The sequence below is a fragment of the Halalkalicoccus tibetensis genome, from assembly GCF_037996645.1.
Taxonomy (GTDB): Archaea; Halobacteriota; Halobacteria; order Halobacteriales; family Halalkalicoccaceae; genus Halalkalicoccus; species Halalkalicoccus tibetensis.
Genome location: NZ_JBBMXV010000004.1, coordinates 379,744 through 488,459 on the forward strand (window position 1 = coordinate 379,744; position 108,716 = coordinate 488,459).

Below are 108,716 nucleotides of genomic sequence, written 5' to 3' on the forward strand. Positions count from 1 at the left end.
GTGACGGTGCGGGCGACCGAGACGAGCTTCCGGATCCTGGACGCGCTTCGCGCGCTCGAGGGTGCCGGGGTGACGGAGCTCGCGAGCCACCTCGACCTCCCGAAGAGCACCGTCCACAACCACCTCCAGACCCTCCGGCGCAACGAGTACGTCACCAAACACGGCTCGGCGTACGACGTCGGGCTGCGGTTCCTCCAGCTGGGCGAGTACGCGCGCGACCGGCGGGGGATCGCGACCATCGGCCCCCCGGAGATCGACAAGCTCGCCGAGGAGACCCGCGAGATGGCGAACCTGCTGGTCGAGGAGCACGGCCGCGGCGTCTTCCTCTACCGGGCGAAGGGCGCCGACGCCGTCCACATGGATACCCATGCCGGAAAGCGCGTCCATCTCCACACCACCGGCTTCGGCAAGTCGATCCTCGCCCACCTCCCGGCGGCGCGCGTCGAGGCGATCCTCGACCGCCACGGCCTCCCGAGCGCCACTCCGAACACCATCACCGACCGGGACCGACTCATGGACGAGCTCGAGACGATCCGCGAGCGGGGCTATGCCTACGACGACGAGGAGCGCCTCGAGGGGCTGCGGTGTGTCGCCGCGCCCATCGTCGTCGACGGCACAGTGCTCGGCGCGGTGAGCGTCTCGGGACCGAAAAGCCGGATGTCCAGCGAGTGGTACACCGAGGAGCTCCCCGGACTGACGATGAGCACGGCCAACGTCATCGAGATCAACAGCACGTACGCCTGATTACATGAGTACAGATGTAACGAACAGCCGGCCGGTACGGCCGTCGCGGCAACCGAACCGGTCCCGCAACGCCTCGAGCGATCGGCGTCCCCCTCGTCGCTCGTCCGCTCGATCGGTTCCCGGCCGTCCGGCTACGGCGTGGGGTTCCGCGAGCCGATACCCTCGGCGGCTGCGGAGTTCGCCGTTTTCGGGTCCGTCTCGATGTGCCAGCGGTCGATCTCGTCGTCGTACTCGGCGAGCAGCTCGCTGATCTCCTCCTTCAGCTCGTCGTCGTTGATGTCCACCTCGAGGACGAACTCGTCGCTCCCCCCGAATCGGCTCACCTCGGCGACGTTCGCGCTGACGAGCTCGCCGTCGAAGTAGTACGGCGCGACCTCCGTCATCGCCCCTTGGTAGACCGTGTCCTCGACCGCCCGAAGGACCTTCCGGCCGGCGGTGTCCGCGGCCCGCGTCGCGTGGTCGACCGAGTCGTGGACCGCCTCCTGGGCGTCCCCCTCTTCGCCCATCCGTTCGTACGACTCACTCAGCTTCTCGCCTGCCGCCCGGAGGTCCTCCTCGGCGGTCCGCCCGACCCGCTCGCCGCGTCCCTCGTCGACGCTCGCCTGCTCGGACGTCCGTCGGCTTATCTCGTCGTCGAGCCGATCGTCCGCCTTGGGACGCCATTCGTCCCACGCCTCGAACTCCTCGCTGTCCGCATCGGTCGCTTCGAGCGCCGCGGTGATTCGTTCGCCGTGCTCGACGATGTCGCCCCAGGTTCCCGTGACTTCGAATCCTGACACGCTTTCCTCCATTCCGATCACCTCCGTCGTGTTCCGTGTAATCCTTATCGTGCAAACCGCTTGAGCTTTTTGGCACCCGCTATCCCCTCACGGAGCTACCGTGGCCCGGAGAACCGGTGGAATGAGACTCTGGGATCGGGTGCGATTCCCCCTCCTCCTCCAATTTCGTATATCAGTATGAGATTTATGTCCTACAGGAGGCGATAGATGTTCGCCTCGTAGGTCTCGCGCACGCGGTCGCCCCAGTTGTGAGTGTAGGTGTCGATGACGTCGTCGGCGACGTCGCCGCGGAGGTACTTGACGATCCCGCGCTCCCCGGTCTGTCCTCGGAGGTAGGTCGTGAAGAAGTGTCGGAAGTAGTGTGGCGTGACGTTCTCGCTTGCGCCCCCGCCGGTCCGGTACCAGCCCCGATCACGGGCGTGACGCTCGACGGTGTGGTGGACCGTCTGGGGCGTGACCCGTTCGCCCCACTGACCCGCCGTGCTACAGAAGAACGGCTCGGCGGACGAGCGAGGATCGGGGCGGACCGCGAGCCATCGGACCAGGGTCTCGCGGAGCTCGTCGTCGACGGGGATCACCGTCGGACGACGGCGCTTGTTCGAAGCGGTGCGTTCCTCGCCGTTGACGACCGTTCCGCGGGCGGGCTCGGGCGAGACGTAGATCGAATCGGGCTTGCCGTGGAGCTGTGGCCGGGGGTCGACCCCGATCTCGATCGCGTCGGTCGTGAGATGGACGTCACGGAGGTCGAGGTTGCACAGCTCGCCGGCGCGCATTCCGGTCTTCAGAAGGGCGACGATCATCGCCCGCGAGAGCGGGTGGCCGATCCCGGCGACGAACGCCTGCATCTCCTCGATGCCGATCTCTCGACGCGTCGGATCGACGTCGATGGACTCGTCCATCTGCTCGACGACGAGCGCCATCGGGTTCTCCTCGAACTCGCCGACCTGGGTCATGTAGGCGTAAAAGCGGTGGAGGTACGACGCGTAGGTCGCGAGGGTGCTCTCTGCGACCTCGCCGCGCTGGCCGTGGATCCAGGCCATACACCCCCGGTGTGAGACCGCCGAAAGGGTGTCCGCATGCGGATACTCGGTCTCGATGAACGACTCGAAGTCCCGCAACACGCGCTCGTAGGCCGATCGCGTACGTTCGGTCTTGCCCTGATACTCGATGTCCTGGAGGAAGTACGCGACCGGGTCCTCGGCCCCCGAACCGTCGGCGTTCATGACTGTTCGGCCAGCGTGTAGCCTCCGTCCCGGCCGCTGTAACGGACGCGGTTCTCCTCCTGAAGGGACTGGAGCGCCTCGTCCAGACGGTCCTCGAGGTTGTCGGTCAGTGTCTCCACGAGCTGATCCCACGAGAGCGGACCCGAGCCAGCTAGGGCCGATTCCACCCGGGACTCGAGATCGGCGCCGTCCTCTCCCGCACCGGGTTTCGAGGTTCCGGTCTCGGTGTCCGGACCCTCCGCCGGTTCGAAGCCCTTGCGACCCGCTTGGACCATCGTCCGGAGGAACTCGCTCTGGCTCATCTCGAGCTCCTCGGCGTGGTCGACCCAGATGCGTTTCTGGTACGCGGGGACGTGTGTCTTCACGAGCGTCCGTTCGGTGTCGTCTCCGTCCGCCATACCGACCCTTCGCGGCCCACCCTCTTCAATGTACCAGATAAGAAAATAACTCCTCTTATCTTCCTCCATGGACCTTAGTTGACGGCCGGAATTCCGACTTATATTCTCATTTGGTACTACCAGACGCACTATCTAGTACCAGAAAAGAAGATAATGATTTCACTACAGACGTCGACTCGGAGCGGCCGGGAGAAGCGAGTGATTTCCGCAGCCCCTTCTTCGGGCTACTACCCCTTGGGGTAAAGGGGCGCGAACACCTCTCGCCGTAGCGGCACGATAGGTTGGCCATGTATCACTTACTCCTCTTCCGAGCGCTCGTTGACGAGAGTCGATCAATGGAGTTCGACTCAACGTCGATCGGCGATTTCGTTCCATGGCGACCCGTGCGCTTTGGGCTCCGAACGGTTCATCGGCGATGGTGCCTCCGCGAGACGCATCGATCACACCTCCGATGGACGAACCTATCGGATGGGGACTGCCGATCACTCCTCGGAGGCGATCGCTCGCCCGGTCGGTTCCTCTACTGATGAGACGCCGTTCTCTGCCGATCACGTGTGAGATCATTCCTCTCCTGACCAACTGTACGTCTGATTGAAACATCGACGCCCCGAACCGATCGGTATTGTCCCGTTCAGGGGAACATAAATCTCATGTTGATATACCCAGATAGGGCGGATCGGCCCGGCTCACGTCACCCGGAGGTGATCGTCCCGGGGTTCGTACAGCTTCCCCTCCATGCGCAGCTCACGCACCGCGTCGAGCGTCTCGCCGATCGTCATGCCCCGCTCGCCCATCGCCACGGTCACGAGGCCGAGCGGGACGCCACCCTCGACTCGAGCCTCCAGTTCGGCGATGACCGATCGGAGGTCCTCGCCCGGGATCGAGGCCCCCTCGAGTTCCGCGCGTTCCCACTCGACGTCGTGGCCGGTGATCGCGCGATGTCGCCGGTGGAAGGCGACCGCCTCGTTGACGTCGTCGATCGCCTTGCGGACCGCACAGTCCGGGCAGGTGACGACGAGCCGAGCACGTTCGCGCTGGTTCATGGAATCGGCCGCTCACGCATCGTAGGCCTCCTGTGCGAGCAGGTGCAGCCGGTGGACCGTGTGTTCGTTCGGGCCGAGCTGGGCCTGGGCGAGCGCGTCCGATTTCAGCCCCTCGTACTGGCGCTCGACGAGCTCGAAGTCCTCCTCCTGAAGCTTGCGGCTCAGCTGGACGAACTCTTTCTCTTCGTCGCTCAGTTCGGCGTCCTTGAAGTAGTAGTCGGCGATCAGCTGAAAACGTCCCTCGTCGATCGGATCGATGATGTAGGTGCCGTAGCCGTCGGCGTTGCCGTACATGTTGAGCGTGAAGTTCGGCCAGAAGTAGTAGAACCGTGCCTCGCCCTCGATGAGCGATTCGGCGGCCTCGACGCCCTCGTCGTGGGTGTAATGCAGCACCCAGTAGTGGTCGTCGACGACGAGCTCGGACTCGGAAAGCGAGATCCCCTCGATCCAGTCCTGGTGGTTGGCCTGGCAGTGGTCGCACTCGGAGTAGTTGCCGCTGAAGGTCTTCCAGTTGCACTCGACCTCCGAGACGTACCGCCGGGCGAGCTCGTAGTCCTCCAGGGGGAACGACTCGAGCTCTTCTTTGAGGGTCCCGGCCTGCTCGGCCAGCGACATCGGGTCGTCGTCGAGGTTGACGAACAGCAGGGGGCCGATCGAGTCGAGATGGACCTCCCGCAGTCCGTTCTCCTCCGGGTCGAGCCGGGGGACGTCCTCGTCCTCGAGATCGGGGTTCATCCCCGCCTCCTCGAAGCTCCGGGGCGTGCTCCGGAGGTCCCCGTCGAGCTCGTAGGTCCAGAGGTGATACGGACACCGGATCCCGTTTGCGTTGCCCGGATCGGTCATCGGGGTGTCGTCGACCATCTTCGAGCCCCGATGGGCACAGACGTTGTAGAACGCCCGCATCCCTCGGTCCTTGTCGCGGACGACGATGACCTGCCTGTCGCCGACGGTCCGCGTGAAGTAATCCCCCGGCTCCCGGATGGCGTTCTCGTGGCCGGCGTAGACCCAGTACCGCGAGAACACCGTCTCCTGTTCCATCTCGTGGACCGCCGGGTCCGTGAAGTACTTCGCCGGCAGCGCGTTCGTCTCGTCGGTTATGTCGGGACTGACCGACGCAGTCGCGTCTGTCCCGTCGTTCCACCGCGTCATGTACCCGTTCGTAATCCGCCGAGCCCCATAAATGTTGGCGGCACGCTACCGTCCCTCACCACCCGCCGTACACGGGCCCGTGGACGCTGCAAAGGATCGATCACGATCTAGTTCGGAATGTTCGAACCGGCGTTTTCCCCGCAGCGAGCCGGTATTCCGTATCGGCCGATCGGGCGAGGCCATCGGATTACATGAGTATGATTGTAATATTTCGGCTCCGTTCGCCAGGTGACCATGTCGCTGGGGCTCCGAGCCCCGGTGCCGTTCATGCATTTCGAACCGAGCTCGCCGATCCGGGATGGACGCCCGTCTGGGCGGACGGTGGGTCTTACCGTTGACTCGCCGAGCGGGGCTGTCGGTTCGGCGTACCCGAACCCTTTTGTAGCTGTTCCTTGCAGACAGTACCATGACAACGGATCACGTTCAGGACGGGGTGAAGACGACCGAGCGCTCGCTCGCGCTGGTCGGCTTCATCCAGCGTCGGGACGGGGCGACCCTCTCGGAACTCGTCACGGAGCTCGGGCTCGCGAAGAGCACCGTCCACAAGCACCTCTCGACCCTCGAGAGCCACGGCTACCTCGTCAAGGAGGGCGAGCAGTACCACATCGGGCTGAAGTTCCACCACCACGGCGAGTACGCCCGCCTCCGAAAACGTGGCTATCGCCTCGCCGGGCGGACGGTTCGCGACCTCGCCGAACGGACGGACGAGGAGGCGGACTTCGTCGTCGAGAACGACGGGCGGACGATCACGATCTACGAGTCCTACCACCCCCAGAACAGCTACCGGGACGACCTATTCGACACTACCAGCGACCTCTCGCACTCGGGGACCTACTACCACATGCACTGTACGGCCGGCGGGAAGGCCCTGCTCGCGGCGCTGCCCGACGAGCGCGTCGAGGCGATCCTCGACCGATGGGGGCTTCCCGAGCGGACGGAGAACACGATCACCGACCGCGAGACCCTCTTCGAGGAACTCTCGCGCACGCGTGAGCGCGGGTACGCCGTCGCCGACGAGGAGTACGTCGACGGGCTGTGTGCGGTCGGCGTCGCCGTCAGGAACCCGGACGGCTCGATCCTCGGCGGGCTGGCGATGTCGGTCCCGACCTACCGCCGTGGGAGCGAGGGGTTCGAGTCCGAGGCGCCGCGGATCGTCCTCGAAGCCGGCCGAGAGCTCGAGGAGGCCCTCGCGGAACCGGCGGACTCCGAGCCGATCGTGTGACGCATGTGACCGTGACACTTAATGCGGTGGTCCGACGATGGCAGTACGAACGACATGAGCGCCGAGACACTCCCGCGAAAGGCGGGGACCGTCATCGTCGGAGCCGGCTGTGTCGGCTGTAGCGCGGCCTACCACCTCGCCGAACGGGGCCGCGAGGATATCGTCGTCGTCGATCAGGGGCCGCTGTTCGAGACCGGCGGATCGACCTCCCACGCCCCGGGGCTGGTCTTCCAGACGACCGAGAACGAGCTGATGAGCCGGCTCGCACAGTACACCGTCGACCTCTACGGCGACCTCGACGCCTTCGCGGACTGTGGCGGTATCGAGGTCGCCTACACCGAGGAGCGCTGGGAATACCTCGAGCGAAAGCGCGAGTACGGCCGCTCGTGGGGGGTTGAGGGCGGCGAGCTGCTCTCGCCCGACGAGGTCGCCGACCGGATCCCCCAGATCGACCCCTCGACCATCCACGGCGGCTACCACGTCCCCGGCGACGGGAAGGCCCATGCGGTCGACGCCTCCGCGGCAATGGCCCGCGCGGCCGAGGACCGAGGGGCCGCGGAGTTCTACGGCCACACCACCGTCACCGACGTCGAGACCGACGGCGGGGAGGTCCGTGCGGTCGTCACCGACGACGGGCGCATCGAGTGCGAGGAGGTGCTCGTGGCGACGAACATCTGGGGGCCCCTGTTCGGCGAGATGGTCGACGTCGACATTCCCCTCGTTCCCTGCGCCCACCAGTACCTCGTGAGCGAACCCATGGAGGAACTGGCCGGCGCGAGCGAGGAACTCGAACAGCCGATCCTGCGCCACCAGGACTACTCGCTCTACTTCCGCCAGCACGGCGAGTCCTACGGCATCGGTTCGTACGACCACGAATCCTTACTCGTGGATCCCGAGGACATCCGCGCGCCCGAGGAAGCCGAGGAGATGCCCTCGATCCGGGAGTTCACCGAGGAGCATTTTTATGAACCGACCCATCCCGACATCGACAAATCCGCCTACGACGCCGCCCGCGAGCTCGTGCCCGCCTTCGAGGACGGCGGGTTCGAGCGCGCGTTCAACGGGATGTTCTCCTTTACCCCCGACGGCATGCCAATCCTCGGGGAAACCGAGGGTATCGACGGGCTGTGGTGGGCGCTCGCGGTCTGGGTCACCCAGTCTGGCGGGGTCGGCAGCGTGGTCGCCTCGTGGATGGAGGAGGGCGTTCCCCGGCTCGGAAACGAAAAAGTCGACGTCAGCGGCGCGCACCTCGAACGGTTCCAGCCCCACTCGGGCAGTCGAGCCTTCTCCTATGCTCGTGGCGGCCAGCAGTACCGGGAAGTGTATCAGCTGACCCACCCGAACGAGCAGCCCGTCGAGCAACGCGGGCTGCGCCGGAGCCCCTTCTACGAGCGCCAGAAGGAGTTGGGTGCCCAGTTCCACGAATCGGGCGGCTGGGAGGTGCCCCAGTGGTACGAGGCCAATGAACCCCTTCTCGAAACCTACGACGTGCCCGAGCGCTCGGGCTGGCTCGCGGAGGGCTGGTCGCCGATCCAGGGTGCCGAGCACCAGGCAGTTCGAGAAGGCGTCGGGATCTACGACCTCTCGCGCTATACGGGGATCGAGATCACGGGCGAAAACGCGCTCGAGTTCGTCCAGCGGCTGTTCGCGAACGACCTCGACAGCGAGGTCGGCCAGGTGCGCTACAGCCCGATGCTCGATCACGACGGCGGGGTGCTGGCGGACATGGCCGTCACCCGGCTGGGCGAGAACCGATTCATCGCGACCACCGGCGGGGGCGCCTCGGCGACCGAGCACGCCCGCTGGATCCGCGAGCACGCGCCCGAGGAGGGGGTCGACATCGACGCCCACGTCTCGGATCAGTGCGGGCTCGGCGTCTGGGGGCCGAAGGCGAGGGAGGTGCTCCAACCACTCACGGAGGAGGACCTCTCGAACGACGCCTTCGGCTACTTCCGCGCGAAGGAGTTCTACCTCGACTCCATCCCGGTGCTCGCGCTGCGGGTCTCGTACGTCGGTGAACTCGGCTGGGAGCTCTACGCACCCACGGAGTACGGCGGACGGCTCTGGGACCTGATCTGGGAGCAAGGGCAGGACCACGACATGGTCGCGCTGGGCAACGGCGCGTTCCTCGGCTCCCTTCGATTGGAGAAGGGCTACCGGCTCTGGGGGACCGACCTCACGCCCGAGCACGACCCATACGAGGCGGGGATCGGCTTCGCGGTCGATACCGACACCGAGTTCATCGGTCGGGATGCACTGCTGGAGGCAAGGGAGTCGGGCCCCGACCGGGAGATCGTCCCGCTGACGCTCGACGACTCGGGCGAAACCGTCGACGGCGGGAAACCGATCCTCGACGGCGAGGAGGTCGTCGGCCACGTGAAGGCCGCAGATTACGGCTACAGCATCGACGCCGGCATCGCCTACGGCTACCTTCCGACGGAGCGCGCCGAACCCGGCGTCTCGCTCGAGATCGAGTTCGGGGGCGAGCGCTACCCCGCCACGGTCGCCGAGGAGCCGCTGTTCGACCCCGATCGGGAGAAGATCATCCGCTGATGGTGGGTGTCAGCTTCGCGGACATCGAGGCCGCCGGGGACCGACTCGACGACGAGAGCGTCGTCAAGCGCACGCCCGTCGAGCGAAGCACGTCGTTGGGCGGGATGGTCGACGCCGACGTCCGCCTGAAGATGGAGCACCTCCAGTGGACGGGCTCGTTCAAGACCCGCGGCGCGTACAACAAGCTCGCCCGCGAGGCCGGCGAGGGACGGATCGAACACGCGGTCGCCGCGAGCGCGGGCAACCACGCCCAGGGGGTCGCGCTGGCGGCCACAACGTTGGGAATCGACTCGACGATCGTCATGCCGAAGACCGCCCCCCAGACGAAGATCGACGCCACTCGAGGGTATGGCGCGACCGTCGAGCTCCGCGGGACGGACTTCCGGGAAGCGATGGCTCACGCGAAGGAGCTCGCCAACGACGGCGATTCGACGTTCGTCCACGCCTACGACGACCCCGACATCGTCGCCGGGCAAGGTACTCTAGGAGTCGAGATGGTCGAGGACTGTCCCGACGTCGACACCGTCGTCGTCCCCATCGGCGGCGGCGGGCTGATCAGTGGGATCTCGCTGGCGTTCGCGGAGCTCGCGCCCGACGTCCGGGTCGTCGGCGTTCAGGCCGAGGAAGCCGCGACCGTCCCCGAGAGCCTCGATAAGGGTGTCCCACAGACGCTCGATTCGGTCGACACCATCGCCGACGGGATCGCCACGGGCGGCGTCTCCGAACTCACCCTCGGGATCATCGAGGAGCACGTCGACCGGGTGATCACCGTCTCCGACGGCCAGATCGCGCGTGCAGTCCTGCTGTTGCTCGAGCGCGCGAAACAGCTCGTCGAGGGCGCGGGCGCCGCGGGGGTCGCGGCAATGCTCTCGGACGAACTCGACGTGCGCGGCGAGACCGTGATGCCGCTTCTGTGTGGCGGGAACCTCGATATGACGATGCTCCAGACGGTGCTCGTCCACGCGCTGACCGATCGCCAGCAGCTGCTGCACCTCCGGGTACGGATCGACGACGTGCCCGGGCGCATGGCCGAGCTCTCGACGCTGATCTCCGAGCACGACGCCAACATCCGGACGGTGCGTCACGAGCGCTCCGTCGCGGACCTCGACGTCGGCGAGGCCTACCTCGTCTTTCGGATCGAGACCAGCGGCGCCGAGCACTCCCGGTCCATCACCGAATCGATCACCGACCGCGGCTACGACGTCGCGATCGTGAACCGCACGTAGCGATCGTCACCGTTTCGTTGTCCTCAATTCCGGATCGGGTCGACACTACCGAAAGGTATTAGGAAGACTGTTATAGACATGAGTCAACATGAGTCAATCAGACGGGCGGGGAGCGATCGGCCGGTTCGTCGACGAGCTCGACGTCACCGTTTTCGGGGTGGGGTTCGCCATCGCGGCCGTCGCGGTCGTGGGGTTCCTGCTCAGTCCCGATCGAACCGCCGAGGTCATGCAGGGTACCAACGAGTACCTCTGGAGCACCTTCGGCTGGGCCTATCTGCTGGTGATGTTCACCCTGGTCGCGTTCGTCTTCTTCCTGATCTTCAGCCCCTGGGGCAACATCAAGCTCGGCGGGCCCGACGAGGAGCCCGAGTTCACCTTCCTCGCGTACTTCTCGATGATCTATTCGGCGGGGATCGCGGCGGGGATCGTCTTCTGGGGACCCGCGGAGGCCATCTTCTACTTCGGCGACGTGCCGCCGCTGGTCGGCGCCGAGGCCGAAACCACCGGGGCGGCGGTCGGCGCGATCCGATACACGTTCTTCCACTGGGGCGTCTCGGCGTGGTGTGCCTATACGATCATGGCGCTGCCGATCGCCTACTACGCCTACCGCCACGACGCGCCCATCCGCATCTCGACGGTGATCGCGCCGTTCGTCGGGCTCGACAACCTCGAGAGCCCGTGGGCGAAGGCGATCGACGTGCTGGCGGTGTTCGCGACGATCGGCGGGGTCGCCGCGACGCTCGGGTTCGTCGGGAGCCAGTTCCTCGTCGGCATCGAGTACACCACCGGGACGGGCGTCACCGACCTCGGGACGATCCTCGTGATCACGGGGCTGACGGTCGCCTTTACGATCTCGGTCGCCCTCGGCGTACGAAAGGGGATCCGCCGGCTCTCCTACTTCAACATGATGCTGTTCGGGCTGCTCACGATTCTGACCTTCCTTCTGGGCCCGACGAGCTACATCATGAGCGTCGGCACCGAGGCCCTCGGGGGCTACATCAACCAGTTCATCGAGATGAGCTTCCACACGGGCGCGGCGACCGGCCAGGAGGAGTGGGTCGGCACGTGGACGATCTTCTACTGGGCGTGGTGGTTCTCCTGGACGCCGTTCGTCGGGCTGTTCATCGCGCGGATCTCCCGCGGGCGCACCGTCCGCCAGGTCGCGGCGACCGGCGTGCTCGCCTCGACCGCGGTGACCCTGCCGTGGTTCGCGACGATGGGCGCGACCTCCATCTTCCTGCAGGACGCCGGCCAGGCGGACGTCCTCGGGACGATCGAGGCGTTCGGCGGCGACGAGGCCGCGGCGGGCTACCCGATGTTCGAGGCGCTCCCGGTCGGGTTCGAGGCGCCGCTTTTGGGCTCGCTGCTCATGCTGCTGTTCATCGTCCTCATCACGACGTTCTTCATCACCTCGGCGGACTCCTCGACGCTCGCGCTGGGGATGCTGACCACCGGCGGGGTCGAGCAGCCCTCGACGATCAACCGCGTGATCTGGGGCGGGTTCATCGGCGCGCTGGCCTCCCTCCTGTTGGTCACCGGCGGGACCGACGCGCTCCAGCAGGCCGCGATCATCACCGGCGGGCCGTTCGCGCTCATCACGCTGCTGGCCGTCGGCGTGATGATCCTCACGTTCGGCAAACACCACCCGCTGTTCATGCGCGAGGAGAACGAAGCGCCGATCCCGTCGGTCGAACCCGACGTCGGCGACGGCGCGGCGGTCGAGACCGACGGCGCCGGCGAGGCCGAGGACGGGGACGACTGAGCGACTGAACTACTCCAGCTTGCTTCGTCTGACGGTCGTCACGGGGGCGTTGGCCGTTCTGACGACCCGTTCGGCGACGCTGCCGAGGATGACGTCCTCGACCCCGTCGCGCCCGTGGGTGCCCATGACGATGCAGTCGATTCCGTTCCGGTCGGCGTACTCGACGATCTCCTCGTGGGCCTTCCCGCTCTCGACGGCGGTGGTGCTCGAGAGCCCTCGCCTCTCGGCCTCGACCGAGACCTCCTCGGTGATCTCCCGGCCGTACTCGACCCAGTCGTCGCGCTCGTCGGCCTGGCGCATCGAGCCCGACGGGATCGTCACCAGTCGCGACTCGACGACGTAGAGCGCGTGGACCGTCGCATCGAACGCCTCGGCGAGGTCGATCCCGTGTTCGACCGCCTTGCGCGCGTCCTTGCTCCCGTCGGTCGGGATGAGGATATCGTGGTACATGTCAGCCCCTTCGAGAACGCCGACCAAATCGTTTTCGACCGTTCGGACCCCGCCCGCCGAGCGCCAAGGTTTATGCCGACGCTCCGGCTTTGAACGCCCGGGAGAACGGAATGGCGACTCACTACGACGACATCGTTATCGGCGTCGGCGGTATGGGCAGCGCGACCAGCTACCGGCTCGCACAGCGCGGCCGGGACGTCCTCGGGCTCGAACGCTACGACGTCCCCCACGCGATGGGTTCCTCGCACGGGGTCTCGCGGATCATCCGGCTCGCGTACTACGAACACCCCTCGTACGTTCCGCTGATCCGCCGGGCCTACGAGCTCTGGGACGAGGTCCAGACCCGCCACGGCGAGCAGCTGCTGTTCGAGACGGGCTCGATCGACGCCGCTCCTGAGGACGACCCGCTCTTTCGGGGGTCGCTTCGCTCCTGCGAGGAGTACGACATCGACCACGAGGTGCTCTCGGGTACCGAGATCAACGAGCGGTATCCGGGCTACGACCTTCCGGAGGATCACATGGCGGTCTACCAGCCCAACGGCGGCTACGTCCTCTCCGAGCGGGCGATCGTCGCCCACGTCACGCAGGCCCAGCGCGAGGGCGCGCGGATCCAAGCCCGCGAGCGCGCCACGGGCTGGGAGCCCGAGGGCGATGGGGTGCGTGTCACGACCGACCGCGGGGAGTACACTGCCGACGATCTCGTGATCGCCTCGGGCGCGTGGGCGGGCAAACATATCGACGCCCTCGACGGGATCGCGGTTCCCCAACGCCAGGTGCTCGCCTGGCTCCAGCCCCGGGAGCCCGAGCGGTTCATGCCCCGGAACTTCCCAGTCTGGAACCTCCAGGTCGAGGAGGGCCGGTTCTACGGGCTGCCGATCGTCAAGGTGCCGGGGTTCAAGTTCGGCCGATACATGCATCGCGAGGAGGACGTCGACCCCGACGCGATGAACCGCGATCCGGAACCCGAGGACGAGTGGCTCCTCCGGGAGTTCGCGGAGAACCACTTCCCGCAGGGGACGGGTCCGACGATGCAGCTGGCGACCTGCATGTTCACGAACACCCCCGACGAACACTTCGTCATCGACCGGCACCACGAGCACCCGCAGGTCGTCTTCGGCGCCGGGTTCTCGGGCCACGGCTACAAGTTCGCGAGCGTCATCGGCGAGGTCCTCGCGGACCTGGCGAGCGAGGGCCACACCGACCACCCGATCGACTTCCTCTCGCTCGACCGGTTCGATTGAGCTCCCAACGCGCCCTTCGCGCCGCGTTCCCGGAACGCCGCGATCGTTTCCCTGGTTGGGAGCCGGCACGGGGGAACCTATCTATCGAACCGACGATATCGTGACAGAGAGTCGCTACTTCGGGTCCGACCGCGATCGTTCGAGCAGCCCCGTCATGTAGCCGATGGCGAACAGTCGACCCTTCGTCTCGTAGCCGGGCTTGGTGTTCTGTTCGCCGGCCATCGTCGGGACGTGGTCCGGGCGCATCGGCCCCTCGAAGCCGACCTCCCGATAGGCCCGCATCGCCGCGAGCATGTCGGTCGGGCCGTCGTCGTGCCAGGTCTCGACGAAGCTATCGGCCGTCCCCTCGACGTCGCGGAAGTGGACGAAATTGATCCTCTCGCCGAAGTGGCGGATCGTCTCGGGGACGTCGACGCCCATCGCCGCGAAGTTGCCCTGACAGAAGGTCACGCCGTTGTGCTCGCTGTCGACGACGTCGAGCACCCGCTCGTAGGCCTCGACGCCGTTGACGATCCGCGGGATCCCCCGGACCGACTCGCGCGGCGGGTCGTCGGGGTGGAGCCCGAGCTTGACGCCGGCCTCCTCGGCGACGGGGACCACCTCCCGGAGGAAGTGCTCGAGGTTCCCCCAGAGCTCCTCGCGGGTGACATCGATGCCCTCCGGCGGGGGGCCGTCGCCCGTCTTCGCGGCGTCGAACGCGGTGGTCAGCGACCCGCCGCGGGCCTCGACGTGGACGTCGGTTCGCGCCCATCGGATCCCGCCCATCCAGTCGTAACAGACGACGGGGATCCCGAGGCGACCGGCGTCCCGGAGGAACCGCTTGAACGCCGCGATCTCCTCGTCGCGTCCCTCGAGGCCGAACCGCGTGACGTCAGTAAGGGGAACGCTGCCCTCGACGACGTCGAGGTCGATCCCCGCGCCCTCGAACCAGTTCTTCAGCCTCGATAGCTCGTCGTAGCTCCAGAACCGCTTTCCATCGCCGATCTCGAGCGAGTGGAGCACCGCGCTGGTGACTCCCATCTGTTTCGCCAGCTCCCACCGCCGATCAGGCTCCGGCGGGAGGACGAGCGATAGTTCGACCATGCCACCAGGATCGGTTCGTGCCGGCTTAGTACGTTTGCTTCCTCCCGAAGCGATCGGCGAGGAGGATATCGGAGACGCCAGCAGTGCCGGCCGTATCGGCCCGAAAGAACGACCACGATCTCACGACCGTCGGCCGTTCGGGACGGGAGAACGCAAACGGATCGTCGGAAACGGGCCCTCTCCGGATCCACCTCCAACGAACGCCGTTCTCCGTCGTTACTGGCGTACCCACGTAACGACGAGGGCCGGGGCTCGGGAGTGCGGACGAGCAGCACGAACGGCCGCTCGCCCGCCGGAGGTCGACGGGATCCGCGGTGGGAAGCGGGTGGATCGCGGCGTTACTCCCGGCCGGCGGCCGCCTCGAACCCCGCGCTCGCCTCGCGCCAGGCGGCGATCAGCGCGTCGTCGTCCTCGCTGTCCCACGGCTCGATTTTTCCGTTCGCCTCGAGCCACTCGACGGTCCGGCGAACCCCCTCCTCGAAGGGGATCGTGTACTCGAAGTCCAGATCCCGCCGTGCCTTCGCGTTGTCGAAGACGGTGCTGTACCGGAAGTGATCCTCGAGCATCCCCGTTCGGTCGGGGACGGCGGCGACGAGCTGCTCGGTCGGGACGTGGACGAGCTCCGGGTCGGGCGCGTCGAGCGCGCGGGCGACCCGGCGGTGGTACTGGTTCCAGCTGATGACCTCCTCGCTGGTGACGTGGTAGGCCTCGCCGTAGGCGGCGGGGTTGCCGACGGCGTTCACGAACGCCCGGGCGACGTCCTCGCGGTGGCAGGGCCCCCACAGCGAGGAGCCGTCGCCGTGGACGACGATCGGCTTTCCCTTTCTGATGCGATCTATGTAGTAGGTCCCGGTCCCGAGCGTGTGGAGCACGGGCCCGCCCTCGCCGTAGGTGCTCCAGGGTCGGATGACCGTGCTCTCGAAGGCCTCGCCGTGGGCCTCGAGGAGGACGTCCTCGGCGGCGGCCTTCCTCGCGCCGTACTCGCTGACCGCGGGCTCGCGGGCGGCGTTCTCCGTAACGGGATTTCGCTCGGGCGGGCGATGGTAGACGTCGACCGTCGAGCAGAAGACGTACTGCTCGATCGCGCCCTCGAACGCCGAGACCGCCTCCTCGGCCTGCTCGGGGGTGAAACAGACCATGTCGATCACGCAGTCAGCGTCGAGCGCTTGGAGCTCCCGGAGCCGGTCGCGGTCGTTGCGGTCGCCGTGGACGAACTCGACGGAGTCGGGAACGTCGGCGTCGGACTCGCCGCGGGTGAAACAGACGACGCTATGGCCCGCGGCGACGAGCTCCCGGGTGATCGCCGTGCTGATGAGCCCCGTCCCGCCGATGATGAGTACGCGCATGGCTCGGAGGTCGCGCTCGACCGGTATAACTCGGCGGGTCGGAGTTCGTGAGGGCGCTCAGTCCTCGTCCTCGACCGGTTCGGGCGAGAGCGCGCCCGAGTCGACCATCGCCTCGAGCGGGTTGTCGGCGACGTCGAGCGGGAGATCGACCCGGCCGCGCCGGCGAACCGACTCGTAGCCGCCGAAGAGGATCTCGGCGGTGTTGAGACCGATCCGGCCGCTCAGGCCCGACTCCTCGCCGGTCTCCAGGCTCTCGATCACGGCGGCGACCGATCGGTTCTGGAACAGTGAGCCGAAGCGTCCCTCCTCGGTGCCGGCCATATGCATGTCCTCGCCAGCGACGTCGACCGGCTCGCGGCTCCCCCCGCGTTCGAGCTCGAGCATCGGGCCGTCCTCGACGTCGATCTGGATCGCGCCCTCGGTCCCCCGCAGCAGGAACGCGGCGTCGATCAGGCCGCTTCCGGCTCCCGTCGAGAGGACGCCATGAACGCCGTTGCCGTAGCGCCACTGGGCGAACATCTGGTTCTCCTGGTGGGCGCCGAAGCGGACGTCCTCCTCGCGGTAGTCCAGTTGGGCGATGACCCACTCGGCGGGCCGGTCGTCGTTGAACATCCCCGCGAGGTCGACGGTGTGGGCGCCCAGATCGTAGAAGTCGCCCCAGCCGATCGTCACGCGCTCGAGCTCGCCGATCTCGCCGGCATCGAGGAGGCGTTTGGCCTCGGTGAAGGGGCGGGCGAACCGGCGCTGACGGTTGAAGGTGAGCTGGACGCCGTGGCGCCAGCAGGTCTGGACGAGCCGCTGGGCGCTCTCCCAGGTGTGGGCGATCGGCTTCTCGCAGTGGATCGCCCCCACGCCGGCGCGGGCGCAGCCGACGACGACCGGCTCGTGGATCGCGGGCGGGACGGCCACGCTGACGACGTCGGGCTCGGCGCCCGCGAGCATCGCCTCGAACCCCTCGTAGATCCCCTCGTCGTCGATCCCGAACTCCTCGGCGAACGCCCGGGCGTTCTCCGGGACGACGTCGGCACACGCGACGATCCGACACTGGTCGTGCTCCCGATACGCCTCGGCGTGCCGATAGCCCATCGCGAACCCCTCGACGGTCGGGTTCGCCGGGTCCGGGCCGGTTCCGATGATAGCGATATCGTACTGGCTCATTCGCTGGAGGGACCATCGGGCAACCCCGAGATATGGTTTTCGGTCGTGACACACGTACATTGATATACTCCGGCCGGCAGTAGAGGGGTATGCATCGCGCACTCGTCGCCGTCGACGGCACCGAACGCGACCGCGAGCTGCTGAGCGAGGCGGCCGACTACGCCGCCGGGACGGACGCGGAACTCCTGCTTCTGGTGACGGTCCCCGAGGAGACGATCGAGGCCAACAGCGAGACGATCGACCGGATCGCCGAGGTCGAACACACCTCCTACAGCTCCGATACCGTGCTCGCGTCGGTCGAGAACCCGGTCCGCGAGACCGCCGAGGCGGTGATCGGGAACGGAGTCGACTACGAGATCCGAACGGGGGTGACCGACGAACGGGTCGACGCGATCCTCCAGGTCGCCGAGGAGGCCGGTTGCGATCACCTGTTCATGCTGGGCCGGCGCCGTTCGCCGACCGGCAAGGCGGTCTTCGGCGACGAGACCCAGCGCGCGATCCTGAACTTCGAGGGCTACGTCACCGTCTCGTTCGATTAACGGAACGGATCGAGGGTCTCGGCGCCGTACGAGAGCGATTCGTGGGGGTCGGCCGGCTCGTCGTGTTCGTATATGTACCACTCGACGCCCGCCGACCGGGCGGCCTCGGCGCAGGCCTCGAGATCGAGGTCGCCCTCGCCGAGCTCGGTCGGGGAGGCCGACGCCGCGTCGGCGTCCGCGAAGTGGACGTGCGAGATCCGCTCGCCGTAGCGATCGAGGAGGGCGACCGGATCCGCGCCGCCGGCGTTCGCCCAGCCCAGATCGAGCTCGAAGCCGATCGACCCGTCGGTTCGTTCGAGCAGCTCGTCCATCGCGCTGTGTCCGCCACAGTCGACGAACTCCTGGTCGTGGTTGTGGTAGTGCAGCGTGAAACCGTCGTCTGCGAGCCGCCCCGCGACGTCGTTTAGGCGTTCCGCGATCTCGGCGACGGCCGCCTCGCTCTCGAAGTGCGGGGGGTCGAGCCACGGGACGACGAGGTCCTCCGCGCCCAGTTCGTCGTAGAGCGCCGTCGTCTCCCCGTAGTCGTCCTCGAGCGCGTCGAGGCCGACGTGGGCCGCGGCGACCTCCAAGCCCGTCCCCTCGAGGGTCGCGAGGACTTCGTTCGTGTCGGCCCCGGCCACCCGGTGGGCGAACTCGACGCCGTCGAGGGACGTCTCGGCGACCGATTCGAGGACGGCCGGGAGGGGGTCGTCGATCCCGCGGAGCGTGTACAGCTGGACGGCGGTCCGTGCCATACCCTGACTCCCACGGCGAGCCACGGTAAAGCTGTCGCGTCGCGACCGGGACCCGCCACTCGAAAGTCATTTGTCGCTGTGTCGACGCCATCGGGTATGGCATCCACGCGCGCACACCACGTCGGCGTGACGGTCGCGGACCTCGAAGGAGCCGTCGAGTTCTACCGGGACGTCCTCGGGCTCGACGTGCTGGATCGGTTCACGGTCTCCGGGGAGGCGTTCGCGTCGGCGGTCGGCGTCGAGGGGGCGACCGGGGAGTTCGTCCATCTCGACGCCGACGGCGCTCGGATAGAACTGATCGAATACGAGCCCGAGGGCGAGGAGCGAACGGTCCCGAGCGTGAACCAGCCGGGCGCGACCCACGTCGGGCTCGCCGTCTCGGACCTCGACGGGTTCCACAAGTCGCTCCCCGACGGCGTCGGGACCCTGAGCGAACCCCGAACGACGGACACCGGATCCCGGATCCTGTTCGTCCGCGACCCCGAGGACAACCTCGTCGAGCTCATCGAAGCCTGACCGAAGCCGGCGATCGGCCAACCGCCACCGGTAGTTTCATGGTGTAAGGCCGTCAGATCACGTCGAGAGCTGCTGCTCGGGGATCAGTCGTCTCGGGCCTGAAGGGAGGGAGCGTTCGGTCGTTACCACGCCATCGGCAAGCGGCCGGGCTCGACCTACTGGCCACGACCCTCGCGGAAACCACGGGACGACCGAAGGACTCATCGAAGCGAAGCGAGAACGCCTCCTCGAGCTCGAATGACCGAACTCGTCGACTACGACCTGTACGAAGTACCGCCGCGGTGGCTCTTCCTCCGCCTCGAGACCAGCGACGGCCTGGTCGGCTGGGGCGAACCCGTCGTCGAGGGTCGCGCCAAGACCGTCCGCGCGGCCGTCGAGGAGCTGCTCGATAGCTACCTGCTCGGCGAGGACCCCTCGCGGATCGAGGACCACTGGCAGACGATGTACCGCGGCGGGTTCTACAGGGGTGGTCCGATCCTCATGAGCGCGATCGCCGGGATCGACCAGGCGCTCTGGGACATCAAGGGCAAGCGCTTCGGCGCGCCGGTCCACGAACTGCTGGGCGGCCGCGCCCGTGATCGAATCAGGGTCTATCAGTGGATCGGCGGCGACCGACCTGGCGAAGTCGGCGAAGCCGCGGCGGAAAAGGTCTCGGAGGGCTTTACGGGCCTGAAGATGAACGCGACCAGCGAGCTCCGGCGGGTCGACACCCCCGCCGCGGTCCGGGAGGCCGAGGAGCGCCTCGGCGAGGTCCGCGAGGCGGTCGGCCCCGAGATCGACATCGGGGTCGACTTCCACGGGCGGGTCACCAAGCCGATGGCCAAACGGCTCGCGGCGGCGCTCGAGCCTTACGAGCCGATGTTCATCGAGGAGCCCGTCCTCCCCGAGCACAACGACGCCCTGCCGGCGATCGCCGCCCACACGTCGATCCCGATCGCGACGGGTGAGAGGATGTTCTCGCGGTGGGACTTCAAGGAGGTCTTCGAGGACGGCAGCGTCGACGTCATCCAGCCCGACCTCTCGCACGCCGGCGGGATCACCGAGGTCAAGAAGATCGCCGACATGGCCGAGGCCTACGACGTGGCGCTTGCCCCGCACTGTCCGCTGGGCCCGATCGCGCTCGCCTCCTGCGTCCAGATCGACGCCTGCTCGCCGAACGCGCTGATCCAGGAACAGAGCCTCGACATCCACTACAACCGGGGCGGCGACGTCCTCGATTATCTGGCCGACCCGGGCGTCTTCGAGTACGAGGAGGGCTACGTCGACGTGCCCTCGGCTCCCGGGCTGGGGATCGAGCTCAACGAGGAGTACATCGAGGAGCAGGCCGAGGGGTCCGTCGACTGGCACAACCCCGTCTGGCGCCACGACGACGGCAGCGTCGCGGAGTGGTGAGAACGGGACGGTCCGGAAGACCGCTCGTGATCGATGCGGGTGCCGTGACGATCGACACTCGACGCTGCCGTACGTTTAATATCCACTAGCTCCGAAGGGCGAGTAATGGCTAGCGAAGGGCGTACCCGAGGAAAGGTCGGGCGGGTCATCGAGAAGTACGGTCTCGACGGGTTCGGCGCGGAGCTCGAGGCCCGCTGGACCGGCGAGGGCGACCAGCAGTACAGCCTCCGGGCGCTCGCGGACCTGTTCAACCGGCGCGTTCTCGAGGCGGCGATGAGCGAGGCCGGCGTACGCTCGCTCGAAGGGGAGGTCGAGAACCGGTACCGGCTGCTCACCGACGACGACGTCAGCGCGGGGATGCGCGAACAGACCCGCCGGGAGCTCGACCGAGCCGGGGTCGACGTCGAGGCGGTCGAGTCCGACTTCGTCTCCCACCAGTCGATCTACACCTACCTGACCGAGCACCGTGAGGCGACCCACCCCTCGAGCGTCGAGCGCACCCCGGAGGAACGGCGCGAGCGCGAACTCGACAAGATCGGGGCGCTCATCACCCGAACGAGCGCCGTCACCCGTGACTCGATCGACCGCCTGGCCGGCGGTGATGCGCTGTCGGGCGGGATCTCCGACGTCTTCGTCGACGTTCAGGTGACCTGCGAGGCCTGTGGTCAGTCGATGTCGGCGACGGCGTTCCTGGAGAACGGCGGCTGCTCGTGTCGGGACTGAGGTTTACGGGAGTACGATCGTAATGAGGATCCCCGATGGTATATGAGGGCTCTCCTCACGCGAACCGCGGGACGTACCCGTCGCCGCGTCGCTGCCCGAGGCCGCCGCTACACTCGACGAGGAGCACCTGCGACGTACCGGACACACGGAAGTAGTTGGACTACAGCTCCTCTCGAAGGAGTCGCCTGACGTGGCCCGTCGAGTACTCGACGCCGTACTCGCGTTCGAGATGTCGGCGAACGAGATCGGGCGTCCATCCGGCGGCTTCGTAGCCGAACTCGGCCGGCTGGGCGTCGAGATCCGCGTTCAGCCCGTCGCGGGCGTCCTCGTCCAGTTTCGGCGGTCGGCCGGGCCGCGGTTCGTCGGCGAGCGCCCCATCGATCCCGCGCTCCTCGAACCGGTCGAGCCAGTAGTAGAGCGTCGAGCGCGGGATCCCGTACCGGTCGCTCAGCCGGTCGACGGGTTCGCCGTCCTCGTAGGCGAGCGCGACCATCAGACGCCGGACCGCCTTGTGGTCGGTGGCGTCGGCAAGCGCCGCCCGGAGGTCTGCGGCCGCGATCCCGTCGAGTTTCCCCATGACCGACCATCGGGATCCAATTAGTTATGTCTATCGAGTGGGGAATCTGGTCTTACTCGTCGGCCGGGCCGACCGGCTCGCCGTCTTCCCAGACGTAGAAGCCCTCGCCGGTTTTCTTTCCGAGCTTGCCCGCCCGGACTTTTCGTTTGAGGATCCGGGGCGGGTGAAAGCGCTCGCCGAGCTCCTCGTGGAGGGCTTCGAGGATGTCGAGGCGGGCGTCGAGTCCGACGACGTCGGTGAGCTCGAGCGGGCCCACGGGGTGGTTGTAGCCCAGCTCCATCGCCCGGTCGATCGCCCGTGGGCTCGCAACGCCCTGCTCGACCATCCGCATCGCCTCGACCCCGATCGCGACGCCCAGCCGCGAGGTCGCGAACCCGGGCGTGTCGCGGACGGCGATGGTCTCCTTTCCCAGTCCCTCGACGAACCCCTCGGCGAACTCGACGGTGGCGTCGTCGGTCTGCTCGGCGACTACCACCTCGACGAGATCCATCAGGTGGACTGGGTTGAAGAAATGCAGTCCGATCGCCCTGCCAGGGGTCTCGAGCGCGCTCGCGATCCCCGTCAGCGACAGCGAGGAGGTGTTCGAGGCGATGACCGCCCCGTCGGTGACGCGCTCGGCGTCGGCGACCGTCTCCCGTTTGAGCTCCATCTCCTCGGGGACGGCCTCGATCACGAGCTCGGCGCCCGCGAGGTCCGCGAGATCGGTCGTCCCTGTGATCCGATCGAGCGCCGCCGCGCGTTCCTCGGGTGCGACTGTCCCGCGGTCGACCCCCTCCCGAAGGGTCTCCCCGATCGATTCGATCCCCCGTTCGACGTACGGGGGCTCGACGTCACGGATCGTCACCTCGTGGCCGGCCGTCGCGCTCGCCCCCGCGATCCCGCGCCCCATCGTCCCCGCGCCCAGCACTGCGACCTCCATGGGAAGGCGCGTGCACGGCGGGGAGTTAACCGTTCGGGACCGGCTCGCTGGTCCCTGTTGTTATATGTGTGTTGATATGTATGGCGCCGATCCCCTCAAGGGATGCCCCTTTAACACACACCAATTGAACTCTATATCGCTATACGAAATATCCGTCAGGGCCGTAGCTCGCAGACCTCGATGCCGACGGCGTCGAACTCGTCCATCGCGGCGATCCGGCTCGGGACCTCGTCGAGGGGAACCGTCCGGGTGACGAGTTCGGCGGGGTCGATCGCGCCGCTCGCGACGAAGTCGAGGAGTTCGTCGTACCGGGTCGGCGGCATCCCCCGCGAGCCGAGGAAGTCGACCTCGCGGCCGACCATCGAGTCGGTCGGCAACGGGACCTCGCCGCGTTCGGCACCGGTCGTCAGCCCCATCTGGAGGTGTTGGCCGAGGCTCGCGAGACAGTCGACGGAGTTCCGGCAGGTCTCGGCGATCCCCAGCGCGTCGATAGAGACGTCGGCGCCCCCGTCCGTTCGCTCGCGGATCGCTTTCGAAACGTCCCCCTCGCCGTCGACCGTCGCGTGGGCGCCGAGCTCGACCGCCTTCTCCAGGGCCGCCTCGCGGATGTCGACGGCGATCACGCGCGCGCCGAGCGCGCCCGCGATCTGGACCGCCGAGAGGCCGACGCCGCCACAGCCGTGGACCGCGACCCAGTCGCCGGGGGTGAGGTCGGCGCGGTGGGCCAGTCCGTGGTAGGCGGTCATGTACCGACAGCCCAGCGCCGCGGTCGCCGTCGCCGAGAGCCCGTCGGGGAGCGTCGTGAGGTTGTAGTCGGCGTGGGGCACCGCGACCCGGTCGGCGAACGCGCCCTGTCCGGCGGGCTCGAACCCGAGGCCGATCCCGTTCTCGCAGACGTTGCCGTGGCCGTTCCGACAGCGCGGGCAGGTGCCGTCGCCGAGGCTGAACGGGACCGCGACCCGGTCGCCCTCCCGGAGGGTCTCGACGCGCTCGCCGACCTCGACGATGGTGCCGGCGGGCTCGTGACCGAGGATCTGGCCCTCGGGGGGGACGTCGTCGACCCAGTCGCCGTGGCCCTTCCAGGCGTGCCAGTCGCTTCGACAGATCCCGCAGGCCTCGACGTCGACGACCACCCCATCGGGGTCGGGGTCGGGCACTGGAACGTCTCTCACCGCGAGCGGCTCTCCATGCGTTTCGAGGACGACTGCGCGCATGTCCCCTCCAACGGCCCCGGGTCATACCAACACACCGGTCGTCGGGCCAACGGTTTTGCTTTCGGAGGTGGTATGTGAACTATGCCCACTATCGAGTACGAGGGCGAGCGGATCGACTGCGAGGCGGGCGACGAGCTTCGCGAGGCGCTGCTCGAAGCCGACCGCTCACCGCACAACGGGGCGTCGAACTACGCGAACTGCGGCGGCCGGGCGGTCTGTGGGACCTGTGCGGTCGAGGTCCGCGGACCGGTCAGCGAGATGGGCGAGGACGAACGCTCGCGGCTCTCGAAGTGGCCCCACGACCTCGAGTCGGGGCTCCGGCTTGCCTGCCAGACCCGCGTCGAGGGCGATATCGAGGTGGAAAAACACGGCGGGTTCTGGGGGCAGAAGGGCGACCGGTGACCGTCAGTGGTCCTCGGTCGGGAACCACGCGAGGTCGTGGGTGGCGGCGAGCTCGACGCCCACGGGCGCCTCGAGCTCGACGCGCTCGGCGTGGTTGTGCATCGCCTCGACGACGTCGCCGTTCTCCAGTTCCACCCGGTAGAGGACGGTGGGGCCGAGATAGCGCCGGTAGGTCACCCGGCCGTCGACCCGTCCCTCCTCGGCGGGGCGGATGAGCACGTCGTCGGGACGGACGAGCACGTCGATCTCGGCGCGGTCGTACTCGGGGGCGAGCCCGTGGATCCGGTCGCGGCCGACCCGGCCGAGCGGGGTCTCGACGATGTCGTCGACGACCGACGCCGAGAGGAAGCTCGCGTGGCCCAGAAAGCCCGCGACGAAGCGCGATTCGGGGTGTTGAAAGACCTCCTCTGGGCGCCCGACCTGCATCAGCTGTCCGTCGTTCATCACGGCGACGCGATCCGAGATCGACATCGCCTCCTCCTGGTCGTGGGTCACCGAGACCCCCGTCACGCCGGCCTCCTTAAGGATCCGGCGTACCTCCTCGCGCATCTCGACGCGCAGATCGACGTCGAGGTTCGAGAAGGGCTCGTCGAGCAGGAGGATCTCGGGCTCGGGCGCGAGCGAGCGCGCGAGCGCGACGCGCTGTTTCTGCCCGCCCGAGAGTTCGTCGGGCGTGCTCGCCGCGTGGTCGGCGAGCCCCACCAGCTCGAGCAGTTCCTCGACGCGGGCCTCGCGGGCCTCGTCGTCCCAGTCGTCGAGCCCGAACGCGACGTTCTCGGCGGCGCTCATGTGGGGGAAGAGCGCGAAGTCCTGGAAGACGACGCCGACGTCGCGGCGCTCGGGTGCGACGAACGAGCGCTCGTCGCCGGCGGCGACCCGCTCCCCGCCGACCCGGATCGACCCGCCGTCGGGTCGTTCGAGCCCCGCGATCAGGCGCAGGGTCGTCGTCTTCCCGCAGCCCGAGGGGCCGAGCAGCGTCAGCAGCTCGCCCTCGCGGACCGGGAGCGAGAGCTCCTCGACGGCACACTCGCTTCCGAAGCTCTTCGTGACGCCGTCGAGTTCGAGGACGGCCTCCGCCGTCGACTGCTGGCCTCGCTCGTCTGCGGGCCGGGTCGTCTCGGTCGTCTCGCGTCGGTCGATGTAGTCGTTTCTGGCGGACATGGTTCTCATCCCCTCGTCTCACACCGGTCCTCGGGGTCCGAGCCGAAACACGAGGGGGCGGCTCGGTTCGGGCGGCGATATCGGGGGGCGCGGAGACGGTCGATGGTGGGTGGCGTCGCGGTCCCGTCGCTGGCCGTTCGTTCCTGTGGCGGCCATCCGCGGCCGTTTCCCGTCCCCCCGAGTCGGTGCGTACCCACGGTCGGTTCGTGGGACGGTTTGACCGGGAGGGATTTAGGCTTTCCTAAACCGATTCGGACCGGGCGATCACCGACTCAGCCGACGCCGTAGCCCTCCTGGCGCAGCAAGACGACCATCGTCAGCCCGGAGATGAGGACGAGCAGCAGGGCCGGGACCGCCGCGTAGCGGTACGCGAGGGCGTTCTGGGCGCCCCAGATGACGATGACCAGCGTGTCCATCCCGATGGGCTGGAGCATCAGCGTCATCGGCAGCTCCTTCATCGTCGTCAGGAAGACGAGGATCCCGCCGGCGATCACGCCCGGCAGGATCAGCGGCAGCGTGACCCGGCGGAACGTCTCGAGGGGACCGGCGTTGAGCGTGCGGGCGGCCTCAAGGGTCGCGGTGTCGACCTGCAGCACCGACGAGCGGACGGTGCCGACCGCCTGCGGGAGGAAGCGCACGACATAGGCGAAGACGAGCAGCCAGACGCCCTGTCTGTAGAACGAGGGCAGCGTGCGCGTGCCCAGGAAGACGAGCGCGAGGCCGATGACGACCCCCGGGACGGCGAAGCCGACGTAGGTCGCCCGCTCGAGCACCCGCGCGACCAGCGAGTTCGACCGCCCGGAGTAGTAGGCGACCGGCAGGGCGAACGCACAGGCGACCAGCGCGGCCAGGAGGGCGAGGTAGACCGAGTTGGCGGCGAACTCCGCCTGGAACTCCAGTGCGGGGATGGGGTCGCCGACGCTGCGGACCAGCCAGTTCGTGAAGATCGCGACCGGGACGACGAGCGTGACGATCCCGATCAGCGAGACGAAGCCCATCGCCGGCCACTTCCAGGCCCCGAGCCGGATGGCGCCGCCCGCGCCCGTGGCGCCGCTCGCGTCCTCGTCGCTGCCGATGCCCGCCTCGATGACGAGGACGACGGCGACGATCGCGATCAGCTGCAGGGCGAGCAGCGCGGCGTACTCGACGGCGAAGCCGCTGAACTCCCAGTAGATCGTGCTCGTGAAGACGCCGGCCCCCATGAACGCCGGCGTGCCGAAGTCGGAGATCGCATAGAGGCCGGCCAGCAGCGCGCCGGCGGCGATACCCGGCCTGATCTGCGGGAGCGTGACCCGGCGAAAGGCGTCGAGACGCCCGGCGTTGAGCGTGCGGGCGGCGTCGACGAGCGAGCTGTCCATCGACAGCAGGGCCGCCCGGGTCGTGAGGAAGACGTACGGGTAGGTATAGAGGGTGATGATGAACGTCGCCCCCCGCAGCCCGTCGACGCGCGGGATCGTCATCCCGAACAGCGAGTCGATCTGCCCGCCCGAGCCGAACATCGAGACGAACGCGATCGCGCCGATGTAGCTCGGGATGACCAGCGGGAGCGCGGCGACGACGGTCCAGAAGCGCGGATAGGGGAGGTCCGTCCGCGTGGTGAGCACGGCGAGCGGGACGCCGAGCAGGATCGAAAACAGGGTGACCGCGAGCATCAGGAGGACGCTGTTGAGCGTGATCGTCGCCGTCTGCGAGGAGACGATCAGCCCGTAGGCGCGCGCCGGATCGACCGTCGAGGCGCGCCAGAGCAGCCAGAACATCGGGGAGATCACGAGAAAGGCGATGACGGCGCTGATCGCCGCCAGGGCGAGCGCCGAGCGATCGGTCTCGCCGAGTCGCTCCCCGAGCGACTCGAACCGCCCGTCGCTGTCGAAGTAGGTCGTGATCGGTTTCATCGCCTCTCGCGTAACCCCCGTCCTGGTCCCAACTGCGCAACCCGTCTGTTTGTGCCTGTTGGTTCGGCTCTAACGGACGGCCTCAAGCGACGGAGGAGCCGACAGGAACGTCGTACCGTGGTTTTCGGTCGCCGTCAGACCGTCATCCCCTCCTCGTCGAGGAGGTTCTGTGCCTCCTGGAGGTCCATGTCGAAGTCGCTGAGGTCGAACTCCGGCGGGTTGATCTCCTCGAGGTCGGGCAGCTCGCCGACGTAGTCGACGCCCTCGACGACGGGGTACTCGCCGTTGGCCTCCATCATGAACTCCTGGCCCTCCGCCGCGAGCAGGTGGCGGACGAACTCCGCGACCAGCTCGGGGTCCTCTAGATCGTTCAGGACGCCGACGCCCGCGACGCTGAACAGGCAGCCGGCGTCGTTCTCGGTGAACGCCAGGTCGATCGGCGCGTCGGGGTCCTCGTTGAGGATGCGGGCGGCGTAGTAGCTGTTGCCCAGCGCGACGATCGGGTCGTCGTCGCCCCCGCGGTTGACGGCTTCCGCCTGGTCGGAGCCGCCCTCGAAGAGCTGGACGTCCTGTTCCTCGACCATCGCACGCACCCACTCGCGGGTCTCCTCCTCGCCCTCGAGCTCGACCATCGCCTGGATGAACCCGCGGAAGGTGCCCGAGTTCGGTCTGGTAGCGATGACCCCCTGGAAGCGCTCGTCGGTCGCGTACTCCATGATGTCCGTCGGGAAGTCCTCGGCGTCGCCCTCCCAGCGCTCGGTGTTGAACTGGATCGAGCGGGTCCGGCCGGTCACGCCGGTCCAGACCCCGTCGGGGTGGCGGTAGCTCTCGGGAACGGCGTCGACGAGGTCTCCCGGCAGCTCCTGAAGGAGCCCCTCCCCTTCGAGCGCGTTCAGCGCGCCGGGGTCCTGGGAGTAGAACAGGTCGGCCGGCGTGGCCTCGCCCTCCTCGATGAGCTGGTTGACCTGGACGTCGTTGTCGGCGTAGTTCCGGCTGACGGTGAACCCCTCGTACTCGTCCTCCAGGGCCTCGAAGGCCGCGTCGATCTGGTCGGGCGTTCGGCCCGAGTAGATCGTGAGCTCGCCCTCGAGGTCGCCGAGGTCGTCCCAGGAGACCGCCGTCGAGTCAACCGGCTCGCCCAGCGGCTCGGCCTCCGCGAGCGCCCCGGCCGCGCCGTCTCCGTTCCCGCCGTCGGCGCCCTCCCCGTCGCCGTTCTCGTCGTCCGTACAGCCCGCGAGGGCGGCCGTGCCGAACAGTGTCGCCCCCGTGTAGCCGAGGAACCGTCGTCGATCCACCATAGCGTCGGATGCCTGATCTGCCATATCTGATTTAGGCCGACCTAAAACACAAGTAGTTTCCGGTTTCGACGGCCGGGAACGAGGATAGTCGAGGGACGGAACCCGGACCTCGTGCAGTCTTTTTAGGCCTTCCTAAAGTATTTGGCGATGGCTCTCGATCCGCTGGGGACGTCTGAAACCATTGAGAACCATACAACGGTATCTGAGGGTAAGACTTATCCCGTCGGAGGGCGTTGGTTCGGGTAGATGACGAACGACGCCGACGCTACGTGGTGGCCGCCCGCGATGTTCGCGGATCAGATGCAGGAGGCCAGCGAAGAGGCCGTCGAACAGCAGCAGAAGCTGTTCTCGCAGTGGCTGTCGGGGATGAACGCGACCGGACCGCAGTCGATGGGCGGGCTGTCCCAGCTCTCAGCGATGAGCATGGGCGCGGCGACGTTCAAGACGCGCGTCCAGAGCGGCGGCCGGATCTCGATCCCCGACGCGGAACGAGAGGCGCTCGGAATCGACGAGGGCGACATCGTTCAGACGATCGTCATCCCCCTCAACGCGACCAACGGAGACACTTCCAACGATGACTGACACATTCATGAACCCGATGTTCGACGCACAGCGCACGATGATCAACCAGAGCAACGAGCTGTTCAAGCAGGGGCTGAAGCTCCAGCACGACGCCTTCGAGGCCTACCGCGACACCTTCGACGTCCAGGAGTCGACCCAGCGCCGCAACGTCGAGGCGACCCAGCGGGCGGTCGACGCCTACTTCGAGGCCCTCGAGGACGCCGGCGCCGACGCCATGGGCGTCCGGGAGGTCCACGAGGCCGTCGACGAGCAGTTCGCGATGTTCCTCGACCTCCACGAGCAGTCGTGGGACAACCTCGAGCAGCTCGCCGAGGAGAACGCCGAGACCTACGACACGTTCGTCTCGCAGCTCGAGTCGATGGCCGACGACTCGACCGGAATGGCCGTCGAGGCCAGCCAGCAGGCCGAGGAGCAGACCGAGATCGCGGTCGAGTCCACCGAGGACGCGCTCGAGCAGTAAGCAGAGACCTACCTTTTTGGTAGCGGATCACACAGCATATATCATGACAGATACGGAACCCCCGATGGCGGACCCCGAACAGTGGAACGAATTCATGCAGTCGATGAACCAGCAGTTCGCCGAGTCCCTCGAGCAGAACGTCGAGGCCCAGGCCTCGTTCGTCGAGTCCTGGGTCGAGGCCGTCGAGGAGTCGACCGACCCCCAGCAGTTCGAGGAGGGCGCCGAGGGCTACGCGAACGCCTACACCACCTGGATGGACGCCTCCCAGCGCGCCTACGAACGATCGATGGACCTCGCCTCGGGCGAGGACGTTCAACCGGAGGAGTTCCGTGACATCTGGCTGAGCGCCGCCAACGAGGCGTTCAAGGACGTCACCGACACGACGGCCTTCGCCGCCGCGACCGGGAAGACCGTCGAGGAGGCCCTCGAGTACCGCCAGGAGATCGACGAGATGGCCGACGAGACGCTCCACAACCTCGGTTTCGCGACGAAGAACGACGTTCAGGAGGTCGGCGAGCGCCTGATCGAGCTCGAACGGCGCCAGCACGCCGTCGAGAAGAAGCTCGATACCGTCATCGAGCACCTCGAAGGCGGGGACGAGGAATGACCAGCAGTCCCTTCACGGTGGGGTTCGACCTCTACCGCCAGGGCTGGGAGCGGGCCGCCGAGACGATCGAGAAGGGCACCGACTCGCCCGAGCAGCTCGAACGGATGGCCGAAGTAGAGGTGGGCCAGACGCCGAGCGAGGTCGTCTACACCGAGAACAAGCTCGAGCTGCTGTACTACGAGTCCCAGGCCGAGGAGACCCACGACGTCCCGATCCTGATCGTCTACGCGCTGATCAACAAGCCGTACATCCTCGACCTCCAGCCCGATCGCAGCGTCATCCGAAACCTGCTCGAGAACGGGTTCGACGTCTACATGATCGACTGGAACGAGCCCTCGACGATGGACGCGGCGCTCACCCTCGAGGACTACGTCGATCGATACACCGACAACTGCGTCGACGTCGTCCGCGAGCGCTCGGGCCAGGACGCGATCAACGTGCTCGGCTACTGCATGGGCGGGACGATGAGCGTGATGTACGCCGCGCTCCACCCCGAGAAGGTCCGGAATTTAGGGTTGATGGCCGCGGGGCTGTGCTTCACGGGAACCGGCGGCGTCCTCGAACAGTGGGGCGACGAGGAGTACTACTCGCCCGAGGCGGTCACCGACGCCTTCGGCAACGTCCCCGCGGACTTCCTCGACATCGGCTTCGCGACCATGGACCCCGTCCAGAACTTCCTCACGAAGTACGTCCAGCTCTACGACAACATCGAGGACGAGGAGTTCGTCGAGAACTTCGCGCGCATGGAGCAGTGGATCGGCGACGGGATCGACGTCGCGGGCGCGGCCTACGAGCAGTTCCTGACCGACATCTACCAGGAGAACAAGCTCGCCGAGAACGAGTTCTATCTGGGCGAGAAGCACGTCGACCTCTCGGAGGTCGACATGCCGCTGCTCCAGATCGTCGGCGAGTACGACCACCTGATCCCGCCGGAGGCGAGCAAACCGTTCAACGAGCTCGCCGCCAGCGAGGACACCGAGGTCATGGAGTTCCCGACGGGCCACATCGGCCTGTCGGTCTCCTCGAAGTCCCACGCCGAGCTCTGGCCGAGCGTCTGTGAGTGGTACGCCGAGCGCTCGGGAACGGACGAGTCCGACGAGCCCGACGCCGAGCCGATCACGGAGCCCGACGAGCCCGACGCCGCCCTCGCGGAGGACGTCGCGGGCGACGAGGCCGGCACCGACGAGGAGCACGCGGTCGACGAGCCCGACGGCGCAGAAGCGGCGACGCCCGACGGCACGACCGCCGACGAGGGCGACGTCGACGCGGGGACCGACGACACGGAGATCGACGTCTCCAGCGGCGCGGACGGCGACCTCGAGACGATCTCCGGCATCGGCCCCACCTTCGCCGAGCGCCTCCGTGACGCGGGGGTCCCGGACGTCGGGGCGCTGGCCGAGGCCGAGCCCGCCGAGATCGCGGACCGCATCGACGTCTCCTCCGACCAGCTGGTCGAGGGCTGGGTCGACGAGGCGGCCGACCGCACCGGGAACTGAACCGGCTTCGACCCGGACGTCGCGCCCACAGCCCCTGCGGGACAACACTTAGGAGGTGACGGTAACATATCACACATCGGAGCGGGCCGTCCGTCTCCGGATTCACCATGACACTCGAGGATCGTACCTGTCTGATCACGGGATCATCGAGGGGTATCGGGCGCGGAATCGCCGAGGAGCTGGCGAGCGAGGGGGCTGACGTCGCGATCAACTACCGGGCCTCGGCGGGCGCGGCCGAGGAGGTCGTCGACGGGATCCAGACCGCGGGCGGATCGGCCATAGCGACCCAGGCCGACGTCACCGACGAGGCCGAGGTCGCTGCGATGCACGAGGAGGTCGAGGACCGGTTCGGCTCCGTCGACGTCCTCGTGAACAACGCCGGCATCAACGTCGACACGCTGTTCTCGGAGATGACCCGCGCCGAGTGGGACCGCGTCATCGAGGTCGACCTCACGGGCGCGTTCGTCTGCACCAAGGAGTTCTTCGACGACATCGCCGACGCCGACGAGGGCCGGCTCATCAACATCTCCTCGATCGTCGGCAAGCAGGGCAACCTCGGGCAGGCGAACTACGCCGCCGCCAAGAGCGGAATGTTCGGTCTCACCCGGACGCTCGCGCTCGAGCTCGCCGACAGCGGCTCGACGGCCAACTGCGTCGCGCCCGGCTTCACCGCGACCGAGATGGTCGAGGGGATCCCCGAACGGGTACGCGAGAAGATCCAGTCGGAGATCCCGCTGGGTCGCTTCGCCACCGTCGAGGAGATCGCCTCCACCGTCGCGTTCGTCGCGAGCCCCCCCGCCTCCTACATCACCGGCGAGGTCATCGACGTCAACGGCGGGATGGACCTCTGACCCGTCGAGACGGTTCTTTCAGTTTCACCGCTGTTGATCTCCCGGCACGGTCCTTGGATAAATTGTGAACTAGTTGTTTCTCGTTTAGCGGGAATCGTCTCGCCGGTATATCACCTTCGCCGGCCAACGATCACCTGTAAGAGGTGCAAAACGATGGCCACAACGACCCGACACGAGACGCGCTTCGAGAACCGGACGGCCGAAGAACCCGTGAGCTGGACGGCAGGTGCCGCGCTCGGGCTCCGGCTGGTGATGGGGCTGGTGTTCCTGACCGCCGGGCTCGGGAAGCTCCTCGGGGAGTTCTCGGCGGCGGGCTATCTGGCGAACGTCGACCCGACGAGCCCGCTTGCGGGCGTCTACGGCGCGATGGCCGAGATCCCCGCGCTGGTCGCCGTGATCGACGTCGCGATCCCGTGGGGCCAGCTCCTGATCGGGCTCGGTCTGCTCGTGGGTGGACTCGTCCGTCTGGCGGCGTTCTTCGGGGGCCTCCAGATGGTCGCGTTCTACTTCGGCAACTGGGAGATGGCGGGCGCCTACGAGGTCCTCACCGGCTTCGCCACCTCGGATCTGGTCTATCTGATCGTCTTCCTCGCGATCGGCGCGCTGGCGGCCGGTCGGGTCTACGGGCTCGACGCGGTCCTTGAGCGCTACGAGGTCGACGGCGAACCCCTGGTCGAACGCCACCCGCGCCTGCGGTACGTCCTCGGGTGACCGGGGACGTCCTCGGCGTCGGAACGAAGCCACACGAATTATATCACTCATCGATAAACGTAACCCGAATGGTCCGGAACTCGTTCGCCGACCCGAAGCCCCCCGGGGTCGACACCGTCCTCAAGGCGCTCTACGACGAGGACTGTCGAACGATCGTCCGGCATCTGGAGGAACCGATGACCGCAAGCGAGATCTCCGAACGCTGTGACATCCCTCTCTCGACGACCTACCGGAAGCTCGAGGCGCTGACCGAGGCGACGCTGCTCGAGGAGCTGACCGAGATCCGCTCGGACGGCCGCCACACCGCCCGCTATCGGCTCCGCTTCGAGGAGGTGTTGCTCACCCTCGCCGAGGAGCGGGAGCTCGATATGGCGATCGTCCGCCCCTCGCGAACCACTGATGAACGGCTCGCGGACCTCTGGTCCGAGGTCCGCAAGGGGGTCTGAGATGGTCCACGAGACCGCCCCCGAGTGGGTGACGATCGCGCTGATCGTGGTGAAGACGCTGGTCGCGGTCGTCGGCGGCCTGGTGACCTACTTCGCGTTCAAGGCCTACCGACGGACCGGAAGCCGTCCGCTCGGGCTGCTGGCCGGCGGGTTCGGGCTCGTCGTGCTGGGCTCCGTGCTCGGCGGGACCGCCTACGAGCTGCTCGGCGTCTGGCTCGCGCTGGGCGTGGTCATCGAGGGGCTGTTCGTCCTCGCGGGCTTCTGTCTGATCGCCTACTCGCTGAAGGCCCAGTGAACGGGTCACGACAACACAGCACATAAATCCCTGCCGCGTGAGTGGGGGCTATGGAACGCGTAGCGATCATCGGCGCGTCGATGACCCAGTTCGGAAAGCGGGAGGGGTGGCTCAGCGACCTCCTCGCCGAGGCCGCGCTCGACTGTCTCGACGACGCGAACGTGGAACCGAGCGAGCTCGAGCACCTCTACACCTCGAACATGGCGAGCGGGGAGTTCGAGGGACAGACGGGCATCATGAACATGCTGGCCCACGATCTCGGGGCGATGCCCGCCTACACCCAGCGCATCGACCAGACGAGCTCGAGCGGGGCCGCGGGTGCGTACGCCGCCTGGCAGTCGGTCGCGAGCGGGGCGAGCGATCTCACCCTTCTGGTGGGCGGCGAGAAGATGACCCACCGCTCGACGGGCGAGTCGACCGACGTGATCGCCTCGATCACCCACCCAGTCGAGTACAAACACGGCGTGACGCTGCCCTCGTTCGCGGGGCTCACCGCCCGGCTCTACCTCGACACGTACGACGCTCCCCGCGAGAGCCTCGGGAAGGTCGCCGTGAAGAACCACAAGAACGGCGTCGATAACCCCCACGCGCAGTTCCAGAAGGAGGTAAGCCTAGAGGAGGTACTGGAGTCGCCGATCGTGGCCGATCCCCTCAGGCTCTATGACTTCTGTCCGATCACCGACGGCTCGGGGGCGCTGCTCATGTGTCCCGAGTCGAAGGCCGAGGAGTACACCGACGACTACGTGCTGCTCACGGGCATCGCGGGCGCGACCGACACCCAGGTCGTCCACGAGCGCGACGACCCGACCGTGATGGGCGGGGTCGTCGAGAGCAGCCGCGAGGCCTACGAGATGAGCGGTCGGGATCCCGACGACATCGACGTGGCCGAGCTCCACGACATGTTCACGATCCTCGAGTTCCTCCAGAGCGAGGACTTGGGCTTCTTCGAGAAGGGCGAGGGCTGGAAGGCCGTCGAGGAGGGCGTTACCGACAGGGACGGCGAGCTACCGATCAACACCTCGGGCGGCCTCAAGTCGAAGGGCCACCCGCTGGGTGCGAGCGGCGTCGCACAGATCTACGAGATATACCAGCAGATCCGCGGCGAGGCGGGTCCCCGACAGGTCGAGGCCGACGTCGGCCTCGCGTGTAACGTCGGTGGCTTTGGTAACTGCGTCCTCACCGCGATCATGGAGGGTCCACAATGACACTGAAAGCAACCAAGTACGACGACGGCACGATCACGTACCCCGGACACCCGGTGGGGCCGGAGGGCGGCGAACCGGAAGAGGAGATCGACCTGAGCGAGGAGACCGCGACGGTGATCACCTGGACCACCTCGCAGGCGACGCCGCCGGGCGTGCGCCAACCGAACCACCTGGCGATCGTCGAGCTCGACGTGGAGGACCAACCGGTCAGGGTCCTCGGCCAGCTCACGACCGACGAGATCGAAATCGGCGACGAGGTCCGGCCGACCTACGTCGAGGAGCTGCGCGAACCCGGCGCGGGGATCCGAGAGCCCGAGAGTCAGGACTGGGACGGCTATCGGTTCGAACCGACCCGGTAAGGAGTCCCCGACCGGTCGGTTCGAACCGAACGGAGAGCCGGTTCGCCCGGCGTCGCTTCGCTTTCTCGGGTGGCCGCCGCCCGGCTATCCCCGGCCCCGTCACATACCGAAAACACAATATCCCGTCTAGATATAATTATCTACCCAGGAAAATCTTATTCGTACGATATACGATTCTACGCCGTCGCATGGATATTGAAAGGCGAGACTTTCTGAAAGCAATGGGCGGAGTGGCGGCGGCGATGGCCGGTACCGGCGCGGCATCGGCGAACGTCGGCGGCTCCTCCGAGGTCGACGTCGGCCTCGGGTTCGTCGAGAAGGCGGACGTCATCACCAACGAGCAGATCCTCGACGTTCTGGAGTACATCCAGGGCGCCTCGGACCGAGAGGTCGAGATCTCCTGTCCGGGGACCTCGAAACAGGGCCGGCCGATCTGGGAGGCGATCGTCGGCGACGGCGACACGTCCGTGATCGTTCACGCCGAACAGCACGCCGACGAGGTGCTGCTCACGGAGGGGGTGCTGGCGGGCCTGCACCACCTCGCGGTCGGCGAGAGCGAGGCGGCCGAGCGGGTGCTCGATAACGTGGCGCTGCACCTGTTCCCGCGGCTCAACCCCGACGGCCACGTCCAGCGCACGCGGGTCAACCACGATCCGGACGCACCCGAGGACGACCCCGACGCGGACATCGACGCCGACGGGACGGGCATCTTCGCCGTCGAGGGCCAGGGCTGGGACTCGAACCGGTATCACTTCTTCGACTGGGAGGAGAGCCCGCTCTACGAGAACTTCCCCGAGGAGTACCCCGAGAACCCGGTCCCCGAGACCCAGCTCCTGATCGACCGCTCGAAGGAGATCGACAACGAGTGGATCCTCGACTTCCACAACAAACAGAGCCCGCTGACGGAGTACCCCGAGAACGAGTCCGTCTCGGCCTCGACGTTCTGGCCGATCGCCGAGGGGGTGCCCGACGACGCCCAGGAGCTCTCCCAGCAGATGTGTATCGCGATCCACGAGCACCTGGAGGACGTGATGGACGACGACCTCGTCCACGTCTCGCAGTACCCCGGCGGCACCTACCGCGGGATCGGGCGCAACGGCCACGGGCTCGCCGGCCGCGGGAGCGTGCTGTTCGAGAACGCCGGCGGGACCCTCGGCGACAGCGAGTTCCGCTCCCGGCAGATCTTCGAGGCGATGCTGGTCGTCCTCGCTCGAACCGCCGACGGATCGCTCTACGGGATCGACCGCGAGCGCGCGGACGCCGAGATCCCGTCCGACTGGGACTTCGAGGACCAGGTCCGGATGTAACCGCGTCGGCCCGACGTCACGTATCGTTCTCCGATCCGCCGTTGTCGTCGCTGTCGTTTTCGTCGTCCGGGTCGTTCGTCGTGGTCCCGTCGTCCTCCTCGCCGTCCTCGAGCTCCGCGCGGATCGAGTCGAGCTCGTCCTCGACGTCGATCTCGACGCCGCCGTCGGCGGTCGATCCCTCGGACTCGGCCCCCGAGCCGCGCGACCCGCTCGATCGGGACCGCGAACGCTGGCGCTCGCGGTCGGCCTCGCCGATCCGCTCGGCGATCTCCTCGCGCAGGTCGCGGGCCTCCTGGAGGATGTCGCGGGCGTCGCCGCCCTCGGGAAGGGTGTCCCCGCGGGTGGCCTCCTGGAGGTCCTCGAGGACGGCGTCGAGCCGGTCGAGGCTCCGGCGGCTCACGTCCTCGGCGCGCCTGCGGGTCCGGTCGGCCTCCTCGCCGGCGGCGCGCCCGGAATCGGCGAGGCGAAGCGCTCCCTGCAGCAGTTCGAGCGCCCGGACGTTGGCCTCGAGCACCGCGATGGCGGTCGGGATCGCCTGCTGGTCGGCGAAGCGGACGAGCTCGCCCGGCGTCGGCGGCCGGGGAAGCCCGCCGGGGCCGCGGGGCGGTCGGGGCTCGATCTCCCGGCGCAGCTCCTCGAGCGAGCGCTGGAGCTCGTCGACCCGTTCCTCGAGGTCGTCGTCGCGTGTCATACGCCCCCCTTGGACGGGCGACCGGAAAAAGGCTCGAGTTAGAACCCGCGCTGGTACTGCGGCGGCGTCTCGACGCGATCCGCGGCGTCGAGCTCCCGGGCGGCGTGCAGCGTGAAGTAGGGGTCCCGGAGGTGTTTCCGGCCGATGATCGCGAGGTCGGCCCGCCCCTCGCGGATCAGCGAGTCGGCCTGCTCGGCCTCGGTGATCCCGCCGACCGCGCCCACGGCGATGTCGGAGTCGGTCTCCTCGCGGATCCGCTCGGCGAGCGGGAGCTGGCCGACCGACCCCTCCTCGGGCAGCTGCTGGGTGGGGTCGAGCCCGCCGCTGGAGACGTCGATCAGGTCCGCGCCGAGCTCGTGGAGCTCGTCGGCCAGTTCTATCGACTCCTCGATCGTCCAGGAGTCCTGGTCGGGCAGCCAGTCGGTGCCCGAGATCCGGACGAAGACGGGCTTCTCGTCGGGCCAGACCTCCCGAACCGTCTGGGTGACCTCCCGGGTCAGCCGGGTGCGGTTCTCGAAGTCACCTCCGTATTCGTCGTCGCGGTCGTTGGTCGCCGGCGAGAGGAACTCGTGGAGCAGGTAGCCGTGGGCGGCGTGGACCTCCGCGACCTCGAAGCCGATCTCCAGGGCCCGTTCGGCGGCCCGCCGGAAGTCCTCGACGAACCCCTCGATATCGCTCTGGCTCATCGCGCGCTGCTCGGGTGCCTTGCCGTCGTAGGGCCAGGACGTCTCGCTCGGGGCGACCACCTCCCAACCGCCGTCCTCGGGGTGGACGGGCTCGCTGCCCTCCCACGGACGGGACTTGCTCGCCTTCCGGCCGGCGTGGGCGAGCTGGATCGCCGGGACGCTTCCCTGCTCGCGGACGAACCCGGTGATCGGGGCGAGCGCCTCGGCGTGCTCGTCGCTCCAGATCCCCAGGTCCTCGGGGGTGATCCGGCCCTCGGGCGAGACGGCCATCGCCTCGGTCATGACGACGCCGGCGCCGCCCACCGCCCGCGAGTTCAGGTGGGTCCGGTGCCACTCGGTGGCGATCCCGTCCCTCTCCTCGCAGGAGTACTGACACATCGGCGAGACCATCACGCGGTTGGGAAGCTCCGTCCCGCGGATCGCGAGCGGGCTGAGGAGGTCCGGGTCCTCGTCCTCGGTTTCGGTCATCGCGCTCGCTACGGGGAGGAGGGGAAAAGCCGTGGCGACCCCCGAGGGCCTTGCCGGGGTTGGAACTACCGAAAGGGCTTCGAGAGGCGGCGATCTACCGCGGCCATGGCAGATGGTTCGCGGTCGGCGCTGTGGAAGTGGTTCGTCAAGGGGATCGCGATCACGATCCCGCTGGTCCTGACGCTTGCGATCCTGCTGTTCGTCCTCCAGTTCATCCTGGGGATGCTCTCGCCGGTCGTCGGGGCCGTCGAGCTGCTCTGGCCGGGCAACTCCCTGCCCGCGGTGGTGATCCAGCTGGCGACGCTCGCCTCGCTGCTCGGGCTGTTCGTCCTCGTCGGGTTCGTCGCCGAGCGCACCACCGGCTCGTCGTTCGCCGCGGGCTTCCACGAGCGCATGGAGGACCTGCCGCTGATCGGCTCGCTCTACACCAGCGTTCATCAGGCGAGCGAGGTCCTCTTCGAGGACGAGAACGACCAGTTCCAGGACGTGAAGCTCGTCGAGTTCCCCCACCAGGACTCCTACATGCTGGGCTTCCTGACGGCCGAGACGCCGCCGGAGATCCGCGAGGGTGCCGACGTCGAGGAGATGCTGACGGTCATGATCCCGCTGGGGCCGAACCCGACGTCCAACGGGTTCGTGATGCACGTCCCCGCCGAGCGCGTCCGCGACGTCGACCTGACCGTCGAGGACGCCGTCCACGCCATCGCGACCCTCGGGGTGGCCGAAGACCCCGAGGAGTAACCCTGCGGGACCCCGCCTTTCCCTTGCCGGTTTCCGGGGGTACAGGAGCGTGGGACGACGCCCGGGGATATGGGACTTTCCACGCAGGAGATCATGCAGCTCAGCCTCGACCTCGTCGACTGGGGCGCGGTTCCCGCCGACAGCCAGATCTACGTCCCCGGCGAGAGGATCGAAAGCGCGCTCGTCGGGATCGACCTCGAGAGCCCCGAGGTCCAGCTCGCCGAGCGCGAGGGCTACGACCTGGCGCTGGCCCACCACCCCGTCGGCGAGGGCGCGCGCCTCGAGTTCACCGACGTGCTCGATCGCCAGATCGAGTTCATGACCGTCCACGGCGTCCCCGAGAGCGAGGCCGAGGCGGCGATCGCCGACCTGCGCGAGGACGTCGAGCTCGGCGCGCACAGCTCGAACTACCGCCACGACCCCAGCGTCGCGGAGCTGCTCGAACAGCCCTATATGAACATTCACCTCGCGCCCGACGAGATCGGCCGCCGGCGGTTCGTCGAGATCGCGGAGGACATGGACGATGGGAGTTCGGTCGGCGAGTTCGTCGACGCGCTCGCGGGGATCCCCGAGCTCGGGGAGGCGGCGACCGACGTCGAGGTCCGAGTGGGCGAGGAGGGCAACGACCTCGGCGAGGTCGCGGTCCACCACGCCGCCGGCACCAACGGCGGGGCCGACGTCGCCCGCGCGTACTTCGAGAACGAGATCGACACCGTCCTCTACATCCACGTCGGCGCAGGCGACGCCCGCGAGCTGCGCGGGGAGTTCGAGGACAAGAACCTCGTCGTGACGGGTCACATCGCGAGCGACGCGATCGGGCTGAACGTCCTGATCGACGCCCTCGAGGAACGGGGCGTCGACTGCACCCCGATCTCGGGCTGCGGGATCGGCCGTCCTTAGGTCGACCAAAACCTATATGCGTTTAGGCCCACCTAAGTCGATACATGGCAGTCACGGACGGACACGACGTCGAGCCGACCGACGAGCAGGAGGAGCCCGCCGCCACCGTCTCCGCTCTCCGGACATCGCCCGACAGAACCGTCTTCACCGAGGACGGCAACAGCGACGGCTGGATCGCGACCGACCACACCGTCTCGCTCTCCCGGTAACGCGATCGCTCTCGGACGGAGCTCACGGAGTCCCGACTAACGGCGTTTCTCGCTCGCGAAAAAGAAACGAATACCGAAGCAGCCGGATTACTCGTGGACCGCTTCCTCGGTGACGAGGGTGTCGTCCTCGAGGTAGTGGTGGAAGTGATGGGCGTCGTCCTCGATGATCACGAGCGTCTCGCGCAGGACCTCCTCGCTACCGTAATCGCCCAGGTCGCCCGCCAGCTGGACGTGCTCGCGCATCCGCTCGATCGTCTCGGCGTAGATCTCCAGATCGTTCGACAGCGAGGTGCGCACGTCGTAGACGTCCTCGCCCTCGAACTCGACGGTCGCGCGCTCCTCGAGGTTCGAGGGACCCGAGACCGGAACGCCGCCGATGGCCTGGGCGCGCTCGGCGATGATGTCCGCGCGCTCCTCGGCGTGCTCGTAGGCCTCCTCCAGGAACAGGTGCAGGTCGCGGAACTCCGCGCCCTCGACGTTCCAGTGGTGCTTCTTGAGCTGGTGGTAGATCACGTAGAGGTTGGCAAGATCGGTGTTCAGCGCGTCGATCACCTGCTCTGCCTTCTCCTTGTCGAGCCGGATCGGGTTCTCCTCGACGGTATCGGCCTGCTGTCGGACGGATTTCTGGGTGCTCATCTCACTTCCGTCTACGACGCCCTTCCACTTAAAGATTGCTTTGTGAAAAACTTGTTTTCGGGTTTCCTAAAATACTGTTTCCGGTTAGCTACTCATTATCGCTCGATCGGGAATCGAGGCCCCGATCGTCCCGCGCGGCTCGACGGGTCGGCCCCGACCGCTACGTCTTTGGTCGTGTCGTCTGGAGGTGGGGTATGGCGGACCCGAATATCCTCGTGGCGGGCGAGACGCTGATCGATTTCCTTCCCGACCGGCCCGGCTCGCTCCGGGAGGTCGAGACGTTCACCCGTCGCCCGGGCGGCGCCCCCGCGAACGTCGCCGTCGGGCTCGCCGCGCTCGGCGAGGTGCCCTGGTTCTGGACACGGGTCGGGGGCGACCCCTTCGGCGAGGACCTCATCGAGACCCTCGAATCACACGACCTCCCCCAGCGCCTCGTCGAGCGCGACCCCGACGCGAAGACGACGCTGGCGTTCGTCTCCCACGACGAGGAGGCCGACCGCGAGTTCAGCTTCTACCGGGACCGCACGGCCGACACGCGCATGGAGCCCGGAACGATCGACGACGCCCTCTTGGAACGCGTCTCGTGGGTCCACCTGGGCGGCGTCACCCTCGCGAGCGATCCCTCCCGGGCTGCGACCCTCGAACTCGCGGAACGCGCGGGCGAGTTCGGCTGTACCGTCTCGTTCGACCCCAACGCCCGCCCCGAGCTGTGGGACGACCGAGAGGAGTTCGAGGCGCTGGTCGGGGAGATCCTCCCGCAGGTGGACGTGCTGAAGGCGACCCCCGAGGACCTCGCGGAGGCGGGGATCGAGGGCGAGGGAACGGACCTCGCGCGCGCGGCCTGCGACCGGGGCCCGCACACGACGCTGGTGACGCTGGGCGGCGAGGGCGCGCTCGCGGTCGGGACCGACGAATCCCCCTGGAACGACGAGGCGTCCCACCCGGGCTACCGGGTCGATCCCGTCGACACGACGGGGGCGGGCGACGCCTTCACTGCGGGGGCGATCGCGGCACTCGCGGGCGGCGAAGGGCTGGCGGAGGCGCTCGCGTTCGGGAACGCCGTCGCGGCGACGACGACCACCGCGGAGGGTGCGATGACCGCCCTGCCCGACGGGGAACGTGTCGAGCGCTTTCGCGCCGAGACCCCGACCGGCGAGTGAGCACGCTTTTGCCGGCGCAGTACGCAGCCGGCGCCATGCATCCACGCGCGGCCGAGTTCCGCAAGCGCGCGGCCGAGGAGTACGGACTCGAGATCGAGGTCGAGGAGTTCTCGGAGGGGACGAAGACCGCCGCCGCCGCGGCCGACGCGGTCGGTTGCGACGTCGCCCAGATCGCGAGCAGCCTCGTCTTCGACGCGGACGGCGAGCCCGTGGTGGTCGTCACCAGCGGCGCGAACCGTGTCGACGAGGACCGAGTCGCCGAGGCGGTGGGCGCCGACTCGGTCGGGATGGCCGACGCCGGCCGGATCAAGGAGCTGCTTGGCTGGTCGATCGGCGGCGTCCCGCCGATCTGTCACGATACCGAAATCCCTGCCCTGTTCGATCCCACCCTCGGGGAGTTCGACACCGTCTGGGCGGCCGCCGGCACGCCGGAGGCGCTGTTCCCGATCGATCCCGCCCGGCTGAAACGCCTCGCAAATGCCGAGGAGCGTCCCGTCGCCGGCGATCCATCATAGGTTATCAATACTGACGGATCAGGTACGGTCAATCTATTAACTGAGGGACAGTAGATAACAACACTTTTGTCCCCGTTACCGCTTGTGGTGGGTATGGCACGTACGCGCAGAGAGCTGCTGAAGCTGAGTGGGGGAGTACTGGCGGCCGCGGCGGTCGCCGGCTGTACCGACGGCGGCGAGGAGGGGGAGGCCGAAGAGGGCGAACCCGAGGACGAGGGTGAGGACGATCACGACGACGAGGAGGACGACCACGACGATGACGATCACGACCACGTCGAGGTCGAGGGGCTCGAGATCGTCGACGGGGACGGCGAGGAGGTCGCCTACATTCACGGCGACCACTGGCACGGCGAGCTCCAGGTCCCGATCGACGAGACGGTCGAGTACGGGGCCGTCTTCGTCGACGAGGAGGGCGAGGAGATCCCGCTGGGCGAGGACGAGGAGTACGAGCTCGACGCCGAGGTCGCCGAGGGGGCCCAGGAGGGGATCGTCGGGATCGAGCCCCACGGCGACCACGTCGACGTCACGGGCGAGGAGGAGGGCCTGACCGAGGTCGTCTTCCTGCTCTGGCACGACGACCACGCCGACTACGAGTCACCCCCGATCGACGCCGAGGTCGCAGAGGAGTTCGACGACGAGGACGACCACGGTCACGATCACGACGACGAGGATGACCACGGTCATGACGACGAGCACGATCACGATGACGATCATGACCACGGTCACGACGATGACGATCACGGGCATGACGACGACCACGACCACGACGACGATCACTGACTGATCGAGTCTCCGGACCGTCGGATCACGGGCTTCGTTCCCGGCCACGGACTTATTAAGAATCTGTTTTGGAATAATAACTCTTTTCATCGGGGAGCCCATCTCCCCGATATGGATCTGACACGGCGGTCGCTGCTGCGTGGCGGCGCGGGGGCGCTCGGCGCCTCGGCGCTCGCGGGCTGTCTCAGCGACGTCGAGGGGGACGGCGGGGGAGAGGGATCCGGCTACGCCGCGTTCTTCGCGATCTGGGACTGGACCCAGCACGTCGGCGGCGAGGAGTTCGACTTCGAAAACCCGGTCGACGTCGGCGAGATGGGCCACGGCTGGGAGCCGGGCGGCGACCTCGCCCGGGAGATCGCCGGGACGGATGCCTTCGTCTACCTCGACACGCCGGAGTTCGCGTGGGCCCAGGACGTCGCCGCCCAGCTCGAGGCCGACTACGACGACGTCGCCGTCATCGACGGGATGGCGGGGCTGGAAGGTGAGCTCCTCCCGTGGGACGGTGGAGACCAGGGGGATCACGATCACGGGGAGGACGAGGTCGAGCCCGTCGACCACGAGTTCGATCCTGCGACCGTCGAGGTCGCCGAGCTCGACGTCATCGACCGGCGGACGGGCGAGGTCACGGCCTATCTCCACGGCGATCACTGGCACGGCGGCGTCCCCGACGTGCCCCTCGACGAGACGATTCCCGTGGGCGCGGTCTTCGAGGACGAGGAGGGGCGGGTGCTCCCGCTGGGCGAGGACGAGCAGTTCCAGCTCGACGCGACGATCGCCGAGGGCGCCCAGGAGATCATCGGGATCGAGTCGAGCGGCGACGAAGTGGCGATGGCCGGGCTCGAGGAGGGCCGCACGCAGGTCGTCTTCGAGCTCCTGAGCGACGGCGAGGTGGTCTTCGATACGAGCACCGACGGGCTCGACGCCGAGGTCGTCGAGGCCGCCCCCGAGGAGGCCCCCGAGTTCTACGACCCGCACGTCTGGGTCGACCCCGTCCTCGTGGGCGAGATGGTCGACACCATCGCCGAGGCGCTCGCCGAGATCGACCCCGACAACGCCGGGACCTACGAGGAGAACGCCGCGGCCTACGGGGAGGAGCTCGACGCGATCGACGGGGAGTTCGAGCGGATCGCCGAGGAGGCGGAACGCGACGTCGCGGTGCTCGCGGGCCACGACTCCTTCCAGTACATCGAGGAGCGCTACGGCTTCGATCTGCACACGCCGGTCGGGGCCTCGCCAGACGAGACGCCGAGCTCGGGCGACATCGGCGACACCATCGAGTTCGTGAACGAGAACGGGATCGAGGTGATCCTCTACGACCACTTCGAGTCGCCGAACCTCGCCGAGACGATCGTCGAGAACAGCGAGGCGAGCGAGATCGAGTCGGTCAGCCCCGCCGAGGGCACCACGAGCGAGTGGAACGACGAGGGCTGGGGCTGGATCGAGCAGATGGAGGAGATCAACGTTCCCGCGTTCGCGAAGGCCCTCGGGGCGGAGTGATGGGACCGTTCTTCCCAGCTCCGACGGGCCGCAGAATCGCCAGGAACGGTCGCCGGGCATCAGTCGAAGCACTGAACCCCGCTGCGGGCGAACCGGGGGACGAACCACGATGAGCGCGGTCGTCGACCTCGATGGCGTGACGTTCTCCTACGGCGACAGCGTCGCCGTCCGGGACGTCTCGCTGACCATCGGGAGCGGGGAGTTCCTCGGGCTCGTCGGGCCCAACGGCTCGGGCAAGACCACCCTACTACACCTGATGCTCGGGCTGCACAGCCCCGACAGCGGGTCGATCGAGCTGTTCGGGCAGCCCGTCGAGGAGTTCGACCAGGGCGAGCGCATCGGCTACGTCTCCCAGCAGTCGACCAACCGCGGGGGGACGATGCCGGTCACGGTCCGCGAGGCGGTGACGATGGGGCGCTTCGCCCACGCGGGACGGTCGCGCCTGAGCGACGAGGACGGCGAGATCGTCGAGCAGGCCCTGGAGACGGTCGGGATCACCGATCTGGCCGACCGGCGGATCAACCAGCTCTCGGGCGGGCAGCGTCAGCGCGCGTACATCGCCCGCGCGGTCGCGAGCGAGGCCGACCTGCTCGCGCTCGACGAGCCCACCGTGGGCGTCGACGCCGAATCGCGCGACGCCTTCTACCGGTTGCTCGACTCGCTCAACGACAGGGGGATCACCATCGTGCTGATCGAACACGACATCGGCGTCGTCACGGATCGCGCCGAGCGGATCGCCTGCATCAACACCGAACTGTTCCATCACGGCGACACCGAGTCGTTCGTCGAGAGCGACGCCCTCGAGGAGGCGTACGGCTCGACGGGCCGGGTCGTCCACCACCACCACTGATGGGGCGATCGACCAGACGCCGGCTCGAGCTCGCCGGGATCGCCCTCACCGGTGCCCTCGCGGCGGTGATGATCGCCTTCGTCCTGCTCTACTGGCTCCGCGACGTCCCCTACTTCGCCGCCGCCTACGAGCAGTTCCGCATCGCGGGCCGGTTGCTCGACTTCTATCTGGGGACGAACGTCTTCCAGCATCCGTTCATGTGGCAGTCGATGGCCACGGGCGTGTTGATCGGGATCGTCGCTCCCTTGGTCGGCACGTATCTCGTCCACCGGGAGATGGCGCTGATCGGCGAGACGCTCGCCCACACCGCCTTCGCGGGCGTGGCCTTCGGCTTCCTGTTCAGCGCCGTGACCGGCTGGGACGGCTCGCTGCTGCTGATCGCGCTGATCGTCGGGATCCTCGGGGCGCTCTGTGTCCAGTGGCTGACCGAGCACACGAACGCCTACGGCGACGTCCCCATCGCGATCATGCTCACCGGCAGTTTCGCGGTCGGCACGCTGATCATCAGCTACGGCCGGGGTCAGACCGGCATCGACATCGAGGGTTACCTGTTCGGGAGCCTCGCGGTCGTCACCGTCGAGGGCGCGCGGCTGATGGCCGTCCTCAGCGTCCTGGTCGTCGGGCTGGTCGCGATCACCTACAAGCAGCTGCTGTTCATCACGTTCGACGAGCAGGCCGCCCGCGTCGCCCGGCTGAACGTCGACGCCTACAACACCCTGCTGATCGTGATGACGGCCGTCGTCGTCGTCGGCGCGATGCAGGTTCTGGGCGTGATCCTCGTCGCCGCGATGCTGGTCGTGCCCGTCGCCGCGGCCTCCCAGATCGCCGGCAGCTTCCGGGAGACGCTCTACCTCTCGATCGTCTTCGGCCAGCTCTCGATCGTCGGCGGGTTCGCGTTCTCGATCCACCAGGGGCTTCCCTCCGGTGGGTCGATCGTCGTCGTCGCGATCGCCATCTACCTGCTCGCGGTCGCCCTCTCGAACCGGTCTGCGACCGCGCTCTCGACGCACTGATCCGTATCCCTAAGTACCCGCTCGGGCTATCGCGTGTATGGCGTGGCATGCGCTGCGGGCGGCCGGCGAGTCGGTGACGGCGACGCGGCGGCTGCTCGCGAACGCGACGATGGCGGCGTGGCTTCGGCTCTCGGTGCTCGCGCTGTTCGTCGGCACGCTCGTCACGCCCTTTCTCGTCGATTTCAACCGGGGAGCGACGCTGCTCGGGTCCCTGCCCGACCCCACGCTGCTGCTCGTGGCGGGACTGTTCGTCGGGCTGGCGGCGCTCTGTGTCGGGACCGTCTTCGAGTTCGTCTTCCTCGAGGCGCTGCGCGGCGAGCGGGTCCGCCTCGTCACGGACAGCGGTCGCCGGTTCCGGGCCGGGATGGAGGTGTTCGCGTTCCGTACCGCTCTGGCGCTCGTCCTCGGGCTCGCGGTCGGTGCGTTCGTACTGTTCGATCTCCCGCCCGCGATCGGTCCCCTCGCTTCCCTCGTGGTCGTGCTTGCGGTCCTCGACCGGCTGACGGTCGCGTTCGTGGTCCCGATCATGCTCGTCGACGGCCGTTCGCTCCCCGACGGGTGGCGGGCGTTCTCGCCAACGCTTCGTCGCGAGTGGCGCGAGTACGCGCTCTATCTGCTGGTCGCGACGCTCCTCTGGTCGGCGGTGGCTGTCGTCGGCGGGTTCGCGGGCGCGCTGCTCGCGGGTCTGTTGCTCGTGCCCTTCGTGGTCCTCGGGGGAGCGGTCGGCGGGACGCTGCTCGCCCAGGGGCTCTCCGAGGCGACCGTCGGGCAGGCGGTGATCGGCACGCTCGCGGTGCCGTATCTGCTGGCGTTCGTCACGCTGGTCCTGCTCGCCCACGTCCCCGCCGTCGCCTACCTCCGGTATATCGCCCTGTTCGTCCTCGGCGACACGGCCGAGCGCTACGACCCGATCCCGCGGCTGCGCGCGGCGATCCGGCGCGGCTGATCGACGCCGCCGCTCGTCGGTCGACGTCGGCGAGAACTGACGGATCGTCGGCTGTCGCTGAAACGGCCGGTCCCGGGCAAGGACGGCCACTATTGCCGGTGTTGTCAGAGGCACCCGGCACCCGGCGGTATGTGGGGAGCCGGCTTTACCTCATCGGGTGTGGATCCGCACCGTGGCTGTAGAACAGTACAAAAGCGTTTTGGCCATTTATATACGATCGGGCGCTCGGCGACGGGTCGAGCGAAGCCGCCAACAGTTAATACCCCGCCGTTCGACGTGCGGGTATGGATCAGGAGCGAACGCCCCAGGAGATCACGTCGCTCGTCGGCCGCGAAGTCTACTCGGCAAACGGCGTGTTCGTCGGCGAGATCGAGGACATCAAGCTGGATCTCGGGACCGAGATCGTCACCGGCCTCGCGTTGCGCGAGCCCAACGAGGAGCTGTTCGGCGCACAGGCCCGCGGAACCCGCGGGATCCTCATCCCCTACCGCTGGGTCCGTGCCGTCGGCGACGTGGTGCTCGTCAACGACGTGGTCGAGCGCCTCGAAACCCCCGAGGAGGAGGGCGAAGAGGTAGTCGCCTAAGAACCGTTCGACCCCTCGCTCTCGACGCCCATCGCGGCGAACAGTTTTCTGCGGACGGCTTCCTCGGTGAGATGCAACAGCGTCTCGCGGTTGTCCTCGTTGGTCTCGATCCCCGTGAAGATGCCCAGCGGGATCTCGACGCGGGCCTGCGTCGAGTGACCCATCGTCTCGCCGATCTCCTCGAAGGCGTCGAGCAGCACGCGCCCGATGTTCAGGCGGATGTCCTTCGAGCGCGCGGCCAGGTAGATCGTGTTGTCCGCGATGCCGAAGACGGCGGTCGTGGTGATCCCCTCCAGATTGAGGAGGTGCTGGGCGGCCTGTTCGAGCGCCTCCCGATCCCGGATGAACCCCGCGTTCGAGACCAGGTGGCTGCCCTGGACCTCGCGGTTCGTGATCGCCTCCGCGAGCACGTCGAGCGTCTCGGGGCTCATCGAGGGCGACTCGACCTGTTCTAAGGTGTCGTGGTTCGCGAAGGGATAGAGGTAGGCGGCCGCCGTCAGGTCCGCCGGGGTCGTATCACGTTTGAAGTCCAGCGTCTCGGCGCGGATGCCGTAGAGCAGCGCGGTCGCGACCGACTCCTCGAGGCCCAGATCGAACTCCTGGACGTATTTCGTGAGGATCGTCGACGTGGAGTTCATCTGGGGTCGGATGTCGATGAACGGGAGGTCGTCGGGAATGTCCCGGTCGATGTCGATGTCGTGGTGGTCGATGAGGACGTCGACCGGCTGGTCGAACTCCTCGTTGGTGTCGGTCAGCATCGCGTGATCGACCAGCGCGACCGTGTCGTACTCCACGAAGGCGTTCTCGTCGTCCCGCGAGGCCGATTTCATGTCGACGTCGAGCAGGTTGACGAACGCCCGGTTCTCCTGGTGGCCCATGTCGCCGAAGTAGAAGATGTCGGCCTCCACGTCGAGATGCTCGGTGATCGCCCGCAGCGCGACGGCGCTGGCGATCGCGTCGGGGTCCGGGTTGTCGTGGGTGACGATCGCGAGCTTGCGCTCGGTGGCGGTGATGATCTCCGAGAGGTGCTGGGCGCGGTGTTCGAGCTCGCCCGATTCGAGCAGGCGGAGGGCGGACTCGGCGATCACCGACGAGGGGTTGATCACCGTGTCGGCACCCAGCTCGGCCAGTTCGTCGCCCGAGACCGGGTCGCTCGCCCGTGCGATGACGAAGACGTCCTCTTCGAGCTCGCGGACGTTCGAGACGGCGGCCTTGTTCGCCTCGACGTCCGAGGAGAGGATCAGGACGACGTCCCGGTTCGCGACGCTCCCGGCGACGTCCTGCTCGCGGATGTCCCCGACCTGTGCGTTCATGTCGCGGTCCCGCAGGGTCTCGACGCGGTCGTCGTCCCGGTCGACGATCAGCACGTCCTTGCCCTGATCGATCAGCTCGTCGGCGACCGCGTGGCCGACGCTACCGCAGCCGAGAATCGCATATCGGGACATCGAGGAGATCGTCACGCCGGTACTCATCCCTCGACCCTTGCTCCGGACCGTACTTAATCCCCTGCTTTTCCCGATATCAGCTGAGACGGCGTCCCCCCGCCGCCCCTCCCGTGTGCCCCGTTCCTGCGGGCCGTGCCGGCGGATTCTTCGCCGTCTCGCCAGGGGATCGGCGGTGCCGATCCCCCGCGAGAAGGGAAAGTCTCTTTATGGACTCGCCGGAACTGAAGGCAAGGGCCGGTAGCTCAGTCCGGCAGAGCGTCTGGCTTTTAACCAGACGGTCGCGTGTTCGAATCGCGCCCGGCCCGTTTTCGCCACGAGCACGTGAGGAGCGAAGCGACGAACCGCGAGTGGTAGAACACCCACCAGCGATTCGAATCGCAGGGAGTGTAGCGAGCGAAGCGAGCGGAACGACCGTGTGTTCGAATCGCGCCCGGCCCGCTCTCGCTCCGAGCGTTCACGCGAGGAGCGAAGCGGCCACCAGCGATCGGGACGCAGCGAGCAGCTTTGCTGCGAGTGAGTGTTCGAATCGCGCCCGGCCCGTCTTCGCGCTGCGAGTAGTTCACGAGCGGTGCGAAACGGATCCAAAGCGATTCGGGCCAGCGAGCCGCAGCCCGGGAGCGAGCGGGGCAAGCGACCCGGAGCGGCTCGCCCTGTTCGAATCGCGCCCGGCCCGTCTTCGCCACGAGCGCGCGAGCTACGGCAGCGAGGTTTCACCTACGTCCATCACCAATAACTGTTATCATAGTTCGTCCGAAACGACCGTCGATGGCCGAAACACGGATCACGTGGCCGCGGCGGACGGTCCTCGCGGCGCTCGGCGCCGCCGGAACGGGCTCAATCGTCGGGCAGGGATCGGTCGGTTCGACCGCCGACGAACCGTCCCGTTCGGAGGACTCGTTCGTCTCCCATGGGATCGAACGGATCGAGGACCTCTTCGAGCATCACCTCGAACTGGGGCTCCACCACGGGGCACAGCTGGCGGTCTACCGGGGCGACGAACTGGTGGTGGACCTCGCGGGCGGAACCCTCGGCCCCGAGCGGGAGGCCGTCACGCCCGACTCGCGCTTCCTGCTGTTCTCCTGTACGAAGCCGTACGCCGCCGCCTGTCTCCATCATCTGGCCGACCGCGGTCGGCTCGACTTCGACGACCGGGTGGTCGATCACTGGCCGGCGTTCGCTGCGGAGGGGACCGGGAAGGCATCGACCACCGTCCGCCACGTGCTCACCCACCAGGCCGGACTGCCCGAGACGCCAGCCGACGACCGACCGGAGATCTGGGACGACCCGGATTCCCTAGCCGGGAGCATGGAGGCGGTTGACCCCGAGTTCCCGCCCGGATCGACCGCCCAGTACCACACGCTCAGCTTCGGTTGGCTGACGGGCGAGCTCGTCCGTCAGGTCACCGGCCAACGGATCGACGAGTACGCCTGCGAGCACGTCTTCGAGCCCCTGGGAATGGACCGGACCCACATCGGCCTCCCGGACGACGAGCCCCACGACGTCGCGACCCTGACCGGCTTCGACGCCTCGGACACGCTCGTCGAGACCGACGTGAGCATCGGCTCGACCAACCAGGAGGTGGCGGAGACCTTCAATCAAGAATCGATCCGGCGGAGCCTCGTCCCCGGCGCGAACGGCGTGGGCCCGGCGCGCGAGCTCGCCCGGTTCTACGCCTGCTACCTGAACGGCGGGGGGCTCGACGGCACCCGCCTGCTCGGGCCGGAAACGGTCGAGGAAGCGCCCAGCGTGCAGGTCGAGGTCGAACCCGACGAAACGGTGGGTTCGGGCCAGCGCTACGGGCTCGGTTTCCAGCTCGGCGGCGCCCTGCCGGATCGCCACGGGATCGGCGCCCCGCTCGCCAACTACGGGCACGCGGGGCTCGGGAGCAGCATCTCGTGGGCCGACCCCGAGGCCGACATCGCCTTCGCGTACGTGACCAACGGCATCCGCGACGACTTCCAGAACAACGCGCGGATGGCCGTGATGGGCGAGACCGTCCGCCGGGAGCTCGCCTGACCTACGGACACGGGCGCTCAGACGTAGCCCAACAGCGGCATCGCGATCCCGACGACCCACCCCAGAAGGCCGACGCCGAGCAAGCCGCGACCCTCGGCGTCGACCCGGGTAGCGCCGGCCGCGACCAGCCCGAGCGCGATCAGCAGCCCGAAGCGATGAAGCAGCAGCTCGATCGGCAGTGCGGTGACCCCCAGCCCGGCGAAGTCGAGCCCGAACGCCGTCCCGAGGCCGACGACCGTGAAGAGGAACGCCGGCTGTGGCTCCAGCGGCCGTCCGATCCAGCTCACGCCACGCTGTAGCCGCAGGAACCGGCTGGCCGCCTCCAGGGGCTGTGTCAGGACGATCGTGAGGATCGGCAGCCCGGCCACCAGGATCGGGTAGAGGATCGGGACGAACGCCTGTGGCGTGATCCCGGAGACGGCGGCCTCCAGCACGAGCCCGGCGCTCCGGATCCCGAGGAACAGCCCCGCGAGCGCCCCCGCCAGGAGGAACCCCCGGACGTTCGCGAGTACCCACCCCAGAAGCCGCCGAGTCCCGCGCAGGACCGTCCGGGTCGTATCGCCGGCGCTCCCCCCGCCGAGTCCCAGGAGGCCGAACAGGACGACCGGGCCGACGGCCGCGAGCTCGATGACCGAGAGCCAGCCGTCGTTCCAGCCCCGCTCGACGCCGTGGTACTCGCGGCGGATCTCGTCGACGTAGGGCTGTTCGAGGAAGTCGGCCTCGAGGGTGTTCCGGGAGTCCTGGATGTCGGTCACCGTGTGGCGGAGGCTGAACCAGTCCCAGTACTCCTGGTGGGTCTGGATCGCGGTCCAGTCGTCGTTCGGCGGCGTGTACGCCCGGATGTGGTGACGGCTGCCGAGATACGTGCCGGCGTGGAGCTGATAGCTCTCCTCGACCCATATCGCCCCGCCGCCCCGGGGCTCCGTATCCAAGTAGGTGTAGCGGGTCGATCCGTGGGCGTCGTCCCACTCGATCGTCCCCTCCTCCGCGGTCACCTCGTAGGCGTCGGCCTCGGCCTCCTCCTCCTCGGGGTCGGTCTCCTCCCATTCGAGCTCGGACTGATCGATCAACGCCTGCTGGACCCGCTCGTCGGGCCCGTGGATGATGACGTTGATCGCGAGCGTCCGCCCGTCGGTCGAGCGCTCGCGGCTCGTGTAGGGCCAGACATAGCTCCCCCCGTCCTCGGGCTGGACCAGCTGGTCACGGTCGAGGGTCTCGCCCTCGGCTGGGTCGTCCCCGATCGGCACCCCGAGGAACCCGCCGGCTACCAGATAGCTGACGCCGAGAACGACGAGCCCGAGCAGAAGGAGCCGGCGACGTCTCATCGATGGCTTCTAGGACCGACCACGGTCCCATATCCCTTCCGTTGTCACCGTACCGCACCGAAGGGCTCCAGAGACGGCACGACGACCGGCTCAGACCTCGACCGGGACCGTCTCCGACAGCATCGTCGAGCTGCTCGAGTCGTGGCGGAGCTCGATCTCGTAGGCCGCCGGACCGTCGCCATCGAAGTCGGTGATGCCCGTCGCCAGCGACCGACTCTCGCCGGCGCTCAGCTCGCCCGACAGCGACGCCCCGGTCGCGCTCCCGTCGACGATGACGCTGAAGTCCTCCAGATCGATCGTCTCGCCGCCGTCGTGATGGAGCGTGACGGTCCCCTCGTCGTCGTCCTCCCCGGCCTCGGAGAACGACAGCTGTGCGTCCGGCGCGGTCCCGACGGTGATCGTAAAGACGCCGACGACCGTCGCGAGGAGGACGGCGATCGCGACCATCATGCCGACCCCGATCATCGGCGAGACGCCCCGATCCGACCCGCCTTCCGACCCGCGAAACCGTGGCTCGTTCATCAACCGGTATACGATGGCCAGTGCTATAAGTATTCATATATTTATATATCGACATTATTCGCGCCCGACACCGCTTCTCAGAGCAGCCCGCGGAGGAGGACGACGGCGGCGATCCCGGCACACAGCGCCGCGAGGATGCTCCCGGTGCGCCAGGTCACGAGCAACACGACGCCCGCGGCACCCCACTCGGCCGGGCCGCCGTCCGCGAGCTCCGGGCCCAGGATGGCGATCACGATCGCGCCCGGCAGGACCGACAGCCCGGCCTCGGCCCGCTCGCTCACTTCGATCCGGCTCAGCAGCCACAGCCCCCCGACCTTCGTGAGGGCGGTGACGAGGGCCATCGCGAGGATCACGCCGACGACGAGCGGGTCGAGCGAGAGCGCGCCCTCAGTCATGGCGGGCCACCTCGATGGCGGCCGCGGCGAACCCCCCGACCAGAATGTACCACTGGCCCGGAACCAGGTGGGCGGTCACCAGCGCCGTCCCGAGCGCGACGCCCCACGGGACGAGCGTCGCGGCTCCCTCCCAGAGCTCGACCGCGAGCGCGACGAAGACGGCCGCGAGGACGAAGTCGATCCCATAGGAGGCGGGATCGCCGATGGCGCCGCCCGCGAGCGTCCCGAGGACCGTCGACCCGACCCAGAACGTCCAGACGGCGATGCCGCTGCCCAGCAGGAACGCCCCCCGCCCGCTGCCGGACCGGAGGTCGCGCATCGTCAGCGCCCAGTTCTCGTCGGCCATCAGGAACAGGCTCCCGTAGGCCTGCTTCGCCGAGAGCTGGCCGAACCATGGCTGCAGCGCCGCCCCCATCAGCGAGTAGCGCAGGTTGATCGCCGCGGTCGCGAGCAGGATCGTCGCGACCGGGATCGGCTCGGCCCACAGCTCGACCGCGACGATCTGCGAGGCGCCGGCGATCACCGTCGCGCTCATCAGCGCCGCCTCCGCGGCGCTCAGTCCGACCTGGTCGGCGAGGACGCCGAACGCGATCCCGTAGCCGGCGACGCCGAAGGCGATCGGGATCGTCGTGAGGAACCCCGCCCGGACGCCCCGCCGACTGAAGGAGACCGACTCGCCGTCGGGACCGTCGTCTCCCGGCCCGTCCGCCGTCGCTTCTCGATCCGCCCGCTCGTCCGCCTCGTTTCCTCTCACGCGTGGCTCCGTCTGTTCGTGCTCGACGAACGCACCAGGCGCCTAAAGCGATCCCGGAATCGATCCGGTGGGACGGGACCCGCCCCGCCCTCGGCTCACGTCTTGTCCATGTAGCGGGCATCCTCGGCGGCCTCCCGGACCGACTCGAGGGTGGCCTTCGTGCCCGTCGCGCTCACGGCGGCGTTGAGCGCCCCCTCGACCAGGGGTGCGTCGGCGATCACCGCCTCGACGTCGCTTTCCTCGAGGGCCATCTCGGCGTTCATCACCGCGCTGCCCAGATCCGCGAGCACGACCACTCCATCGGTTCCCTCGCCCGCGGCCTCGACGGCCTCGCCGATCCGGTCGACGCTCGTCCCGATCCGGCCGTCCTCGATGCCGCCCGCGGCGATCACGGTGGCGTCGCTCGCCATGTCCGTCGCGACTTCGACGACCCCCTCCGCGAGGGTCTCGCTGTGGGAGACGACGACGATCCCGATCATTTCGCCCCCTCCCCATCCTCGCCTTCATCCCCTTCCTCGCCCTCGACCCGCAGCTCGGCGTCGGTCTCGCCCTCGAGGTACTCGCTCGCGACCCCGAGCAGCTCCTCGAGCATGTAGAGCGTGCTGGTCGCGCCCGGGTCGGGATGGCCCACGGAGCGCCAGCCCAGATACGACGCCCGGCCCTTGTTCGCGCGGATCGCCGTCGTGAACTCGACCCCCCGCTCGGCGGCGTCGACGGCCCTCGAGAGGGCGGTCAGCGGCGCGACCTCGTCCTCCTCGATCGCGCGCTTGTAGGTGTGGACCGCCGGCGTCAGCGCGTCGACCATCGTCTTGTCGCCCACGGACGCCCCGCCGCGATCCTTCGTCTTCTCGAGGTACGACTCGGCGAACGCCACCGACGATTCGGCGTCGATCCCGCCCTCGAACGCGGTGCTCGCGTGGGCGAGCGACCCGCCGTAGAGCGGCCCCGAGGCCCCGCCGACCTTCGAGACCAGTGCCATCCCCACGCCCTTGACGAACTCGTCGGGCGCGGCCTCGGGGTCGGCCCCCTCTAGAGCCGCCTGGAACCCTCGGTCGAGGTTCGCGCCGTGGTCGGCGTCACCGATCGCCGAGTCGAGGTCGGTGAGATGGCCCTTCTCCGCTTCGACCCGTTCCGCGACGGCCTCCAGGGCCGCCATCAGCGCCTCGCGTTGGGTGTCCTCGTTCATTCGTGTCTCACCCATCGTCACTCCCGCACCGTCAGTGCCGGGGTGTCGGCAGGCGCTCCGAGCAGCTCCTTGAACTCCGCGTCGAGTTCGAGCACGGTGATCGAACAGCCCGCCATGTCGAGCGAGGTCATGTAGTCGCTGATCCAGCCGTCCCAGACCTCGATCTCCCGTTCGGAGAGCAGCTCCTGGAGCCGGCGGTTGACGACGTACAGCTCCATCAGCGGCGTCGCGCCCATCCCGTTGACGATCGTCATCACCTCCGCACCCTCCTCGAGCGCGAGATCGTCGAGCACCCGCTCGGTCAGGTGGTCGGTGATCGCGTCGGCGCTCATCACGTCCACTCGCTCGACGCCGGGCTCGCCGTGGATGCCGATCCCGAGCTCGATCTCGTCGTCGTCCAGGTCGAACGTCGGCTCGCCCTTCTCGGGGGTGGTGCAGGAGGTCAGCGCGGTCCCCATCGTGGCGACCCGCTCGACGGTCTTCTCGGCGAGGCGTTTGACCTCCGCGAGGTCGTCGCCGCGGGCGGCGGCCGCACCCGCGACCTTGTGAACGAGGATCGTCCCGCAGACGCCCCGCCGGCCCGACGTGTACAGCGAGTCCTCGACGGCGACGTCGTCGTCGACGACGACGTGATCGATCTCGGTGTCCCCTTCCATCTCCGCGAACTCGATCGCCGTCTCGAAGTTCATCACGTCGCCCTCGTAGTTCTTCACGACACAGAGCACGCCCTCGCCGCCGTCGCAGGCGTCGATCATCCCCTGGAGTTGGTCGGCGGTCGGCGAGGTGAACACCTCGCCCGCGGCCGCGCCGTCGAGCATCCCCGCGCCCAGGTAGCCCGCGTGGGTCGGCTCGTGGCCGCTACCACCACCGGAAACGATCCCGACCTTCCCGTCGACCGGCGCGTCGGCCCGAGTGAGTACGTTCGTCCCCTCCAGCCGGCGGACGTACTCGGGGTGGGCCATGACCATGCCATCGAGCATCTCGTCGACGACGTCGCCGGGCTCGTTGATCAGCTTCTTCATGTGTGTACCCGTACCATTCGCCGAGCCGAGCATAAACGTTGGTTCGCCCGCTCCCCTTCGAGGGGTCAGGAGAAGAGGCGCTTCAGTCGCCTGAACAGCCCCTTCTCGGGGTCGCCGCCGCGCTTCTTCGGCCCGTCGTCGTCGGTGGCCGGGCCCGCATCGTCGCCGTCGCCGGCGGTGGTCGTATCGGCCTCGGCAGCTCCCGACGCGGCCGTTTCGGCCGATCCGCCGGCCTTCTCGACGGCCTGCTCGATCAGCGCCTCGGCGTCGTTGACCGCGTCCTTCACGGTGCCCTTGACGAGGGGTACCCCCTCGAAGCGGTCGCGGTTCACCGAGGTGTCGGCCGCGACGATGACGGCGTCGGCCTCGTCGATCTCCGCGGCGGTGAGCTCGTCCTCGGCGCCCATCGCGCCCTGGATCTCGACGCGGATCTCGTGGCCGAGCTTCTCGGCGGTCTGTTCGAGGTTCTCCGCGGCCATCTGGCTGTGTGCGATACCCGTCGGACAGGACGTGATCGCTACGAGTTTCATTGGTCTATGGTCTCCGTGATCTCGTTTCGCGTCGATGCATCGAGCGCCCGCGAGGCCACCCGATCGGCCGCGTCGGTCTCGCAGTCGACGATCCGCCCCTTCACCGCGGGGATCGTCACGGCGCTCATGCTGAGTTCGTCGAGCCCGAGCCCGACGAGCAGCTCCGTGTAGTCGGGGTCGCCCGCCATCTCGCCACACATCCCGATCCAGGCGTCGTTCGCGTGGGCGGCCTCGACGCTCCGGGCGATCGCGCGCAGCACGGGCGGGTGCAGCGGGTCGTGCAGGTCGGCCACGCGCTCGTCGTCGCGCGCGGCGGCCATCACGTACTGCGCGAGGTCGTTGGTGCCGATGCTGAGGAAGTCCACGCGCGCGGCCAGCTCCTCGGCGAGGAACACCGCGCCGGGCGTCTCGACCATCACGCCGAGCTCCGGGATCGCGTGCTTGACGCCCTCGCTCTCGAGGTCGGCGGCGACCCGCTCGACGGCCGCCAGCGCTCCTTCGAGCTCCTCGACGGTCGAGACCAGCGGGAACATCACCGCGAGCCGGCCCTCGCCCGCTGCGGCGCGAAGCAGCGCGCGCAGCTGGGTCTCGAACAGCTCCCGGTCGGGTCCCAGCGACCGGCGGATCCCCCGCTCGCCGAGGAACGGGTTCTCGCTTTCCGGCAGGTCGAGGTAGGGGATCGGCTTGTCACCGCCGACGTCGAGGGTGCGCACGACGACCCGCCCGTCGGGAAACGCCGAGAGCGCCTCCCGATACGTCTCGTACTGCTCGTCCTCGTCGGGCGGCGACTCCCGATCCAGAAAGAGGAACTCGGTACGGAACAGCCCGATCCCGTCGGCACCCTGCTCGACGGCGCCCTCCAGCTCGGCGAGCGTTCCGAGGTTCGCCGCGACCTCGATCTCCCGGCCGTCGGCCGTCTCCACGGGCTCGCTTCTGGTCTCGACCTCGCGGGCTGCCGTCGCGCGTTCGCGGGCTCCGGCATCGGGTTCGACGATCACCTCGCCGGCCTCGCCGTCGACGACGACCTCGTTGCCCTCCTCGATCCCTTTCAGTTCCTCGCCCACGCCGACGACCGCCGGCAGGCCGAGCGAGCGCGCGAAGATCGCGGCGTGCGAGGTCCGCCCGCCGAGGGCGGTCGCGAAGCCCGCGACCCGCTCGGGGTCGAGCTTCGCGGTGTCGCTGGGGGTGAGGCGCTCGGCTACTACTACTGAGCCCTCGGGCAGGTCGGCGAGGTCAGTCCCCGCCGACCCGCTCAACACCCGGACGAGCCGGTCGCGGACGTCCCGAAGGTCGTCCGCCCGCTCGGCCATCCGCCCCTCCATCCCCTCGAACTGCTCGATGGAGTCGGCGAACGCCTCGTGGACGGCGTGTTCGGCGGGCAGCCCCTCGCCGATCGCGCTCTCGACGCCGTCCGCGATCTGCGGGTCGTTGAGGAACTGGACGTGCGCGCCGAACACCTCGGCCTCCTCCTCGCCGACCCGCTCGCGGGCGCGTTCGCGCTCCGATTCGAGGTCGGCCTCGGCCGTCTCGCGGGCCGACTCGAAGCGCTCGCGCTCGGCGTCGGGGTCGACCTCGGAGGGTTCGGGCGGGTCGTCCAGCTCCACCGTCTCGGCGTACCATACCACTTCCCCGAGCCCCGTGAGCGGCGTGACGCCGGTGCCGGTGTAGGTCCGCATGGCTACTCCCCGTCGCCCTCCTCCGGCGTCGAGAGCACCTCCTCGAGCGCGTCGAGGGCCGCCTCCGCGTCCTCGCCCTCCGCGCTCAGCCGGACCTCCTCGCCGCCCTTGACGCCGAGGCTCGTCACCGCGATCATGCTGCTCGCGGCGACCCCCTCGCCCTCCCCGTCCTCGACGGGCGCGACGGTGACCTCGGCGTCGTACTCGTTGGCGGTCTCGACGAACTTCGCCGCCGGGCGGGCGTGCAGCCCCGCCTCGGGGACGATCTCGACGACGCGCTCCATCAGGCGACCGCCTCCTTCAGCGTTCCTCTGACTTCCTCGGGCGATTCGGCCTCGTGCAGCGAATCGCGCGTCTCCTCGTGCATGAGCGCGCGCGACAGGGTGCTGAGCATGTTCAGGTGTTCCTCCTCCCCACCTTCGGGGACCAGCAACATGAAGATCAGCGTCGCGGGCTGGTCGTCCATCGCGTCGAAGTCGACCCCCCGATCGGAGCGGACGAACGCGACGGTCGGCTCGGTCACCGCGTCGGTCTGGGCGTGCGGGATGCCGATTCCCAGCCCGACCCCGGTGGTCGTCTCCTCCTCGCGGGCCAACAGCGCCTCGAGGGCGGCCTCGCGGTCCTCGATCCGGCCGGCCTCGACGGCCATGTCGAGCAGGTGCTCGATGCAGGCCTCCTTCTCGGCGGGCGGTTCCTCGAGCGATACGAGCTCTCGCGGCAGCAGCGTGTCGATGTCTTCCGGTTCCATTGTGGTGTGTCAGTCCGCGGTCGGTTCGTCGGCGATCCGGTCCTCGAAGTCGGGTTTGATCAGCGTCGCGATCGTCGCGGTGACGACGGTGCCCAGAGCGATACAGCCCAAAAAGAGCAGCGCGCTGCTCGAGAGGAAGACGACGAAGATCCCGCCGTGGGGCGCGGGCATCGTCACGCCGAGCGCCATCGCGGCGGCCCCGGCGGCGGCGCTGCCGGCGATCGCGCTCGGGATCACCCGAAGCGGGTCGGCGGCCGCGTAGGGAATCGCACCCTCCGTGATGAACGCCAGCCCCAGGGGGACCGCGGCCTTCGCGTTCTCGTACATCTCGGCGGCGTACTTCTCGGGCGCGATGAAGTTCGACAGCGCGAGCCCCAGCGGCGGGACCATGCCCGCGATCATCACGGCGGCCATCGGCGCGTAGATCTGGTCGGCGACCAGGACGGTGCCGAAGACGTACGCGACCTTGTTGATCGGGCCGCCCATGTCGGTGGCCATCATCGCCCCGAGGATCGCACCCAGCAGCAGCGCGTTGCTCCCCTCGAGCCCCGAGAGGTAGCTCGTCAGCGCGTCGTCGACGATGGCGATCGGCACGCCGAGGCCGACGATCACGACGGGCATCAGCACCAGCGTCGTCACGACGGGGATCACGAGGACGGGCATCATCGGCTCGATCATGCTCGGCACGTTCCGCCGTTTCAGCCACCGAGCGACGTAGCCCGCCAGCAGCCCGGCGACGATCGCGCCCAGGAAGCCCGCGACCGCGCCCTCGGCGTCGAACCCGACGAGCGTGCCGGCGGCCTCGATCAGCGGCTCCTGCTGGACGGCGTACGAAAGGATAAAGCCCGGCGCGAGCCCCGGCCGGTCCGCGATCGCGTACGCGATATATCCCCCCAGAATGGGAATCATGATCGTCAGCCCGAGGTCGCCGATCTGCGCGAAGTACCACCCGAGCGTCCCCGTCTGTTCGAACACGTCCTCCGTGTCGCCGATCGCGAACCCGATCGCGAGGAAGATCCCGCCGATGGTCACGAAGGGGATCATGAACGAGACCCCCGTCATGAGGTCCTCCTTGACCGAGGTCAGGTAGGATTGTGCGCGGTCTTCCGCCGTGTCTCGTGATGCCATAACCCGTTCTGCCATGATCGTTTCTGTTACTGCATGATAATACTTTCGAGATTGAGCGTTCGTGATCGTATCGTATCGAATCCCGTTCGGGGGATCTCAATCACGGGCAGCGACCGACACCCGATCGGAGAGCGACCGAATCCCCTTGAGCGAGGGAACCCGGGTCCCCGAAACATCGACGACGCGCGCCGAGACGGCGATCCCGTGCTTGAGTGCCGCCTCGGGCGACTCGCCCCGATCCATCGCGCCGAGGACGCCGGCCAGCAGGGCGTCGCCGGCCCCGACGGTGTCCGCGACCTCGACGTCGAGCGCCGGCGCGTGCAGCGCCCGCTCGTCGGTGACCGAGACGGCGCCGTCGGGGCCCAGCGAGGCGACGACCCGGTCGAACCCGCGATCGCACAGCTCCCGGGCGGCCACGATCGCCGACTCGACGGAGTCGACGGGCCGGCCGGTCGCTTCAGCGAGCTCGACGTGGTTGGGCTTGCAGAGCGCGTACTGCCCCGAGAGCTCCCCGAGGACGTCGCCGGTGCAGTCGACGGCGGTCGCCCAGTCGCCGGCCGCGGCGATCCGGTCGATCGTCCCGGGGTCGACCCCCGGCGGGAGGCTCCCGGCGACGACGACGGTGTCGGGCTCTCGGTCGGACAGCGACTCGACGAGCGCGTCGATCGCCGCCGGCTCGATCGCCGGCCCGAGCTGGTTGATCTTGTACTCCTCGTCGGGCGCGAGCAGCGTCGTGTTCAGCCGCGTCGTCCCATCGACGTCGACGAACGCCGCGGGGAGCTCCGTTTCGGCCAACCGGCCCTCGAGATACTCGCCGACGAAGCCGCCGAGAAAGCCCGTCGCGAACGCCTCGGTGCCGAGCGCGTCGAGGTACTTCGCGACGTTGATCCCCTTCCCGCCGGCGTCGTAGCGCGTCCGGTCGGTCCGCAGCACCTCGCCCGACACCGGCGGCTCGGACAGCGAGACGGTGTAATCGACCGCGGGGTTCGGGGTGACGGTGGCAATCATTCGGTGGCCCCCGTGACCGTGACGCCCAGCCCGGCGTTCGCACACGCTTCACGGATCGCCTCCGGCGGCTCGCCGTCGGTCACCAGCTCGTCGACCTCCCCGAGGTCGGCAAAGCGGAGGAAGCTGCGTTCGCCGAACTTCGTCGCGTCGGCGACCGCGACCGTGCGCGCGGCCTTCGAGACCATCAGCGACTTGATCCGGGCCTCGTCCTCGTCGGGCGTCATGAACCCGTCGGCGTCGATCCCGTTCGTCCCCAGAAAGAGGAGATCGAAGTTCATGCGCTCCATGAACGTCTCCGCGCTCGGCCCGACCAGCGACCGCGAGCGGTGTCTGAGCCGGCCGCCGGTCAGCTTGACGTCGCTGTCGGTCCCCTCGAGTTCGAGGGCGATCACCGGCGAGTTGGTGACCGCCACGATCGGCTCGTCGACCCGTTTTGCGACCTCGAGGGTCGTCGTCCCCGAGTCGAAGAAGACGACCGCGTCCTCCTCGATCCCCTCGATGGCTCGCTCGGCGATCGCTACCTTCGCGTCGAGCCGCTGGACCTCGCGCTGTCCGTAGGGCGCCTCGCTTCCGACGGCCGTGGCAGGAACCGCCCCGCCGTGGGAGCGCTCGATCAACGACTGGTCCTCGAGGTCCTGGAGGTCGCGCCGTATCGTCGGCTTCGAGACCCCGAGCTCCGCGGCGAGGTCGGCGACCGAACAGCCGTCCCGTTCGGTGACGAGCGCGACGATCCTCCGTTTGCGCTGTTCTGGTAACATCGGCCCTACCGCGTGATCGTCCGTGCACGTTTGTAACTGTTCGTGTTCGGACAAGGCCGAGGGACGGTAGAACGGCGGTTCGGATCCGGACGGAGGCGCGGCGGGAAGGGCGTTACGAGGGCTTTGCCACGTCGCCGCGGTCGGCGGAGTTCGGGTCGTCCCAGAGCTTATCGGGGTCGATATCGAAGTCGAACGCCTCGTTGGGGACCGACACCGTCACGCAGCTGTTCGGAACGTCGACGACGCCGGCGAGCCGGCTCTCGACGGGCACGGTCGAGAGGACGTCGACCGAGTAGCCCTCGAAGACGACGTACTCCGAGAAGGCGGGATCCTGATGTGAACACCCGGGACGACCGCGGTGCGGGTCGTCTGGCCTCTGCTACGAAGCGGACGCCACGCCGCCGGGGTCGGCCGAGCTATCCCTCCTCGGCGGGCGCCACGATCACGGGCCGGTCGCTGTCCAGGATGACGCCCTGGACGACGCTGCCGAACAGGACCTTCCCGACGGGCGAGCGCTGGCGGACGCCGACGACGAGCGCGTCGACGGCAAGCTCGTCGGCGACCTCGAGGATCGCCGGGCCGGGGTCGCCGGTCACCGAGTGGACCTCCGCCTCGATGCCCGCCTCGGCGAGCCCGTCGACGACCGTGTCGACGGCCTGGGGGAGCTGCCGGGCGTCCTCGATCTCCCTGCTGAGCTCCTCGATGTAGCCCTCGCCGGCCTCCTCGGTCGGCATGTCGATCCGCTCGAAGACGTGGAGGACGTCGACGTGGACGTTCTCGGCCGCCTCCGGGAGGTCGAGGATCGCCTCGACCTGGCCTCGTGCGCGCGCCTTGTCGATGTCGACCGGCACCAGAACGCGGTACATATACTGGCCTAAAAGCCGAGGAATATCAAACCGATCGGTCGGCGATCGGGATCGCTATCGGACCCCGAAGCGTTCCGCACCATCCATACCGATCGCGGCCCCGATTACGCTGGTCGGTTGGGATGTCCCGTTGCCGACGAACGCCGGCGGTTGTGGCGTCATACGTCAGGATTTCGCTGGCTCGAAGGGAGTGGTCGTCGCACGAGCTCGGCGGGATGGGAATCGGAGTCGGAGCCGCGGGCGGGGCGGGGGTCGAATCGAGCGCCCGGTCGGACGGAACTAGCGGATCAGTCGTCGGCGAGCAGGTCGGCGATGTCCCGGCAGATGGCCGCCACCCGGACCGCGCTCGACGGCGGCGACTCCGAGGCCGGCGCGAACAGCGACCCGTCCGCCGATTCGGCGTGAATCAGATCGTGCTCGTCGGTCAGGTCGCGCGAAAGGGTCCGTAGATCGTCGTGCTCCATCCCCGTGAGGATCTCCTGGATCGGTTCGGGGGCCGTCAGATCGGGCGGTGAATCGGTGTCAGTCATCGACGGGTATGGAGCTATGGACGTCGGATACGGATAAGGGATGCCCATGGGCGCGGCGGAACTGAAACTGGCCATCATCGTGGGCGAGACGACCACCGCGTTGGTGACCAACAGGACGAACCACCCATCACGACGTCGCCGGGAGGGGCGCGACGCCTTCGGGAGCCGGGAGATCGCCATCGACCCGCTTACAGCCACCCCCTCGTCCGGAGGTAGTTCGCCCCCCAGTCGAAGAAGGCGGCCAGCCGGCCGGTGTTCTCCGTCCACTCGCGCCGGCATTCCTGACACCGGTGGCGGACCCACTCCTCGTCCTCGGGCGTCCAGGAGGTGACCCGCTCGCACTCGCAGTAGCGACACTGCTCCGGGACGTCGATGTGGTCCGTCTCGCTCTCCCAGTCGGCGAACTGGACGAGCGTCTCGCTGCTGTCGGTCTGTTTCAGCAGGATCCGACACCGGGGACAGTGCCACTCGATCGGCGCCTCCGATTGGATCGGGTGGGAATCGCCACACGACGGGCAGTTGAGCTGCGTTCTATCGGCCGTTTCGTCCCTGCTCCGCGTTTCACCGTTCTCTGATCCTCGCGACACGTTCGTACCGACCGACTACGGGCCCGATGGTCGTAGTCTTGTTGACCGACGCCGGCCGCCGGCGCCGCGCCTACTCCAGATAGGGCAGCAGCGGCGTGAGGTCCCTCGTCGACGTGACCCGCTCGCGGGCCGGGTCGTACTCGATGACGTCGTGGTCCTCGAGCTTCGGGAGGTGGTTGTGGTGGAGCTGGATCCGGATCCGGTCGTCGGCGTCGTCCGCCGACCCCGTCGACGCCCCCTCCGCGGAGACCCGATCGACGAGCGTCCCGATCCCGACCGGCTCGCTCCCGCTGTGGGTGGCGAGGTATCGCAACACGGAGCGGCGACGGTGGTCCGAGAGGAGACCGAACAGGTCGTCCTTCGAGAGGGCCGCCGAGGACCCGTCCGACTCCTCGAGCAGCGTAGAGTGATACATTCGATGATCAGTATCTAGTACTAGATGGAGACCACCTTAAGAAGAATCCCTGCAGTGGCCGCTTCGGCACGGATCGGTCGTCGGACCGATTCCGGCGAAGACGGTAAACGGTCCGGCGGCGTCGATGGTCGTAGAGCCATGACCCGCGGTACGCTGCCGGTCGTCGAGCCGCCGTTCCCCGGTCGGGAGCGCCGGGCGGCGACGGTCCGAGGGGTCGTGTTGGCCGCCGGAACCAGCAGCCGGTACGGCGACCGGAACAAGCTCCTCGAACCGGTCGACGGCGAACCCCTCGTTCGGCGCGCGGTCGCGTCGCTCCTCGGCGCTCCCCTCGCGGGCGTGACCGTCGTCCTCGGACACGAACACGAGCGCGTCCGGACCGCCCTCGCGGAGTGTGGCGTGGAGTTCCGGTACAACGACGCCTACGCGCGTGGCCAGAGCGGCTCGCTCCGGACGGGAGTCGAGGCGGTACGGGACGCCGGCGCGGACGCCGCGGTCTTCGCCCTCGGGGACATGCCGGCCGTCTCCAGAGGGACGATCGAAACGCTGGTCGAGGCCCACCGCCGGACCGGGCGGTCCGCGCTCGCGGCGGGCCACGACGGCCGGCGGGGGAACCCGGTCCTCTTCGATGCCGTCCACTTCGACGCCCTCACTCGCGTCTCGGGCGACGTCGGCGGGCGCGACGTGCTCCGAGGGGCGCCCGACGCCGCCGTGGTCGAGACGGGGGACCCGGGCGTCCTCCGGGACGTCGACCGACCCGGCGATCTGGAGGGTGTCGAGGAGCCGTCGGGGCGGGAGTGAGGAGCCCGGTCCACACGGTAGCAACCGTTTTACCCCCGGCTCCTGAGTAGCGGACGTATGATGCTTTCCGGGACGGTCATCGTCGACGCCGGGACCGTCCTCGACGACGGGTGCGTGGTCGTCGAGGGCTCGCACATCGAGGCGGTCGGGCCCCGCGAGGAGCTGCTCGACCGGTATCCGAACCACGAGCGGCGGGCGTACGACCTGCTCATGCCGGGGCTGGTCGGCGCGCACGTCCACTCGGTCCAGAGCCTCGGACGCGGGATCGCCGACGACCTCGAGCTGCTCGACTGGCTGTTCGAGTACGTCCTCCCGATGGAGGCGTCGCTTTCGGCCGAGGAGATGGAGGTCGCCGCGAAGCTGGGCTACCTCGAGATGATCGAGAGCGGCACGACGACCTGCATCGATCACCTCTCGGTCAACCACGCCGACCGGGCGTTCGAGGCCGCCGGCGAGCTCGGGATCCGCGGCGTGCTGGGCAAGGTGCTGATGGACCAGCGTTCACCGGCGGGCCTGCTCGAAGGGGCCGACGAGGGCCTCGCCGAGAGCGAACGGCTGATCGAGCGGTATCACGGCGCGTTCGACGACCGGATCCGCTACGCCGTGACCCCGCGCTTCGCCGTCTCCTGTACCGAGGAGTGTCTGCGCGGCGCCCGCGAGCTCGCCGACGCCCACGAGGGCGTTCGGATCCACACCCACGCGAGCGAGAACAGAAGCGAGATCGCGACCGTCGAGGGCGAGACGGGCCTGCGGAACATCCACTGGCTCGACGAGGTCGGCCTCACCGGCGAGGACGTGGTGCTCGCCCACTGCGTCCACACCGACGAGTCCGAACGCGAGGTGCTCGCCGAGACGGGCACGCACGTCACCCACTGCCCGTCCTCGAACATGAAGCTCGCGAGCGGGATCGCGCCGATCGAGGACTACCGCGAGCGGGGGATCAACGTCGCCATCGGCAACGACGGCCCGCCGTGTAACAACACGCTCGATCCCTTCACCGAAATGCGCCAGGGCAGCCTGCTCCAGAAGGTCGACCGGCTCGACCCGGTCGCGGCTTCCGCGTCCCAGCTGTTCGAGATGGCGACGATCAACGGCGCGCGCGCCGCCGGCTTCGAGGAGCTCGGGGCGCTACGCGAGGGCTGGCGGGCCGACATCGTCGGCCTCACGACCGACCTCACGCGGGCGACGCCGCTGCACGATCCCCTCTCGCATCTGGTCTACGGCGCCCACGGCGACGACGTCGTCCTCTCGATGGTCGACGGCAGGGTACTTCTGGAGGACGGCGAACTCACGACGGCCGACGCCGACGCGATCCGCGAGGACGCCCGCGAGGTCGTCCTCTCGCTCGACGAGCACCGCGAGGCCGCCGATCGGGTCCGTCCCTGAGGCGGTTTTCGGGCCGTCCGGACGGGCTGATGGGCGGGGAGCGCGAACCCTGTGTAGTTATATAACGACCCCAGCTATACCGTCACGAATGTCCAGCGCAAGCGGCCCGAAATCGAAGATCGGGGGGTACTTCGGCTTCGAGGAGGCGGGGACCGACCTGCGGACCGAACTCATCGCGGGGACGACGACGTTCCTCACGATGGCGTACATCATCGTCGTGAACCCCGCGATCCTCTCGGAGGCGATACAGATCGAGGGCTACACCCAGGGAGAAGTCTATCAGATGATCGCGATCGCGACCATCCTGGCGTCGATCGCGGCCATCCTCGTGATGGCCTTCCACGCGAACCGGCCGTTCGGCCTGGCGCCGGGGATGGGGCTGAACGCCTACTTCGCGTTCACGGTCGTGATCCTCCTGGGAGTGCCGTGGCAGACGGCGCTCGCGGCCGTCTTCGTCGAGGGCGTGATCTTCGTCCTGCTGACGGCGGTCGGGGCGCGCCGGTACGTCATCGAGCTGTTCCCCGAGCCGGTGAAGTTCGCCGTCGGCGCCGGCATCGGGCTGTTCCTGCTCCTGTTGGGGCTGATCGAGATGAACGTCATCGTCGCCTACGAGGCGACGCTGGTCCAGCTGAACGACGTCGCCGCCGACCCGGTCGCGCTGGTCGCGCTCGCGGGGCTCGCGCTGACGTTCGTCCTCTATGCCCGCGGCACGACGGGCGCGATCATCATCGGGATCCTGACGACCGCGGCCGCCGGCTGGGCGCTGACCCTCGCCGGCGTCGTCGAGCGGGGCGTGCTGACGCCGGCGGAGCTGCCCTCGGCCCAGTACGACATCACGCCGCTGGCGGGCGCCTTCGTCGACGGGTTCTACGGGATCGATCCCGTGACGTTCGTGTTGGTCGTGTTCACGTTCTTCTTCGTCGACTTCTTCGACACCGCGGGGACGCTGATCGGCGTCTCGCAGTTCGGCGGCTTCCTCGACGAGGAGGGGAACCTCCCGGAGATGGAAAAACCCCTGATGGCCGACGCGGTCGGCACGACCGTCGGCGCGATGGTCGGCACCTCGACGGTGACGACGTTCATCGAGTCCTCGACGGGGATCGAGGAGGGCGGACGCACCGGCATGACGGCACTGACCGTCGGCGTGCTGTTCGCGCTCTCGCTGGTCTTCGTCCCGGTCATCGCGGCGATCCCGGACTACGCCTCCTATCTGGCGCTGGTCGTCGTCGGCATCATCATGCTGCAGGGGGTAAGCGACATCGACTGGGACCACCCCGCCTGGCTCATCTCGGGCGGGCTGACGATCACCGTGATGCCCCTGACCGCGTCGATCGCCGACGGGCTGGCCGCGGGGATCGTCAGCTACCCGGTGATCAAGGCGGCGGTCGGCGAGGGCGACGACGTCCACCCCGGCCAGTGGCTCCTCGCCGCGGCGTTCGTCGTCTACTACTACGTCTCTGCGGGCGGCGTGCTCGGCGGGACGTAACCGACGACTCCCTCTTCCTATACGCGCGGACCGTCACGGAGGCTCAGAGCGGCAGATAATCGCCCATATGGCCTTATTTCGACTATAACTTGGACGTTCAGGGAATTTTACAACCATCTGGGCAACCTATATACAGATCCATCGCCACGGTCCGTGGTATGCGGGATCAGGCCACGGGACGGGCGACCTGCCAGCGATGTCGCCACGACCTCGCCCCCGACGAGGAGGCGTGTCCCGAGTGTCGGTTCTCCCCGCGGCGCGACTGCCGGCGCGTCGGAACCGTCGTCCTGGCGGTCGCCGTCGCGGGTTCGCCGGCCGCGCCCCTCCATCCGTGGGTCCTGTTGGCGGTGTCGATTGCGTGGGCGATCGCCCTCTGCTTGTTGGTGCTCTCGCTCCGGACGTCGCCGGGGGCGAACGGACGAGCGCCGTTCTTCTCGTGAACCGATCGGTCGCCCGGGGCCGGGCTACCAGCTGAAGTCGACCGTTTCGAGGACCGCCGTGTCGAACTCCTGATCGTCCCACTCCCCCTCGGCACGGCGCTCGGCCCACTCGTGCTCGACGCGGTAGCTCGCGAACTCCTCGGGGCTCGAGAACGAGTCGATGACCTGTGCCGAGAGGTCGCCGACCTCGAACCCCTCGTCGACCACCCTGCGGTACCGATCCGCGACCTCGAGGAGCTCCTCCATGATCTCCCCGCCGCCGGGGTCCTCCCGGACGTTCGGGGCGGTCGTGGTGTGGGTGGCGCCGAGCTCGTCGGCCGTGAGGAGGGTCCCGTCGACGGCGACCTCGATCCGGAGGTCGGTGCCGTCCTCGACGAGCGCGTCGAGCGTCGCCGCGGCCGTCTCCGCGTCACAGCCCCGCCCGTCGGTCGCACACGCCCGGTCGTCCTCGGCCCCGCCGTCGTCGGTACAGCCGGCGACCCCCGCGAGTGCGACGCTCGACAGCGCGAGCAGCCGTCGGCGCGAGAACGGATGGGAGTGGCGGGTGCCGTCGGGCAGGGATCGGTCGGCGGCGGTCACCCCGAGAGCGCCATCTCGCCCATGAACTGGTCCTCCCACTCGCGGCGGGCCTCGAGCTCGCGGCGCCCGCGGGCGGTGACGGTGTAGAGGTTCGTCCGCCGGTCCATCGCCTCCTTCTCGACGAGCCCCTTGTCGACGAGCGTGTCGAGGTTCGGATAGAGCCGCCCGTGGTGGACCTCCTTCCCGTAGTACTCCTCGAGCTCGTCCTTCAGCGCGAGCCCGTGGGGCTCGTCGAGCCCGGCGATCGTGTACAGTAGATCCCGCTGAAACCCCGTGAGGTCGTTCATGGAGCAGATAGGGGCCGAACCGTTGTCAATCTGCTGTATCAAATTCCGTATGTGAAACTCGAACGAGAGCGGGTTCTCGACCCGTACCACAGGAGGAGGGTCACCGAGGCCCCGGTCCGCCAGCGTGCGCACGGTAGCGTGTGGCTTCCCGCGCCGACGGGCTGTCGTCGACCGGAACCAGTATCCGCTCGTACATGCCGTCCCGTCCCCGCCGCCCGTCATACCCCCACGAAGTCGGCGCGTACTCTGCCGGATCGGCCCGTCGTCCCGCCGCTCACGGTTCCGACCGGCGCGGTCGATAGCTTCATAACCGTTCGTGTCCTGTGATATCATGGACCAGTACACATACGCGTCATTCGGCGGGCTGGTCCGGGCCACGTGCGACTGGGCACCGTCGCCCCCGCGCAGGGGCCACGTGGCTCCGTCGTTTTCGCCCCGTCAGTTCGCGTGAGCGGTTCGTTCGTCAGGAAGAGGGGTATGACTGATACAGCGGCGTCAGTGGTGGCGACGGCGATGCTCAGATCACGCCGTCGCTGCGGAGCCGTTCGATCTCGTCGTCCGAGAGGCCCAGCCGGTCACGGTAGACCTCGACGTTGTCCTCGCCCTTCGTCGGCGAGGGCTCGATGTCGGGGGCCTTCGAGTCCGAGAGCCGGATCGGGCTGCCGGGGACGCGGATCTCGCCCTCGGTCGGGTGGTCGATCTCGACGACCATCTCCCGTCGTTCGAGATGCGGGTCGTGGATCACCTCCTCGACGCTCTGGACCGAGCCACAGGGGACGCCGGCCGCCGAGAGGACCGAGCCGACCTCCTCGCGGGAATGCTCGCGGGTCCACTCCTCGATGGCATCATCGATCGTCTCCATGTGCTCGACGCGGCCGACGTTGCTCGCGAAGCGCTCGTCGTCGGCGAGCTCCTCGCGGTCGATCGCCCCACAGAGGCTCTCCCAGTGCTCGTCGGAGGTACAGAGGATCGCCACGTAGCCGTCCTCGGCCTCGTAGGCGTTGTAGGGAGCCTTCGCCAGGCTGCTGTGGCGGTTGCCCGTCCGCGGGGGGGTGTCGGAGTCGTCGTAGTAGTTCGCCAGCTGGGACATCAGCGAGGGGTAGACCGCGTCCTGCATGCTCGCCTCGACGAACTGGCCCTCGCCGGTGCGCTCGCGCTGGTAGAGCGCCGCCATGACGCCGGCCGCGAGGTGGATCCCCCCGAGGAAGTCGCCGGGCGCGATGCCGGTCTTCGTCGGCGGGTCCTCGGGGTTGCCGGTCACGTCCATGACGCCGCTCTCGGCCTGGACGATCAGGTCCATCGCCAGCCGGTCGCTCTTCGGGCCGTCCTCGCCGAAGCCGCTGCCGTGGGCGTAGATCAGCTCGGGGTTGACCTCCGAGAGGGTGTCGTAGCCCAGCCCGAACTCCTCCATGGTGCCCGTCGCGAAGTTCTCGACGAGGACGTCCGCGTCCCGCACCAGGTCCTTGAACAGCTCCTTGCCCCGTTCCTCCTTGAGGTTGAGCGTGATCCCGTCCTTGGTGGAGTTGAGCATCACCAGTTCGGCGGGTTCGCCCTCCTCGACGCGCGAGCGAAGCGGCTCGCCGAAGGGGGGCTCGACCTTCGTCACGTCGGCCCCCAGATACGAGAGCATCAGCGAGCTGTACGCGCCGTTGTAGATCTGTCCGAGGTCGATGACGTCGACGTCCTCCAGTGCCTGTTGGTCCATGTATGTCGTAGTGAAAACGGTGATTGGGTGTGGTGGGCGGTCTGTACTCGTCGCTAGTCGTCGTAGCCGCGATAGGAGCCGAACAGCTCCTCCTCGCTGGGCTCGTCGGGTTCGACGGTCTCTGCGACCGTCGTGGTGTTGAGGAAGTGGGTGTAGCTGAGGTTCTCGTCGGTCTGGTTGCCGCCCCACGTCCCGGCGCCCATCGAGAGGGTGAAGTTCAGCCCGTTGTCGAAGCTCCCGCCGTTGCCGTAACACTGGGGCTGGTTGATCAGCAGCCGGGCGACGTCCATCTCGTGGCCGATCCGCTCTGTATGGTCGTCGTCGGTCGTGTGGAGCCCACAGGAGTGGCCGCTGCCCTCGAAGGCGAGGATCTCGTTCGTCGTCTCGAGGGCCGCGTCGAAGTCGTCGGCCTCGTACAGCGTCAGGACGACCGAGAGCTTCTCGCCCGAGAGGGGGTGCTCCTCGCCGATCCCCTGGCCCTCGACCATGAAGAACTCGGCTTCCTCGGCTTCCGCCGGGAGGTCGGCGGCCTCGGCGATCGCCTCGGGGGGCTGGGCGGTGACCTCGCCCGACAGCGAGCCGTGGCCCTCGGGGAACATCGTCTCCTGGAGGCGTTCTCGCTCCGCGTCGTCACAGAGGTAGCCGCCCTCGCCTTCGAGCGCCGCGACGGCGTCGTCGTAGACCGACTCGACGATCACGGCGGAGTTGTCGCTCGAACAGCTGGTCGCGTAGTCGAAGGTCTTGCTCTTCTTGATCCGTTCGGCGGCCGCATCGAGCTCGGCCGTCGAGTCGACGATCGAGACGACGTTGCCCTCGCCGACGTTGTAGTTTGGCGTTCCCGACCGTTCGCCGCGCTCGACGTTGCTCGCCGATCCCGTCACCTGCAGCAGGTCACAGCGGTCCATCAGCTCGTAGGTCTTCTCCTTCTCGACGGGCGCCGGGAGCATCTGGACCAGGTCGCGGGGTGCGCCGACCCGCTCGAGCTCGTCGCGGATGTAGCCGACGACGAGCTCGCAGGTCGACAGCCCCGCGGGCGAGGGCGAGACGACCACCGCGTTGCGCCCCTTCAGCGCCATCATCGCGATGTTGGCGGGCGTCGCCCCCGGGTTCGTCGAGGGGACGACCGCGCCGACGACCCCGACCGGTTTGGCGATCTCGGTGATCCCGGCCTCGGGGTCCTCGTCGATCACGCCGACCGACGGCGCGCCCAGCAGGTCGTCGAGAGTGCCCTTGGTCTTGCGGCGTTTCTTGGTGATCTTGTCCTCGACGTTGCCGAAGCCGGTGTCCCGGACGGCGACCTCCGAGATCTCCCGGGCGCGGTCCTCCTGGTAGACCGCCCAGGCGACCGCCTGGACGAGCTCGTCGACTGCCGCCTGGTCGTAGTCGGCGATCTCCGCCATCGCCGCCTCGGCGCGTTCCAGGCAGGTCCCGACGTCGCCCGTCGCGTCGGACTCGCGTTCGACCTGTGAAGCGTCTACACTCATGCTCAGTAGGTGGCGGGGCCGAACGTAAAGGCGTGTTGCCGGCAGTGTGCGCCGGCGCTGCTCGCGCTCAGTTCTTGAGCGCGGTGACGACCAACGAGAGCGCGATGAGGACCAACAGCCCCACCGCGATGTAGCTGTTGAACAGGAACGCCGTCGCGCTCTCGCCGGTCAGCAGCCAGCCGGTGACGAAGCCCGACTCGGCGATGTCGCCGAGAATCACCCCCAGCACGAGGCTCACCAGCGGGTAGTCGTACTTCACGAACAGCAGACCGACCAGCCCGAATATCAGGACGATATACAGGTCGATCGGGGCGTTCCGTACCGCGAAGCCGCCGACGATCGCGAGCACGGCCACCGCGGGGATGATGTAGCGCGCCGGGAGATACGCCAGCTTCCCGAAGTGTCGCGAGCCGTAGATCCCGTAGGCGAGGATGAGGACGTTGCCGATGAACAACGAGAGCACCATCGCGTAGACGATCTCCCCGGAGGCGTCGAACAGCCCGGGGCCGGGGTTCAGCCCGTGGAGCGCGATCGCGCCGAGCAGCGCCGCGGTCGCGCCGCTGCCGGGGATCCCGAGGGTGAGCGTCGGGATCAGCGCGCCGCCCTGGGTCGCGTTGTTGCTCGAGTCGGCCGCGATGACCCCCTCGATGACCCCGGTTCCGAACTTCTCGGCGAGCTCGTCGTCGGCCCACCGCTGGGCCTCGTTGTACGAGACGAAGTTCGCGACGTCCGCGCCCGCGCCGGGCAGCGATCCGACGAAGGTGCCGATGAGCATCCCGCGGAGGAACTCGACGGGCTTCGAGGCCACCGTCCGGGCGGCCTCGTAGACCTCCGAGACCCCGCCCTCGACCTGCTTGTCCCGGGTGACGACCGTCCCCCGGTAGGCGAGGCGGAACACCTCCGTGAGGACGAACAGCCCGATCAGCACGACGACGAAGTCGACGCCGGCGAGCAGCGTCGTCTGGCCGAAGGTGGCCCGCGACTGCGAGAGCTGTGGGTCGTTGCCGATCGTCCCGATCAGCAGCCCGAACGCCCCCGCGAGCAGCGCCTTCGAGAGCGACGAGCCCTTCGCGGCGGGGATGATCGTCAGGGCGAACACCGCCAGCAGGAACATCTCCGGCGGGCCGAAGTCCAGCGCGAACTCCGAGATCGGCGGGGCGAACACCAGCAGGAAGACCGCGGCGAACAGCCCCGCGAACCCCGAAACGATCGCCGAGACCGCGAGCGTGTAGACGGCCCGGCCCTGCTTGGTGAGCTCGTAGCCGTCCCAGCAGGTGACGACCGAGCCCGGCGCGCCGGGCGTGTTGATGAGGATCGCCGGGATCGACCCGCCGTAGACCGCACCCCCGTAGGCCGCGATCAGGAAGATCAACGCCGTCGTCGGCTCGAACGGGATCGTCACCGGGGTGAACAGCACGATCGTCATCGTCGCCGAGAAGCCGGGGATCGCCCCGAAGACGACGCCGACGCCGGTCCCGAGCAGGATCGCCAGCAGGATATAGGGGCTCGCGAGCGTCCCGAGGGCCCCCTCGATGGTCGCGGGCGCGAACAGCGTCCCGATCATAGCGGCACCATCAGCCACTGGACGAACACCAGCCAGACCACGAACGCGAACCCGATCGAGTAGGCCGCGAGCCGGAGCGGGCTCCGCTCGCCGAACAGGTACAGCGCGAACGCGAGATAGCCGATCGTCGTGGGGAGGAACCCGATCGGTTCGATCGCGACGATGTAGGCGGCCGTCGCGGCGGCCAGCAGCGCCGCGTTGCGGATCGTGAAGTGGGGCCCGCTCGAGGCCTGTGTGCCGCTCTCGATCCCGGCTCCGTGTTCGGCCCCAGGGTCAGCTTCCGGCTCGGCAGGCTCGGGTGCGGCCTCGTCGGCCCCGCGCTTGCCCGGGCGGTCGTCGACGGAGACGGCCTGTCCGAGGAGGGTGACGACGGCGAGGGCCGCCGTCGTGTACAGCAGCGGCCCCGCATACAGCATCGAGAGGTCCGGCAGGGCGTGCGTGTCCCAGTAATAAACCAGACAGAACGCGAGGACGAGCGCCGGGAACAGCAACTCGCCCGTGTCGATCTCGATCGTTCTGGAGCCGGCCGAGACGGTGACGACCGGCGGCGTGATCCCTGCCATGGCTACCCCCGATCGTAGATGAAGTCCTCGATCACGTCGGCGTACTCCGACATGAACTCGGAGGTCTCCTCGACCTCCCGTGCGGTCTCCTCGGGGCCCCGATAGTCGACGATCCGATCGAGGCCGCCCTGTTCCTCCGTTCTGGTCCGAAAGCCCTCGTCCTCGAAGACGGCGGCGTAGCTCTCGGCGAGCTCCTCGAACCAGTCGGGGTGTTGCTCGCGAACCCCGCCGGGGGCGACCATCAGCTTCCACTGTCCGAGCCCCTCCTCGACTAGCGGGACTTCATCCATCCCGAGTTCGCCGAAGGAGGGGACGTCGGGCCACAGCTCCTGGGGCTCGTCGGTGTGCGAACCGAGCGCGGTCACGTCGCCCGCGTGGTCCGGGTCGAACGCCCACGGCTGGTTGACCCCCGCGTCGACGTCGCCCGCGAGGACGGCCTGCCGGAGCTCCGATCCACCCTCCATGTTGACGACCGTCAGATCGAGGTCGTAGGCGTCCTCGACGAGCAGCGCCGACAGCGCCGTGTTGCCGATCGCCGCGGTGATGCCGACGGTCGCCCCGTCCTCCCGGGCGTACTCGATGAACCCCTCGATGTCCTCGTAGGGGCTGTCGAGCGGGGCGAACCACATCGTCGGATCCCAGTGGTGGGTCCCTAGGTAGTCGAAGTCGTCGGCCGTGTAGGGTGCGTCTTGGAACAGCCACGTCGCCTGCATCTGGGGCATGTTCCACATCCCGAGCGTGAGCCCGTCCGGCTCGGCGTTGTAGATCTGCTCGCCCCCGACCTGGGTCGACCCGCCGGGGTAGTTCTCGACGACGAACTCGACGTCCAGCAGGTCGGACCACGTCGGCGTCGTCACCCGCATCGCCCGGTCGGTCCCGCCGCCCTGTGCCCACGGGACGATCGCGGTGATCTGGTCCCGGTCGAGTTCGCCCAGTACGTCCGGCGCCCGCTCGGCACAGCCCGCGGTACCCGCCAAGCCGGCGGCCCCCAGCGCCAGAACCTCCCGTCGGGTCGTAGTCGTGCGTGTCATGGGTAGTGGTCCGCTCCGGGCTCGGGGACGAACGTGCCCGTCCTCCCTGCCCAATCGGCGTCCGGTCTGTCGTGCGGTTCCCCGGTTCGACGGCCCTCCCTGCGTGTCACTGTTGATGTCATTACGGAATGTGAGACGGATCGACGACTCGGTTCGACCTTATATCGAACCGTACACCATCTTATCAGCGATTCAGATATTAATCTACATCCAGAGGGAGGACGCTTTCCCGGTTACTGGTTGTGCTTGCGCTTGCAAAGTCCATCCCTTTCAACGGGCGTTCGTGAGACCTAGAACGAACACGCCGCGGCGTTCGGAGAGGGATTCTCTACTGGAGCCGTATCGTGCACGCGATCCGCTATCGATCGGGGAGCGAACGGAATCGACGCACGAACGCCGCCGGTCGGTAGGTCCCGATCGTCATCGGCGACATCGATCGGCCCCGGCCCGACGGACCTGCTACACTACTCGTCCGTGCGACCATTCCTTCGGCGTATCGAAGGGTAGGAACGTTTAATCCGGGAACGAGTGTAGGCTCCCGCAACGAATGCCCGGTATCAGATCGGCCATCACAGCCATAGCGCGCTTCCTCCCCGACGTCCGTCGCTACCGACCGCGGCCGTACTCCTCCCCGATCTCGGTCGACGACCTCACCGGCGAGTATCTCCTGCTCGAGATCCCGGACGCGCCGTCGCCGGAGACCGATGCGGCCGTGGCCACGCTGCTGACGGGAACGAACCGCAACGGGCTCGCCACCGGCCTGACCGACTGCGAGGGCTACCCGTCGCTGTTCCCGCCGGGGGCGAGCCTCTTCGACGCGGACGGGTCGTCGAGCCGGCTGCAGGACGTCGTCTCCGCCATCGACCGGGTCACGCACGTGTTCCGCCGGAGCGGGACGGAGGTCGTCGTGATCAACGCCGCACGGATCGAGGAGAACGTCCGTATCGCGGAGCACGACCCGGGCAGGAGCGGCGAGATCGCGCGCCGGAACGTCGAGGCGCTCGCGGACTGTCTGTCGGCGCTGCCGGCGGAGCACAGCACGTTCGTCGACGGCGACGCGATCCCGGCCGACGTCCGCGACAGACATCTCGTCAACTTCCAGGAGTCGGTCCTCTACCGGTAGTCCGGGCCGGACCTGATCCGTTCACTACATGTTAATGAAAGGATAACTAATACGGCTACCCGCCTACCGTAGGGTATCCCGCTCGCGTGTGTGTCGGGCGGGGTCGATCGGTCGACGCGGCGCTCGGTCCCGATCCGGCGAAGACCGCCGGAACGTCGGGTTTTCGTCCGACGAGGACCGACGGGTCGTGCGACGATACTCGCGCGGAATTCGTTTCGACGACCGTCAGGTATCCGTCCGCGCTCGGGGCGTTTCCCGGCTATTATCACGCGGTGGACGGATACGAATAACTAAGTGAATCCGCATCGGAACTGAAACTGCACCCGGAGGAAACCGACGCTCGGTACGCGCTCATGGTCACGGCCGTCCGGCGATCCCCCTCCGGTGCCTCTGACAGTTCTTCCGTACCCAACTCCCGTGCCGACGTGCCTAGCGGGCGGTCCCGAGCTTGCCGACCTCGTAGCCCAGCGCGAGCGATCCGGTGAGGGCGATCCCCACGGCGCCGAGTTTGAGGAGGTTCGCGAACCCGAGGAGCACGCCCCCGAAGACGCCGCCGGAGGCCGCCACCGTGGGTCCGAGCAGCTCGTAGGACGGCGTCATCGCCGTCGTGAGCACGACCGAGAGGGCCGTCGCGACGAGCAGGATCGCCAGCTCGACCCGAACCGACCGGGTGATCGTCGGGACGGCGTCGGTCGCCACGATCGGATCGGCGATCGTCAACAGCCCCGGCAGAACCGTCCGGTCGGTCGTCTCGCGGACCGAGCGGTCGATCCGCTCGTGGACGATCAGGCGGTTGAACCCGCCGATCGCGGCCGCGATCAGCACCAGCCCCACCTTCGCCGAGAGGAGCAGGCCGTACGGCGTCGTCGCGAGCGCGGTGGGCGTCGGGACGTGCCAGGCGGCGATGACGACGCCGGTCGCGAACGCGACGGTGACGCCCGCGACGGCGACGACCGAGAACCGCCGAACGACCGCGAGGGCGACTCTCGCCGGCTCGTCGTCGGCATCGAGCGAGCGGGGCAACAGCGTCGGCAGCGCGGCCAACACGACGAGGCCGCCCACCCACAGCCCGGCCCCGGTCATGTGCCCGACCTTCACGATCAGTGCTACGGCGGAGCTCTCGATGGCCACGGAGTAGCGCGTCGCACAGAACGCCACCAGCATTGCGAGCGCGCCGACGGTCGCCGCCGCGAGCCAGTGGTCCCGCGGAACCGAACGGGGGCGGAGATACCGGGTGACGGTCAGCGCACCGAGCATCGACGCGACGGCGACGAGGCCCGTCCATGCCATCCCTGGCTGGGTCGTGCTCGCCCAGGCGGCGAACGAGCCGGGATCGGTCGGCCGTACGTCGCCGATCGCGATCGCGGTCGCGGTGAAGGCCGCCCCGATCAGGGCCGTCCCGACGACCGTCAGGACTGTGTCGTTCGCCCGCGTGGTGTCGATACCACGGCGCTCGAGGGCGGGGAACACGACGAGCCGAAACGTCGGGGGCACGCCCACGAGGAGCATCAGCGTCGCCACTAACACGCCTCGGAGGGCTGGATTCAGCGGATCCATCGTCAGTTCCCGTCGTGCCTCCACCCGGTCGTCGCCAAGCGAGGAGTGCCCACGACGAGGTCCGTTCGTCCCGATCGTCTAGCGATCCACACTCCCGCCGGGCGCCCCGTCGATGCCCGTCGCGGCGAGCGGCGGGGGCCACTGCCCGTCCCTACCGGGAGTCGGTCGGTCATCCACATCGGTACTGCGCTCATGGTCAGCTTAGTCGCGGCCGAGAACGGTATTAACCGTTGTGATGGCTTTTTTCGGCCGATAACGTTGTTCAAATCCGACCACTGTCAGTACTTCGAAAGTTATGCTCTATAGATGGTTCCGTTCGGGATCGTGGGATCGTTGGGGCGGTTTCTGGAACCTCCCGACAGTGCCGGTCAGTTATCAGCCATGTATTCAAATATCGACATATAGATCGCGGGGAAGGGGTCGTTCGGTAAAGAGGTGGTCGATCGAAACGAACACTGGATCTCCGGCGGATCGGCAGCGCCCGCTCGGGTCCGCCTCAGTTCCCGGGCCGAACGGCGATCGGCCCGCCACAGCGCCCACAGGAGTAGCGTTCGGGCCGTTCGACGACTTTCGACCGACGGTAGCGCGGGTTGCGGTCCCCACAGTCCTCACAGACGATCCAGTAGCGCGGTTCGGCGTACCGTTCGCAGTGGCGATCCGTATCGAGGGGGTCGAGCCACTGGCGGAAGGTCGGGCCGTGATCGGCCGTGCCGCGCTCGTAGTACTGCCAGGCGTGGATCAGCTCGTGGCGCACGGTCCGGGCGAACTCCTCCCAGCCGTAGGCCTCGTAGGCGTCCCACGAGAGGCGGATCGTCACCTGCTCGGCGTCGCGGTCGTAGACCGCGATCCCCGCCGAGCGCTTCATGCGCGTCGAGACCTCCCACTCGATCTCCTCGACGGGCACCAGTGGGAAGTGCTCGGCGCCGACCGCCGCCGCGTGGGCGGCCGCGCGCTCGCGGAGCGCGCCCTTCGTCCGTGGGTGGTGTGTCCCGTCGTCGATCGTATCGCCCCTCCGAGCTACCGCCGGCTCGTCGGTGGACACGGGCCTCGTCTCGTCGCTCAAGCCTGTCCCCCCGTTGGGAACGAACGCCCGAATACCTTTCTCGATGCGGTCGGCGGCCGCACCGTCGCGCCGTCGCCATCCCGATGTGGTCGGCGAATCCAGTATCCATCCAGTATATGGGAATTTATTACCAGAAGATGGATTCTCATACCGAACAGAAGGACATACTAGGTATTATATCAGTATAAACGGAACACCTATGTAGCGTTAATTGATAACACAGTTCATCCATGATAGAGACGATGGTCGAAACGGTCGTGTCGGAGGACGCGCGGACCGTCGAGCCCGAAACGCCGGTCACGGAGGCCGCACAGCGGCTCCGCGACCCGACGGTTCCGGCGTTGGTCGTCCTCGGCGGGGACCGGGCCGTGATCGGGATCGTGACCGAGTCCGACTTCGTCGTCCACGTCGCCGAGGAGGAGGGGGCCGCCACGGTGGGGGAGATCATGTCGACGCCGGTCGTCACCGTCCCGCCGGGCACGCCGATCGGCTTCGCGGCCGACCGGATGAACGAGGCCGGCGTCAGACACCTCCCCGTCGTCGAGGACGGGGCGTACGCCGGGCTCGTCTCGCTGGGCTCGCTCACGCCGTTCCTCTCGCGGACCCGCTTCGACATCACCTGGAAGGGTACCCCCGACCGAGCCGGGAGCGCCGAGGACTCCGAGCCCGTAGTCCCCGAGCGAAAGCTCGACCGGGCGGTGAACGGCTGACGGGATCGGGCTCCGTCGCCTGTCCCGACTGACCCTCTCAGTAGGTTGAAGTCCGTAGCCGTATCCCGATCGGCGGGGATGCGCTCGATCGTTCACATATATGCCCGTGTGCTGTACTGTCACGCATGAGCGCCCTGATCGCGATCGACGGGTCGGACCCGGCACGGAAAGCCCTGGAGCACGCGTTCAGCGAGCACTCGGACGAGGAGCTGACCGTCCTGCACGTCCTCAGCCCGACGGAGTCGGCGTCCATCGGCGAAGCGCGTATGTATGTCGACCGGGACGAGGTGATGGAGAACCAGCGCGAGCGCGCCGAAGAGCTGTTCGAGGAGGCCGAAGAGCTCGCGGCGACGCGCGGCGCGACGATCGAGACCGAAACGACCGTCGGGCGCCCCGACCGCGCGATCGTCGACTACGCCCGGGACCACGACGTCGACCACGTGATCCTCGGGAGCCACGGCCGATCGGGCGTCTCGCGCGTGTTGCTCGGCAGCGTTCGAAAATCCACTGGATTTTCGAGCCAAGCAGAACGCGCCGCGTTCTGCTGACGTCGCCGAACCGGTCGTCAGGCGGGCGCCCGTCCCCGTCACCGTCGTCCGGTAGTGCTCGCTACTGTCGAGCGGGGGATCGCAGCTGGTCGGAACGATCCCATCATGAACGAACGACGAAACGCGGACGAACGCGCCGAACCGGGGGGCAGCGAATGACTGGACCGTCGCGAACCGAAACGGACGCGTTCGACCTGGCGTTCCTCCTGTCGGCCCTCGTGCTGGCGGGCATCCACCTGTATCTCGGGCTCGTCGCGCCGTTCGTGGCCGCCGGGCGCACCACCCAGTTCGTCCTCATCGGCCTGGTGTTGCTCGTCGGACCCGGGCTCTACTTCACTTCCTACTGGCGGCCCATCCTCTATCCTCTCGGCGTGGCGGTCGCCGTCTACCTCGGCGTGGTCTGGCTGTTGGCCGGTGCGGACTACCCCCGTTTCGGCCTCGCGGCTGGGGGTACGGCCACCGTGTTCGCCGCCCTCGCGCTCTACCTCTTCGTTCGCGGGGAAGCCACCGAGACCACCGACGTCGAGAGGTAGCGAGGGGCGGTGGCCCCGATCACCCCCTTCGGCGACGGTCGCGGGATCTGCTGGAGGTACAGGGGATGTGGCCGGTGGATATTCCCGAGTCGACGCCTTCGATCGACCGCCCGAGGACGTGACTTTCCGGACGTTTCGACTCGATCCGGGGAAGCTCACCGGATGAAAGGAGGTCGGGGGCGAGGAGGGCTGAGTTGGGACGGGCCCGCCTCAGTTCCCGAGCCGTCGCTTCGCGTACTGTGCGAGCAGCGAGAGGTCGTCGAACTCCAGCAGCTTCGCGATCGCCAGCTTGTTCCCGCTGTTGACTTCGCTCAGCGAGTCCGCGTCGAGCCGTTCGAGGTCCGCCAGCAGGCTGTCGTACCGATCGTTGGGCGCGAGATAGAGCAGCTCCGTCATCATCAGCCGGGAGCTCATGTCCGGCGCGACCTCGGTGTGCCAGAGCTTGTCGTATAGCGCCATGTCCTCGGCGGACGTGGCGGGCTCGTCGGGGATGAGACACTGATCGACGGTGATCGCGGCCGCACGCCCCGAGCGCATCCCCTTGTGGATCCCCTCGCCCCACAGCGGGTCGATCGTCGGGACCGTGTCGCCGATCGCCATGAAGGAGTCCGTGCTCAGATCGCCGGGGAGCTGGATGTGTGCCGAGCCGCGGTGCTGGCGCCCCTCGATGCGTTCGGCGGCCGCGAACCGCGGGTCGGTGTCGAGCCAGTGCTGGAGGTAGCCGTCGACCGTTCGATCGCTCTCGGCGTACTGGCGGTAGCTCTCGTTCTGGATGTAACAGAGCCCGACCTTCGCGGTGTTCTCGGCGGTATGGAAGATCCAGGAGTACCCCCCCGGCGCGTAGGTGTGATCGAGCCGCAGCATCATCGCGTCGGTCAGGTCGGCGTAGCCCGCCGCGTCGAGGTCGACGCCGTCGAACTCGTACTCGATGCCGATGGCCTGCTTCTCGCGCCCGAGCTGGGTCACGCCGAGCGCCTTCGCGAGCGGCGCGGCCGGGCCGGTGGCGTCGATCACGACCTCCCCGTAGACGTCCTTGGAGCCGTTGTAGCGTACCCCGCTGACCTCGCCGCCCTCCGTGATCGGCTTCGTCGCGCGGGCGTCGAAGCGGAACTCCACCCCCTTCTCGCGGCCGTCCTCGACGAGGTACTCCTTGAACGCGCCGAAGTCCAGAACGGCCCCGGCCTGCTCCTTGACGAAGTGCTCGTTCGGGGACTCGATCACGATGTCCTCGGTGAAGTTCATCACGACGTCGTCGGGGATCCCGAACGCCGACAGCATCGAGGGAAACGTCCCGCCGGTCGACTTGTTGCTCTGGCGCGGGAACTCCGCTTCGGGCTCGGTCTCCAGGACGACGACGTCGTAATCCCTCGCGGCGAGGTCTCGGGCACACTGTGCGCCGGCCGGACCGGCGCCGGCGACGACGACGTCGAAGTGATCGTTCATAACCGATCAATACGGCTACCCGTTATGAAGCTTGATACTTCTCGGGAGCGGCCCGGTCCGGACCCGCGGGTCGCTCCGCCCACGGACGGCGATCCACGGAGGGCCCGATCAGCCCATTCCGAGGCGTCCCGTCCACTGTGCCGCGTCGTGCTGGAACTCGCACTGGCCCACGGCCCAGTTGGACGTGGACTCGAACCCGCAGACGCCGCATCTGTATGTGCGCTCGCTCATACTGTAATGTAAACCGTCCTATAACATAGTTTTTTCGACTAGATAACAGGTACCACGGGGCCCGTAGAGTTATCCCGGCACGGTCCGGTAGCTGCCGTATGGGCAGCGACGGCGGGTACGACATCATGGAGGTGTTCATCATCAAGTTCGTGCTCGCGGACGTCGTCATCATCGCGGCGCTGCTGCTCGCGGGGCCGATCTACGCGGTCGCGATCACCGGCCTGCTCGTCCTCAGCGTCTTCCTGACGTGGTATCTCACCCAGCGGGTCGGGGGCGGCGAGGCCGACGCGGAGCCCGGAGGGGCCAGGGAAAGCGACCCCGTGACTGCGCTCCAGGAGCGCTACGCCGCCGGCGAGCTCTCGGAGGCGGAGTTCGAGGCGAAGCTCGACCGGGTGATCGAGGCCAACGAGCGCGCCGAGCGGGCCGGCGTGGAGACCGAGGAGCTGGCGATCGAGCGCTCGGGCTGACCGGAGTCGGTGGGTCTCAGTCCGATCCGGCCCGTTCGAGGCGCGCCCGCTCGATCCCCTCGTAGAGCGCATCCGGATCGTCGATCACGTCGCGATCGCAGCGGATCGCCAGTCCCCGACGGCGCTCGACCACGAGTTCGTCGTCGGTCAGCCGGACGTCAGCGATCCCCGACCAGGGGACGAACCGTCGTTTCACCGGCCGCTTCACCACGAGCCCCTCCCGGTGGACCCGCAGCTCCGGGAGCCACTGGTGGTTCTCGGAGCCGTCGAGCCAGTCGGCGGGGAGCAGCCAGGACGGCAGGCCGAGCCCGTCGCCGTTGCTGTCGGCGCGTTCGAGGCGGAGCCCGATCCCGTAGAGGACCGCGTAGCCCCCGAAGAACCACAGGCCGAAGAACGGCCGCCCGAGGCTGCCGGTCCGCCACGAGGCGGCACCCAGCCCGAGGGAGAGTAGGCCGACCCCGAACCAGTAGCGATCGCGGTTCGGCTTCAGGAACGTGGTCGTCGTGCTCGGCTCCCCGGAGACCATCGCCTTGGCGTATCGCGTCCGCGCCATCGACGCCACGACGAACGCGGACAGGCCCGTGAGGAACGCCCCGAACCCCGCCGCGAGCGCGACGACGCCCGGGAGGAGGGACGTGGCGAGCACGATCAGCCCGACGACGACCAGCACGATCGATGGAGCGAACGCCAGCGCCAGCCGTCGCCGGCTCCGCCCGAGGCGCTCGGGGAGGCCCTTGACCCGGCCCGCGGCGATCCCCCCGACGACGAGGCCGATCGTGATCGCGGAGGAGACACTCCCCAGAAGCGTCGCCGCCGACGCGCCAACCGCGGCCGCGACGGCGACCGAGCCGGCCACGAACGCCGCGGCGACGTACGCGCCCGCGGCGGCCATGAAGCCGGCGTCGGGCGGGTCGAGAGTCTCGGGGAGGGGCGGTGCGCGTCGGCCGTGGGACATGAATACCGTCACATATGTCCGCTACGTAAAAATAACTTCGCCGACAGGCCGGCTGGGAACGCGTTGGGCGGGCAGGATATCGGACAGGGGTCACTCGCCGCTCAGACGAGCCGCCCGACGAGCGCGTCGAGCGCCCTCATCTCGTCGTCGTTGTTCGCGTGGTCCAGCCCCTCGTAGAGGCGGGCGGTCACGTCCCCGCCGAGGGCCCCGAACGCGCGGGCCGACTCGCGGACGCGTTCGGCGGGGGTGCAGGGGTCGTCGTCGCTACAGCCGAGGAACACCGGCGTGCCGTCAAGCGATCTCCCGAACTCGCGGTTCGCGGACCCCAGCAACCTCCCGGACAGCGCGATGAGCCCGCCGTAGCGCCGAGTTTACTCCGCCTCGTCTCCCCAGCGACCGTGTGTCTCGGGCGCCCAGCCGTCGGGGACGACACGGTCGGGGTTCTCGGGACAGACTGCCCGATGTCCGTTCGCCGCCCGATCCGTCAGGAACGCTTTGCCACACCGCTCACACTCCTTCATTTACAATCTATTGTCAGTTGAAACCCCTTTGTTGTATATTTGATGAACATATTTCACCATTGATACCCACGCACGTCGAACGGTGGTAGGGGCGTCGCGGCTATATCAGCTGTTACCAGTACTCTCATGCGTATCGGATACTCATCAACCGAGCACTCCCTATGGAACTCTCAGACGACCTTCTGTGTCTGTTTAGTGGCGAGATCGAGTCCCGTGACGGCTCCTACGCGATCGAGGTTCCCGAACGCGAAGTAGAGCTCGGCGAACTCGAGCCGGGCGTTTCATATCGCATCGCAGTCGTCCCACAAACCCGGAAACGGACCGATTCGGATACCGATACCGAAAACGAGTCAGCTCGAGCGGCCCCCGAACCCAATCCGCCGGTTACGAAGGGTGATCACCGAACCGTCGAGATCGAGACGATCGGCGACCAGGGGGATGGGATCGCACGTGTCGAACGAGGCTACGTGGTGATCGTGCCCGATACCGACCCGCACGAACGCGTCGAGATCGAAATCACGAGCGTAGCGGAAACCGTGGCCTTCGCCGAAGTCGTCGAACGCTACGAGCACCACGAGTAGAGCTTCCCCTGTAGCGGTAGCCAGAGGAATGCTACTGGTGATCAGGGGTGGTTGTTGCAACGAAAGAATAGTGCCGCATGCGTGATCCATGAAGAGACCTCACCACTCGGTCCTCCTGGTGGGGCCGGGTCCTAAACAAGGGGGGGGGGATCCTGATAGGTCGTTTTGGGCCATCGCCTTGCAAGTGACGCCCATGAGTCTTTACCCCTGTTGAGAACAGTATCGGTGTGAGTCGAATCGACAACGGAATCGCCATCGGGCGGGGAGTCATCGAGGAAGCCCAGAACGATCAGATCACGTTTCTGGCGGCGAGCATCGCCTACTACGCGTTTACGTCGATCATCCCACTGTTGCTCTTTCTGTTTCTCATCGCTTCGATCGTCGGCGGCCAAGAACTGGCGAACCAGGCCATTGATCAGGCAAGTGAATACCTCGCTCCGGCCGGACAGGACGCGATCGACGACGCGATCACGGGTGAGGAAGGGCGAGGTGGGGCAACGATCGCAGGGTTCCTAGTCCTGTTGTGGAGCGCATCGCGGCTGTTTCGCGGACTCGATACCGCGTTCTCGATCGTCTACGATGCCGGCCTCGAGAAATCGATCATCGGCCAGCTCATCAATGCAGTGATCGTCTTCGGCGCGATCATCATCGCCGCAATGGGGATGATCGCCCTCGGGACGGTCCTCGTGGTCCTACCGGACGTGCCGTTCGGCTTCTTCACCCCGCTATTCCTGATAGCGGGCCTCACGCTCGTGTTCTTGCCGATGTACTACTTCCTGCCCGATATCGAGACGATATCCGTCAGACAAGCACTCCCCGGGTCGTTTCTCGCGGCGACCGGCTGGACGATTCTTCATACGCTGTTCGGATTGTATGCCTCGAACGCTGGTCAGTACGACGCCTACGGCGTCGTCGGTGCGATCCTGCTGTTGCTCACCTGGCTGTACGTCGGTGGCATCATCATCATTCTCGGCGCGCTCCTCAACTACGTCCTCATGGATCGTGAGGGCGAATTGCCCGATGACGCCGAGGCCGCAGACCGTTCGCCACTGGCATCCGCTGGGCCGGAAAACACGGCGAATAGCGACTCGTCAGGCTAACCGAACGTTAGCTAAATCAAGGGCCGTGGCCTCTGACGAGGTCGTTGAACGCTACGATCACCACGAGTAGGAGCCTCTTCGGTGTAGTGGCCGATAGAATGGTTGCCGAGGAACACCCGTAGAATGTCGCTTACTACACTCCTTATCGCGAGAAGTACTTAAACGGAAAGCCGCTGGTGGCAGCGGAGACAGGGGCTCAACTGAGAGGTAGTTGGACGTGAGGGAGCGCTCGACCAGCGCCTCTCCGGCGATCTCGCGTCGCTCGACGCATCGGTTGAGTCCACGGATGTGCCCGATACCGAAGGTCGTGATAGGGAGATCAGCGGACGGATCGGGTTCGAGTTCGCGAACTCGACGGCGATGACGATCCTATGGTCACCCTGAGTTCGAAATCGTTCCCGAGGATCTATAGCTGGTCACGAAGCACGTCAGCGACGGCATCGACGATCTCGGTGCCGTGTGTCTCGCGTACCGACTTCGATTGGCCGATCCAAACACCGGTGTGTGTCGAGAGGCGGTTGACGAGCGTCGCATCGTCGTCGGTGCGGAACCCTTCTCTACCGAGCTCCGCGTACACGTCGGTATCCGTCAGCACGTCGTTGATCGCCTCACAGATCCCGATGCGGAGTTCACGCGGCGCCTGTCCACCGACTTTGACGTTCTCCGTGCAGGTTCCGTGGAAGCTCACGGCGTAGTCGTACTCGTGTTCGCTCACCTCATCGAGCTGTGGGTACAATGCACGGGACATGCTTACATCTGGGTGATAGAAGTCATATGAATGGTTCGTCAACTCGCTTCCCCGTATGGCAACCCATCGGGGCTGTCGGTCACGATCGACCCGATGGCACCAGTCCTCCAGCTACGAACGGTGCTCATGGGATACTAAAGGAACGGCGTTAGAATATCTGAACGAGGACGATCGTACAGGACTCCTCGACCCGCAAATCCGCGATCTCCACTCGGTCCGTCTGGAGCATCCGAACGAGCTCGTCCTCGAGAGAGTAGGGTGCTTCGACCAGCAACTCCAGTTCCCGGTAGAAACCCTCATCCCGGTCAGCAGTTATGGTTATCGGGCCGGCACCTTCGGCACACTGTTTGAAGTTGCGCACTCGTGTCCGATGCCATCCCGATCCGTGAAAAGTCGCTCCAGCAACATGACGTCAGCCACATCTGAGGTCATAAATGTTTTTTCGTACTTTGAAGCAGGAAACAATTATCTATAATAATTTTACAACAATTCGCTAAATCAAAGGCGATTGTAGCTGTATTTCGTGTAATCGGCGACGAACCGAGGAGTCGGCACTCTACCTGATCAGCACCAGACACGGCACCTGCGTCCAAGAGGATCTCAACTACGGTGCTCGAACACCAGAGGGCGAGCTACAGGCCTTGAACCGGGACCGAAAACGGGAACTCCGTTGAGTCTACCCATCAGGCGAGATCACCGAGGAACCCATCCCAGTTATTCGTCTAGACAGACCGGGCACAGCCCCGATAGCGTTCCCGTTTTTTACCGATCCGACCTCGACGAGCGGCGCGGCGACCGGTATATACGGCTCCCGGTCGAACCGGGCCCACGCATGGAGCGGCGACTACGCGCCGACGGGTGGACGGCCGTCGACGGCGTGGCGGTCCGGGGACGCGCCTTCGACAGGGGGGCGCTGCTCGCCGACGAGGCCCTCGCGGCGAGGTTCCGGGGCGCCATCGAGGGGGCGGCGCCCGGGGAAGCGCTCGACGCCCTCTGCGATACCGCCGACTCGTTGGAGGGGTTCTTCGCGGCGGTCGTCGACGCTCCCCCCGAATTCGAGCGGAGCGCGTATCTCGTCGCCGACGGCGCGCGGTCGATCCCGCTGTACTACGCGACCGACGGAACGGTCGTCGGCGACCGGGGCCGGGTCGTTCGGGAGGAGACGGGGTCGGGGCGGGATCCGGTAGCCGAGAGCGAGCTGCTGCTTACCCGCTATGTAACCGGATCGGAGACGGTCTGGTCGCGGGTCCGCGTCACACAGCCCGGCGAGGTCGTCGCCGTCGGCGAGCGCGGTATCGAGGGACGGACCTATCGCGAGCACTGGCCGGGGGTCGAACGGGCCGATTCGAGCACTCCCGCCGAGGACCGGGTCGCACGGTCGGACCGCGAGGCGAGGGCGCTACTGCGCGCGGGTCTCGAGACTGCCCTCGATCGAACGGAGCGGATCGCTGAGGACCGTCCGATCGCCGTCCCGCTGTCGGGCGGCCACGACTCGCGGCTGCTCGCCGCCTCGCTGGTCGGGCGCGGCCGGGAAGTGATCGGCTTCTCGTTCGGCCGCGTCGGCCATCCCGACGTCGAGGCGAGCCGCGAGGTCGCCGCCGAGCTCGGGATCGAGTGGCACCACGTGGAGTACTCGTCGGAGGACTGGCGCCGCTGGTATCACGGGGAAGCTTGCCGCAGCTACCGCGAGGAGGCGTTCGCCGACGCCCTCCCCTTCCTCGCGGAGTGGCCGGCGGTCCGCCGGCTCGTGAGCGAGGACCGGATCCCGTCCGAGGTACTGGTCTGTCCGGGCCATACCGTCGCGACGCCGAGCGAACGGCTCCCCGGATTCGTCGGGGAGGCCGGTGCTCCCGACGGGGGCGAGACCGGCTGCGGGGTTCCCCAGGAGGACGATCGGGGCGCGGAGCAGGAGGGGGTCGACCCGTCGGTCGAGGGGCTCGTCGACCACGTGCTGGAGAGCCACTACACGCTTTGGGACTGGGACGACCCCCGGTTCGAGGCGGCCGCCCGCGAGCGGGTTCGGCGGGGGCTGCTCGGCGGCCGGGACCCGGACGCGATCGACGGTCCCGCGAGCGCCGCCGCGGCCTACGAGCGCTGGGAGTGGCGCGGGCGGATGGCGGCGTTCACGAACGGCGACTGCCGGGTCTACGAGGATCGGGGCCTCGACTGGTGGCTCCCGCTGTGGGACCCGGCGTACGTCCGCGCCTGGGAACGGATCTGGCTCGAGGGGCGCCGGGGAAAGCGCCTCCACAGCGAGCTCGCGGTCGAGCGCTACCGCGAGGTCGCCGATCTCTCGCGGGCGCGGGCGGCCCGCACCGACAGGACGCTCCCGACGATCGACCGGACGCTCTCGCTGCTGCGCCACACCCCCGAACGGGCGTTCACCGAGCGGGACGGCGAGTGGCTCCCGCCGTTTCTCGCGCCCCGTTCGCGCTTCGGCGAGTCCGGGAGCCACCCGCTCGCGTGGTACGGGGCGGTCGATCCCGTCCTGCTCGACCGGCTGCCCGACTCTCGGGGGTTCTACGCGCTTCGGGCCCTCGCCGAGACCGGCCGGATCGACTTCCTGGATCCATCGAGCCCGGTCCCCGACGGGACGGTCATCGAGCTGCCGACCGACGAGGGGTCGGACTGAGCGCTCCGGAACGAGGGGGTTATACATCACCCGGTGTGACCACTCGGTAATGAGACGACGAACGTTCCTCGAGTCCGGTGTGGCCGCGACGGCGATCGGGCTCGCGGGCTGCTCGGCGAACCCGGTGGACGACGACGATGCGGACGACGACACGCTCGCGGTCGCGACCTACGGATCGTTCGTCGACGCCCCGAGCGACAGCCCGGGCGAGTGGATCAAGGACGAGTTCGAGGAGCGCCACGACGTCACCCTCGAGTGGCACACGCCCGACCAGGAGATCAACTACTACATCGAGCGCCACAACGAGGACGTCGGGATCGAGCCCGAGCTCTACCTGGGGTTCAGCCCCCACGAGCTCGTGCGCGTCGACCGCAACACCGAGGGCGAACTGTTCACCGAGTGGGACGAGGGGGGCCTGGAGCACGCCGACGACGTCGACGAGGAGTTCTACTTCGACCCCCAGGACCGGGCGCTCCCGACCTACAGCAGCTACTGTGCGATCGTCTACGACGGCCGAACCGTCGCGGAGCCCGAGACCTTCGAGGACCTGCTCGATCCCGAGTACGAGGGCCAGATCGCGCTCTCGAACCCACAGGAGGGGACGACGGGGCTGCTGTTCCTGCTCTGGACGATCGATCAGTTCGGCGAGGAGGGCTATCTCGACTACTGGGAGGCGCTGCTCGAGAACGACGTCCGGATCCTCGACTCGTGGGGCGACGTCTACACGCAGTTCGAGGAGGAGGAGGTGCCGGTGATCGTCTCCTACTCGAACGACCGGGTCTACGCCGAACGGGACGGCAACGACCTCGAGAAACACCGCGTCTCGCTGCTGAACGACGAGGCCTACGCGAACGTCTCGGGGATGGGGCGCTTCGCTGACGGGACGAACGACGAGCTGGCCCACGAGTTCGCCGACTTCGTCCTCTCGCCGGAGGTCCAGGCCGTGATCGCCGAGCGAAACGTCACCGGGCCCGTCAACACCGAGACGGACCTCCCGGAGGTCTACGAGGAGTACGCCCAGATACCCGACGACCCGGTCTTCTTCGACTACGACGAGCTCGACGAGAACCTCGAGACGTGGCTCGACGGCTGGAGCGACGTGGTCGCCGGTGGCCGATAGCCGCCCGTCGGGGGTCGAGGGCGAGAACGGAAGCGAGAGCGAAGGCGGAACGCCGGCGATCGGGACGGACGGCGGTCCCGCCCCCATCGGCGGGCCCAATGCGGAGGGCGCGGGCGGCCCGTCCGAGCCCGACGACGGGCGGGCCCGCCGGGTCCGCGACGCGCTCGAACGCCGCGCCATCGCGCTGTTCGCGGCCGGGACGACGCTGCTTCTGGTCCTGCTGTTCTACTACCCGGTCGCCACGGTCCTGATCGAGTCGGTGGTCGTCGAGGGGGCGTTCACGCTCGCGGCCTTCGCGGAGCTGCTTCGAGACCCGTTCTACTTCGGCGACCTCGCGCGACTGCTGGCCGGGGAGTCGCCCCGCGCGGTCGCGGGCGACGTCCTCGCGGGCCAGCGCCGGCTCGGGATCGTCGGCTTCACCGCCTACCAGGCCGCACTGTCGACGCTGCTGAGCCTCGCGCTCGGGCTCCCCGCGGCGTACGTGCTCGCGCGCTACGAGTTCCGGGGCCGCAAAACGCTCCGCTCGCTGACGATCCTGCCGTTCGTGCTGCCCTCGATCATGGTCGCGATCGGCTTCGTCGCCACCTTCGGGCAGAACGGGACGCTCAACGCGGTCCTCTCCGCCTTCGGGCTCGGCCCCGTCGAGCTGCTGTTCACGCTGGAGGCGGTGTTGATCGCCCACGCCTTCTACAACGCGCCGCTGGTCGCCCGGGTCACGACCGCCGCCTGGGAGTCGGTCGACGCGCGGACCGTCGAGACCGCCCGCAGCCTCGGGGCGGGTCCGTTTCGCGCCTTCCGTGACGTGATCGCCCCGCAGCTCTACCCCGCCGTGCTGATGGGCGGGGCGCTGACGTTCGTCTTCACCTTCGGGACCTTCCCGATCGTGCTCGCGCTGGGCGGCTTCGAACTGGCGACCGTCGAGGTGTTCGTCTACCAGCTCGTCCGGGAGCTGAACTACACCGAGGCGGCGGCGCTGGCGATCGTCGAGCTCGCGATCACGCTCGGCGTTCTCTACGCCTACCTGCGCTACGAGGCGAAGCACACGGTCCGTTCGCGGGGCGTCCGTCCACTGCCTCGAAAATCGTTGCTGCCCGCGAACCCCTCGCTTCGCGAGCTCGTCCCCCGGCTCGGGATCGGCGTCTACGCCCTCGTCGCGCTGGTCGTGTTCGTCTCGCCGATCGCGAGCATGCTCTATACGAGCGTCACGGGGCCGAGTGGGCTCACCCTCGATCACTACCGCTTCCTCATGGAACGGCAGGCGACCGGGGCGGCCTTCCAGGTCCAGCCCTGGCCGGCGATCCGCAACTCGCTGGTCTTCGCCGCGGGCGCGCTGGCGCTCTCGCTGCCGATGGGCGTGGTGGTCTCGGTGCTGACGACGCGGCGCTATCGCGGCCGGAAGCTCGTCGACGCCGTCTCGATGGCGCCGCTCGCGGTCTCGGGGATCATCGTCGGGATCGGGCTGTTACGGGGACCGGTCTTCGGCGTCGAGATCGCGGGCTGGCGCTTCGCCGTCGGCGGGGCCGTCGCGATCGTCGCCGCCCACGCGGTCACCTGCTATCCCTTCGTGGTCCGAACCGTCGCGCCGGGCTTCGAGTCGCTCGACCATCGCCTGATCGAGTCCGCGCGGGCGTTGGGCGCCTCGCGGGCCCGCGCGCTCGTCGACATCGAGCTCCCGCTGGTCTGGCCGGGGGTGGTCGCGGGCGCGGCGTTCGCGACGGCGATCTCGATCGGCGAGTTCTCCTCGACGATCGTATTGGCGACCGGCACGGACCAGTACACGATGCCGATCGCCATCGAGCGGTTCATCGGCCGCCGGCTCGGCCCGGCGACCGCCATGGGCGTCGTCCTGCTCTTCGTCTCGAGCGTCAGCTTCGTGATCATCGACCGCCTCGGGGGTGAGAGCTTTGGGCTCTGAGCCGGGCGACGCGCCGGTCGCGCTCTCGATCGAGGGCGTGTCCGTCGAATACGGGACGACGACCGCCGTCGAGGAGCTCTCGCTGTCGGTCCGGGAGGGCGAGTTCTTCACGCTCGTGGGGCCCTCGGGCTGCGGGAAGACGACGACCCTGCGCCTGATCGCGGGCTTCGAAGCGCCCGACGGGGGGTCGATCGCCGTCCGGGGCGAGGACGTCTCGGGGGTCCCGCCCGAGGAGCGCGACGTCGGCGTCGTCTTCCAGAACTACGCGCTCTTTCCCCACATGAGCGTCGCGGAGAACGTCGGCTACGGCCTGAAGTTCGCGGACCCGCCCGGCGGCGTCTCCCGCGAGCGACGCGTCGAGGAGCTCCTGGAGCTGGTCGACCTCGAGGGGATGGGCGCTCGCGAGCCCGAGCAGCTCTCGGGCGGCCAGCAACAGCGCGTCGCGATCGCCCGCGCGCTCGCGGCCGGCCCCGACCTCCTGTTGCTCGACGAGCCGATGAGCGCGCTCGACGCGCGGCTTCGCGAGCGGCTCCGGATGCAGGTGCGTTCGATCCAGCGCGAGCTCGGGATCACGACCGTCTACGTCACCCACGACCAGGAGGAGGCGCTCGCGATCTCCGACCGAGTTGCCGTGATGCGTGGCGGGCGCGCGGAGCAGGTCGACTCGCCGCAGGCGATCTACGGGCGACCCCGGACGCGGTTCGTCGCGGAGTTCGTCGGCGACAACAACGTCTTCGCCGGCGAGGTCGTCGGCCCCGCCGAACGATCCGGGCGATGGGCCGTCCGGGTCGGGAGCGAGACGGTGACGGTCGGTTCCGGCGACCGCGAACTCTCGGTCGGCGATCGCGTGACGTTCTGTGTCCGTCCCGAGGCGTTCGCGACCGGACTCGATCACAACCGCCTCGAAGCGAGGGTTGAGAGCGCCGAGTTCCTGGGCGATCGGACCCGGACGCGTCTCGAGTGGCAGGGCCGGGAGCTCCTCGTGTGGACGGACGACCGCCCGGGGGGACGGGTCGCCGTCGGGTTCCGACCGGAGGACGTACACGTCGTCGACGTCGAGTCGACCTGAACCCCGGCGATTCGTCCCGGTCTACGAGAAGAGGGTCCGGAAGAACTCGGCGATGCCGTCGAGGAACCCCGAGGACTCCTCGTCCTCTTCGTCCCCGTTACCGTCGCTCCCGTCGTCCCCGTCGGCCTCGCTGTCCTCGCTACCCTCACTGTCCCCGTCCTCATCCGCTCCCTCCCGCTCGGGAGCGTCGAGAACGTCGAACCGATCGAGGGCCTCCTGGAGCGTGACGATCTCGATGTCGCGCTCCTGGGCCATCTCGATGGCCAGCTCGACGCGCTCGGGGGGCAGCGTCTCGTAGTGGCTGTGGCCCGAGAGGATCCCGAAGTCGGGCTCGTTCGCGACGGTGTCGAGGAAGTCGGCGATCTCCGCCTCGTCCATCGCGTCCTCCTCGAAGTAGCGCCGCGAGAGATCGAGCGGGTCGGGCTCGTGCTCGGGGTTCAGCCCGACGCCGTCGTCCTGGGGGACTGCCTCGTAGTACTCGGAGACGAGTTCGCCGACGAGCCCGTCGTCGCGCTCGTAGGTGTGGACGTAGCCCGTCACCTCGCCCTCGCCCGCGATCTCCTCGAGCTGGGTCCGGGACTCCGCGAGGACCTCCTCGGTGAACTCGTCGGTGTAGCGCACCCGCGTCTCGTAGCCCGCGGTGAAGCTCTCGCCGAGGGGCTCCTCGAGCTCGAGGTACTGCCCGTCGGCGTCCTCGCCCTGGCCGACGACGGTCGCCTCGGCCTCGCTCTCGTCGTCGAAGACGACCAGCGGGTCGCCCTCGTAGCGGCCGTGGACGTTCGAGTCGACGTAGATCTCGGCGTCGTCCGCCGCGACGTCCTCGACGATCGGCACCTCGCCGAGCGCGCGGTGCTCGAGGGTGTGGGACATGACCTCCCAGCCCGCGTCGTACATCTGTTCGAGCTGGCCCGAGTAGAGCCAGTCCTCGGTGGTGTCCATGAGCCCGGGACAGGCGGCGACGCAGCCGGGCGCGTCGTACTCCTCGTGGGCGTGGAACGTCTGGTGGTAGTCCTCGGCGGGGCTGTCGTCGTAGACGAACACGAGGTAGCCCGCCGGCTCGTCGTCCTCGGCGTCCTCCTGGGCCGCTCCCGAGCTCGAAACGACCGCCGAGCCGGAGAGCAGCGCCGCGCCGGCGCTGGCCGCCCGCATGAACGATCGCCGCGTGGAGCGAAGCGTGCCGCGTGTGCTGTCGGTCACGGCCGTGACGTATCGGGCGTCGCCCTTAACTGTGCGTTGAAGGCTGGCAGCAACCCTCATACGGAGCGGTTCGGTTCGAGCCGGAACCGGAGGACAGCGGGCTCGCGAGCCGCCCGCCGGGGCGTGGTCGGTGGTTCGATCGTCGCGACGACGTCGCACGATCCGAGAGGCCGATGGCGAGTTCCCCCATCGCCCGATCTCTACTAGCACAAAATATATATCTCGTCTAATACAACTGGCGATAGGTAGAGTACGCATGCTTCGAGACGGATACCCGACGCTGCAGCCGCCACACGACTGGGTCCGACAGACGGAAGGGGGGCTTCCGACGAGCCCCCGCCGGATCACCCTCGCACAGTGGGTGAGCGAGTATCGGGACAGGCTCACCGTCTATCAGCATACCCGTCCGGAGCGGGAGCGAAAACGGTTCTCGGTGGTCTGGGAGCCGGCCGGCGACGACGCGCCGCGGACCATCTGGGGGAGTTCGCTCGAGCGGACCGAGCCTCATGTCCGGCGGACCTTCGAGCGGGTGAGGGCCCGAGGGTAGCCCCGATCCCCGTCGAACGCTCGCGCTACTCCCGCGAACCCCCATCGCTGGCCGTTTTCCGGTCCTCCTCGGTCGCCTGCTCGTTGACCGTCTTCTCGATCTCCTCGCTGACCGTCTCACCGACCGTCTTCTCGACTTCCTTGCTGACCGTATCGCCGACCGTCTTTTCGACCTCTTTGCTGACCGTCTCACCGACCGTCTTCTCGACCTCCTCGCTGACCGTCTCACCGACCGTCTTCTCGACCTCCTTGCTGACGGTCTCCTCGACCTGTTCGGCCACCTCAGTGGTCATCCAGTCGGGATCGAACCGGGCCATCTTCCAGGCGATGTGGATGACGTAGGAGACCAACACGCCGAGGCCGAACGCGATGCCGACGCCGGTGCCGACGACGAGGATGAGGGCGATGGAGACGAATATCATGACGCCGTAGGCGAGATCGACGACGAAATCCACGCGACTCGGGATCATCGTCCCGTCACCTCGGGCCGGCGGGAGTAGTGGCTCCGTGGTTGCACTGTCGGATATCGGGGCTCCAGACGTGAATAAGCGTGCATTCGTCCCGCCGTCCGTGGGAGAACGCTCCCCGATCCGAGATCCCGGCGAGCAGCCCCGTCGGTCGTCTCCTCGCCCGTATCCGGCGTCTATACCGTTTCTGCAGTTCCTAGCGCGGATATTCGATTACGGTTGCTTAAGTGATCCCGAGGCGTTTCTTCGGTATGTTCGAACTCTTTCTCGTTTTGATCGGTATCGCGGTCGCGATGTTCGTCGGCTTCAACATCGGCGGGGCGACCACGGGCCCCGCGTTCGGGCCGGCCGTCGGAGCGAGCGCGATCTCGAAGACCGGCGCGGCGGCGCTGATGTCGGTGTTCTTCCTGATCGGCGGCTGGACGATCGGCCGCCAGGTCGTCGACACGCTCGGCAACGACCTGGTCACCGACCCCGGCGTGTTCACGATCCAATCCAGCATCGTCGTCCTCTTCTTCATCGGCGGCGCGCTGTTCATCGGCAACTACTACGGCGTCCCCGCCTCGACGTCGATGACGGCCGTCGGTGCGATCGCCGGCCTCGGCGTCGCGACCGGGTCGCTGGACTGGGCGGTGATGGGCGAGATCGCCGTCTGGTGGATCGTCGCCCCGATCGTCGGCTTCTGGGTCTCGGGGATGATCGGCCGATACTTCTACCCGCATATCAACCGGTGGGTGGCGGTCACCACCAGCCCCGGACGGCTGATCGATGTCGATCGGTCGGGCGCCCTCCCGAGGCCGGTCGCCGGACCGAACACGACGCGGCGCGAGCTCGGTGGGGCCGTGGTCGTCGTCGGTATCGGCTGTCTGATGGCCTTCTCGTCGGGCACCTCGAACATCGCGAACGCGATCGCGCCGCTCGTCGGTGCCGGCGTGGACATCGACCTGATGATCCTGCTCGGCTGTGGCGCCGTCGCCGTCGGCGCGTTCACCATCGCCCGCCGAACGCTCGACACGCTCGGCAACGACATCACGGACCTGCCGTTGACCGCGGCGATCGTCGTCGCGGTCGTCTCCTCGACGATCGTCATCGGCCTCTCGGCGATCGGGATCCCCGCCTCCTTCGTCATCATCGCGACGACCTCGATCGTCGGGCTCGGATGGGGCCGGGCGACCCGGACGGCCACGCTCTCGGAGATGGTTCAGGGCGATCGGTCACCGAACGTCTCCGTCGGTGCCCTGGCGGCCGACGAACCTGACACGGAGGCACCGAAGATCGGGGAAGCGGAGCCGGAACCCGTCCCGACCGCGTCGGATCTGTTCGACCCCACGACGACCAGCCGCGTGATCGTCCTCCAGAACGTCATCCCGATCCTCTCGACGGTCGGGGCCTACGTCGCCTTCGCCGCGCTGTTTCAGTTCTGGTGGTGATCCGCCTGCCCATCGGGGACGGAGGTCGATCAGTCGGCACCGAGGGAGAAACGGGGAGCCGAGCCGTCGGTGGCGTACGACTCGAGGGGGACCTCGTTCCGGCGGCGCTTCCGGCGGATCCAGTACCGTGCGTCGGTGGCGAAGAGGTCGATCCGGTGTGGGGCGCTCCCGACCGCGTTGGAGGCGTTGTACGGTGATTCGGGGGCGCGGAAGAAGCTGATCAGCGTCCACATGACGCAGGTCGCGAGCGCGCCCGCGGCCGAGAACGTCATGCCGAGGGTCGCAAAGGTGAACGCGTAGACGCCGCCGATGACCATCGACGGGGCGCTCGTCGCGAGCGGGACGTTCGCCGCGGCGTCCCGCAGGGTCGGTGCGAGGAACACGATCGACAGGCCGCTGCCGATCATGAAGACGAAGTCCTGCCAGATCATGGTCGTACCCCCGTTCGGAAGGGAGGGACTGCTCTGTATTTCATCAAACTTACTCGGAACGTAGTAAGTATATGTTTTCCGGCTAGAATACTAGAATTTATAATTGGGATGACGGCGAGGGACGGGGTAGCGCGTTCCCTCGTATCCGGATCAATAGCTGTTTCACCCGTCCCGTACAACCCCCGGTGATGGCCGATACGACCACGTTCACGATCGACGGCGACGACGGTTCGACCGACGGGATCGACGTCCCGGCGGGGTTGCTGGAGCTGCTCGCGGAGGGCGACGAGTCGCCCGCGGAGACGCTCGGCGATCTCGCGCTGCTGTCGTGTGCCCAGCAGGTCCACGCGATCAGCCACCACTCGCAGGGCGAACCTGACGAGGAGGTCCGGGCGATCGAGGAGGAGACCATGGCGCTGTTCGAGGAACGCTTCGGCAGGTCGTTCGCGGAGATGACCGGCCACTCCCACTGATGCCCGACGGTGCCGGCCCGTTCTCGGGAGCACCGTGCCGGCGTCGATCCGATCGGACGTCGGGCGAACCGCCGCTGGCGCTCGAGCTCGACGGGTCGATACGCATGGGGCGACGAAAAGGTCGGGGGCCGGAGCGGACGGCTACTGGATGTCCATCGCTTCGATCTGCTCCTGATAGCGGTTCCGGATGGTGACTTCCGTCACCTGCGCGACGTCGGCGACCTCGCGCTGGGTCTTCTTCTCGTTACAGAGAAGCGAGGCGGCGTAGATCGCCGCCGCCGCGTAGCCCGTGGGGGACTTGCCCGACAGCAGCCCCTTCTCGGTCGTGACGGTGATGATCTCCTTGGTCTTCGCCTGGACTTCCTCGCTGAGTTCGAGCTCGGAGCAGAAACGGGGGACGTACTGCTGGGGATCGACGGGGCGCATCTCGAGGCCGAGCTCCTGGGAGACGTATCGATACGTGCGGCCGATCTCCTTTCGCTCGACCCGCGAGACGTCGGCGATCTCCTCGAGGCTGCGCGGGATGCCTTCCTTCCGGCAGGCCGCGTAGAGACAGCCCGTCGCGACGCCCTCGATCGAGCGCCCGCGGATGAGGTCCTCGCTGAGCGCCCGGCGGTAGATCACCGAGGCGACCTCCCGGACCGAGCGGGGGACGCCGAGCGCGCTGGCCATGCGGTCGATCTCGCTGAGTGCGAACTGGAGGTTTCGCTCGCCGGCGTCCTTCGTGCGGATGCGCTCCTGCCACTTTCGCAGTCGGTGCATCTGGCTGCGTTTCTCGGCCGACAGCGACCGGCCGTAGGCGTCCTTGTCCTTCCAGTCGATCTGGGTCGTGAGCCCCTTGTCGTGCATCGTCTGGGTGGTCGGCGCGCCCACCCTCGATTTGCTCTGGCGCTCGGAGTGGTTGAACGCCCGCCACTCGGGCCCCCGATCGATGTTCGTCCCCTCGACGATCAGTCCACAGTCCTCACAGACGAGCTCGCCCTGGTCGTCGCTCTTGACGAGGTTATCCGATCCACACTCATCGCACACCCGCTCACCTTCCGACTCCTCCGTTTCCCGTTCCGCTTCAGTGTCGCGCTCGACCTGACGAGTGTGGTTTTTCATCGTATATTGCCAATATCTTCGCGGCGACTTAAGCCCTTGCCGCCTGGGGGCACCCGACGATGGGTCGAGCCCACGCTCGACTCGACGCCGATCGCCGTGACTCGCCCGCTCGTCCGGCGATCGATCGGGCAATGGCCGGGGCTGGTCGGTTCGTTCGTCGATCGCTCGAAAAATCCGGTATTTCGCCGCCCGCTCGAACCGCAGTCAGCCGTTTTAAAGTCGGGTGACGTTGGTCGCTCGGGGACCCTTGGGGGCCTGCTCGATGTCGAATTCGATGTCTGTGCCTTCCTCGAGGTCCGGACCGCCAACGTCCTCCATGTGGAAGAAAACGTCATCGTCCGCGTCGTCCGTCTCAATGAAACCGTAGCCGCCAGTGTCGTTGAAGAAATCAACGTTGCCTTTCGCCATTACGTATCTACATAGTGCCGACCAACGTATAAGGGCTCCGAAACGATATTACCTATGTTCATTACACTCACGGATGTGAGTCGCCGGATCCGTCCCGGAGAGTGTGGGAGATCGCTCGTCGACGTCGACAGGGATCAGTCCGGATCCGGCTCGGTCGTCTCCGATCCGTTCGACGCCGCCGCGGCCTCGTAGACGGTTCCCCGATCGTCGAAGTAGTCCGGCGCGCGGTGATCGCCCTCGAACCGGACCACGCGCTCCAGTGCCTCGTGGCCGTCGTTCGATTCCGAGCGCAGTTCCTCGGCCAGGTCGGTGTAGTCGGCCGCGAGCTCCTGGAAGGCCTGCATGCGGACCCGTTTGGCCTCGACGAGCGTCTGCTTCTCCTCGATCTCGCGCTCTAGGTCCTCGATCGCCTCGACGTCGACCGATCCCTCGCTGGGCCCTCCCGGCGACTGCGCCGTCGCCGTGCCTCGGGTGTCCCCCGTCGAGCCGTCGAGGCGCTCGCGGACGTCCGCGGTCACCTCGTCGATCTCGTCCAGCAGCGCGTCGGCCTCCGTGCTCATCGTCTCGACGCGCCCCGAGAGGAGCCCGGCCTGCGTCCGGCAGTACTCGGCGAACTCCTCGGCCGTCGGGGGGGATCCGTCCTCGCCGTTCATACAACGGGTAGGGGACTCACCCCGAAGTCAGTTGGGTTGGACGACCAGCTTCCCGACCCGCTCGCGGTCCTGCATGTCGGCGAAGGCCCGTCCCGTCTCCTCGAGCGCGTACTCCCCGCCGATGACGGGTTCGAGCGTCCCGTCGGCCACGAGCCCGACGAGCCGTTCGAGGTCGCCCTGCGTCCCCATGGTGCTCCCGATCAGCTGCAGGTGGTTCAGGAACATCGCGGGAACGTCTATCTCGGAGGTGGCGCCGGCCGTCCGACCGCAGACGACCATCCGCCCGCCGCGGCGCAGCGTCCGGAGCCCGAGGTCCGTGTACTCGCCGCCGAGGTGGTTGAGGACGGCGTCGGTCTCGCCGATCTCGCGGAGTTCCGCCTCGAGCACGTCGGGATCGGCCGACCGGATCGTGTGATCGGCGCCCAGCTCCTCGATCCGTTCGAGCTTCTCGGCCGACGTGGAGGTACCGATCGAGCGCGCCCCGAGGACGTCGACGAGCTGGACGCTCGCGACGCCCACGCCCCCGGTCGCGCCGGGGACGAACACGAGATCGCCGGCGGTGACCCGAGCACGACGGAGCATCCGCCACGCGGTCACGTAGGCCGTCGGGAGCGCAGCCGCGCTCGTCATCCCGACCCCGTCGGGGAGGTGAACCAGCCGGTCCGCGGGTACCGCGGCCTTCTCCGCGAACCCACCGTGGTACAGCGAGAACTCCTCACAGAGGTTCTCCGGCCCCTCGCGACAGTACCGACAGCGCCCGCACGTCTCGTTGGGGAACAGCACCACCCGGTCGCCGGGGCTCACGGCATCGACGCGCTCGCCGACCGACTCGACGACCCCCGCCACGTCGAGCCCGGAGAGAAACGGGAGCTTCTCGGTATCGACCATCGCCGATTCGCCCTCGAGGATCCACAGGTCGTGGCGGTTGAGCGAGCAGGCCCGAACCGACACGACGGCCTCGGCGGGCTCCGGGTCGGGATCGTCGACGTCCTGTACGGTCACGTCGTCCGGACCGCCGAGTCCGGCGAAGGGAGCGATACGCATGACATACCCATGCACCCACCGGCGCTTATAGGTCCCTGAAAGCACCTCTTTAATGTGGGTCAGTTGCGAACTCGGTGCTAGATGGTGACATCCGTTCTCCGGCGGCTGTGGGCCTATCTGTGGCGGCTCAACGCACAGACGAAGGCGTATCTCCAGCTCGACGGTGCCCGCATCCTGGCCGACATGGATCACACGAGCGAGGACGAACGGCGCGTCGTCCGGGACGCGTTCACCGACGGCGGGCGAGCGGACGCGGAAGGCAACGGCGAATCGCCATCGGACGCCGGCGCCGACGGAGGCGGTGGCGACGGGAGCGATGGCGACGGCAGGGACGGCGGGGACGACGATCCGTCGCCGTTCGACGTCGGCGGGGAGTACAAGCTCCGACAGAAGATCGGCTTCGTGCTCGGGCCGACGCTGTTCGCGTTGATCCTGCTGGGTCCGACGCCGGGCGCTCCCGCTGGGTTCGAGGGACAGGCAGCCGGGGCCGTGACGGCGTGGGTCGCGAGCTGGTGGGTGACCGAGGCGATCCCGATCCCCGCGACCTCGCTGCTCCCGATCGTGCTCTTCCCGCTCACCGGCGCGCTCCCCGCCGCGGAGACGACGCCCTCGTACGCCGATCCGTTGATCTTCCTGTTCATGGGCGGGTTCTTCCTCGCGATGGCGATGCAGCGCTGGGACCTCCATCGCCGGATCGCGCTGCGGACGATCAAGTTCGTCGGCACCACCCCCTCGCGGCTGATACTCGGGTTCATGCTCGCGACCGCGTTCCTCTCGATGTGGGTCTCGAACAGCGCGACGGTGATGATGATGGTGCCGATCGCGCTGGCGGTGATCTACAAGACGCGCGACCTCATCGAGGACGCCGGCCTCGACATCGAGACGGCCGAGGGCGAGTTCACGTTCGGCATCGCCCTGATGCTCTGTATCGCGTACAGCGCCTCGGTCGGCGGCGTCGCGACGCTCATCGGATCGCCGCCGAACATCCTCTTCGCCGGCCAGGCCGGCGAGCTGTTCGGCGAGAACGTCACGTTCGCCCAGTGGATGTTCTACGGGCTCCCGATCGCACTGATCGGGCTCGTGACCGTCTACGTCTGGGTCACGCGCGTCGCCCTGTCGCCGGAGTTCGAGGAGCTCCCGGGCGGTGCGAACACGATCGACGACGAGCTCGCGAAGCTGGGGCCGATGGGCACCCAGGAACGGATGGTGTCGGTCGTCTTCGTCGGGATGGCGCTCGCCTGGATCAGCGCGAGCCTGGTCGGCGAGGCCGGGCTCCTCCCGGTCCCGGAGGACGCCGACACGCTCGTCGCGATCGGCGGCGCGCTGGTCCTGTTCGTGCTGCCGACGAAGAGGCCCGACGGCGGACATACGTTCCTGCTCGACTGGTCCAGCGCGGTCGAGATCCCGTGGGGGGTCATCCTGCTGTTCGGCGGCGGGCTCGCGATCGCGGCGGGGTTCGACCAGACCGGCCTCGCGCCGTGGCTCGGCGAGCAGCTCGAGCTGCTCGAGGGCGTCCCGATCAGCGTCCTCCTGTTGGTCGTGGTGGCCATGGCCGTCTACCTGACCGAGGTGACCTCGAACACGGGCATGACCGCGATGCTGATGCCGATCCTGGCGTCGGTCGCGATCGGCATCGGCGTCCATCCCTTCGGGCTGATGATCGCGGGCGCGACCGCCGCCTCCTTCGCGTTCATGCTCCCCGTCGCGACCCCGCCGAACGCGATCGTCTTCGGGAGCGGCTACATCACCCTGCCACAGATGGCGAAGGTGGGCTCGGGGCTCAACGTGATCGGGATCGTCATCATCACGCTCATGGCGCTCTTCTGGCTGCCGATCGCGTGGGGTATCGATCTGACGACGCTTCCGACGGAGTTCGCCGAAGCGTGGTCGGAGAACGGCTGATCGGTCGGAACGGCATGAAGGGCACGACACGCCGTCGTCGGGACCGCGCTACTCAGCCCAGTCGTTTCGGCCCCGGACCGATCACTCCTCGAGCAGCCCGCCGACGGTCATCACGCCGCCGAGCAGGACCCAGTCCTTGAGGATGTACACCCCCTCGAACGAGGGGCCGTACGGGAACTGGGTGAACGTCGCCTCCGGGGAGACGACGAGCGGGAGCATGATGACCGCGACGTAGGCCGCTGCCAGCACGACGGCGAGACGGGTCGTCCGCCGCGAGAGCAACGCGAGCCCGATGGCGATCTCCCAGCCCCCCAGCAGCAGGTCGACGCTACCCGACGGGAGGACCCAGAGGACGTCGGCGATGAGGCCGGCGATCCCGTTCACGCCGGACGTCGTCAGGAGGCCGAACCAGACGAAGACGGTGACCAACGCGTATCGCAGCAGCGTGAGACTGTGCTCCCTCACGAACGTCAGGAACGCGTCCTCGATCCGGCGTGCGAACCCGATCGCTCTCCCCACCGGGCGGCGAGGTTCGTCGTCGTGCGATCGAAGGCTCATCCGTCGTCCTCCAGTCTCGTTTTCGCGAGCACGACGAGCCCGCCGCTCAGGAGCACCCAGTTCTTGATGATGTAGGCGCCGATCTCCGAGGGAACGAGCGGGAACTCGATGAACGTCATCCCGGGCGCGGTGACGAGCGGTATCATCGTCCCGAGCATCTGGAACACCATCAGGTACACCGCGGGGCGGACGGTTCGGTCGAACAGCAGGCCGACGCCGACGAGGGCCTCCCACCAGCCCAGGATCGGGAAGAAGAGGCCGAACGGGAGGAAGGAGATGCCCGTCGCCACGACGGGATCCGCGGGGCTGACGTCGAACGGCTTGACGATGCCGAACCAGAAAAACACCATCGCGAGGGCGTATCGGAGGACCGTGATTCCGTGATCGGAGAGCCACGATTCGAGCGTTCGATCCAGTTCTCTGAGCCTGTCCTGGGCCGCAGCGACGGCCGGTATCCGTCTGGTCGCCGGTCGGCCACGGTTCGGGTCTGCGCTCATGGTCGAGTCGATCTCCGCCGTCTAGGCTCCATAAACCCCGAGTTGGATTTTTCAGGTCCATACCATTACGAATAGAGCACCATAGCGAACGTTCGATACGGACGGAACCGCTGTATTCGCCACCTACTGTCGCTTTGCACGATACGACGGTGGCTCGAAGACCTGCACTCTGGCGTGCAGGTTCGTCCGTTGACGGGATGACGATGACGGTCGTTGTCGGCGTTCATGACAGCGACCGTGGGGTTTGAGAACGAGGGATCAGCGCGAGGTTCGGACGACCATACCGATACGGGTCCCCGATCGCTCGTGGCGGGGTCTTCGGGCGGCGCTCCGAACGCCGTCAACGATAGCTGGTGGAGTGGGACGCCGGAACCCGTTCGATGGAGTGGCCGAATACGAGGTGGTGATCGACCGCGGCGCTGTTCGCTTCGTGTGGCCGATCGGCCGTCCCGGTCGTTGCCTTCCACTCACACTGTCGACAGGTGAGTATCGATCTCTCCACACTGGCAGTAAGGGACACGGATGTTATAGAAACACGCCTGCAGTACTGAAGGCTATTGATAAGGGGGTGGATGGCCACGGCGGTATCGGATACGATGGCCGCGGCCCCGGCTCGTTCGGCGAGCGCGTCGATCCGTGCTTCCCGGCCGTGACGATGCCGGACCCGACGAAAACGGACATCCGATCGGGATCGATCGACGGGTCCGGTGGGTCGGCACTACCGATGATGGATCGGCCGACTGGCGACCCGAACACCCGGACCGACTTCGATACGTCGGCGATGCGGGACGTGCCGATGGACCGAACTGCCGGGCCCGAGGGGACGGCCGGCGCGGGCGCGTTCTCCTGTTCGACGGACACATCGTACCGACGGGCCACACACTGCCCGCCGACGGCGGTCGGGCGGCCGACTGAGAGGCCCCACGACGGTTCCGGAAGTCAGCCCTCGGTGAGCAGCCCCGCGAGGTCGCCGCCGACGTCCCCGATCGCCTCACGGGCCCGATCGACGTCGCGGAACGTCATGAACCCGTGGACCATGTCGTCGTAGTTCCTGTAGCGCGTGGGGACCCCGTCGCCGACGAGCCGCTCGGCGTACGCCGTCCCGCCGTCACGGAGCGGGTCGAACCCCGCCGTGACGACCGTCGTGGGGGCGACGCCGGAGAGGTCACAGGCGTTTGCCGGGTCGGCGTACGGGTTTCGCCTGTGGATCTCGTTCACGTAGTAACAGCGGTTGAACCACTCCATATCGTCCTCGCCGAGAACGATCCCCGCGTTCTCCCGGACGGATTCCTGGCGTTCCTCGATGCCGACGGCGGGATAGACGAGGGTCTGCTGGGCGATCTCGGGGCCATCGCGCTCGGCGGCCATGAGCGCAGCGACGGCAGCGAGGGTTCCCCCGGCCGAATCACCCGCGACCGCGACGGTCCCGGTTCCGTCGACCGCCTCCGGGTTCGCGGCCGCCCACTCGACGGCGGCATAGGCGTCCTCGACGGCCGCCGGGAACGGGTGTTCGGGCGCGAGCCGGTAATCGACCGAGAGGACGCCACAGCCGCTCTCCCGTGTAAGATGCCGACAGAGCCAGTCGTGCGTCTCGATACTCCCGAAAACGAACCCGCCGCCGTGAAAGAACACGACCGTCGGGACCGGCCCGTCCGCGTCCGGCAGGTAGAGGCGGGCAGTGAGTTCCCCCGCCGGACCGGGGATCCGTCGGTCGACGGTCGCGCCGACGGGCGGCGGGTTCCGGTTCCTGAGCCACATCGTCGGCCGGGTGAGAAGCCGGAGGAGCTTCACTCCACGGCGACTGTGCGGGAGCGGGAGGCGGTCCTGCCGGTCGACCGCCGCCTGTGCCTGCGGGTCGATCTCGCCGGCCTGCATGTCGGCTGGTAGATAGACAACCACAAAAACACTCCCGGATCCGGCGAACGTCGGTCCCGATGCCGTCGTCGGCGGTAGCACCGTGACGGGAAGGGCTGTGAACGCGGGCCCGCTCGGACCACGGCGGCTTCTCGGCTTCGTACTTCAACGACGATTCCGTAGTCGATCGGACCACTACCTCTCGCAGTCCCCAACGATTCTAGCGATCGGAGTGAAACACTCCCTTCTCACGCACGCCGTGAACGCGAGCAGGGACCGGAGAGACCGAAACAGAAAAGCGCCATCGGGGTCGACAGTAACATCTACTATGGAGATCCGCCTGGACGAGATCGATCGGCAGGTCATCTACAGTCTCATGAAGGACTCCCGCAACACGTCCGCTCCCGACGTCGCCGAGATGGTGAACGTCTCTCCCGGTACGATCCGAAACAGGATCGAACGCCTGGAGAAGGCCGGCGTGATCACCGGCTACTCCGCTCGCATCGATTTCGAACGTGCCGACGGACAGCTCACGAACCTCTACATCTGTAACGCACCCGTCTCGGAACGCGAGTCGCTCATCGGTCAGGTCCAGACTATCCCCGGCGTGATCAACGTCCGCGAGCTGATGGCAGGACAGCGAAACCTCCACGTTCTGGCCATCGGCGAGGACACGGCGGATCTCCGCAGGATCGCGACTGGGATCTCGAAGCTCGGGATCGACATCCAGGAGGAGGATCTCGTCGAGTCCGAGGTCGACCATCCCTACGTTCCGTACGGTCCCGAGGAGGACGAACGGCGGCGTACACTCTCCGACTTCATGAGTCTGGCAGGCGGATCGGAGATCGTCGAGATCACCGTCC

General features: G+C 67.8%; 118 protein-coding genes, 1 tRNA gene and 1 pseudogene (2 of these 120 only partly in view). 56 read left to right on the forward strand and 64 right to left on the reverse strand.

The window, feature by feature from the left end; genetic code table 11:
* A protein-coding gene (locus WOA58_RS14795) for an IclR family transcriptional regulator (protein ID WP_340605037.1) crosses the window boundary here: on the forward strand, window positions 1-744 show its 3' portion. The gene continues 18 nt to the left of window position 1, outside the view; 744 of the gene's 762 nt are visible here — the last part of the coding sequence; the start codon falls outside the window, past its left edge; its stop codon occupies window positions 742-744.
* A gap of 131 nt (window positions 745-875) precedes the next feature.
* Here the strand turns inward: WOA58_RS14795 and WOA58_RS14800 are convergent, their stop codons facing one another.
* From WOA58_RS14800 to WOA58_RS14820, 5 genes are all read right to left on the reverse strand, one after another.
* A complete protein-coding gene (locus WOA58_RS14800; protein WP_390220960.1) occupies window positions 876-1,535 on the reverse strand; it encodes a DUF5828 family protein in 660 nt (219 codons plus the stop codon).
* A 179-nt stretch (window positions 1,536-1,714) separates the two neighbouring features.
* The gene (locus tag WOA58_RS14805; RefSeq protein ID WP_340605039.1) at window positions 1,715-2,746 is read right to left on the reverse strand and encodes a tyrosine-type recombinase/integrase; all 1,032 of its coding nucleotides are present in this window, start codon (window positions 2,744-2,746) and stop codon (window positions 1,715-1,717) included.
* Entirely contained in the window at window positions 2,743-3,144 is a 402-nt protein-coding gene (locus WOA58_RS14810; RefSeq protein ID WP_340605040.1) for a DUF5805 domain-containing protein, read from the reverse strand. The genes WOA58_RS14805 and WOA58_RS14810 overlap by 4 nt, the downstream gene beginning before the upstream one ends.
* Window positions 3,145-3,830: 686 nt before the next feature.
* Window positions 3,831-4,187: a DUF7542 family protein gene (locus tag WOA58_RS14815; protein ID WP_340605041.1), complete on the reverse strand. Its 357-nt coding sequence runs from the start codon at window positions 4,185-4,187 to the stop codon at window positions 3,831-3,833.
* Window positions 4,188-4,199: 12 nt separating this feature from the next.
* Window positions 4,200-5,336: an aromatic ring-hydroxylating oxygenase subunit alpha gene (locus tag WOA58_RS14820; protein ID WP_340605042.1), complete on the reverse strand. Its 1,137-nt coding sequence runs from the start codon at window positions 5,334-5,336 to the stop codon at window positions 4,200-4,202.
* A gap of 406 nt (window positions 5,337-5,742) precedes the next feature.
* Here WOA58_RS14820 and WOA58_RS14825 point away from each other — a divergent pair, with 406 nt between their 5' ends.
* The 4 genes from WOA58_RS14825 (at window position 5,743) to WOA58_RS14840 (ending at window position 12,099) form a co-directional block, all read left to right on the forward strand.
* Window positions 5,743-6,558 (forward strand): IclR family transcriptional regulator, encoded by an 816-nt coding sequence (locus WOA58_RS14825; RefSeq protein WP_340605043.1) that lies wholly within the window; start codon window positions 5,743-5,745, stop codon window positions 6,556-6,558.
* A gap of 54 nt (window positions 6,559-6,612) precedes the next feature.
* Window positions 6,613-9,111: a GcvT family protein gene (locus WOA58_RS14830; protein WP_340605044.1), complete on the forward strand. Its 2,499-nt coding sequence runs from the start codon at window positions 6,613-6,615 to the stop codon at window positions 9,109-9,111.
* Complete coding sequence (ilvA, locus tag WOA58_RS14835) at window positions 9,111-10,337, forward strand: threonine ammonia-lyase (protein ID WP_340605046.1); 1,227 nt, start codon at window positions 9,111-9,113, stop codon at window positions 10,335-10,337. The genes WOA58_RS14830 and ilvA overlap by 1 nt, the downstream gene beginning before the upstream one ends.
* Before the next feature lie 88 nt (window positions 10,338-10,425).
* Window positions 10,426-12,099 (forward strand): BCCT family transporter, encoded by a 1,674-nt coding sequence (locus WOA58_RS14840; RefSeq protein WP_340605047.1) that lies wholly within the window; start codon window positions 10,426-10,428, stop codon window positions 12,097-12,099.
* 9 nt (window positions 12,100-12,108) lie between these two features.
* Here the strand turns inward: WOA58_RS14840 and WOA58_RS14845 are convergent, their stop codons facing one another.
* Window positions 12,109-12,549: a universal stress protein gene (locus WOA58_RS14845; RefSeq protein WP_340605048.1), complete on the reverse strand. Its 441-nt coding sequence runs from the start codon at window positions 12,547-12,549 to the stop codon at window positions 12,109-12,111.
* 110 nt (window positions 12,550-12,659) lie between these two features.
* On the opposite strand from WOA58_RS14845, the gene solA reads away from it, so the two are divergent.
* Window positions 12,660-13,790 (forward strand): N-methyl-L-tryptophan oxidase, encoded by a 1,131-nt coding sequence (gene solA / locus WOA58_RS14850; protein WP_390220963.1) that lies wholly within the window; start codon window positions 12,660-12,662, stop codon window positions 13,788-13,790.
* A 114-nt stretch (window positions 13,791-13,904) separates the two neighbouring features.
* Here the strand turns inward: solA and WOA58_RS14855 are convergent, their stop codons facing one another.
* From WOA58_RS14855 to WOA58_RS14865, 3 genes are all read right to left on the reverse strand, one after another.
* Window positions 13,905-14,873: a mannonate dehydratase gene (locus WOA58_RS14855; protein ID WP_340605050.1), complete on the reverse strand. Its 969-nt coding sequence runs from the start codon at window positions 14,871-14,873 to the stop codon at window positions 13,905-13,907.
* A gap of 338 nt (window positions 14,874-15,211) precedes the next feature.
* Window positions 15,212-16,219, reverse strand: coding sequence for an NAD-dependent epimerase/dehydratase family protein (locus WOA58_RS14860; RefSeq protein WP_340605051.1), 1,008 nt, complete (start codon window positions 16,217-16,219; stop codon window positions 15,212-15,214).
* Window positions 16,220-16,276: 57 nt separating this feature from the next.
* Window positions 16,277-17,377: a Gfo/Idh/MocA family protein gene (locus WOA58_RS14865; RefSeq protein WP_340605052.1), complete on the reverse strand. Its 1,101-nt coding sequence runs from the start codon at window positions 17,375-17,377 to the stop codon at window positions 16,277-16,279.
* An 89-nt stretch (window positions 17,378-17,466) separates the two neighbouring features.
* Between WOA58_RS14865 and WOA58_RS14870 the strand changes: the two genes are divergently transcribed.
* Entirely contained in the window at window positions 17,467-17,916 is a 450-nt protein-coding gene (locus tag WOA58_RS14870; RefSeq protein WP_340605053.1) for a universal stress protein, read from the forward strand.
* Here the strand turns inward: WOA58_RS14870 and WOA58_RS14875 are convergent.
* The gene (locus WOA58_RS14875) at window positions 17,913-18,650 is read right to left on the reverse strand and encodes a sugar phosphate isomerase/epimerase family protein (protein WP_340605054.1); all 738 of its coding nucleotides are present in this window, start codon (window positions 18,648-18,650) and stop codon (window positions 17,913-17,915) included. The two genes, WOA58_RS14870 and WOA58_RS14875, sit on opposite strands and share 4 nt — an antisense overlap.
* Window positions 18,651-18,746: 96 nt before the next feature.
* Between WOA58_RS14875 and WOA58_RS14880 the strand changes: the two genes are divergently transcribed.
* The 3 genes from WOA58_RS14880 to rdfA all read left to right on the forward strand — a co-directional run bounded on the left by WOA58_RS14880 (window position 18,747) and on the right by rdfA (window position 21,281).
* Window positions 18,747-19,166: a VOC family protein gene (locus WOA58_RS14880; RefSeq protein ID WP_340605055.1), complete on the forward strand. Its 420-nt coding sequence runs from the start codon at window positions 18,747-18,749 to the stop codon at window positions 19,164-19,166.
* Window positions 19,167-19,403: 237 nt separating this feature from the next.
* A complete protein-coding gene (gene dgoD / locus WOA58_RS14885) occupies window positions 19,404-20,558 on the forward strand; it encodes a galactonate dehydratase (RefSeq protein ID WP_340605056.1) in 1,155 nt (384 codons plus the stop codon).
* 105 nt (window positions 20,559-20,663) lie between these two features.
* Complete coding sequence (gene rdfA, locus WOA58_RS14890) at window positions 20,664-21,281, forward strand: rod-determining factor RdfA (protein WP_340605057.1); 618 nt, start codon at window positions 20,664-20,666, stop codon at window positions 21,279-21,281.
* Window positions 21,282-21,441: 160 nt separating this feature from the next.
* Here the strand turns inward: rdfA and WOA58_RS14895 are convergent, their stop codons facing one another.
* From WOA58_RS14895 to WOA58_RS14905, 3 genes are all read right to left on the reverse strand, one after another.
* Complete coding sequence (locus WOA58_RS14895) at window positions 21,442-21,858, reverse strand: helix-turn-helix domain-containing protein (protein WP_340605058.1); 417 nt, start codon at window positions 21,856-21,858, stop codon at window positions 21,442-21,444.
* A gap of 52 nt (window positions 21,859-21,910) precedes the next feature.
* Window positions 21,911-22,777 carry a 3-hydroxyacyl-CoA dehydrogenase family protein gene (locus WOA58_RS14900; protein ID WP_340605059.1) on the reverse strand — a complete coding sequence of 289 codons (867 nt, stop codon included), beginning with the start codon at window positions 22,775-22,777 and terminating at the stop codon, window positions 21,911-21,913.
* Between the two features lie 155 nt (window positions 22,778-22,932).
* Entirely contained in the window at window positions 22,933-23,991 is a 1,059-nt protein-coding gene (locus WOA58_RS14905; RefSeq protein ID WP_340605060.1) for a zinc-binding dehydrogenase, read from the reverse strand.
* Window positions 23,992-24,072: 81 nt separating this feature from the next.
* On the opposite strand from WOA58_RS14905, the gene WOA58_RS14910 reads away from it, so the two are divergent.
* Window positions 24,073-24,393 carry a 2Fe-2S iron-sulfur cluster-binding protein gene (locus tag WOA58_RS14910; RefSeq protein ID WP_340605061.1) on the forward strand — a complete coding sequence of 107 codons (321 nt, stop codon included), beginning with the start codon at window positions 24,073-24,075 and terminating at the stop codon, window positions 24,391-24,393.
* Between the two features lie 3 nt (window positions 24,394-24,396).
* Here WOA58_RS14910 and WOA58_RS14915 read toward each other — a convergent pair whose 3' ends face one another.
* The 3 genes from WOA58_RS14915 to WOA58_RS14925 form a co-directional block, all read right to left on the reverse strand.
* Window positions 24,397-25,554 (reverse strand): ABC transporter ATP-binding protein, encoded by a 1,158-nt coding sequence (locus WOA58_RS14915; RefSeq protein WP_340605062.1) that lies wholly within the window; start codon window positions 25,552-25,554, stop codon window positions 24,397-24,399.
* A 272-nt stretch (window positions 25,555-25,826) separates the two neighbouring features.
* The gene (locus tag WOA58_RS14920; RefSeq protein WP_340605063.1) at window positions 25,827-27,446 is read right to left on the reverse strand and encodes an ABC transporter permease; all 1,620 of its coding nucleotides are present in this window, start codon (window positions 27,444-27,446) and stop codon (window positions 25,827-25,829) included.
* Window positions 27,447-27,580: 134 nt separating this feature from the next.
* Window positions 27,581-28,768, reverse strand: a complete 1,188-nt coding sequence (locus tag WOA58_RS14925; protein WP_340605064.1) for an extracellular solute-binding protein — start codon at window positions 28,766-28,768, stop codon at window positions 27,581-27,583.
* 222 nt (window positions 28,769-28,990) lie between these two features.
* On the opposite strand from WOA58_RS14925, the gene WOA58_RS14930 reads away from it, so the two are divergent.
* From WOA58_RS14930 to WOA58_RS14980, 11 genes are all read left to right on the forward strand, one after another.
* Window positions 28,991-29,326 carry an AbrB/MazE/SpoVT family DNA-binding domain-containing protein gene (locus WOA58_RS14930; RefSeq protein WP_340605065.1) on the forward strand — a complete coding sequence of 112 codons (336 nt, stop codon included), beginning with the start codon at window positions 28,991-28,993 and terminating at the stop codon, window positions 29,324-29,326.
* Window positions 29,319-29,786, forward strand: a complete 468-nt coding sequence (locus WOA58_RS14935; RefSeq protein ID WP_340605066.1) for a hypothetical protein — start codon at window positions 29,319-29,321, stop codon at window positions 29,784-29,786. Before WOA58_RS14930 ends, WOA58_RS14935 begins: the two co-directional genes overlap by 8 nt.
* Before the next feature lie 43 nt (window positions 29,787-29,829).
* Entirely contained in the window at window positions 29,830-30,393 is a 564-nt protein-coding gene (locus WOA58_RS14940) for a poly(R)-hydroxyalkanoic acid synthase subunit PhaE (protein ID WP_340605067.1), read from the forward strand.
* Window positions 30,390-31,889 carry a class III poly(R)-hydroxyalkanoic acid synthase subunit PhaC gene (phaC, locus tag WOA58_RS14945; protein WP_340605068.1) on the forward strand — a complete coding sequence of 500 codons (1,500 nt, stop codon included), beginning with the start codon at window positions 30,390-30,392 and terminating at the stop codon, window positions 31,887-31,889. Before WOA58_RS14940 ends, phaC begins: the two co-directional genes overlap by 4 nt.
* 107 nt (window positions 31,890-31,996) lie before the next feature.
* Window positions 31,997-32,740 (forward strand): beta-ketoacyl-ACP reductase, encoded by a 744-nt coding sequence (locus WOA58_RS14950; protein WP_340605069.1) that lies wholly within the window; start codon window positions 31,997-31,999, stop codon window positions 32,738-32,740.
* Window positions 32,741-32,893: 153 nt separating this feature from the next.
* Window positions 32,894-33,451: a DoxX family membrane protein gene (locus WOA58_RS14955; protein WP_340605070.1), complete on the forward strand. Its 558-nt coding sequence runs from the start codon at window positions 32,894-32,896 to the stop codon at window positions 33,449-33,451.
* Between the two features lie 68 nt (window positions 33,452-33,519).
* Window positions 33,520-33,897 carry a helix-turn-helix domain-containing protein gene (locus WOA58_RS14960; RefSeq protein WP_340605071.1) on the forward strand — a complete coding sequence of 126 codons (378 nt, stop codon included), beginning with the start codon at window positions 33,520-33,522 and terminating at the stop codon, window positions 33,895-33,897.
* Between the two features lies 1 nt (window position 33,898).
* The gene (locus tag WOA58_RS14965; protein ID WP_340605072.1) at window positions 33,899-34,192 is read left to right on the forward strand and encodes a DUF7521 family protein; all 294 of its coding nucleotides are present in this window, start codon (window positions 33,899-33,901) and stop codon (window positions 34,190-34,192) included.
* A gap of 50 nt (window positions 34,193-34,242) precedes the next feature.
* Window positions 34,243-35,397: a thiolase family protein gene (locus WOA58_RS14970; RefSeq protein WP_340605073.1), complete on the forward strand. Its 1,155-nt coding sequence runs from the start codon at window positions 34,243-34,245 to the stop codon at window positions 35,395-35,397.
* A complete protein-coding gene (locus WOA58_RS14975) occupies window positions 35,394-35,756 on the forward strand; it encodes an OB-fold domain-containing protein (protein ID WP_340605074.1) in 363 nt (120 codons plus the stop codon). The genes WOA58_RS14970 and WOA58_RS14975 overlap by 4 nt, the downstream gene beginning before the upstream one ends.
* Window positions 35,757-35,944: 188 nt before the next feature.
* Window positions 35,945-37,063: a M14 family zinc carboxypeptidase gene (locus tag WOA58_RS14980; protein ID WP_340605075.1), complete on the forward strand. Its 1,119-nt coding sequence runs from the start codon at window positions 35,945-35,947 to the stop codon at window positions 37,061-37,063.
* Between the two features lie 16 nt (window positions 37,064-37,079).
* Here the strand turns inward: WOA58_RS14980 and WOA58_RS14985 are convergent, their stop codons facing one another.
* Window positions 37,080-37,754, reverse strand: coding sequence for a DUF7547 family protein (locus tag WOA58_RS14985; protein ID WP_340605076.1), 675 nt, complete (start codon window positions 37,752-37,754; stop codon window positions 37,080-37,082).
* A gap of 38 nt (window positions 37,755-37,792) precedes the next feature.
* A complete protein-coding gene (locus WOA58_RS14990; RefSeq protein WP_340605077.1) occupies window positions 37,793-38,908 on the reverse strand; it encodes an NADH:flavin oxidoreductase/NADH oxidase in 1,116 nt (371 codons plus the stop codon).
* 105 nt (window positions 38,909-39,013) lie between these two features.
* Here WOA58_RS14990 and WOA58_RS14995 point away from each other — a divergent pair, with 105 nt between their 5' ends.
* The 3 genes from WOA58_RS14995 (at window position 39,014) to WOA58_RS15005 (ending at window position 40,758) form a co-directional block, all read left to right on the forward strand.
* Window positions 39,014-39,649, forward strand: coding sequence for a DUF502 domain-containing protein (locus WOA58_RS14995; protein WP_340605078.1), 636 nt, complete (start codon window positions 39,014-39,016; stop codon window positions 39,647-39,649).
* Between the two features lie 69 nt (window positions 39,650-39,718).
* Complete coding sequence (locus WOA58_RS15000) at window positions 39,719-40,549, forward strand: hypothetical protein (RefSeq protein WP_340605079.1); 831 nt, start codon at window positions 39,719-39,721, stop codon at window positions 40,547-40,549.
* Window positions 40,550-40,593: 44 nt separating this feature from the next.
* Window positions 40,594-40,758, forward strand: a complete 165-nt coding sequence (locus WOA58_RS15005) for a hypothetical protein (protein ID WP_340605080.1) — start codon at window positions 40,594-40,596, stop codon at window positions 40,756-40,758.
* A gap of 87 nt (window positions 40,759-40,845) precedes the next feature.
* Here the strand turns inward: WOA58_RS15005 and dpsA are convergent, their stop codons facing one another.
* Complete coding sequence (dpsA, locus tag WOA58_RS15010; RefSeq protein ID WP_340605081.1) at window positions 40,846-41,394, reverse strand: DNA starvation/stationary phase protection protein DpsA; 549 nt, start codon at window positions 41,392-41,394, stop codon at window positions 40,846-40,848.
* A gap of 194 nt (window positions 41,395-41,588) precedes the next feature.
* Between dpsA and WOA58_RS15015 the strand changes: the two genes are divergently transcribed.
* The 8 genes from WOA58_RS15015 (at window position 41,589) to WOA58_RS15050 (ending at window position 48,739) form a co-directional block, all read left to right on the forward strand.
* Window positions 41,589-42,554, forward strand: coding sequence for a carbohydrate kinase family protein (locus WOA58_RS15015; RefSeq protein ID WP_340605082.1), 966 nt, complete (start codon window positions 41,589-41,591; stop codon window positions 42,552-42,554).
* Between the two features lie 35 nt (window positions 42,555-42,589).
* Window positions 42,590-43,069 carry a YbaK/EbsC family protein gene (locus tag WOA58_RS15020; RefSeq protein ID WP_340605083.1) on the forward strand — a complete coding sequence of 160 codons (480 nt, stop codon included), beginning with the start codon at window positions 42,590-42,592 and terminating at the stop codon, window positions 43,067-43,069.
* 93 nt (window positions 43,070-43,162) lie between these two features.
* On the forward strand, window positions 43,163-43,849 hold the full coding sequence (locus tag WOA58_RS15025) for a hypothetical protein (protein ID WP_340605084.1): 687 nt from the start codon (window positions 43,163-43,165) through the stop codon (window positions 43,847-43,849).
* A 111-nt stretch (window positions 43,850-43,960) separates the two neighbouring features.
* Window positions 43,961-45,346, forward strand: a complete 1,386-nt coding sequence (locus tag WOA58_RS15030; RefSeq protein WP_340605085.1) for a metal ABC transporter substrate-binding protein — start codon at window positions 43,961-43,963, stop codon at window positions 45,344-45,346.
* 109 nt (window positions 45,347-45,455) lie between these two features.
* The gene (locus WOA58_RS15035) at window positions 45,456-46,196 is read left to right on the forward strand and encodes a metal ABC transporter ATP-binding protein (RefSeq protein ID WP_340605086.1); all 741 of its coding nucleotides are present in this window, start codon (window positions 45,456-45,458) and stop codon (window positions 46,194-46,196) included.
* Window positions 46,196-47,209, forward strand: coding sequence for a metal ABC transporter permease (locus WOA58_RS15040; protein WP_340605087.1), 1,014 nt, complete (start codon window positions 46,196-46,198; stop codon window positions 47,207-47,209). Before WOA58_RS15035 ends, WOA58_RS15040 begins: the two co-directional genes overlap by 1 nt.
* Window positions 47,210-47,246: 37 nt before the next feature.
* The gene (locus tag WOA58_RS15045; protein WP_340605088.1) at window positions 47,247-48,155 is read left to right on the forward strand and encodes a DUF7544 domain-containing protein; all 909 of its coding nucleotides are present in this window, start codon (window positions 47,247-47,249) and stop codon (window positions 48,153-48,155) included.
* 284 nt (window positions 48,156-48,439) lie between these two features.
* Window positions 48,440-48,739 carry a PRC-barrel domain-containing protein gene (locus WOA58_RS15050; RefSeq protein WP_340605089.1) on the forward strand — a complete coding sequence of 100 codons (300 nt, stop codon included), beginning with the start codon at window positions 48,440-48,442 and terminating at the stop codon, window positions 48,737-48,739.
* Here the strand turns inward: WOA58_RS15050 and WOA58_RS15055 are convergent.
* Window positions 48,736-50,211, reverse strand: coding sequence for a DHH family phosphoesterase (locus WOA58_RS15055; protein ID WP_340605090.1), 1,476 nt, complete (start codon window positions 50,209-50,211; stop codon window positions 48,736-48,738). The genes WOA58_RS15050 and WOA58_RS15055 overlap by 4 nt on opposite strands.
* A 204-nt stretch (window positions 50,212-50,415) precedes the next feature.
* On the opposite strand from WOA58_RS15055, the gene WOA58_RS15060 reads away from it, so the two are divergent.
* Window positions 50,416-50,489 (forward strand) — tRNA-Lys (locus WOA58_RS15060).
* 460 nt (window positions 50,490-50,949) lie between these two features.
* The gene (locus WOA58_RS15065) at window positions 50,950-52,200 is read left to right on the forward strand and encodes a serine hydrolase domain-containing protein (protein ID WP_340605091.1); all 1,251 of its coding nucleotides are present in this window, start codon (window positions 50,950-50,952) and stop codon (window positions 52,198-52,200) included.
* A 17-nt stretch (window positions 52,201-52,217) separates the two neighbouring features.
* Here WOA58_RS15065 and WOA58_RS15070 read toward each other — a convergent pair whose 3' ends face one another.
* The 19 genes from WOA58_RS15070 to WOA58_RS15160 all read right to left on the reverse strand — a co-directional run bounded on the left by WOA58_RS15070 (window position 52,218) and on the right by WOA58_RS15160 (window position 65,650).
* Window positions 52,218-53,525 (reverse strand): hypothetical protein, encoded by a 1,308-nt coding sequence (locus tag WOA58_RS15070; protein WP_340605092.1) that lies wholly within the window; start codon window positions 53,523-53,525, stop codon window positions 52,218-52,220.
* A 90-nt stretch (window positions 53,526-53,615) separates the two neighbouring features.
* The gene (locus WOA58_RS15075; protein ID WP_340605093.1) at window positions 53,616-54,047 is read right to left on the reverse strand and encodes a type IV pilin N-terminal domain-containing protein; all 432 of its coding nucleotides are present in this window, start codon (window positions 54,045-54,047) and stop codon (window positions 53,616-53,618) included.
* A 77-nt stretch (window positions 54,048-54,124) separates the two neighbouring features.
* Complete coding sequence (locus WOA58_RS15080) at window positions 54,125-54,442, reverse strand: AzlD family protein (protein WP_340605094.1); 318 nt, start codon at window positions 54,440-54,442, stop codon at window positions 54,125-54,127.
* Entirely contained in the window at window positions 54,435-55,196 is a 762-nt protein-coding gene (locus WOA58_RS15085) for an AzlC family ABC transporter permease (protein WP_340605095.1), read from the reverse strand. The genes WOA58_RS15080 and WOA58_RS15085 overlap by 8 nt, the downstream gene beginning before the upstream one ends.
* A gap of 95 nt (window positions 55,197-55,291) precedes the next feature.
* Complete coding sequence (dhaM, locus tag WOA58_RS15090) at window positions 55,292-55,675, reverse strand: dihydroxyacetone kinase phosphoryl donor subunit DhaM (RefSeq protein ID WP_340605096.1); 384 nt, start codon at window positions 55,673-55,675, stop codon at window positions 55,292-55,294.
* Window positions 55,672-56,382: a dihydroxyacetone kinase subunit DhaL gene (gene dhaL / locus WOA58_RS15095; RefSeq protein WP_390220964.1), complete on the reverse strand. Its 711-nt coding sequence runs from the start codon at window positions 56,380-56,382 to the stop codon at window positions 55,672-55,674. The genes dhaM and dhaL overlap by 4 nt, the downstream gene beginning before the upstream one ends.
* A gap of 17 nt (window positions 56,383-56,399) precedes the next feature.
* Window positions 56,400-57,404 (reverse strand): dihydroxyacetone kinase subunit DhaK, encoded by a 1,005-nt coding sequence (gene dhaK / locus WOA58_RS15100; RefSeq protein WP_340605098.1) that lies wholly within the window; start codon window positions 57,402-57,404, stop codon window positions 56,400-56,402.
* Between the two features lie 65 nt (window positions 57,405-57,469).
* Window positions 57,470-57,934: a PTS fructose transporter subunit IIB gene (locus WOA58_RS15105; protein ID WP_340605099.1), complete on the reverse strand. Its 465-nt coding sequence runs from the start codon at window positions 57,932-57,934 to the stop codon at window positions 57,470-57,472.
* Window positions 57,931-59,610: a phosphoenolpyruvate--protein phosphotransferase gene (ptsP, locus tag WOA58_RS15110; protein ID WP_340605100.1), complete on the reverse strand. Its 1,680-nt coding sequence runs from the start codon at window positions 59,608-59,610 to the stop codon at window positions 57,931-57,933. The genes WOA58_RS15105 and ptsP overlap by 4 nt, the downstream gene beginning before the upstream one ends.
* Window positions 59,611-59,612: 2 nt before the next feature.
* On the reverse strand, window positions 59,613-59,894 hold the full coding sequence (ptsH1, locus tag WOA58_RS15115) for a phosphocarrier protein HPr (protein WP_340605101.1): 282 nt from the start codon (window positions 59,892-59,894) through the stop codon (window positions 59,613-59,615).
* Window positions 59,894-60,358, reverse strand: a complete 465-nt coding sequence (locus WOA58_RS15120; RefSeq protein WP_340605102.1) for a PTS sugar transporter subunit IIA — start codon at window positions 60,356-60,358, stop codon at window positions 59,894-59,896. The genes ptsH1 and WOA58_RS15120 overlap by 1 nt, the downstream gene beginning before the upstream one ends.
* 9 nt (window positions 60,359-60,367) lie before the next feature.
* Entirely contained in the window at window positions 60,368-61,486 is a 1,119-nt protein-coding gene (locus tag WOA58_RS15125; protein WP_340605103.1) for a PTS fructose transporter subunit IIC, read from the reverse strand.
* Window positions 61,487-61,582: 96 nt separating this feature from the next.
* Window positions 61,583-62,494 carry a 1-phosphofructokinase gene (gene pfkB / locus WOA58_RS15130; RefSeq protein ID WP_340605104.1) on the reverse strand — a complete coding sequence of 304 codons (912 nt, stop codon included), beginning with the start codon at window positions 62,492-62,494 and terminating at the stop codon, window positions 61,583-61,585.
* Entirely contained in the window at window positions 62,491-63,252 is a 762-nt protein-coding gene (gene glpR, locus WOA58_RS15135; protein WP_340605106.1) for an HTH-type transcriptional regulator GlpR, read from the reverse strand. Before glpR ends, pfkB begins: the two co-directional genes overlap by 4 nt.
* A gap of 112 nt (window positions 63,253-63,364) precedes the next feature.
* On the reverse strand, window positions 63,365-63,523 hold the full coding sequence (locus tag WOA58_RS15140; protein ID WP_340605107.1) for an acetamidase/formamidase family protein: 159 nt from the start codon (window positions 63,521-63,523) through the stop codon (window positions 63,365-63,367).
* Window positions 63,524-63,668: 145 nt separating this feature from the next.
* On the reverse strand, window positions 63,669-64,103 hold the full coding sequence (locus WOA58_RS15145) for a universal stress protein (protein WP_340605108.1): 435 nt from the start codon (window positions 64,101-64,103) through the stop codon (window positions 63,669-63,671).
* 302 nt (window positions 64,104-64,405) lie between these two features.
* Window positions 64,406-64,648, reverse strand: a complete 243-nt coding sequence (locus WOA58_RS15150) for a hypothetical protein (RefSeq protein WP_340605109.1) — start codon at window positions 64,646-64,648, stop codon at window positions 64,406-64,408.
* Window positions 64,649-64,836: 188 nt separating this feature from the next.
* Window positions 64,837-65,235, reverse strand: coding sequence for a hypothetical protein (locus WOA58_RS15155; RefSeq protein ID WP_340605110.1), 399 nt, complete (start codon window positions 65,233-65,235; stop codon window positions 64,837-64,839).
* Between the two features lie 70 nt (window positions 65,236-65,305).
* On the reverse strand, window positions 65,306-65,650 hold the full coding sequence (locus WOA58_RS15160; protein ID WP_340605111.1) for a DUF7344 domain-containing protein: 345 nt from the start codon (window positions 65,648-65,650) through the stop codon (window positions 65,306-65,308).
* Between the two features lie 138 nt (window positions 65,651-65,788).
* Between WOA58_RS15160 and WOA58_RS15165 the strand changes: the two genes are divergently transcribed.
* The 4 genes from WOA58_RS15165 (at window position 65,789) to WOA58_RS15180 (ending at window position 69,760) form a co-directional block, all read left to right on the forward strand.
* On the forward strand, window positions 65,789-66,448 hold the full coding sequence (locus tag WOA58_RS15165; RefSeq protein ID WP_340605112.1) for a nucleotidyltransferase family protein: 660 nt from the start codon (window positions 65,789-65,791) through the stop codon (window positions 66,446-66,448).
* 57 nt (window positions 66,449-66,505) lie between these two features.
* Window positions 66,506-67,834, forward strand: coding sequence for a 5'-deoxyadenosine deaminase (locus WOA58_RS15170; protein WP_340605113.1), 1,329 nt, complete (start codon window positions 66,506-66,508; stop codon window positions 67,832-67,834).
* Window positions 67,835-67,922: 88 nt separating this feature from the next.
* Window positions 67,923-69,320, forward strand: a complete 1,398-nt coding sequence (locus WOA58_RS15175) for an NCS2 family permease (protein ID WP_340605114.1) — start codon at window positions 67,923-67,925, stop codon at window positions 69,318-69,320.
* Window positions 69,321-69,478: 158 nt separating this feature from the next.
* Window positions 69,479-69,760, forward strand: a complete 282-nt coding sequence (locus WOA58_RS15180; RefSeq protein ID WP_340605115.1) for a hypothetical protein — start codon at window positions 69,479-69,481, stop codon at window positions 69,758-69,760.
* 24 nt (window positions 69,761-69,784) lie between these two features.
* Here the strand turns inward: WOA58_RS15180 and WOA58_RS15185 are convergent, their stop codons facing one another.
* From WOA58_RS15185 to WOA58_RS15215, 7 genes are all read right to left on the reverse strand, one after another.
* A complete protein-coding gene (locus WOA58_RS15185) occupies window positions 69,785-70,339 on the reverse strand; it encodes a hypothetical protein (RefSeq protein ID WP_340605116.1) in 555 nt (184 codons plus the stop codon).
* A complete protein-coding gene (locus tag WOA58_RS15190) occupies window positions 70,336-70,626 on the reverse strand; it encodes a PadR family transcriptional regulator (RefSeq protein ID WP_340605117.1) in 291 nt (96 codons plus the stop codon). Before WOA58_RS15190 ends, WOA58_RS15185 begins: the two co-directional genes overlap by 4 nt.
* Window positions 70,627-71,143: 517 nt before the next feature.
* Entirely contained in the window at window positions 71,144-72,331 is a 1,188-nt protein-coding gene (locus WOA58_RS15195) for a CaiB/BaiF CoA transferase family protein (RefSeq protein WP_340605118.1), read from the reverse strand.
* A 53-nt stretch (window positions 72,332-72,384) separates the two neighbouring features.
* Entirely contained in the window at window positions 72,385-73,815 is a 1,431-nt protein-coding gene (gene sauS, locus WOA58_RS15200; RefSeq protein WP_340605119.1) for an acylating sulfoacetaldehyde dehydrogenase, read from the reverse strand.
* A gap of 67 nt (window positions 73,816-73,882) precedes the next feature.
* Entirely contained in the window at window positions 73,883-75,379 is a 1,497-nt protein-coding gene (locus tag WOA58_RS15205; protein WP_340605120.1) for a tripartite tricarboxylate transporter permease, read from the reverse strand.
* Window positions 75,376-75,942 (reverse strand): tripartite tricarboxylate transporter TctB family protein, encoded by a 567-nt coding sequence (locus tag WOA58_RS15210; protein ID WP_340605121.1) that lies wholly within the window; start codon window positions 75,940-75,942, stop codon window positions 75,376-75,378. Before WOA58_RS15210 ends, WOA58_RS15205 begins: the two co-directional genes overlap by 4 nt.
* 2 nt (window positions 75,943-75,944) lie before the next feature.
* The gene (locus WOA58_RS15215) at window positions 75,945-76,973 is read right to left on the reverse strand and encodes a tripartite tricarboxylate transporter substrate binding protein (protein ID WP_340605122.1); all 1,029 of its coding nucleotides are present in this window, start codon (window positions 76,971-76,973) and stop codon (window positions 75,945-75,947) included.
* Window positions 76,974-77,520: 547 nt separating this feature from the next.
* Between WOA58_RS15215 and WOA58_RS15220 the strand changes: the two genes are divergently transcribed.
* Window positions 77,521-78,096 carry a hypothetical protein gene (locus WOA58_RS15220; protein WP_340605123.1) on the forward strand — a complete coding sequence of 192 codons (576 nt, stop codon included), beginning with the start codon at window positions 77,521-77,523 and terminating at the stop codon, window positions 78,094-78,096.
* Between the two features lie 429 nt (window positions 78,097-78,525).
* On the opposite strand, the gene WOA58_RS15225 is transcribed toward WOA58_RS15220, so the two are convergent.
* Both WOA58_RS15225 and WOA58_RS15230 read right to left on the reverse strand, forming a co-directional pair.
* Entirely contained in the window at window positions 78,526-79,653 is a 1,128-nt protein-coding gene (locus WOA58_RS15225) for a copper resistance D family protein (RefSeq protein ID WP_340605124.1), read from the reverse strand.
* Window positions 79,654-80,149: 496 nt separating this feature from the next.
* Window positions 80,150-80,695, reverse strand: a complete 546-nt coding sequence (locus WOA58_RS15230) for a SprT family zinc-dependent metalloprotease (protein ID WP_340605125.1) — start codon at window positions 80,693-80,695, stop codon at window positions 80,150-80,152.
* A 251-nt stretch (window positions 80,696-80,946) separates the two neighbouring features.
* Here WOA58_RS15230 and WOA58_RS15235 point away from each other — a divergent pair, with 251 nt between their 5' ends.
* The 3 genes from WOA58_RS15235 (at window position 80,947) to WOA58_RS15245 (ending at window position 82,507) form a co-directional block, all read left to right on the forward strand.
* On the forward strand, window positions 80,947-81,426 hold the full coding sequence (locus tag WOA58_RS15235) for a CBS domain-containing protein (RefSeq protein WP_340605126.1): 480 nt from the start codon (window positions 80,947-80,949) through the stop codon (window positions 81,424-81,426).
* A gap of 125 nt (window positions 81,427-81,551) precedes the next feature.
* Entirely contained in the window at window positions 81,552-81,974 is a 423-nt protein-coding gene (locus WOA58_RS15240; RefSeq protein ID WP_340605127.1) for a universal stress protein, read from the forward strand.
* A 155-nt stretch (window positions 81,975-82,129) separates the two neighbouring features.
* Window positions 82,130-82,507, forward strand: coding sequence for a DUF7475 family protein (locus tag WOA58_RS15245; protein WP_340605128.1), 378 nt, complete (start codon window positions 82,130-82,132; stop codon window positions 82,505-82,507).
* A 210-nt stretch (window positions 82,508-82,717) separates the two neighbouring features.
* Here the strand turns inward: WOA58_RS15245 and WOA58_RS15250 are convergent, their stop codons facing one another.
* Window positions 82,718-83,950, reverse strand: a complete 1,233-nt coding sequence (locus WOA58_RS15250) for a digeranylgeranylglycerophospholipid reductase (protein WP_340605129.1) — start codon at window positions 83,948-83,950, stop codon at window positions 82,718-82,720.
* Between the two features lie 329 nt (window positions 83,951-84,279).
* Here WOA58_RS15250 and WOA58_RS15255 point away from each other — a divergent pair, with 329 nt between their 5' ends.
* Entirely contained in the window at window positions 84,280-84,648 is a 369-nt protein-coding gene (locus tag WOA58_RS15255) for an SHOCT domain-containing protein (RefSeq protein ID WP_340605130.1), read from the forward strand.
* 16 nt (window positions 84,649-84,664) lie between these two features.
* Here the strand turns inward: WOA58_RS15255 and WOA58_RS15260 are convergent, their stop codons facing one another.
* The 3 genes and pseudogenes from WOA58_RS15260 to WOA58_RS15270 form a co-directional block, all read right to left on the reverse strand.
* Window positions 84,665-85,603, reverse strand: a complete 939-nt coding sequence (locus WOA58_RS15260) for a PH domain-containing protein (RefSeq protein ID WP_340605131.1) — start codon at window positions 85,601-85,603, stop codon at window positions 84,665-84,667.
* A gap of 101 nt (window positions 85,604-85,704) precedes the next feature.
* A pseudogene (locus tag WOA58_RS15265) lies at window positions 85,705-85,956 on the reverse strand (alpha/beta hydrolase); the annotation flags it as partial.
* An 18-nt stretch (window positions 85,957-85,974) separates the two neighbouring features.
* The gene (locus tag WOA58_RS15270; RefSeq protein WP_340605132.1) at window positions 85,975-86,124 is read right to left on the reverse strand and encodes a hypothetical protein; all 150 of its coding nucleotides are present in this window, start codon (window positions 86,122-86,124) and stop codon (window positions 85,975-85,977) included.
* 161 nt (window positions 86,125-86,285) lie between these two features.
* On the opposite strand from WOA58_RS15270, the gene WOA58_RS15275 reads away from it, so the two are divergent.
* Both WOA58_RS15275 and WOA58_RS15280 read left to right on the forward strand, forming a co-directional pair.
* A complete protein-coding gene (locus tag WOA58_RS15275; RefSeq protein WP_340605133.1) occupies window positions 86,286-86,705 on the forward strand; it encodes a TRAM domain-containing protein in 420 nt (139 codons plus the stop codon).
* A gap of 227 nt (window positions 86,706-86,932) precedes the next feature.
* Window positions 86,933-87,805: a YihY/virulence factor BrkB family protein gene (locus WOA58_RS15280; protein WP_340605134.1), complete on the forward strand. Its 873-nt coding sequence runs from the start codon at window positions 86,933-86,935 to the stop codon at window positions 87,803-87,805.
* A 406-nt stretch (window positions 87,806-88,211) separates the two neighbouring features.
* Here the strand turns inward: WOA58_RS15280 and WOA58_RS15285 are convergent, their stop codons facing one another.
* Window positions 88,212-88,553 carry a hypothetical protein gene (locus WOA58_RS15285; RefSeq protein WP_340605135.1) on the reverse strand — a complete coding sequence of 114 codons (342 nt, stop codon included), beginning with the start codon at window positions 88,551-88,553 and terminating at the stop codon, window positions 88,212-88,214.
* Window positions 88,554-88,701: 148 nt separating this feature from the next.
* Complete coding sequence (locus WOA58_RS15290; protein WP_340605136.1) at window positions 88,702-88,914, reverse strand: hypothetical protein; 213 nt, start codon at window positions 88,912-88,914, stop codon at window positions 88,702-88,704.
* A gap of 471 nt (window positions 88,915-89,385) precedes the next feature.
* Here WOA58_RS15290 and WOA58_RS15295 point away from each other — a divergent pair, with 471 nt between their 5' ends.
* The 4 genes from WOA58_RS15295 to WOA58_RS15310 all read left to right on the forward strand — a co-directional run bounded on the left by WOA58_RS15295 (window position 89,386) and on the right by WOA58_RS15310 (window position 95,289).
* Entirely contained in the window at window positions 89,386-91,185 is a 1,800-nt protein-coding gene (locus WOA58_RS15295; protein ID WP_340605137.1) for an asparagine synthase-related protein, read from the forward strand.
* A 49-nt stretch (window positions 91,186-91,234) separates the two neighbouring features.
* Entirely contained in the window at window positions 91,235-92,305 is a 1,071-nt protein-coding gene (locus tag WOA58_RS15300) for a thiamine ABC transporter substrate-binding protein (protein ID WP_340605138.1), read from the forward strand.
* An 85-nt stretch (window positions 92,306-92,390) separates the two neighbouring features.
* Complete coding sequence (locus WOA58_RS15305) at window positions 92,391-94,220, forward strand: ABC transporter permease (protein ID WP_340605275.1); 1,830 nt, start codon at window positions 92,391-92,393, stop codon at window positions 94,218-94,220.
* Window positions 94,210-95,289 carry an ABC transporter ATP-binding protein gene (locus WOA58_RS15310; RefSeq protein WP_340605139.1) on the forward strand — a complete coding sequence of 360 codons (1,080 nt, stop codon included), beginning with the start codon at window positions 94,210-94,212 and terminating at the stop codon, window positions 95,287-95,289. Before WOA58_RS15305 ends, WOA58_RS15310 begins: the two co-directional genes overlap by 11 nt.
* 21 nt (window positions 95,290-95,310) lie before the next feature.
* Here WOA58_RS15310 and WOA58_RS15315 read toward each other — a convergent pair whose 3' ends face one another.
* Window positions 95,311-96,486 (reverse strand): polysaccharide deacetylase family protein, encoded by a 1,176-nt coding sequence (locus WOA58_RS15315; protein WP_340605140.1) that lies wholly within the window; start codon window positions 96,484-96,486, stop codon window positions 95,311-95,313.
* A gap of 256 nt (window positions 96,487-96,742) precedes the next feature.
* Between WOA58_RS15315 and WOA58_RS15320 the strand changes: the two genes are divergently transcribed.
* Window positions 96,743-97,033 carry a hypothetical protein gene (locus WOA58_RS15320; protein ID WP_340605141.1) on the forward strand — a complete coding sequence of 97 codons (291 nt, stop codon included), beginning with the start codon at window positions 96,743-96,745 and terminating at the stop codon, window positions 97,031-97,033.
* A gap of 25 nt (window positions 97,034-97,058) precedes the next feature.
* On the opposite strand, the gene WOA58_RS15325 is transcribed toward WOA58_RS15320, so the two are convergent.
* Entirely contained in the window at window positions 97,059-97,502 is a 444-nt protein-coding gene (locus tag WOA58_RS15325; protein ID WP_340605142.1) for a hypothetical protein, read from the reverse strand.
* 248 nt (window positions 97,503-97,750) lie between these two features.
* On the opposite strand from WOA58_RS15325, the gene WOA58_RS15330 reads away from it, so the two are divergent.
* Complete coding sequence (locus WOA58_RS15330) at window positions 97,751-98,929, forward strand: inorganic phosphate transporter (protein ID WP_340605143.1); 1,179 nt, start codon at window positions 97,751-97,753, stop codon at window positions 98,927-98,929.
* Window positions 98,930-98,958: 29 nt separating this feature from the next.
* On the opposite strand, the gene WOA58_RS15335 is transcribed toward WOA58_RS15330, so the two are convergent.
* Complete coding sequence (locus WOA58_RS15335; protein ID WP_340605144.1) at window positions 98,959-99,360, reverse strand: hypothetical protein; 402 nt, start codon at window positions 99,358-99,360, stop codon at window positions 98,959-98,961.
* Between the two features lie 188 nt (window positions 99,361-99,548).
* Between WOA58_RS15335 and WOA58_RS15340 the strand changes: the two genes are divergently transcribed.
* Window positions 99,549-99,833, forward strand: coding sequence for a DUF7545 family protein (locus tag WOA58_RS15340; RefSeq protein ID WP_340605145.1), 285 nt, complete (start codon window positions 99,549-99,551; stop codon window positions 99,831-99,833).
* Between the two features lie 141 nt (window positions 99,834-99,974).
* Here WOA58_RS15340 and WOA58_RS15345 read toward each other — a convergent pair whose 3' ends face one another.
* The 4 genes from WOA58_RS15345 to WOA58_RS15360 all read right to left on the reverse strand — a co-directional run bounded on the left by WOA58_RS15345 (window position 99,975) and on the right by WOA58_RS15360 (window position 103,042).
* Window positions 99,975-100,937, reverse strand: coding sequence for a transcription initiation factor IIB (locus tag WOA58_RS15345; RefSeq protein WP_340605146.1), 963 nt, complete (start codon window positions 100,935-100,937; stop codon window positions 99,975-99,977).
* Between the two features lie 213 nt (window positions 100,938-101,150).
* Entirely contained in the window at window positions 101,151-101,345 is a 195-nt protein-coding gene (locus WOA58_RS15350) for a cold-shock protein (RefSeq protein ID WP_006187181.1), read from the reverse strand.
* Between the two features lie 134 nt (window positions 101,346-101,479).
* Window positions 101,480-101,998 carry a hypothetical protein gene (locus WOA58_RS15355; RefSeq protein ID WP_340605147.1) on the reverse strand — a complete coding sequence of 173 codons (519 nt, stop codon included), beginning with the start codon at window positions 101,996-101,998 and terminating at the stop codon, window positions 101,480-101,482.
* Window positions 101,999-102,025: 27 nt separating this feature from the next.
* The gene (locus WOA58_RS15360) at window positions 102,026-103,042 is read right to left on the reverse strand and encodes an alcohol dehydrogenase catalytic domain-containing protein (protein WP_340605148.1); all 1,017 of its coding nucleotides are present in this window, start codon (window positions 103,040-103,042) and stop codon (window positions 102,026-102,028) included.
* An 81-nt stretch (window positions 103,043-103,123) separates the two neighbouring features.
* Here WOA58_RS15360 and WOA58_RS15365 point away from each other — a divergent pair, with 81 nt between their 5' ends.
* Window positions 103,124-104,944, forward strand: a complete 1,821-nt coding sequence (locus WOA58_RS15365; protein ID WP_340605149.1) for an SLC13 family permease — start codon at window positions 103,124-103,126, stop codon at window positions 104,942-104,944.
* A gap of 81 nt (window positions 104,945-105,025) precedes the next feature.
* Here the strand turns inward: WOA58_RS15365 and WOA58_RS15370 are convergent, their stop codons facing one another.
* Complete coding sequence (locus tag WOA58_RS15370; RefSeq protein WP_340605150.1) at window positions 105,026-105,502, reverse strand: hypothetical protein; 477 nt, start codon at window positions 105,500-105,502, stop codon at window positions 105,026-105,028.
* Window positions 105,499-105,999 carry a hypothetical protein gene (locus WOA58_RS15375; RefSeq protein WP_340605151.1) on the reverse strand — a complete coding sequence of 167 codons (501 nt, stop codon included), beginning with the start codon at window positions 105,997-105,999 and terminating at the stop codon, window positions 105,499-105,501. Before WOA58_RS15375 ends, WOA58_RS15370 begins: the two co-directional genes overlap by 4 nt.
* 636 nt (window positions 106,000-106,635) lie before the next feature.
* Here WOA58_RS15375 and WOA58_RS15380 point away from each other — a divergent pair.
* Window positions 106,636-106,914 (forward strand): hypothetical protein, encoded by a 279-nt coding sequence (locus tag WOA58_RS15380; RefSeq protein ID WP_340605152.1) that lies wholly within the window; start codon window positions 106,636-106,638, stop codon window positions 106,912-106,914.
* A gap of 24 nt (window positions 106,915-106,938) precedes the next feature.
* Here the strand turns inward: WOA58_RS15380 and WOA58_RS15385 are convergent, their stop codons facing one another.
* Entirely contained in the window at window positions 106,939-107,874 is a 936-nt protein-coding gene (locus WOA58_RS15385; RefSeq protein WP_340605153.1) for an alpha/beta hydrolase, read from the reverse strand.
* A 307-nt stretch (window positions 107,875-108,181) separates the two neighbouring features.
* Here WOA58_RS15385 and WOA58_RS15390 point away from each other — a divergent pair, with 307 nt between their 5' ends.
* A protein-coding gene (locus WOA58_RS15390; RefSeq protein WP_340605154.1) for a winged helix-turn-helix transcriptional regulator crosses the window boundary here: on the forward strand, window positions 108,182-108,716 show its 5' portion. Its footprint extends 221 nt past the window's final position; only the first 535 of its 756 coding nucleotides appear in the window; the start codon lies at window positions 108,182-108,184; the stop codon falls past the right edge of the window.

What these genes read in the sequence shown, in the direction of transcription:
- WOA58_RS15030 (WP_340605085.1), top strand. Translation starts at nt 43,961, where the DNA reads ATGGATCTGACACGGCGGTCGCTGCTGCGTGGCGGCGCGGGGGCGCTC.
- WOA58_RS14965 (WP_340605072.1), top strand. Translation starts at nt 33,899, where the DNA reads ATGGTCCACGAGACCGCCCCCGAGTGGGTGACGATCGCGCTGATCGTG.
- glpR (WP_340605106.1), bottom strand. Translation starts at nt 63,252, where the DNA reads ATGTTACCAGAACAGCGCAAACGGAGGATCGTCGCGCTCGTCACCGAA.
- phaC (WP_340605068.1), top strand. Translation starts at nt 30,390, where the DNA reads ATGACCAGCAGTCCCTTCACGGTGGGGTTCGACCTCTACCGCCAGGGC.
- dhaL (WP_390220964.1), bottom strand. Translation starts at nt 56,382, where the DNA reads ATGAACGAGGACACCCAACGCGAGGCGCTGATGGCGGCCCTGGAGGCC.
- WOA58_RS15150 (WP_340605109.1), bottom strand. Translation starts at nt 64,648, where the DNA reads ATGACTGACACCGATTCACCGCCCGATCTGACGGCCCCCGAACCGATC.
- ptsH1 (WP_340605101.1), bottom strand. Translation starts at nt 59,894, where the DNA reads ATGGAGCGCGTCGTCGAGATCGTCCCCGAGGCGGGGCTGCACGCCCGC.
- rdfA (WP_340605057.1), top strand. Translation starts at nt 20,664, where the DNA reads ATGGCTAGCGAAGGGCGTACCCGAGGAAAGGTCGGGCGGGTCATCGAG.
- WOA58_RS14820 (WP_340605042.1), bottom strand. Translation starts at nt 5,336, where the DNA reads ATGACGCGGTGGAACGACGGGACAGACGCGACTGCGTCGGTCAGTCCC.
- WOA58_RS15005 (WP_340605080.1), top strand. Translation starts at nt 40,594, where the DNA reads ATGGCAGTCACGGACGGACACGACGTCGAGCCGACCGACGAGCAGGAG.
- WOA58_RS14900 (WP_340605059.1), bottom strand. Translation starts at nt 22,777, where the DNA reads ATGGAGGTCGCAGTGCTGGGCGCGGGGACGATGGGGCGCGGGATCGCG.
- WOA58_RS15015 (WP_340605082.1), top strand. Translation starts at nt 41,589, where the DNA reads ATGGCGGACCCGAATATCCTCGTGGCGGGCGAGACGCTGATCGATTTC.
- WOA58_RS15125 (WP_340605103.1), bottom strand. Translation starts at nt 61,486, where the DNA reads ATGGCATCACGAGACACGGCGGAAGACCGCGCACAATCCTACCTGACC.
- WOA58_RS15035 (WP_340605086.1), top strand. Translation starts at nt 45,456, where the DNA reads ATGAGCGCGGTCGTCGACCTCGATGGCGTGACGTTCTCCTACGGCGAC.
- WOA58_RS15210 (WP_340605121.1), bottom strand. Translation starts at nt 75,942, where the DNA reads ATGGCAGGGATCACGCCGCCGGTCGTCACCGTCTCGGCCGGCTCCAGA.
- WOA58_RS14875 (WP_340605054.1), bottom strand. Translation starts at nt 18,650, where the DNA reads ATGGCACGGACCGCCGTCCAGCTGTACACGCTCCGCGGGATCGACGAC.
- WOA58_RS14970 (WP_340605073.1), top strand. Translation starts at nt 34,243, where the DNA reads ATGGAACGCGTAGCGATCATCGGCGCGTCGATGACCCAGTTCGGAAAG.
- WOA58_RS14985 (WP_340605076.1), bottom strand. Translation starts at nt 37,754, where the DNA reads ATGACACGCGACGACGACCTCGAGGAACGGGTCGACGAGCTCCAGCGC.
- WOA58_RS15360 (WP_340605148.1), bottom strand. Translation starts at nt 103,042, where the DNA reads ATGCGTATCGCTCCCTTCGCCGGACTCGGCGGTCCGGACGACGTGACC.
- WOA58_RS14975 (WP_340605074.1), top strand. Translation starts at nt 35,394, where the DNA reads ATGACACTGAAAGCAACCAAGTACGACGACGGCACGATCACGTACCCC.
- WOA58_RS15195 (WP_340605118.1), bottom strand. Translation starts at nt 72,331, where the DNA reads ATGGACCAACAGGCACTGGAGGACGTCGACGTCATCGACCTCGGACAG.
- WOA58_RS15180 (WP_340605115.1), top strand. Translation starts at nt 69,479, where the DNA reads ATGCGGGATCAGGCCACGGGACGGGCGACCTGCCAGCGATGTCGCCAC.
- WOA58_RS14895 (WP_340605058.1), bottom strand. Translation starts at nt 21,858, where the DNA reads ATGGGGAAACTCGACGGGATCGCGGCCGCAGACCTCCGGGCGGCGCTT.
- ilvA (WP_340605046.1), top strand. Translation starts at nt 9,111, where the DNA reads ATGGTGGGTGTCAGCTTCGCGGACATCGAGGCCGCCGGGGACCGACTC.
- WOA58_RS15020 (WP_340605083.1), top strand. Translation starts at nt 42,590, where the DNA reads ATGCATCCACGCGCGGCCGAGTTCCGCAAGCGCGCGGCCGAGGAGTAC.
- WOA58_RS15065 (WP_340605091.1), top strand. Translation starts at nt 50,950, where the DNA reads ATGGCCGAAACACGGATCACGTGGCCGCGGCGGACGGTCCTCGCGGCG.
- WOA58_RS14915 (WP_340605062.1), bottom strand. Translation starts at nt 25,554, where the DNA reads ATGTCCGCCAGAAACGACTACATCGACCGACGCGAGACGACCGAGACG.
- WOA58_RS15075 (WP_340605093.1), bottom strand. Translation starts at nt 54,047, where the DNA reads ATGAACGAGCCACGGTTTCGCGGGTCGGAAGGCGGGTCGGATCGGGGC.
- WOA58_RS14990 (WP_340605077.1), bottom strand. Translation starts at nt 38,908, where the DNA reads ATGACCGAAACCGAGGACGAGGACCCGGACCTCCTCAGCCCGCTCGCG.
- WOA58_RS15040 (WP_340605087.1), top strand. Translation starts at nt 46,196, where the DNA reads ATGGGGCGATCGACCAGACGCCGGCTCGAGCTCGCCGGGATCGCCCTC.
- dpsA (WP_340605081.1), bottom strand. Translation starts at nt 41,394, where the DNA reads ATGAGCACCCAGAAATCCGTCCGACAGCAGGCCGATACCGTCGAGGAG.
- WOA58_RS14960 (WP_340605071.1), top strand. Translation starts at nt 33,520, where the DNA reads ATGGTCCGGAACTCGTTCGCCGACCCGAAGCCCCCCGGGGTCGACACC.
- WOA58_RS15335 (WP_340605144.1), bottom strand. Translation starts at nt 99,360, where the DNA reads ATGATCTGGCAGGACTTCGTCTTCATGATCGGCAGCGGCCTGTCGATC.
- WOA58_RS14805 (WP_340605039.1), bottom strand. Translation starts at nt 2,746, where the DNA reads ATGAACGCCGACGGTTCGGGGGCCGAGGACCCGGTCGCGTACTTCCTC.
- WOA58_RS14905 (WP_340605060.1), bottom strand. Translation starts at nt 23,991, where the DNA reads ATGCGCGCAGTCGTCCTCGAAACGCATGGAGAGCCGCTCGCGGTGAGA.
- WOA58_RS15190 (WP_340605117.1), bottom strand. Translation starts at nt 70,626, where the DNA reads ATGAACGACCTCACGGGGTTTCAGCGGGATCTACTGTACACGATCGCC.
- WOA58_RS15255 (WP_340605130.1), top strand. Translation starts at nt 84,280, where the DNA reads ATGGGCAGCGACGGCGGGTACGACATCATGGAGGTGTTCATCATCAAG.
- WOA58_RS15260 (WP_340605131.1), bottom strand. Translation starts at nt 85,603, where the DNA reads ATGTCCCACGGCCGACGCGCACCGCCCCTCCCCGAGACTCTCGACCCG.
- WOA58_RS15295 (WP_340605137.1), top strand. Translation starts at nt 89,386, where the DNA reads ATGGAGCGGCGACTACGCGCCGACGGGTGGACGGCCGTCGACGGCGTG.
- WOA58_RS15080 (WP_340605094.1), bottom strand. Translation starts at nt 54,442, where the DNA reads ATGACTGAGGGCGCGCTCTCGCTCGACCCGCTCGTCGTCGGCGTGATC.
- WOA58_RS15300 (WP_340605138.1), top strand. Translation starts at nt 91,235, where the DNA reads ATGAGACGACGAACGTTCCTCGAGTCCGGTGTGGCCGCGACGGCGATC.
- WOA58_RS14825 (WP_340605043.1), top strand. Translation starts at nt 5,743, where the DNA reads ATGACAACGGATCACGTTCAGGACGGGGTGAAGACGACCGAGCGCTCG.
- WOA58_RS15070 (WP_340605092.1), bottom strand. Translation starts at nt 53,525, where the DNA reads ATGAGACGTCGCCGGCTCCTTCTGCTCGGGCTCGTCGTTCTCGGCGTC.
- WOA58_RS15120 (WP_340605102.1), bottom strand. Translation starts at nt 60,358, where the DNA reads ATGGAACCGGAAGACATCGACACGCTGCTGCCGCGAGAGCTCGTATCG.
- WOA58_RS15215 (WP_340605122.1), bottom strand. Translation starts at nt 76,973, where the DNA reads ATGACACGCACGACTACGACCCGACGGGAGGTTCTGGCGCTGGGGGCC.
- WOA58_RS14800 (WP_390220960.1), bottom strand. Translation starts at nt 1,535, where the DNA reads ATGGAGGAAAGCGTGTCAGGATTCGAAGTCACGGGAACCTGGGGCGAC.
- WOA58_RS14980 (WP_340605075.1), top strand. Translation starts at nt 35,945, where the DNA reads ATGGATATTGAAAGGCGAGACTTTCTGAAAGCAATGGGCGGAGTGGCG.
- WOA58_RS14840 (WP_340605047.1), top strand. Translation starts at nt 10,426, where the DNA reads ATGAGTCAATCAGACGGGCGGGGAGCGATCGGCCGGTTCGTCGACGAG.
- WOA58_RS15205 (WP_340605120.1), bottom strand. Translation starts at nt 75,379, where the DNA reads ATGATCGGGACGCTGTTCGCGCCCGCGACCATCGAGGGGGCCCTCGGG.
- WOA58_RS14870 (WP_340605053.1), top strand. Translation starts at nt 17,467, where the DNA reads ATGCATCGCGCACTCGTCGCCGTCGACGGCACCGAACGCGACCGCGAG.
- WOA58_RS15160 (WP_340605111.1), bottom strand. Translation starts at nt 65,650, where the DNA reads ATGTATCACTCTACGCTGCTCGAGGAGTCGGACGGGTCCTCGGCGGCC.
- WOA58_RS14865 (WP_340605052.1), bottom strand. Translation starts at nt 17,377, where the DNA reads ATGAGCCAGTACGATATCGCTATCATCGGAACCGGCCCGGACCCGGCG.
- WOA58_RS15045 (WP_340605088.1), top strand. Translation starts at nt 47,247, where the DNA reads ATGGCGTGGCATGCGCTGCGGGCGGCCGGCGAGTCGGTGACGGCGACG.
- dgoD (WP_340605056.1), top strand. Translation starts at nt 19,404, where the DNA reads ATGACCGAACTCGTCGACTACGACCTGTACGAAGTACCGCCGCGGTGG.
- WOA58_RS15370 (WP_340605150.1), bottom strand. Translation starts at nt 105,502, where the DNA reads ATGAGCCTTCGATCGCACGACGACGAACCTCGCCGCCCGGTGGGGAGA.
- WOA58_RS14920 (WP_340605063.1), bottom strand. Translation starts at nt 27,446, where the DNA reads ATGAAACCGATCACGACCTACTTCGACAGCGACGGGCGGTTCGAGTCG.
- WOA58_RS15170 (WP_340605113.1), top strand. Translation starts at nt 66,506, where the DNA reads ATGATGCTTTCCGGGACGGTCATCGTCGACGCCGGGACCGTCCTCGAC.
- WOA58_RS15375 (WP_340605151.1), bottom strand. Translation starts at nt 105,999, where the DNA reads ATGAGCGCAGACCCGAACCGTGGCCGACCGGCGACCAGACGGATACCG.
- WOA58_RS14995 (WP_340605078.1), top strand. Translation starts at nt 39,014, where the DNA reads ATGGCAGATGGTTCGCGGTCGGCGCTGTGGAAGTGGTTCGTCAAGGGG.
- WOA58_RS15025 (WP_340605084.1), top strand. Translation starts at nt 43,163, where the DNA reads ATGGCACGTACGCGCAGAGAGCTGCTGAAGCTGAGTGGGGGAGTACTG.
- WOA58_RS15345 (WP_340605146.1), bottom strand. Translation starts at nt 100,937, where the DNA reads ATGAAAAACCACACTCGTCAGGTCGAGCGCGACACTGAAGCGGAACGG.
- WOA58_RS15285 (WP_340605135.1), bottom strand. Translation starts at nt 88,553, where the DNA reads ATGTCCCGTGCATTGTACCCACAGCTCGATGAGGTGAGCGAACACGAG.
- WOA58_RS15330 (WP_340605143.1), top strand. Translation starts at nt 97,751, where the DNA reads ATGTTCGAACTCTTTCTCGTTTTGATCGGTATCGCGGTCGCGATGTTC.
- WOA58_RS15275 (WP_340605133.1), top strand. Translation starts at nt 86,286, where the DNA reads ATGGAACTCTCAGACGACCTTCTGTGTCTGTTTAGTGGCGAGATCGAG.
- WOA58_RS15165 (WP_340605112.1), top strand. Translation starts at nt 65,789, where the DNA reads ATGACCCGCGGTACGCTGCCGGTCGTCGAGCCGCCGTTCCCCGGTCGG.
- WOA58_RS14925 (WP_340605064.1), bottom strand. Translation starts at nt 28,768, where the DNA reads ATGGCAGATCAGGCATCCGACGCTATGGTGGATCGACGACGGTTCCTC.
- WOA58_RS14880 (WP_340605055.1), top strand. Translation starts at nt 18,747, where the DNA reads ATGGCATCCACGCGCGCACACCACGTCGGCGTGACGGTCGCGGACCTC.
- WOA58_RS14950 (WP_340605069.1), top strand. Translation starts at nt 31,997, where the DNA reads ATGACACTCGAGGATCGTACCTGTCTGATCACGGGATCATCGAGGGGT.
- WOA58_RS14845 (WP_340605048.1), bottom strand. Translation starts at nt 12,549, where the DNA reads ATGTACCACGATATCCTCATCCCGACCGACGGGAGCAAGGACGCGCGC.
- WOA58_RS15105 (WP_340605099.1), bottom strand. Translation starts at nt 57,934, where the DNA reads ATGAAACTCGTAGCGATCACGTCCTGTCCGACGGGTATCGCACACAGC.
- ptsP (WP_340605100.1), bottom strand. Translation starts at nt 59,610, where the DNA reads ATGCGGACCTACACCGGCACCGGCGTCACGCCGCTCACGGGGCTCGGG.
- WOA58_RS15220 (WP_340605123.1), top strand. Translation starts at nt 77,521, where the DNA reads ATGCCCGGTATCAGATCGGCCATCACAGCCATAGCGCGCTTCCTCCCC.
- WOA58_RS15235 (WP_340605126.1), top strand. Translation starts at nt 80,947, where the DNA reads ATGATAGAGACGATGGTCGAAACGGTCGTGTCGGAGGACGCGCGGACC.
- WOA58_RS14855 (WP_340605050.1), bottom strand. Translation starts at nt 14,873, where the DNA reads ATGGTCGAACTATCGCTCGTCCTCCCGCCGGAGCCTGATCGGCGGTGG.
- WOA58_RS14810 (WP_340605040.1), bottom strand. Translation starts at nt 3,144, where the DNA reads ATGGCGGACGGAGACGACACCGAACGGACGCTCGTGAAGACACACGTC.
- WOA58_RS15320 (WP_340605141.1), top strand. Translation starts at nt 96,743, where the DNA reads ATGCTTCGAGACGGATACCCGACGCTGCAGCCGCCACACGACTGGGTC.
- dhaM (WP_340605096.1), bottom strand. Translation starts at nt 55,675, where the DNA reads ATGATCGGGATCGTCGTCGTCTCCCACAGCGAGACCCTCGCGGAGGGG.
- pfkB (WP_340605104.1), bottom strand. Translation starts at nt 62,494, where the DNA reads ATGATTGCCACCGTCACCCCGAACCCCGCGGTCGATTACACCGTCTCG.
- WOA58_RS15340 (WP_340605145.1), top strand. Translation starts at nt 99,549, where the DNA reads ATGGCCGATACGACCACGTTCACGATCGACGGCGACGACGGTTCGACC.
- WOA58_RS15050 (WP_340605089.1), top strand. Translation starts at nt 48,440, where the DNA reads ATGGATCAGGAGCGAACGCCCCAGGAGATCACGTCGCTCGTCGGCCGC.
- WOA58_RS15365 (WP_340605149.1), top strand. Translation starts at nt 103,124, where the DNA reads ATGGTGACATCCGTTCTCCGGCGGCTGTGGGCCTATCTGTGGCGGCTC.
- WOA58_RS14930 (WP_340605065.1), top strand. Translation starts at nt 28,991, where the DNA reads ATGACGAACGACGCCGACGCTACGTGGTGGCCGCCCGCGATGTTCGCG.
- WOA58_RS15055 (WP_340605090.1), bottom strand. Translation starts at nt 50,211, where the DNA reads ATGAGTACCGGCGTGACGATCTCCTCGATGTCCCGATATGCGATTCTC.
- WOA58_RS14815 (WP_340605041.1), bottom strand. Translation starts at nt 4,187, where the DNA reads ATGAACCAGCGCGAACGTGCTCGGCTCGTCGTCACCTGCCCGGACTGT.
- WOA58_RS14940 (WP_340605067.1), top strand. Translation starts at nt 29,830, where the DNA reads ATGACAGATACGGAACCCCCGATGGCGGACCCCGAACAGTGGAACGAA.
- WOA58_RS15225 (WP_340605124.1), bottom strand. Translation starts at nt 79,653, where the DNA reads ATGGATCCGCTGAATCCAGCCCTCCGAGGCGTGTTAGTGGCGACGCTG.
- WOA58_RS15325 (WP_340605142.1), bottom strand. Translation starts at nt 97,502, where the DNA reads ATGATCCCGAGTCGCGTGGATTTCGTCGTCGATCTCGCCTACGGCGTC.
- WOA58_RS15250 (WP_340605129.1), bottom strand. Translation starts at nt 83,950, where the DNA reads ATGAACGATCACTTCGACGTCGTCGTCGCCGGCGCCGGTCCGGCCGGC.
- WOA58_RS15175 (WP_340605114.1), top strand. Translation starts at nt 67,923, where the DNA reads ATGTCCAGCGCAAGCGGCCCGAAATCGAAGATCGGGGGGTACTTCGGC.
- WOA58_RS14860 (WP_340605051.1), bottom strand. Translation starts at nt 16,219, where the DNA reads ATGCGCGTACTCATCATCGGCGGGACGGGGCTCATCAGCACGGCGATC.
- WOA58_RS15245 (WP_340605128.1), top strand. Translation starts at nt 82,130, where the DNA reads ATGACTGGACCGTCGCGAACCGAAACGGACGCGTTCGACCTGGCGTTC.
- WOA58_RS15240 (WP_340605127.1), top strand. Translation starts at nt 81,552, where the DNA reads ATGAGCGCCCTGATCGCGATCGACGGGTCGGACCCGGCACGGAAAGCC.
- solA (WP_390220963.1), top strand. Translation starts at nt 12,660, where the DNA reads ATGGCGACTCACTACGACGACATCGTTATCGGCGTCGGCGGTATGGGC.
- WOA58_RS14935 (WP_340605066.1), top strand. Translation starts at nt 29,319, where the DNA reads ATGACTGACACATTCATGAACCCGATGTTCGACGCACAGCGCACGATG.
- WOA58_RS15350 (WP_006187181.1), bottom strand. Translation starts at nt 101,345, where the DNA reads ATGGCGAAAGGCAACGTTGATTTCTTCAACGACACTGGCGGCTACGGT.
- WOA58_RS14910 (WP_340605061.1), top strand. Translation starts at nt 24,073, where the DNA reads ATGCCCACTATCGAGTACGAGGGCGAGCGGATCGACTGCGAGGCGGGC.
- dhaK (WP_340605098.1), bottom strand. Translation starts at nt 57,404, where the DNA reads ATGAAGAAGCTGATCAACGAGCCCGGCGACGTCGTCGACGAGATGCTC.
- WOA58_RS15000 (WP_340605079.1), top strand. Translation starts at nt 39,719, where the DNA reads ATGGGACTTTCCACGCAGGAGATCATGCAGCTCAGCCTCGACCTCGTC.
- WOA58_RS15355 (WP_340605147.1), bottom strand. Translation starts at nt 101,998, where the DNA reads ATGAACGGCGAGGACGGATCCCCCCCGACGGCCGAGGAGTTCGCCGAG.
- WOA58_RS14830 (WP_340605044.1), top strand. Translation starts at nt 6,613, where the DNA reads ATGAGCGCCGAGACACTCCCGCGAAAGGCGGGGACCGTCATCGTCGGA.
- WOA58_RS15270 (WP_340605132.1), bottom strand. Translation starts at nt 86,124, where the DNA reads ATGAAGGAGTGTGAGCGGTGTGGCAAAGCGTTCCTGACGGATCGGGCG.
- WOA58_RS15385 (WP_340605153.1), bottom strand. Translation starts at nt 107,874, where the DNA reads ATGCAGGCCGGCGAGATCGACCCGCAGGCACAGGCGGCGGTCGACCGG.
- WOA58_RS14955 (WP_340605070.1), top strand. Translation starts at nt 32,894, where the DNA reads ATGGCCACAACGACCCGACACGAGACGCGCTTCGAGAACCGGACGGCC.
- sauS (WP_340605119.1), bottom strand. Translation starts at nt 73,815, where the DNA reads ATGAGTGTAGACGCTTCACAGGTCGAACGCGAGTCCGACGCGACGGGC.